The following is a 108,624-nucleotide window of genomic DNA, read 5'->3' on the forward strand; positions in this document are numbered from 1 at the left end:
CGCGCTCGGCCAGCGCGTGCCGGAGCTGGTCGGTGTCGTGGTGCTGGTCGTAGCCCAGCGCGATGACGTCCGGCTCGATGTGCTCGATGGGGACGAAGATGTCTTCGGGGTGGCCGAGGTGGGCCTCGTCGACCGGCTTGAGGGCACCGACCATGTCCCGGCGCTGCTCGTCGGGGACGACCGGCGGCTCCTTGTGCGTGACGTTGACCGAGCGGGCGACGATGACGTGGAGTTCGTCGCCCATCGCCTCGGCGTCCCGGAGGTAGTGGACGTGGCCCGGGTGCAGCAGGTCGAAGGTGCCCTGTGCGACGACGCGTGTCACGAGTCGAACTCCTCCTCGCGCAGCTCCCGGTCGATGTCCGACTGGTCGAAGTCGAAGAAGGCCTCCTCGGGCGGTTCGACGTCCAGCACGGGCAGGTCGACCGGCTCGCCGTCGTTGTCGAAGGCCCGCCAGTCGTCCCGGCCGTACGGGTAGCCGACGATGATGTGGACGTCCCCGCGGCCGAACGTCTGGAGGTCGGCGTCGCTGGGCTGGAGGACGCCGTTGGGGTGGGAGTGGATCGAGCCCGCCGCGCGAACGTCGTTGGGTACCATACTCGTCTTGACCGTCGCGCTGACGGGGTTGGACTCCGTGCCGGGGATGACGAGCACGTCCGTCAGGACGGTCCCGGACTCGTCGAGGCCGACCGTCCGCGCGTCGTCGCCCCGGAGCAGTCCCATATACTCGTTCGGGTGTGACTCCTCGGACGCGGCCAGTGCGAACTCGAGTGCCGACTCGGCGATGCCGAGGACGCCGCCCGAGCGAAACAGCCCCATACCTCGTGGTGGGGGCGGTTGCTTTCTAAGGGTTCCGCTCTGGGCGTCGGCGAGCGCGACGCCCCCGGAGCGGGCCGTCTCCGGATTCCGAAGAGTACAAACCCGGGAGAACCGAACCCACAGCAAATGTCTCCGCAAGATGGCACCGACGACGGTGCCACGGTCCCCGACGGCGGGACCACCGTCTACGATCTGGCGTCGCAGTGTACCGTCGACGACCTGGTCGAGGGGAACCGCTACGAGGCCGTGGTCAACGGCGTCGTCGACTACGGCGTCTTCGTCGACCTCTCCGAGGAAGTGTCGGGACTCGTCCACGACTCGAACCTGCTGGGCGCGTACGACGTCGGCGACGACCTCGTGGTCGAACTCGGCGAGGTCCGCCCCAACGGCGACCTGAGCTTCGAGGAGGTCCAGCTGAGCGACTACGGCGTCGAACACGTCCCCCACGGGACGGCGACGGCCGTCGGGGACCTCGCCGACGCGACCGGCGACACCGTCGTCGTCGAGGGGCAGGTCGTCCAGATCAAGCAGACCGGCGGCCCGACCGTGTTCCAGGTCCGGGACGGCACCGGCGTCGTCCCCTGTGCGGCCTTCGAGGAGGCCGGCGTCCGCGCGTTCCCCGACGTGGAGCTCGACGACGTCGTCCGCGTCTCCGGCCGCGCCGAGGAGCGCGACGGCGGCGTCCAGGTCGAGGTCGACTCGCTGGGCGTCCTCGACGGCGAGGACGCCGAGGAGGTCGAGACCGGCATCGAGTCGGCGCTGGAGACGGCCGCCGAACCCGCCGACGTCGACCCGCTGGTCGACTGGCCGGCCTTCGAGAAGCTCTGGGAGGACCTCCGCGAGGTCGCGGCCGAACTCCGCCACACCGTGCTGGAGGGCCGCCCCATCCGGATGCGCCACCACGCCGACGGGGACGGCCTCTGTGCCAGCGTCCCGCTGCAGGTCGCGCTCGAACGGTTCATCGCCGACTACTACGAGGACGACGACGCACCCCAGCACCTCCTCAAGCGACTGCCGAGCAAGGCCCCCTACTACGAGATGGAGGACGTGACCCGGGACCTCAACTTCGCGCTTGAGGACCGCACACGCCACGGGCAGAAGCTCCCGCTCCTGCTGATGCTGGACAACGGCTCGACGGAGGAGGACACGCCGGCCTACCGGAACCTCCAGCACTACGACATCCCCGTGGTCGTCGTCGACCACCACCACCCCGACCCCGAGGCCGTGGAACCGCTCATCGAACACCACGTCAACCCCTACCTCCACGACGAGGACTACCGCATCACGACGGGGATGCTCTGCGTGGAGCTGGCCCGGATGATCGACCCCGAGATCACCGACGACCTCCAGCACGTCCCCGCCGTCGCCGGGATCTCGGACCGCTCGGAGGGCGAGGCGATGGCCGACTACGTCGACCTGGCCCGCGAGAAGGGGTACGACGAGGACGACCTGCGCGACATCGGCGAGGCGCTGGACTACGCCACCCACTGGCTGCGCTACAGCTCCGGCGAGCGGCTCATCACCGACGTCCTCGACGTCGACTGCGACGACCGCGACCGCCACGAGGAGCTGGTCGAGTTCCTCGCGGACCGCGCCGAACGCGACGTCGAGGAACAGCTCGACGCCGCGATGAGCCACGTCGACCACGAGCGGCTGGACAACGGCGCGCACCTCTACACCATCGACGTGGAGAACCACGCCCACCGGTTCACCTACCCCGCGCCGGGCAAGACGACGGGGGAGATCCACGACCGGAAGGTCGCCGAGACGGGCGACCCCGTCATCACGATCGGCTACGGACCGGACTTCGCGGTCCTCCGGTCGGACGGCGTGCGACTCGACATCCCACAGATGGTCGCCGAACTGACCGAGGAGGTCGACGGCGGCGGCGTCTCCGGCGGCGGCCACCTCGTCGTCGGGTCGATCAAGTTCGTCTCCGGTCGCCGCGAGGCCGTCATCGACGCGCTGGTCGAGAAGATGGCCGACGCCGAGATCGACGAGGACCTCGGCAGTTCGACGGCGCTGCCCGGCGAGGTCTGAGGGCCGCGTCGTTCGGCTGGCTCACTCCTCGAACCGCACCCGGCGAGCCGCGAGTCCGGCGACGGCGAGGACGCCCGCGACGGCGGCCCCGAGCCCGAGCGGGAGCCGCGGCCGCCCGCCGCGCCAGTCGGCGTCGAAGACCCGCCGGAAGTAGGCGGCCGCCTCGTCGCCGTGGAGGACCAGCAGGACCTCGCGGTTCCGCGTCGCGGCGGCCTCGTTCCAGTTCAGGCTCCCGACGACCACCCGGTCGTCGACGACCGCCCCCTTGGCGTGGATCTTGGCGTAGCGCCCGCCGGGGGCGGCGAGCTTCGCCGACAGCGGTGCGCCGGTCCGGTCGGCCCAGGCGGTGAACCGCTCGACTGTCCGCCGGTTCTCCTCGCGGACGTACCACGCCGAACTCAGGAGGAGACGGGTCTCGACGCCCCGGTCGGCGGCCCGGCGGAGCGCACGCAGCAGCGGGCCGTCCCAGTCGCCGACGGTCGGCTGGACGACGGCGATCGACGCCTCGGCGGCGTCGAGTTCGCCGACGAGCGCCCGCTGGGCGTTGTCCGGCGTCACCAGCAGGTCGGTCCGCTCGACCGGGACGGTCTCGGGATCGAACCGCTCAGGGTAGGTCGCGTCGGCGCGGCCGCCGCGCTCGAACCGGCGACCGCGCCGGAACGTCGACCACGGGACGGCGTCGCGCCAGCCCGCGTCGGCGCGGAAGGTGCCCGCGAGCCCGTCGACGACGCGAGACTGCCCCGTCGCGACGCCCCACCCGCGGCTGCTGTTGCCGCCGACGCCGGCGGGCTTCCAGTTCTCCGTCAGGACCACCGCCCGGTCGTCGGCGACGGCGTACTTCGCGTGGTGGTACCGATAGCGGGCGTAGGGACCGGCGACGAGTCGGACCTCGACGCCGGCGGCGACGAGCCGGTCGAGCGTGCGAGCACCGGCCCGCGTGCGGCCACCGACCGGTTTCCCCTCCAGCAGGACGCGGACGTCGACGCCCCGGCGGTGGGCCGCGACGAGCGCGTCGGCGACCCGTCGCGAGGTGAGCGTGTAGCCGGCGAGGTAGAGGCGCTCGTCGGCGTCCCGGACGGCCGCCAACGGGGCGCGTGGCGCGTCCGGGAGCGCGAACACGCGGACGCGCCCCCCGCGGTCGGTCACGACCGGGCGGTCCGTCGCGCCCAGCGGCCGCCAGCGGACGACCGAGCCGTTCGCGACCCCGACCTCGCCCTCGCTCGACTCGCGGTAGCGGACGGTGTGGACGGCCGTCCCGCCCCGGAGCAGGCGGACCGTGTCGCCGCCGTTGGCGAGTGCGGGCGCGTCGGCGACGCCGTACACCGGCCGGTCGGTGAGGTTCCGGACGCGAGCGGGGTCGCCCGTCAGGACGACGTGGCCGCTCGCCGTCGCGTTCGGGAGGCGCGCGGTCGAGTGGCCGTCGGTGATCGCGTACCGGCCCAGTCGCGTGTCGTTCGGGACCGCGAGGACGACGAACTCGCCGCGGTCGCCGGCCGCGACGGGGTCGGGGTAGACGGCGTGGACGCGGGGGGACTCGCGGTCCGGTCGCCCGGCGTCGGAGGTGCCGCTGGCGGGAGGGACGGCCGCGGGACTGACCAGGAGCGCGACGAGCGCGAGGGTGACGACGAGCGACCGCATCGGCGGGGGTGGCCGCCCACTGGTACAAAAAGGGAGGGGCCGTCAGGCGCTGCTCGCTTTCTCGGCCTCGGCCTGCACGATGTACGCACGATCGTCGGCGTACTGCGCGGCCTCCGCCAGCGCGCGCTCGGTCCCGATCTGTCGGAGCGCCCACGCGGCGGATGCCCTGACGGAGTCGCTGTCGTCGGACTCGAGCACGTCGGCGAGCGGTTCGACGGCGCGCGTGTCCCCGAGCAGGCCCAGCGCCCGGGCCGCCGACGAGCGCACGTCGTCGTTGTCGGCGTCGAGCCGGTTCGCGACGGGTTGGACGGACTCCGCGCTCCCGATCGAACCCAGCGCGCGCAGGGTGACCTTCTGGAGGGCGGCGTCGCCGTCCCCGTCGATGAAGTCGTGGAGGGTGTCGGTCGCGCGCTCGTCGCCCATCTTCCCCAGTACCTCGATCGGCCCCTTGTCGCGGCGCTGGGCCTTCTCGTGCATCACGTCGAAGGCGGGCTGGGCGTCCCGGCCGAGGTTGTGGAGGATGTCGATGGTGTAGTCCTCGTAGAACTCCGAGCCCAGCTTCTCGAAGGCGAACGTCACGAGTTCGAGGTTCCCCTGCTCGGCGTGGATCTTCGCGGCGTTCCACTCGGCCGGGAAGTCCTTGCGGTTCTCGTTCGTCAGCACGTCGTAGAACCCCTTGGCGTCCAGTTGCTCGCGGACGGTGAGGTCGTCCCACACTTCGGCGTCCTCGAGGGCCGACTCGAGCGTCTCGGCGGCCTCCAGCAGGCCGGCGATCGTCTCCTCGTCCTCGTCGGCGTCGAGGGCGGCCGACTCGATCGCGTCGGCGACCGTCCCCAGCGCGTCCGCCGCGGCGTCGAGGTCCTCGCCCGCGTCGGCGTCGTGGTCGACGTACTCCTCGCTCGCGGCGAGGAAGTCCGCGACGGCCTCGTGGGCCTCCGTCTCCCCGTCGTCGGTCCACTCGCTGTCGGCGACCGTCGACCGGGCGTCCTCGACGAGGCCGACGACGTCCTCGGCGTAGGGCCCGCGCTGGGACTCGAGGTCGTCGCGCAGGTCCGAGAGCCGGGACTCCAGCTCCTCGCGGGGGTCCTCGGCGTCCTCGTCGTCCTCGTCCGGTTCGGGCAGGTCCGCCGCCTCCAGGTCGCTCTCGATGTCGTCGAGCGTCGCCTCGGCGGCGTCGAGGTCGGCCTCCGTCTCGGCGGCCTCCAGTTCCTCGGCGGCGTCGTCGAGGCGCGACTCCAGCTCCTCGGCGCTGACGTCGGTCGCCGAGTCCGCCTCGGTCTCGGCGTCCTCGTCGGGTGCGTCCGTCTCGTCGTCCCCGTTGCTCATACACGGAGATGTGGCGGTACGGGCCAAGAGCGTTTTCCTTTCCGCGCCGGTCCCCGACCGGTCGCTCCCGACTGGCAAGAGATTAGTAGCGGCGTCTGTAGGTGTCCGTAGCAACAGTATGAGCGACGGAGACGACTTCGAGGAGGTGGAGAAGGACTTCGCGCCGGAGGGGCCGGACGTGCCCGGCGACACGGAGGCCGCGGGGTTCGTCGAGTACGGCATCGAGGACCGGCCGCCACGCGGCGAGTCGGTCCTGCTGGGCGTCCAGCACTACCTGACGATGATCGGCGCGTCGGTCGCCATCCCGCTCGGGCTCGCGGGCGCGATGGGGATGTTCGACGCCGCCCCGACGCAGGTCGCGCGACTCATCGGGACGTTCTTCGTCGTCTCGGGCATCGCGACGCTGGCCCAGACGACCATCGGGAACCGCTACCCCATCGTCCAGGGCGGGACGTTCTCGATGCTCGCTCCGGCGCTGGCCATCGTCGGCGTGCTGGCCCAGCAGGGGGCCGACTGGCAGACGATGCTCGTCGAGCTCCAGGGTGCGGTCATCGTCGCCGGGATCGTCGAGGTGGCGATCGGCTACACCGGCCTGATGGGGAAGCTGAAACGCTACGTCGGTCCCGTCGTCATCGCGCCGGTCATCGCGCTCATCGGGCTGGCGCTGTTCAACGTCCCGCAGATCGCGAACCCGAACTTCGCCGCGCCGGGGACCGGACAGAACTGGTGGCTGCTGGGGCTGACGATGCTCTCGATCGTCGTCTTCTCGCAGTACCTCGACAAGCGCCACCGGGCGTTCAAGCTGTTCCCGGTGCTGCTGGGGATCGCGTTCGCGTGGGTGATCGCGGCCGTCCTCTCGGTGACGGGCGTCTTCGCCGAGGAGTCCGTGAGCTACGTCGCGCTGGGCGGCCTGACGAGCGCGCCGCTGGTCCAGCCGATCTACCCCTTCCAGTGGGGGCTGCCCCAGTTCACCCCCGGCTTCGTCGTCGGGATGATGGCGGGGATGCTGGCCTCCGTGGTCGAGAGCTTCGGCGACTACCACTCCGTCGCCCGCATCGCGGGCAAGGGCGCGCCCAGCGCCGAGCGCATCGACCACGGCATCGGGATGGAGGGGGTCGGCAACGTCTTCGCGGGGGTGATGGGCACCGGGAACGGCTGTACCTCCTACACCGAGAACGTCGGTGCCATCGCGATCACGGGGGTCGCCTCGCGCTACGTCGTCCAGATCGGCGCGGTCGTGATGATCCTGGCGGGCTACTTCGGCCCGATCGGGCAACTGTTCGCGACCATCCCCGCGCCGATCATCGGCGGCCTCTACATGGTGATGTTCGGACAGATCGCCGCCGTCGGCCTCTCGCAGCTGAAGTACGTCGACCTCGACGCCAACCGCAACATCTTCATCGTCGGCTTCGCGCTGTTCGCCGGCCTGGCGGTCCCCGAGTACATGAGCCAGGTCGGCCAGGGGCTCGACGCCGGCGGCGCGACGGCGCTCCAGCAGGGGCTGGCCGGCGTCCCCGTCCTGGGTGCCGTCCTGGGGACCGACGTGGTGGCGACGACGCTGTTCGTCGTCGGCGGCACCGGGATGGTCGTCGGCGGGTTCGTCGCGTTCGTCCTCGACAACACCATCCCCGGTACCCGCGAGGAGCGGGGCCTGACCGCCTGGGAGACGCTCACCGAGGACGACGACGCGTTCGTCTCGGCCGTCGACCGACTCCGCGGTCGCGGCGGCGACCGGCCACCGGCCCGCGGCGACGACTGAGCCGATGGCGACCGATCCCACCGACGGCGACGCCGTCTTCGAGGGGCCGCTCCGTCGGGGCGGTCGGATCACGATCACCGACGAGCGAATCCTCGTCGAGCGGCCCGACGAGGTATCCGTGACCGTCGCGACGGCGGCCGTGGCCGACGTCTCGCTGCAGGACGTGGACTGGTTCCTCGCGGTGATGAGCCTCGGCCTGGTCGGGTTCGGTCTCCTCTCGGTCGGACGGAGCGTCGTCCTCGGGGGTGCGTTCGCCGTCGCCGGCGTCGTCAGCCTCGGCCTGACCTATCGGAAGCGGGGCGCGGTCCGGCTCCGCGTCTCGGGCGAGACGGACCCGATCCGGGTGTTCCCCGCGGACCCGCGGGCCTGCTTCGACGCGCTCGGGGCGGTCGTCGCGGCCGAGGACTGACCGGCTAGTTGCCACCCTCGCGGCTCTCGATGTCCGACTCGGCGAGCAGGTCGTCGAGACAGCCCTCACAGAGCGCGAGTTCGAGACGCTTCTCGGGGCGGTGGAAAATCAACGTCCGAATCTCGGCGGCGGATCCCCCGCCGCAGTGCGTGCATACCACGCCCGTCTGTTACACGCGTTACATTTTAACACCGAGTTTCGTATCGGAACGTGATATCGGGGGCGAAGCGGGTCCCACGGAGCCAGCCGTGCCTACCACGGGCCAGGGTCGAACCGCCCACACTTACGCCCCCGCGGGTCGGACCGTCGCGTATGCCCGCAGACAGCGTCCAGTCGCTCATCGACCAGTTACACGAGGAGGCCGAGATGGACCGACCGGCGGCGGAGACGCCCGACGTCGGGATCGTGATGGGGTCGGACTCCGATCTCCCGACGATGGCCGGCGGGAAGGGGAAGCGGCCGGGAGCCCACGCCGCGCTCGCGGAGGAGCTCGGTTTCGCGGAACAGACCGACTACACCGACGCCCCGGACGCGCGGTTCACCTTCGAGACGTTCGTCGTCTCGGCCCACCGGACCCCCGAGCTGATGTACGCCTACGCCGAGACGGCGGCGGCTCGCGGTATCGACGTCGTGATCGCGGGCGCTGGCGGGAAGTCGGCGGACCTGCCGAACATGACCGCGAGCATCGCCTACCCCCTGCCGGTGATCGGCGTCCCCGTCCAGGAGAAGTCCGTCGACAGCGTCATCGGGATGCCACAGGGTGCGCCGATCACCGCCGTCGACGCCGGGAAGTCGTTCAACGCCGCCCTGACCGCCGTCCAGATCCTCTCCCGGGAACACGACGAACTCCGGGAGCGTCTCCTCGACTACCACGAGGGGCTACAAGAGGAGGTCGGCGAGGTGTCGCGTGACCTCCACGAACTGGGGACGCCCGGGTTCAAAGACGCGTACTGGGACGAGGAGTGACCGGCGCGGGTGCGAGCACGCGCTCGGGGCACCGAGGCCGCGGCCGCGGCGCTCGCACTCCCCACGGCGACACCGGGATCGAGCGACGCGAGATTCCGGCCGGAGCCGTCGTCTGTGGCGTCGAACAGAGGCTCCGTCCGCCGGCCCGGGAGTGGGGCCGAATCGGCCGAAATCAGCCGCCGTGACGGTTATCAACCCTTATATGCCAGTACCTCTAACCGTCGCACGATAGGAGATTCCGGAATGAGTAATCCATGGATTGCCATCGGGGCACTCGCGGTCGTTGGACTGGCGATTCCCATCAGTATGATGGCCGTCTCCAGTCTCCTGCGGCCCAGCGTTCCCGAGCAGGGCAAACGCGCCACCTACGAGTCCGGCGAAGTCCCGACCGGCAGCAGCCGACAGATCAAGTTCAATATCCAGTACTACATGGTCGCGCTGCTGTTCGTGGTCTTCGACATCGAGACCGTCCTCATCTTCCCGTGGACGGTCATCTACCGCGACGCCGTCAGCGCGGTGGGGATGACGACGGTCCTCGTGCCGATGGTCGTGTTCATCGGCGTCCTCGTCGTCGGTCTCGGTTGGGCGTGGCGCAACGGCGCAGTCAGATGGGTGCGCAGTCCGCGCGCCACCAAGGGGGCAGACACGTATGAGTAGTGACCAGACACCACCGGCAGTCGACGACGTATCGACACAGGAGGCCCGGATGGGCGAGGGAGTCGACGACCGCTTCAACTCCAAGCTGCGGGAGGCGTTCGGCTCCACGCCGTTCATCCTGACCAAGTTCGACAAGTTCATGAACTGGGTCCGGGGCTCCTCGATGTTCATGCTGCAGTTCGGGATCGCCTGCTGCAGCATCGAGATGATCTCGACGTACGCCATCAAGCACGACCTCGACCGCTTCGGTGCCGGGGTCCCGCGGGCCTCCCCGCGGCAGGCCGACGTCATCATCGTCCCGGGGACCATCGTCTCGAAGTTCGCCCCGCGGATGAAGCGGGTCTACGACCAGATGCCCGAGCCGAAGTTCGTCGTCTCGATGGGGTCGTGTACCATCTCCGGCGGCCCGTTCCAGGAGGGGTACAACGTCATCAAGGGCGCGGAGGAGGTCATCCCGGTCGACATCCACGTCCCCGGCTGTCCGCCCCGGCCCGAGGCGCTCATCTACGGCGTCGCCAAGCTCCAGGAGCGCATCGCGAACGGCGAGTCCTCGCCGGTGACGGTCAAGCCCTACGAGCTCGAACAGTTCGGTGACCTCGAACAGGACGAACTCGTCCAGAAGCTCGCCAGCGAGATCGACGAGGAGGATCTCGTGATGCGGTACAACTGGAACGATTCGCCATGAGCACGCTAAGACATTCCTGCTCGCGCTGCTGCGCGGGCTGTGACTCATCTGCTCACACTCGACACCGGGGGTGTCTCGCGTGAGTCTGGAACGTCCCACCTCCGGCCGGAGCGAGATCGGCGTCACAGAGGACGGGCTGGACTACGACGCGCTCGCGGACCTGCTCGGCGGCCACGTACTCGACCGCGAGGAGCACGTCAACGCCGAGGGGTTCGTCATCCGTCCCGACGAGGTCCAGCAGGTGCTCTCGACGCTGAAAGAGGAGGCCGGCTTCGACCACTGTGCCTGCGTGACGGCCCAGGAGTACGACGATCGCTACGAGTCCATCTACCACCTGCGGAAGTACGACGACCCCACGCAGGAACTCTCGATCGTCGTCCCCTCGCCGACCGACGACCCGCACAACGAGTCGGCGGCGCGCGTCTTCGACACCGCCGACTGGCACGAGCGGGAGGCCTACGACCTGGTCGGTATCGAGTACGACGACCACCCGGACCTCCGGCGCATCCTGCTCCCCGAGACCTGGCAGGGCCACCCGCTCTCCCGGGACTACAACCAGGATCAGCCCCAGATCGTCACGCTGCGCGAGAACGCGAACCCCCTCCAGGAGGACCACCGCAGCGAGGACGACCCGGACACGATGTTCGTCAACGTCGGGCCACACCACCCGGCGACCCACGGCGTCCTCCACGTCGAGACGGTGCTGGACGGCGAGGAGATCGCCGACATCGAGCCCGACATCGGCTACCTCCACCGCTGCGAGGAGCAGATGTGTCAGTCGGGCACCTACCGGCACCAGATCATGCCCTACCCCGACCGGTGGGACTACGTCTCGGCCGGCATCCTCAACGAGTGGGCCTACGCCCGCGCGGCCGAGGACCTCGCCGACATCGAGGTGCCCGAGTACGCCCAGGTCATCCGGACGATGTCCGCCGAGCTGTGTCGCATCGCGGCGCACATGCTCGCGCTCGGGACGTTCGCGCTCGACGTGTTCGGCGACTTCACCGCCGTCTTCCAGTACGCGTTCCGCGACCGCGAGGTCGTCCAGAACATCCTCGAAGACCTCACCGGCCAGCGGCTGATGTTCAACTACCTCCGGCTCGGTGGCGTCGCCTGGGACCTGCCCGAGCCCCGCGAGGAGTTCTTCGAGAAGACCCGGGACTTCCTCGACGACCTGCCCCACAAGCTCGAGGAGTACCACGACCTCATCACGGGCAACGAGATCTTCCAGATGCGGTGTGTCGACACCGGCGTCCTCTCGGAGGAGATGGTCAAGCGATACGGGGCGACCGGCCCCGTGGCCCGCGGCTCGGGCGTCGACTACGACCTCCGGCGGGACGACCCCTACGGCTACTACGACGAGCTCGACTGGAACGTCGTCACCGAGAACGGGGGCGACAACTTCTCGCGCGTGCTCGTCCGGATGCGGGAGGTCGAGGAGTCGGCCCGCATCATCGAGCAGTGTCTCGACCTGCTGGAGGAGTGGCCCGAGGACGACCGCGAGATCCAGGCCAACGTCCCCCGGACGCTGCGTCCGGACCCGGACGAGGAGATCTACCGCGCGGTCGAGGCCGCCAAGGGCGAGCTCGGCATCTACATCCGCTCGGACGGCACCGACAAGCCGGCCCGGTTCAAGATCCGCAGTCCGTGCTTCTCGAACCTCCAGACGCTGCCCGAGATGTCCCAGGGCGAGTACGTCCCGGACATGATCGCGTCGCTCGGTAGTCTGGACATCGTCCTCGGGGAGGTGGACCGCTGATGGTCGGGCCGCTCCAGTCCGCGCCGCTGCCGGAGACGCTGGCGAGACTCGTCGGGCTGAACCCCGACAGCGTGCCGGTGATGATCCTGATGAGCCTGATCGGCGCTGCGCTCATCGGGACGCTGATGATGACGAACACGGCACTCGCGGGCCCGTGGGCCAAGCGGAAGATCACCGCCGCGTTCACGGACCGCATCGCCGTCAACCGCATCGGCCCGTTCGGCCTGTTCATCATCGTGGCCGACGCCGTGCGGCTCCTCTCGAAGGAGCTCATCGTCCCCGAGGGCGTCGACCGCCCGGCGTGGGACCTCGCGCCGCTCGTCATCGCCAGCACCGCGCTGCTCGGCTTCGCCGTCATCCCGATGGGGAGCGGCATCCACCTCGCCGACCCCGAGGTCGGACTGGCCTACGTGTTCGCGACGGCGTCGATGGCCTCGGTCGGGCTCGTGATGGCCGGCTACGCCTCGAACAACAAGTACTCGTTCCTCGGCGGGCTGCGGGCGGTCGCCCAGAACGTCGCCTACGAGATCCCGCTGATCCTGACCGGCGCGTCGGTGGTCATCTTCGCGGGCTCGCTCCAGATGAGCGAGATCGTCGCGGCCCAGCAACAGAGCCTCGTCGGCCCGCTACCGTCCTGGTACGCCTTCGTGAACCCGTTCGCGTTCGTCCTCTTCCTGATCGCGAACCTCGCGGAGGTGGGCCGCAACCCCTTCGACATCCCCGAGGCACCGACCGAGATCGTCGCCGGCTACCAGACGGAGTACTCCTCGGTGTACTTCGTGCTCGTCTACCTGGGCGAGTTCATCCACATCTTCCTCGGCGGTGCCATCATCGCCACCATCTTCCTCGGTGGTCCGGCGGGACCGGTGCTGCCCGGGTTCGTCTGGTTCATGATCAAGATCTGGGCGGTGTTCCTGTTCACGCAGTGGGCCCGGTCGGCGGTCCCGCGCGTGCGCATCGACCAGCTCATCGAGATCGGCTGGAAGGGGATGCTGGTGCTGTCGCTCGCGAACCTGCTGCTGACTGCGGTCATCGTCGGGGTGATCGCCTGATGAACGGCGACCCGACGGGAGGTGACTCACAGTGATCGGAATCATGAAATCCATGGCGACGACGATGAAACACGCCCTCGACGGGGAGACGTTCACGGTGGAGTACCCCGAGACCGCCCCCGAGGTGAGCCCCCGCTTCCGCGGCGTCCACAAGTGGAGCCAGGAGCGGTGTATCTGGTGTCGGCAGTGCGAGAACGTCTGTCCGAACAACACCATCCAGATCGTGATGGACGAACAGCGCAACGGCGAGCAGTACAACCTCCACATCGGCCAGTGCATCTACTGCCGGCTGTGCGAGGAGGTCTGCCCGACCGACGCCATCCTGCTGACCCAGAACTTCGAGTTCACGGCGGACACGAAAGACGAGTTCGCCTACGACAAGGAGCAGCTGCGCAACGTCCCGTGGTACAAGGACATCGACCCGCTGCAGTCCCGCGAACCCGACCGGGGCGCGTGGATCGGCGAGGGCGAGGGCGAGGTCGACTACCAGTAACGGCGGTCGGCTTTCTTCGGTGTCACTTTCGAGTGCCGAGCGGAGCATCCGCCCGCCTCGGCGGCGGGTCGCGGGACCGCGTCACAGGTTCCCGTCGCCGATCGCCCCCGGACCGCTCCGAGGCCGGACTGGCCGCGTCTGACCGAACGGTTTCGCCTCGCGAGCCAGTAGTGGCGGCGCTGTGGGCGGTCAGTTGGTGGAACGAAAGAGGAATCTTCAAAGGGCCGCCGAAAAGAGTCTCAAGACAAGATGGGACTGTACGAGTCAATCGCGTTCGCGCTGTTCGCTATGGTGACGGTGGGCAGCGCGGCAGGCGTCGTGTTAGTTCGGGACGTCTGGCACTCGGCGCTGTTACTGGGCGTCTCCCTGGTCAGTGTCGCCGTGTTCTACATCCTGAACCAAGCGGCGTTCGTCGCAACGATGCAAATCCTGGTGTACGTCGGGGGCGTCCTCATCCTCATCACCTTCGCGGTGATGCTCACCCGTGAGGACGAGTCAGTGATCGAGGTGACACCATGACCACCCGCCCACGGCTCACCGAGGAGGGGAACTTCGTCGCGGGGCTGGCCGCCGTCGCCCTCTTCCTGGTGCTGGGGGCGGTGTTCGTCGGCGTCTCCTTCCCCGGGCAGGTCGGGTTCCCGCAGGGAGCGGCCGTCACCAAGAGCCTCGGCGCGGCGATGTTCGACATCGCGCCGAGCGCGCTGATGGGCGAGAACGAGGCCGCGGTCCCCGGCGAGGGCTTCCTCGTCGCGTTCGAGATCATCGACGTGGTGCTGGTCGCCGCACTGGTCGGCGCGGTGATGCTGGCCCGCCGCGAGGAGTCCGGCGAGAACGTCGGCGTCGGCGCGTCCGACCCCGCCGACGACCCGGCCGCCGTCGCCGCCGACGGCGGCCCGGCCGCCGACGACGAGCGGGGAGGTGACGACGCGTGATCCCCGTCCAGGCGTACCTCCTGCTGTCGGCGGCGCTGTTCTGCATCGGCCTGTTCGGCATCCTCACCCGGCGGAACGCGCTGATCTTCCTGATGTCCGTCGAGCTGATGCTGAACGCAGCGAACATCAACTTCGTCGCGTTCTCGCTCCAGCACGGCAACCTCACCGGCCAGGTGTTCGCGCTGTTCGGGATGGCCCTGGCCGCCGCGGAGGTCGCCATCGGTATCGGCATCATCCTCGTGCTGTACCGGAACTTCAGTGACGTGGACGTGACGAAGGCGACGACGATGAGGTGGTAACAGATGGCTGCATTCACATACGCTCCGGCGATCGTCCTGCTGCCGTTCGTATCGTTCCTCGTCGCGCTGTTCGCGGGCGACCGGATGCCCAAGGGCGGCGCGCTCGCGGGCATCACCGCGACGGGCGGATCGCTGCTGCTCTCTATCTGGGTCGCGCTCGACGTGGCCGGGTTCCTCGGGAGCTCGACGGCCTACAACGAGTTCGTCTACACGTGGGCCGCCGGGGTCGAGTCCGTCGCGCTCCGGTTCGGACTCCTGCTGGACCCGCTGTCGGCGCTGATGCTGCTGATCGTGACGCTCATCTCGTTCCTCGTCCACATCTTCTCGCTGGGCTACATGAACGACGAGGGCGAGACCGGGCTGCCGCGCTACTACGCCGGTCTCGGGCTGTTCACGGCGAGTATGCTCGGGTTCGTCGTCGCCAACAACCTCCTGATGGCGTTCATGTTCTTCGAGCTGGTCGGTCTCTGCTCGTACCTGCTCATCGGCTTCTGGTTCCGGGAGGACGGCCCGCCCAGCGCCGCGAAGAAGGCGTTCCTCGTCACCCGCTTCGGTGACTACTTCTTCCTCATCGGCGTGGTTGGGATCTTCGCCACCTTCGGAACCGGGCTGTTCGCGCCCATCACGGAGAACGGCGAGGTCGTCGCACAGTCGTTCCCGGTGCTGGCCGAACACGCCATCGTCGACGGCGAGACGGCCGGCATCGCGATGCTGGACACCGTCGGCCTCTCGCCGCAGGCCTGGTTCACGGTGCTTGGCCTGCTCGTGCTCGGGGGCGTCATCGGAAAGTCCGCGCAGTTCCCGCTGCACACGTGGCTGCCCGACGCGATGGAGGGTCCGACGCCGGTCTCCGCGCTCATCCACGCGGCGACGATGGTCGCGGCCGGCGTCTACCTCGTCGCGCGGATGTACGGCTTCTACGCCGTCTCGCCGACCGCGCTCGCGATCATCGCGCTGGTCGGCGGGTTCACGGCCCTGTTCGCGGCGACGATGGGCCTCGTGAAACAGGAGATCAAGCAGGTGCTCGCGTACTCCACCATCTCCCAGTACGGCTATATGATGCTCGCGCTGGGGTCGGGCGGCTACGTCGCCGCCGTCTTCCACCTGACCACCCACGCCGTGTTCAAGGCGCTGCTGTTCCTCGGCGCGGGGTCGGTCATCATCGCGATGCACCACAACGAGAACATGTGGGACATGGGTGGTCTGAAAGACCGGATGCCGGTGACGTACTACGCGTTCCTCTCCGGGTCGCTGGCGCTGGCCGGCATCCTGCCGTTCGCCGGCTTCTGGTCGAAAGACGAGGTGCTGTACGAGGCGCTCATCCACGGGTTCGGCTCGGCGGGCGGCCTCGGGACGGCCTACCTCCTCGCGTACGCGATGGGGCTGCTCGCGGTCTTTTTCACCGGCTTCTACACCTTCCGGATGGTGTTTCTCACCTTCCACGGCGAGCCCCGGTCCGAGACGGCGCGTGACCCCGAGCCGGTCCGCTGGAACGTCAAAGGGCCGCTCGCGGTGCTGGGCGTGCTGGCCGCGACGGTCGGGTTCATCAACATGAAGCCCGTCGCCGAACTCACGGGCGCACACATCGACTTCCTCCACAAGTGGCTGCTCGGTCCCGAGGAGGGCGGCTGGCCGGCCGCGCTGAACACCGGGCTCCACCACTACGAGGTGCTGCTGGAGGAGGTCGCTGGCGTCGGTGCCGGCGAGCCACTCGGCGCGACCGGGACGCTGCTGGCCTCGGCGGCCGTCTCGCTGGGGCTGGCGCTGGCCGGTGCGGGTGCCGCGACGTCGCTGTATCGCGGTCCCGACCCCGAAGAGCACACCGACAAGCTCGGCAGTCTGAAGACGCTACTCATGCACAACTACTACCAGGACGAGTACCAGGTGTGGCTCGCGACGGGGCTGACCTACCCCCTCGCGCGTGCGATGGACAAGTTCGACCAGGGCGTCGTCGACGGCGTCGTCAACGGCGTCTCCAGCGTGAGCCTGTTCGGTGGCCGGCGGATGCGGCGCATCCAGTCCGGCGTCGTCAGCAACTACGCGACGCTGCTGACGCTGGGGCTGGTCCTCCTGCTGGCCGCCTTCGGCCTCGCCGGGGGGTGGTTCTGAATGTGGGTCGCCGCACTCCTCGCCGTGACGCTGCTGGGCAGCGGCGTCGTGATGCTGTCGCCGGACCGCTACGCCGGCAAGCTCGCGGCCGCGATCAGCGCCGTCCCCGCGCTGGCGTCGATCTACATGTACTACGTCTACCTGACGGACTTCGGCGGCAGCGGGAACGCCCTGCTCTCGCCGGAGGGCGTGGCCTTCGGGACGCAGGTCCCGTGGCTCTCGCTCGGTGATCTCACCGTCTCCTACTACGTCGGGCTGGACGGCGTCAGTATGCCGCTGCTGGCGCTGACGACGGTCCTGACCACGCTCGCCATCGTCTCGGCGTGGACGCCCATCGACGACCGTCAGTCCCAGTTCTACGGGCTGATGCTGTTCATGGAGACGAGCCTCATCGGCGTCTTCGCGGCGCTCGACTTCTTCCTCTGGTTCGTCTTCTGGGAGGGCGTGCTCATCCCGATGTACTTCCTCATCGGCGTCTGGGGCGGCCCTCGGCGGAAGTACGCCGCGATCAAGTTCTTCGTCTACACCAACGTCGCCTCGCTGATCATGTTCGCGGGCCTGTTCGCGCTGGTGTTCAGCACGGACCTCACGACGCTGTCGCTGCCCGCGATGGCCGAGGCGTTCCGGTCCGCCAGTGACCTCCCGAGCATCGCCGGCGTGGGCCTGGCGACGATCTCGTTCGTCCTGATGTTCTTCGGGTTCGCGGTGAAGGTGCCCGTCTTCCCGCTGCACACCTGGCTGCCCGACGCCCACGTCGAGGCACCGACGCCGGTGTCGGTGATGCTTGCGGGCGTCCTGCTGAAGATGGGGACCTACGCCCTGCTGCGGTTCAACTTCACGATGCTGGCCGAGACCGCACGGGCGCTCGCGGTCCCGATCGCCATCGTCGGCGTCGTCAGCGTCATCTACGGGGCGATGCTCGCGCTGGCCCAGCGCGACCTCAAGCGCATCGTCGCGTACTCCTCGATCTCCTCGATGGGGTACGTCATCCTCGGGCTCGTCGCGTTCACGCCCTACGGGATGGGCGGGGCGACGTTCCAGATGGTCGCCCACGGCCTCATCTCCGGGCTGATGTTCATGACCGTCGGCGTCATCTACAACACGACCCACACGCGGATGGTCGGCGACATGTCCGGCCTCGCGGACCGGATGCCTTGGACGGTGGGCATCTTCGTGGCCGCCGCGTTCGGCTACATGGGCCTGCCGCTGATGGCCGGCTTCGCCGGGGAGTACTTCATCTTCCTCGGGGCGTTCGACGCGGCGACGCTGGGCAGCGCCGCGCCGCTGTTGACCTCGCTCGCGATGTTCGGCATCGTCGTCGTCGCCGGCTACCTGCTGTGGGCGATGCAGCGGACGCTCTTTGGCGGCTTCACGCTGGAGACCGACTACGAGATCGGTCCGGCCGCGTTCCACGACGTCGCGCCGCTGGCGGTCCTGCTGTTGCTGGTCATCGCACTCGGTGTCGCACCGGACCTCTCCTACGACATGATCCAACACGCTATCGTTCCCATCACCGGAGGTGGTGCATAGATGACGCATCAACTGCCCGCCTGGATGGGGCTCGCCCCGGCGCTCGCGCTCGCGGTCACCGCACTGGTGCTGCTGCTCGTCGACAGCGTCGACCCGGACACGACCAACACGACGCTGCTGGGCGGCGTCTCCATCGCCGGGGGCCTCACGTCGTTGGCCTTCGCCGTCTGGTTCGTCTTCGGCGGCACCGGCATCCCCGAGAGCGAGGGCGGCGTCGGCACGCCCGTCCTGTTCAACGGCCAGCTGGTCGTCGACCAGATGGCGCTGTTCTTCATGGTCATCGTCGCCAGCGTCACGACGCTGGTGACACTCGCCAGCACGGACTACGTCCGCGAACACGCCTACCAGGCGGAGTTCTACTCGCTGGTGATGCTGGCGGCCACCGGGATGGCCGTGCTGAGCGCGGCCAACAGCCTGGCGACGGCGTTCGTCGCGCTGGAGCTGGTCTCGCTGCCCTCCTACGCGCTCGTGGCCTTCCTCAAGAAGAACCGCGGGAGCGTCGAGGCCGGCCTGAAGTACTTCCTCATCGGCGCGGTCTCGTCGGCGGTGTTCGCCTACGGCATCTCGCTGGTGTACGCCGCGACCGGCGTCCTCCGGTTCGACGGCGTCGCCACCGCCATCGAGAGCGGGACGATCCAGACCGTCGTCGACGGCACCGTCCAGGCCCAGTCCGGGTCGCCCGCGGTGCCGATGTCGCTGCTGGGCGTCGGCATCCTGATGGTCATCGGTGGCGTCGCCTTCAAGATCGCCGCCGTGCCGTTCCAGTTCTGGGCACCGGAGGCCTACGAGGGCGCGCCCGCCCCCGTCTCGGCGTTCCTCTCGTCGGCCTCGAAGGCCGCCGGGTTCGTCCTCGCTTTCCGTGTGTTCGCCGTGGCCTTCCCCATCGGCGCGCTGGTCGGGAGCGGGGCGCTGAACTGGTTCGCCGTCTTCCAGGTGCTTGCCATCGCGACGATGTTCGTCGGCAACTTCGCCGCCGCCACCCAGGAGAAAGTCAAGCGGATGCTGGCATACTCCAGCGTCGGCCACGCCGGCTACGTCCTCATCGGGCTGGCCGCGCTGTCGGCCACCGGTGACGGGATGGCCCTGTCGATGAGCGCCGGGATGGCCCACCTGCTCGTCTACGGCTTCATGAACACCGGCGCGTTCCTGTTCATCGCGCTCGCCGAGTACTGGGGCGTCGGCCGCCGCTTCGAGGACTACAACGGCCTCGGTCGGCAGGCCCCGCTGGCCTGTGCCGCGATGACCGTCTTCCTGTTCAGCCTCGCCGGCCTCCCGATCGGGGCCGGGTTCTTCTCGAAGTTCTACCTGTTCTCGGCGACGCTTGACGTCGGCGCGTGGTCGCTGGCGGCCGCGCTGGTCATCAACAGCGCGCTGTCGCTGTTCTACTACTCCCGGGTCGTCAAGGCGATGTGGATCGAGGACCCGGTCTCCGGGCGCTCCATCGAGTCGTACCCGACGGGGCTGTACACCGCCATCGTCGCGGCGGCGCTCGTGACGGTGTTGCTGATCCCCGGCTTCGACTACGTCTCCAGCGTCGCCTTCCGCGCCGTCGAACTACTGTAGCTCGTAGACGATCACGCCGCCTTTCTCCCGTCTCCTCACGCGGTCCTGTGTCTCCAGCACGTCGAGGTGCCCGACGGCCTCGCTCAGCCCCGAGAAGTACTCCGTCGCCGGCAGGTCGCCGAACAGCCCCGTCATCACGTCGACGGGGGAGGTCGCGCCTCCGCTGACGATGTCGGCCACCGCCTCGGTCCGCTGGTCGTGCTCGGCGAGGACGGCGTCGATGCGCTCGACCGGGGACTCGACGGGCTCGCGGTGGCCGGTGAGAAAGCGGTCGTGGCCCTGCTCGCGGAGCCAGCGCAGGGAGTCGTTGAACGCCGGCAGGACGCGCGGACGCTCGCCGCCCTCAGCTGGGGGTGGCTGGAGGAAGGGGTTGGGCGTGATGTCGGCCAGCACGTTGTCGCCGACGACGGCCTCCCGGCGGCCGTCGTGGTCGTACGAGAAGATCCGCTCGCCCTCGGCGTGGCCCGCCACGGCGTCGACGGCGAGCGGTTCGTCGTCGACGGTGACGGTGTCGCCGGCGTCCAGTTCCCGGTCGGTCTCGACGCTCTCGGCGTAGGCGAGGAACGCCTCCGGGAGCTGGGTGACCGTCTCCGCCGTCTCGGCCGCGAGCCCGCACCGCTCGAAGAAGTCCGAGAAGTAGTCCTGCTCGTAGCGCAGCCGCGCGGGGAAGTCCCGCATGATGGCCGCGCCCTCGGGACTCGCCAGGACGCGTGCCCCGGCGTCCCGGAGCCGCGCGGCCAGTCCGAAGTGGTCCGGGTGCGGGTGGGTGACGACCACCTGTTCGACGTCGCCGGGACCCAGCTCGCGGGCTTCGAGCGCCTCGAGCAGTCTCGACCACGCCTCCTCGCTGTCCGGTCCCGGATCGACGACGGTCCGACCCGCGAGGTAGGCGTTGACCGCGCCGACCTGGAACGGCGTCGGGATGGATACCCGCGTGAACATAGCCCACCGTTTCGCCGCCCCGCGGAAAACCCTTCGTCCACGCGGGGCCGGGCACAAAGGATTTATTCGTTGCCCACCAAGCAACAGATATGAACAAGCACTTCGAGGACGCACGGTACTACCTCAAGCGAGCGGGCGAGACGGCCGGTAAGGGCGTCAGAGAGGAGCTGGAACCCGTCGAGCAGCGGTTCCGAGAGCTCACCGGTAAGGAGGAGGAACCCGAGCCCGGTCGCCTCGACAAGGTCAAGGCCGACCTGAAAGACCTCCAGCAGAACGCCGAGGGCGAGGCCGAACGGGCCATCGAGGACGCCCGTGAGAAGATCGAGGCGTACCGCTCGACGGACTCGGCGGACGCGTAGCGGGAACGCAATTCTTAATGTAGCCCGTCGAATAGCGACGGATGCACCGGGTTGGTGATCTAGTCCGGTTATGATACCTCCTTCACACGGAGGATGTCGGCGGTTCGAATCCGCCCCAACCCACTCACCTTCTTGACGGAGCGAAAGGACAGAACGGCAGTGGTACGCTTTTAAGCCACCTGTCCAAGCGCCCCCTCATTCGGCCAAGTCTCCGATTCGACTCACGCGAGCGCTCCGCTTGGACAATGCTCAGGCAGAGGCAAAAAGCTTTGGATGAAACCATCTGAGAGCGCTCTATAGTTTTTTTAATGCGTTCTGAGGCTTTGCCTCCCTCAACAGAGCCGGAGCGCGAGTGATAATATTTCAATTTTGGAACTGAGTCTACCCCCTTGTCAAAGACTGCCAAGAACTGAAAGAATCCACTCTTCGGAGGCACCTGATTTTTAACGACAGTACACCAACAGTATCCTCGTGAGCCATCAACAATGGCTGTTCAAAACGTCGCTTGTGAAAACTGTGGCACAATGGTAACGTTTTCGTACAATTCTGACAAAGAAGTGAAAGATACGGGAATGGGAGAAGACGGTAGGCCAAAAACAGCAATCGAAGCAGGAAAAGGAAGTACGAATAAGTTCGAGGAGTGTCCGAACTGTGGAGAGACGGTTTGGATGTACGTCGTTTCTAACTCTTGGCTGTAGGAAAGACGGCTATTGATAAGACGGCTCTTCCCCTCGAAAGCCAGCCATCAATTCCTCTAAGATAGCCTTATTATCCGCTACCAACCGTTGGCCCAATTCTCCTTTGCCAACGATTGAGAACACAAGTCCTGCTATCTTGAGCATCACATTGAGGTACATCCATACGAGGGGACGAACGAATATCCCGCTTAGTGGAATCTTCCCTGCGGCACTACCCATTGAGTAAGCCAATTCTTTCCGCTCTTCGCCACCATAGACGGTATCTGTTTCCTGTGCCATATGTGAGGGTTGCTATCGGGACTCACTAAAAAGTAGGCCAACATTACCCCGTCTTGGCAAAGAGACGAACACACTGCCGCCAATATGAGAAACGAGGTTATCGCTGGAAGCTCCAAGTCTTCCCTGAGCTTTCACTGTCGCTGTTGACTGTGATACCCTCACCCTTCTGAATCTGCTTGAGATTGTAGGCTTCCCGCTTGTCCCGTCGCTCGATTCCGTACTTGTCCATCCAATCCTTTACAGTCTTAGGGCTAACACCAAGCCGCTCTGCCATTTCCCGAAGCGAAAGAGCGGCTTCGTGGTACAAGTGTCGAAGAATCTCTTCGTCACGGTGGGGATTGTCAGCCGTCTGGAGTCGCTGGTACACGGAGGGGGACTTTGTAGCACTCATATGTAATAATACGTACTTACATACATATAAATGTTTCGCAATTACTTATAAGCCTGACGCAAAGTTATTATATGAGTTTGTGAGCCGTTTACCTCAGGTAAGGGATACCCACTGCGGGATAAACACAGCCTGCGCCGGATTTATCAAGAATCTTACTGACGAAATATAAAGTATATTATGTTTCGACGTGATTCTGCGGCTGTTGAGGTTAGCGAAAAAAGTTTTTACATTTCAAAAAAGACTGTTTATAGAGTAGTGTATTCTCTGTGGTGCTACTATAACAAGTATTGTGTAGACTACAGCCTACTGTTACGCCGTACTAAGTAGTCTACACTCTAAGGACACAGAGAATATACTACTTAAACCTGTCTTTTGCTGTGGAGCCGTTAGGAGTCGCTGTGTTTACCGCACAAAGTCTATACTCACTGATTTGCTATCAGAGCTTGAGCAAATACCGTATTTAAGCTTTACCAACTACCGCTTTATATTCTCAGCCGAAGGTAAACACTCGGACAAGTAACCTTAGCATCCACAGAGAACCGGCTCACTGCCGCGCTGTGACGCTTGACGCTTGTCCAAGAGGGAAGCATCCTAGCCTAACTGAGACGGCTCACAGGCCCCCTGACGCTTCGCAGAGCGGATTCCCCTGCCGTCTGGTGGTTTATCTCTGCGATTATGTCGGGGCAGGATTGAGTAAATGCGGCTTTGGCAGAGATATAGGGTAGTGGTGGCCCTACAGTTTCCATTTCTCGGCTCGTGAAGGGGGCTACAATCTATTTGATTTACTGCCGAGGGGGAAGCATCATATCAGAGCAGAAATCGCTCTGACGCCAATCTGAGGCTGAAAAAAGTGACGGCTGAATACCCTGAGACTGTAGATTACAGTCTATATCAGACTTATTATGTAAAACTAATCAGATTGCTTATGTTCTCCGCTCTTCGAGTGGGACAGGCTCGCCGGGTTCGGTGGCCCCATCAGCCTGCCGTACACGGGTTTTGTCGTTGTCGGGGCCAATGACAACCACCTGTCCCGTTTGCTCATCATAGTGAGCCGTATAGTTGTCGGATTCGTACACTCTTACCTTTGGATTCAGTAAGCCATTTGGGAAATATTCGCTCGAATATTCAAGAATCTCACCGTTAAACTCAAATTCTGTATTTAGAGGTAGCATAAATTTCACTCTCCGTCAGCAGTAAAGTTACCGTTTTCGTCCCTGTCCCTTACGATTTCGAGGTTTCCGTCGTCAGACGGCTGTAGCTCTGCCCCATCTGCCCACCGCTCCGATAAATCAGATTCGTTACCAATTAGGACTTGTAGGATATGCTCACCGACAGGCCCATTTTGAGCAAACGTGCCGTCACTGCTACGCTGTCGTGTAAATTCTCGCTTTCCTAAATCTGAAAGAATCTCGTCTCGAAGCTTCTCAAATGTCTCTCGTGGTATGTCAACTTGGATAGACTCTCGACGTGCCATAATTATACCTCAATTAATTAAAGTGTTTGTCGCGTAGTTCATCCTGCTTTGCCTGTACGTCGTCACACACACTGTCAGAGCGGCGTCTGTGTTCACTCGTCTCTGCCACCGACGTTTCCCCGTCGTCCAAACCAAGACGGCTCTTTGTGCGCTCTTGAGCCTCTGAGACACGGCTGTTATGCTCACTCACGTCGTCAATGTGCGCTTCGAGAGCCTCAAATAGCAGAGAGACGGGATTATCGTTGTCGCTGGCTGTACGTGCCAATTCCACCAATTCCGCTAACTGCTCCGGGTTGTCAACCTTTACTTTTCTTGTCATAGTTATTACTCCTCCTGAAATTCACTAATCAATGCGCTTACGCTCTCTCCGTTAGGAACAGAGGTAGTATTAAAATACTCCTCCTGAAATTCCAAAAGAGCCTGATAGGTTTCAGGCTTGAGAGCGATATGTTTGTAATCTGTCATAGTGGGATACCTCCGTTATCCCTAACCGATTTGGACAGCAGCAAACACGCTACTGCCCAAACTCGGGGAATACGGAAGTGAGGTGTGCGAGCGACGAAACCGCTCGAATCCTGCCGTATCGGATTGTGCCGGATTTAACCCTCCGGTGGGGCCAAACACTATGTCACAGGGTTGTGGACACGTCGAAGAGCTTCCGAGTCCAATCCCCCGATTGATTCACGTTCGGGGGAGACGTGTGATAGAGTCCTGTCGGACGATAGTGGACTGACTCTGTGAGACTACTCCGGCGGAGCCGTTTCGTCTCACTATGCTTGTAATCACGAAGATGGTTTAAACCCCTGTCAAGTATTAACAAGATATTCAAAACAGGGAGTAGAGCCGATAGCTGGCTCAAGAATCGGCAATACCCCCGGCAATTCAGGCAAAAAATATGATATACCCTAATACTTTGAAACTATGCTATGAAGCTAAGTAATATCGCAAGACGGCGTAAGGACAAAGCCCCGACACGTCTATGGGAGTTGGGGTATAACTGTCGGATAATGAGCAACACATTCGTTTGCTGGTTCTGTGGTGAGCAACGGGACGAGTCGAAGCGCGTAGGAGAATCAGACGAGTGTGTGGATTGCTACAGCCTGCGAGCGAATAGATAAGCAGGCAGGGGGCGCGTGTGTTCGCCCCGAAAAGGGTTTAGCTACAGATTGTCAAGGTACTGTGCCCTGTTCTGACGTTTCTCTTCGGCTGTGCGAGCGTCATAATGCTCTTCCAGCGTATCCACACTAACGCTCATTCGCTCGGAAGCGATTTCCTTCGGAATATCTTTGTTCAGGTGTGCGGTGATAGCTCCCCGTCGCACAGGGTGGGGAGAAAGGCTTGACGGACAGCTTGAGTATCCGCTTGCCTGCGTTCCCTCGCAGTCATCAATCTCCCGATTGTGGGGACACTTCCCTGCGTAGAAACAGGGCCGAGTAACCTTGTAGACGTGTTGTTGAATGCTGTTCCCCGAGATACGTCCGTTCCGAGTAGTGAACAGTGGTTTCCGTCCGTGTTCGTCCGTCACGTCGTGCCTGTTCTCTGCTATGTAATCGTCAAGCGACTGTGCGAGCCTGTCATTAGAGACTGTGACGTGTCGCTCTCCGTCGTCCTGTAGCTTGAGGGGCGTGTCCGTCTCGGGGCGGTGACGAAAGGCGAGATACCTGTCCTGTGGGTGCCAGTCGTCCAAGTCAAGCGCGTGTAGTGCCCCGCGCCGACAACCAGTATGCCAGAGAGTGTGGAAGATAACTTGCGAGAGAGACGCATACTCGAATCGGTGTAGATAGTCGATTATCGCGTCTGCCTGTTCGTTATCGACGTGTTCCTCACGGACTTTCTCACCCTTCGAGACACGGGGGACAATAATCTTCTCTGCCGTACCCTGTTCGACAGCATCAACACTCTCGCACCAACGCACAAACACGCGGAAGGTGCGAAGGTGCTGTTCGAGGGTAACGCTATTAATATCGCATTCAGAGATTCGCCAATTCTTGAAGCGTTCTGCGAGCCGTCCGGTAAGCTCATTCATATTGTCCAACCCGGTTTCGTCGGCCCATTCGAGGAACTGACGCAAGCGGTAGCGGTGATTCCGAACGGTGCTTGCGGAAGCGTCCTGTTCTCTTGATTTGAGGTACTGTTCGACTGCCGTATCCGGTGCGAGTGGTTCGAGCGTCATTGGTGGTGGCTCACAGCTTATGCGTGTGGAGACGCTCGGAGAATCGTCGGCCAGTCGGCGCGTTCCGAATCCGCCCCAACCCATTTCTGATTTCTCGCAACGACGAGCGAAGCGAGGAGTCCGTGAAATCGAGACGGTCCGGCGGATTCGGACCCTGCGAGACGAACGGAGTGAGTCTCGCTTCGGTGAGAATCCGCCACAACCCATTCTGCTGCGAACAATCCGTGAGGGGCAGCTGCGGGCGTCGGATTCGAACCTCTGACGCCACCCCCGGCTCACGCCCGCTCGACGAACTGGGCGTCCGCGGAGGTCCGGTCGCGGTTGAACGAGGTGACCGTCGCCCGGATGGCGTCACCCTCGGCGAGGCCGTCGGGCACGTCCTCGGTGAAGACGACGAACCCCTCGACCTTGCCGACGGCGACCCGCTCGCCGGAGTGGTGGTCGGTGAACTCCGTGACACCGAGTGTGACGGTGTCGCCGACGTCGACGGGCGGTTCGCGCTCCTGTGCAGCCTCGTGGGCGCGCTCGGACGCGCTGGCGTCGCCGGAGCGGCGGCGGATCACGAACAGGCCCAGCAGGACGAGGAGGCCGCCACCGGCGGCCGCGACCCAGACGAGTTCCATAGGCTGCCGTCACGAGCGGCGGTGAAAAGCGTTGCAGTCTCGTCACTCGCCGTCGAGGGTATCGTCCTCGTACTCCTCCTCGTACCGCTCGACGGCCGCGGCGTAGCTCTCGCCGGCGAGCTCGTAGGTCTCGCGGAGATCGGCGACGGGCGTGCGCGTGGCGTCGACCCGGAGGTCGTTGTAGTAGGGGACCATCTCGCGGTCCTCGGTGCTCGTCACCTTCAGCGCGGCCGACTGGACCGACAGTTCCTCGCGCTTGTCGCCGCCCTCGGCGTGGCCGGCGGCGAGCGCGTCGATCAGGCGTTCGGCCAGGGGCAGGTCGTCGGCGGCGGCCTCGAAGGCGTCGGCCGTCGCGGTGACGACGGACTCGCCGGTGAGCAGGTTACCGGCGACGGTCAACCCCTCGCGTTCGAGGTGGCCGTACCACTCGCCACACTCCTCGCCGGAGAAGGCGAACGTGCCGTCGGCGTCGACGCCGTGGAGCTGTCGGGAGGCCTTCCCGTCGTCGGCGTTCAGCAGGGCCGGGAGCGCCTCGTCGACCGCCAGCCCGTCGGCGAGGTACGCGACCCCCTTCCGGCCGAGGTCGACGTTGACCAGCGACTGCGTGGCGACGGCCCCGTGCTCGTTGGCGAACGGACAGAGCGTCCCGACGGCGGCCAGGCGGGTCGTCACCGCGACGCCGTAGCGGGTCTGTTCGGCTCCCTCGTCGTCCTCGTAGGGCTCGCGGACGCAGATGCTGAACGTCATGTCCGGGTCTGCGGGTCCGGGCGACAAAAGCGGTCGGACGGGCTCAGAACCCGAGACGGCTCAGGAAGCCGCCGTCGGACGACCCTTCGGGCTCCCACGTCGTCGGCAGTTCCGCGGCCAGCGCAGCCACCTCCTCGTCGTCGAACCGCGGGTCCTCGGTCGCGTCGTCGAGCCAGTCGGCCCACTCGGACTCGGACAGCAGGCCGCGGGAGTCGGTTCCCCACTGGTCGACGAGCGCCTCGCGGTCCGGGAACGGCACGTCCATCCCGCTGTCGCCCCAGTACAGCGGCGAGAGGACGAACGCGTACTCGTCGCCCTCGACCGGGACGAAGCGGTAGGGGTAGCCGTTGTAGAGGAAGACGTCGTCGGGGGTGACCTCGTCCCCGTTCGGGAGTTCCAGCGTCTCGGACATACGCCCCGGTTGGGTCGGCCCAGGCTTGAGGGTTGTGCGGGTCAGGCGGCGTCGACGGGATGCCGGAGCGCCCACACGTCCGTCGCCGGGTCGAGAGTCGACGGCTCGGCCCCGCGGCCGGTCAGGACGCCGGCGTGGTAGTACATCGCCTTGAGCTGGAAGACGGTCGGGGCGTGGTAGACGCTGCCGTCGGTGAGAGCCTCGGCACGCAGTTCGCCGTCGGCCGTGAGAGCACGCCGGCGCACGGACTCCGTCCCCCGGAGGAACAGCTCGACGGTGAACGTCGGGTGGACCTCGTGGAGGTAGCGGACGAGTTCGACGAGCGTCGGCTCCGGGTGGCCGTCCGCCGCGAGGGTGCGTAGCTCGGACACGAGCAGTTCCGTCGCGGGGTAGGCGTAGACGACCCGTCGGGCCAGCTGTCCCCAGCGTGGTGCGACGTCGACGAACCGGCCGCGCGTGCCGTGCCAGTCGGCGAACCGCGAGAGCGCCGTGTCGAGGTCGCCGTGCTCGGCCAGCGCGAACCGGACCACCTCTCGACCCAGTTCCGTCAGCCGGAGGCCGTCGGGCCGCTCGTCGACGAGGTCGAGGAAGGCCGCGCCGCGGACGGCGTCGTCGACGGCACCGACGACGCGGTCGGCGATCAGCGGGCGCGTCTCGCCGTCGTGTGCGAGCGCGAGCGGGACGCCGAGGTAGTTCTTCGGGTGGTTCAGCCCGAAGCTCCGGTCGGTGACGCCCTGTGCGCTCGCCTGGAACCGGAGCGCGGTGGCGGCGTCGCTGGCCCGATTGCCGACCACGCGGGGCCGCTCGCGGACCCGAACGTCGCCGTCGGCGGCCACCGCGAGGACGCCGACGTTCAGCTCGCGGGCCAGCGACCGGGCTGTCGCCGTGACCGTCCCCGCCGGGACGGCGGCGAACGCGACGTTGGCCTCGCCGAGGCGGTCGTGGGCCTGGACGACCGCCCGCTCGGAGTCGACGGCACCGTCGGCCCGGTACCCCTTCGCCTCGACGGCGACCAGCGGCGGCCGGTCGCCCTGCCGATCGACGGCGAGCAGGTCGTCGGCGAGCGTATCGACGGCCACGAGGTCCGGGTAGCCGCCGCCGACCCGGACGTGGTTGAACGGGGCGAGCGCGGTGCGAACGTCGTCCTCGATCGCGCGATCGTCGAGCCAGCGGTCCCGTGCGAACTGCGTGTCGGCGACGACGTAGCCGGGTCCCGCGTCGTCGAACAGTTCCCGCTTGGTGTGGGCCAGCACCCGTGGCTCGGCGAGGCGTCCGGCGGCCATAGGCGGCGTTGACCCGGTCGGGACAAGAACGTTCCGTCCGGCCGAGTGGGAATGTCTCTCGACGGAGTCAGTACTCGTGGAGCGGCCGTTCGGCGATCTTCGCGCGGAGGTCGGCCACCGGCGGGTTCTCGTCGCCGACGAACTGCTGGCAGACGGCGTGGACCTCCTCGCGGGAGATCTTGACGTTGCCCTCGTGGACCACGTCCTCCGGGCGGGCCTTGAGTTCGCGGATGGTGCCGACGGCCAGCAGGAAGGGGATGGCCCACGCCGAGAGCGTGTTCCCCCGCGTCTCGGGCATCGCCTCCAGCCACCGCTGCGCGCCGTCGAGGTAGCCCTCGGCGCGCTCGGTGACCTGCTCGATGACGGGCACCACGCTGTCGACGTTCGTTGGATCGTCGACGTCGCCGTGGTCCAGCCCCTCCTGTTCGAGCAACTCAAGCGGGAGGTAGACGTTGTTCTCCTCCTCCATATCCGTCGCGGCGTCTTTCGCGACATTAACGAGCTGGAGGAGCAGGGCGAACGCGCGGGCGTTGCGCTCCATCTGTGCGACCTGCTCGTCGGTCGCCTCGTGGGAGACCAGCCCGGTCACGAGCGTCCCGACGGTGCCGGCGGCGTACCAGCAGTACTCCTCGAGTTCGTCCAGCGTCTGGATGCGGAGCCCGCCCTCCTCGGCGTAGCGGTCGACGAACATCGCCATCCCGTCGACGAGTTCCCGGACCGGGCCGCGGATGGCCGACAGCGAGCGCTCGTCGAGCGAGCGGAACACGCCGACGGCGCGGGCGGCGTTGTCGACGACCTCCCAGTCGTCGGTCATCGTCTCGGGGAGCCACTCGGCGGCGGCCTCGTCGAACGCCCTGACCGACGCGTCGGCCGAGGGGTCGAGGACACGGCTGTACGTCCGGAGGAGTTCCGACTGCGTCGAGGGCGGGATGTGGCCCGCGTCCTCGATCGTGTCGGCGACGCGACAGAGGAGATACCCGACGCAGATGTCGTGTGCCATCGGCTCGTCGAGTTCCGCGATCGTGAGACTGAACGTCCGTGACACTCTGTGAACGGCGTCGTAGCACCACGTAATATCTTCCTGTGGCGACCGGCCAGTGTGGTTCTGAGACATTCCCGTCACCCGGAGTTGGGCATACTGTGATAAAAATGGGGTGGCTACGGAACCGTGGGACCGGACCGTGACAGCCGCTCACGTGGCGGCCGAACGTCACCCTGATACCCTCGGTGGCCGTACCGATCGCTATGCACGTCCGTCGCCTGCTGGAGGGGTCGAGGTGAACCGGAACGAGACGATCGCGCTCGCCGCGACCGTCGCGGCCGTCGTCATCGTCCCCGGCCTCGCCAACGCCGCGCTGAGCGAACTCGGGTACCCCTGGATCGGGAGCGCCGTCTGGGCGCTGGGCTACGGGGCCGGCGTCCTGTTCATCTGGAACGAGTGGATCCGCCCGCTCGACATCTCGGCCCCGGAGGGCGTCGGTCGCGCCGACGAGGACGAGGCGACCGACGAGTAGCGGTCCGCCCGTCCCGGTGACCGAGCGGCGCGACCGTCGATCCGGCCGCGTAGAAACGAACATACAACAGCAGTAGTAGTCATCCGGAACTGATTAATCCCGGCGTCTACACAGACGGACCTATGGACGGCGACTCGCTGGGCGACGGGTCTCCGGGGTTCGGGGCCCGCGCCGGCTGGACACGCGAGCAGGCAGGAGGGATCGAACGGACGGCGGACACCGTCGCGCCAGTGTTCTACCCGCCCGAACACGATCAGGTGCCGGAGGTCCACATCTGGGACACGTGGTTCCTCCGGAACCGCGACGGGACCCTCGCCGAGGTGGACGGCTACCGGGTCTGTTTCTCGCTGACCGCGCCGGCGGACCTCCTGCCGGGCAAGCGCCACGACGTGGCGACCATCCGCGCGTTCTACTCCGACGACGGGCGGAACTGGCACAACGCCGGCCCGGTGTTCGACGAGGCGCTGGGCCAGCGCCAGTGGGCCGGGTCGGCGCTGTACGACGACGGCGACGTCTACGTCTTCTACACGGCCGCCGGCGAGGACGGGGCCGATGAGCTCACCTACACCCAGCGCATCGTCGGCGCGAGCGGCGGGACGATCCACACCGGCGACGGCTTCGAACTGCACGGTCCCTGGACCCACCACGACCTCCTGCGGCCCGACGGCGAGCGCTACGAGCGGGAAGAGCAGTCCCGCGGGATGATCTACACGTTCCGTGACCCGTGGTTCTTCGAGGACCCCGCCACGGGCGAGACGTGGCTCCTGTTCGAGGCCAACACACCGGTCCCCGAGGGCAGCGACGCCTGCGGCGGCGACGCCGCACAACAGGAGTTCAACGGCAGCGTCGGGCTCGCACGCTCGCCGACCGGCGACCCCCTGGAGTGGGAGCTGGCCGACCCGCTGCTGGACGCCGTCTGCGTCAACCAGGAGCTGGAGCGCCCACACATCGTGTACACGGACGGCCTGTACTACCTGTTCGTCTCCAGCCACCAGCACACGTTCGCACCCGGGCTGGAGGGGTTCGACGCCCTCTACGGCTTCGTCGCCGAGGACCTCCGGGGCGAGTACGTCCCGCTGAACGACTCCGGGCTGGTCGTGACCAACCCCGTGAACGCCCCGTTCCAGGCGTACTCGTGGATGGCCTTCCCCCACGACGACGAGGTGCTGGTCCAGAGCTTCTTCAACTACTTCGACTTCGCGGGCGCGTCGCTGGACGAGATCGCGCACCTCCCCGAGGCCGAACAGATGCGCCGGTTCGGCGGGACGCTCGGCCCGACCGTCCGGCTCGACGCCGAGGGGGCCAGGACGCGCATCCTCGGGAAGCTCGGCCACTGGCAGATCCCGAGAGCGGGCGAGTCGCTTCCCCCGACCGACCGGGAACTGATCGCCCGTGGGCAGGCCGGCGAGACCGACCGGTACCACTCCTCGGACTGAGGTTAGTCGCGGATCGTCCCGGGGTCGACCGGTGACGCCGACCCGTCGGCGTCACCGGTGCCCTGCTCGCGCCACATACTGTCCATCTCCCAGAGGTCCAGCGACGCGACCGTCGCGCTGCCACCCTCGGCGGTCAGCGAGACGCCCGTCGCCGCGTCGCTCGTCGGATAGACGCGACTGGTCAGGCAGTGGCGTTCGTTGGCGAACACCTCGACGACGCTGCCGTCGACGAACACCCGCAGCGACAGCGGCGAGTCGTAGGGCGTGACCCGCATCCGCTGGGTGTCGCTGGTGGCCTGCTCGTCGCGGCTCGCCGGCCCGCGGTCGACGCGGATCTCGCTGTTTCGCGTGTACGTGATGGGGGTGTACTCCTCGCGCTCGGGCGTCTCCAGCACCGAGAGTTCGACGGCCTCGGCGTCCTCCAAGCGCACCGTCGCCCGGAACTCGAAGGCCCGGCTGTCGACGGCGAGGCGCTGTCTGTCGCCGCCCGCGAGGTCGATCCGATCGTGGTGGAGGTTCTCCCCGCGGAGCTCGGTGAGTTCGGGCGCTGGCCGCTGGCAGAGGCCGCCGTCGTCGGCCAGCGACAGCTCGCGGGGCACCGACAGCGCACCGGACCAGCCGGCGTCCCACTGTCCGCTCAGGTCACGCGCCTCCGGGAGCCAGCCCCAGGTGAGGATGCGGCCGTCGTCGGTCCACATCGACTGTGGCGCGTAGAAGTCCCCGTGGTCGAGCCTGTCACGGCGTTCGACGTCGAACTCGCCGTCCTCGTAGGTACCGAGGAAGTACACCACGTCCTCGTAGTTCGAGACGTGCAACAGCTGTCGGTCGCCGAAGTCCAGCAGTTCGGGGCACTCCCAGACGGTGCCGGCCGTGTCGCGATCCCCGGTGAGGATGGGGCCCCGGTACTCCCAGTCCCGGAGGTCCTCGGAGGTGTACAGCAGGGCCGCGCCGCCGCCGCCCTCGATACCGGCCCCGATGAGCTGTTGCCAGGTGCCGTCCTCGCGCCAGACGCAGTGGTCGCGGAACTCTCCCTCCCAGTCCTCGGTTCGCAGGACCGCCGGCTCGGTGGGGGTCTCCTCGATGATCGGGTTCTCGGGGTCCTTGATCCAGCCCGTCAGGTCGTCGTCGGCCGCCGTCGCGATACAGGGGAGCTGTTGCTTGTCCCGGCCGCCGGTGTAGAGGATGGTCGGCGTCCCGTCGTCGTCGACCGCACACCCGGACCAGCAGCCGTCGCGGTCGGGACCGTTCGGGGAGGGAGACAGCGCGACCGGCCGGTCCACCCAGTTGATCAGGTCGTCGCTGACCGCGTGGCCCCAGTGGATGGTGTTGTGGAACGGACCGGTCGGGTTGTACTGGTAGAAGACGTGGTACTGGCCGTTCCAGTGGATGAGCCCGTTGGGGTCGTTGAGCCAGTTGGCCGGCGGCGTCAGGTGGTAGGTCGGTCGGTGGGTGTCGCCGGCGAGCCGGTCGCGCATCGCCGCGAACGCCGCGGCGTCTTTCGGCCGCCCGGTCAGCGGGACCGAGTCCTCGCCCGCGAGGTGAGTCAGGGCGTTGCCGATCAGCGTCTCCCGGTTCCGGTGGCAGACGTCGTGGGTCGGCTGGAGGAACGAGACCGCCGAGCCGACGCCGACGACGCGCCCGTCGCCCGGTTCCCAGAGGACCGTCGCCATCTGCTTGACCACGTCGGTGTCGCCACGCGCCGTGCTGGCGAGCACGTCCCCCTCGGCGGGCGCGACCGCCTCGTAGCGGGCGTACGGCACCGTGACGCCGGGACCGCGGGTGTGGACGCGGAGCGTGTCGAACCCCTCCGCGATCGGGTGGTCGGCGGACAGCGTCTTCCACAGCGGGCCGACGGGTTCGTCGATCTCCTCCCAGCCGGTCGCGTCGGGTCCGACCGGGTCGAAGCCCAACGGTTCGACGGCGGTCATCGCGCCGAGGGTCAACAGCAGCGAGCCGCCCGAACGCACGTACTCGCGGAGCCGTTCGGCCGGCTCGCCGGCGACGGCGTCGCCGTCGAACGGGTCGTCGCGGTGCCACCAGAGGACGTCGTAGGCCGTCGGATCGACGGCGTCGAGGTCGCGGCGCTCGACGGTCTCGAACCGTCCGTCGCACCACTCGTAGGCCGCCGTCTGCTCGTCGGAGAGCGTGCCGGCGGACAGACAACCGATACGTCGCGGGACTCCCATTACCGCCACTCGCCCTTACCGACACAAAAACGTTCGCCAATCGTTCGTGCGCGTTCCTGCACGAACGTGCGTCGTCGCCCGGCCCCACCCGGGCGGCGACAGCGACTCGGACGGTCCGTGGGAGCGACGTACCGACCCCGGCCGTCCGGAACGAAGCTACGACAGTCCGTATCAGGCCACCCGAGAGCCCCGAGCCTCGGGCTTCCAGTCGATGATCGTCTCGTGGCACCGCGAGCAGACGTACTCTGTCAGTTTCGTGGTCTCGTCGTTGTAGGACATCCGCGTCGCGCAGTTGGGGCAGTCCATAACGATTAATCGTACGAGACGGGTAGTCAAAAGCGTTTGTTTTCGTGCTATGACACGCCATAGCGCGGTCCGCCGGGAGCACACGTCCCCGGGCGGCCGGCGAGGTCCAGCGACCGGCAGACGCGCGTCTGACTGAGGTTTAGGTGGATCACCGGGCTACACGGTCGTATGCCTCGCGTCCGAACGGACATCGCGGACCGCAACCGGGCCACGAGCGGCGAGTCGGGAGCCGGTCACGGTCTCCGCCTCGACACGGATACGCTGGCCGCCTTCGGTAGTGGCGGCGGATCGACGACGCGGACCGAGCCCCCGAGAATCGTGCGCTGGCTCGACTGCTGGAGCGGTTAGCTGTTCTCGACGAGACGGGCCGCGATGCGCTGTGCGCCGACCGTCGGAGCCACGTCGGGCTGGTCGGCGGCGGTCGCGGAGACCTCCCGGTTCAGTTCCTCGCTCAGTCGCTCCTCGAACTCCTCGACGATCCCCGGGATGCAGGCCATCCCGCCGGTGAGGACGATGGGGCGGTCCAGCGCCAGCTTGTACACCTTCATGTAGTCGTTTGCCAGTTCCGGCAGGAAGACGTTCGCGATCTCGTCGACGGCGTCGTCGAGGTACTCGTCGACCGCGTCCATCACGGACCGCTCGATCGTGAACTCGTGGGTGCCGCCGCCGGGCTGCTGGATGATGTCCGTGAACGGCTCGAAGTCGACGAAGTCGGCGTGTTCCTCCTTGTACTCGCGGGCGGTCTGCGTGTCGATGTTGACCCGGCCCTGAGTCTCCTCCTCGACGTAGTTGGCGATGCGGCGGTCGACCTCGTTGCCCGTGATGCCGCCGGTGGTGAACGGCGAGAGCTGTTCGCCACGGCGGTAGGCGGAGGCCTCGAGGTTCGTCGACCCCATGTTGACCGAGACGAAGATCTCGTCGATGGCGTCGAGGCCGTCGCCGAAGGCGGGGATCGAGCCACACAGCGACTCGGGGTAGCTCTCGACCAGGGAGAGCCCGATCCCGGAGTCCTCGATGACCTCCCGGAGGTTCTCCAGCCCAGCGGGGTTGTCGATGGTGGGGATGGCGTAGACGACGCCGCTGTCGGCGGGGATGTCGTTCTCCTCGATGAGCGCCTCGAAGAACGTCTTGGTCATCTCCGCGCGGTCGGCGTCCTCGGGCAGCCCCGACCGGAGCATATACTGTACGCGGTCGGGGTACTCGCGGGCGGCCTCCTCGCCGTAGAGGATCTTCTCCTCGCCGGTCAGGGCGTCCTCGTAGGTCGCCATACAGGTGAGGGTCCTGATGATCCGGTTCTCGGTCCCGTGGGCGTCCGGGAGGGCGATGACCGTCCGGGTGCTGCCGAGCTTCACGCCGACCGGCACCGACTCGCCGCCGGTCGTCGGGCCGTCCGCCGTGGCGTCGTCCGCGTCCTCGTCACTCATATACGGTGGCTGTTTGTCGCTACCCCGGTATATAACCTCACGTCAAGAATCAGTGCTGATAGTCACCCGTCCGCGACCCCGCGCTACCGGGTCGCCGCTCAGCCCATCGACGAGAGCTTGGCGACGTACACCAGGCTCAGCAGGTGGTCGTCGACGCTGAGGTCGTTGCCGTCGTTGGTCGCGGACTCGTCGATCCCCAGCAGGTACTCCGAGAGGTCGGCCCGCACGGCCTCGGTGATCCAGTCGATGTCCTCGTAGTACGCCAGCGCCTCGTCGGCCCCCTGGTAGCCCGAGTGCATCAGCAGGAACTCCAGCCACTCGAAGACGACGAACTCCGCGGCGTAGGTCTCCGGCAGGCCTTCGAGGTACGGTTTCTCCTCGCTATCGCTGCCGAGGAACGGCAGCAGTTCCCGGTACAACCCCGAGCGGAAGGAGTTGCCGGCCAGGCCCTCGCCGTCCGCCTCGTCCAGCCCCACGTCCAGCTCGGCGGGGTCCGGGACCTCGCCCTCCTCGCCGAGTCCGCCGTCGTCGCTGCGCTTGCGGGCCATCTCCCGCAGCTCGTCTAAGTCGTAGTCGCGCGGATTGATAGTCATGTAGACAGTGTTTCGAATCCGGTAACTTAACTCTTGTACCCCGTCCGACGCCCGTCAGACGGTCGCTCGCCGCTCCTACCGCCCGATTCCGCCGCCGCACCCGAGTTCCGGCGTTGATAATCGGGGCCGTATTTTTATAGTGGCCCGTGACCGACTCTCGGGCAGTTCCAGATGAGTCGGGGTTCATCCGCCGGACCGGCCAGGGTCTGTGTCACCAACGCGAAGGGCGGCACCGGCAAGACGACAGTCGCCATCAACGTGGCGGGGGCGCTGAACGACAGGGGCCGGGACGTGCTGTTCGTCGACCTCGACCCGCAGGGCAACGCCACCGAGGGGCTTGGGCTGGTCGAGGCCTACGACGCCCAGCCCCCGACGCTGTTCGACGCGCTCACCGGCGACCCGGCGACTCTCGGCGACCTCGTCGTCGAACACGAGGAGATGGACGTCGTCCCCTCGAACATCGACATGCTCCAGGCCGAGCACGAACTCACCATCGCCGACCTGCTGGCCCGGGTCGGCGAGGGGACGAGCGGCGTCGACCCGAATGCGCTGGCAGAGTTCGCCATCAACGTCGGGCCGGAGACGGTCGGCGGCGGCCACGCGCTTGACGCGCTGGACCGGGCGTTAGACACCGTCTCGGGGTACGACTACGTGATCGTCGACTCCCCGCCGTTCTACGGGAAGCTGACCGACGCCGGCGTCTACGCCGCCGGCCACATCCTGATCCCGGCGCTTGCCGAGGCCACCTCCGAGCGCGCCATCGAACTACTGATGGACCAGATGGCCGCGCTGGAACGGGAGACGGACGTCACGGTGGAGACGCTGGGCGTCGTCGCCAACCGCGTCGAGACCACCAGCGAGGACGAGATGATGCTGGAGTGGTTCGACGCCGCGTTCCCGGACAGCCCGGTGTGGGAGGTCCGCAAGCGCGTGGCGCTCCAGCGGGCCTACACGCAGGGGACCTCCGTCTTCGCGGCCGACGAGCAGTGCGATATGGCGAGCGTCTTCGGCGACATCGCCGACGCGCTCGACAGGCAGTTCGGATACACCGAGGTGACAGCATGAGCGACGACGACCGTATGGACAGAGCAGAGCGCATCCGCAACATGCGCCAGGGGAACAGGGCGGCGAGCGAGGACGGCGAGGACGACGGTGAGACCGGAACCGACGGCGACGGCCCCGACGAGACAGTCGACGACGGCACCGGCGAGTCGCCGTCCGCGACCGAGCCGGACGCCAGATCGGCCGGCGACGACCCCGCCGGACGTCCCTCGGCGGCCGACGCGGCCGGCGAGGCGACCGCGGACGGCGAGCGCGCCGAGACGCCCGGGGACGACGCCGGAACGGCCGACGAGGGACGGGACCCCGCCGCGGTCGCGCGTCGCGCCGCCGAGTCGGCGGCCCAGGTGACCGGGGACGGGACTGCGGCCGAGGAGGGCGGCGCGACAGGCGACGCCGCCACGCCGGGCGACGTCTCCGCGACGGCCGCCCCGATGCAGGGACCCAGTGGCGTCGAACTCCCCGACCAAGAGCTCCTGGAGGCCGCGATGGAGCAGGGCACGGGCGCGCGCTCGGCCGGCGGCGCTCGCGCGACGGCCGCCGAGGGGGAGACGACCGCCGACGAGGAGACCGTCCGAGTGCTCGAGTTCGCGCTTGGCGAGGAGCGCTACTGCCTCGACATCGAGTACGTCGAGGAGATCGTCAAACGCGAGTCGGTGACGCGAGTACCCAACACGCCCGACTACGTCGAGGGCGTCGTCGACCTCCGAGGGCAGATCACGACCATCCTCGAACCGACCGCGATGATGGACGTGGACGACGCCGGCGAACAGCCGCTGATCGTCGTCTTCGACCCGGACATGTTCGAGGAGCAGGGGGCCATCGGCTGGGTTGTCGACGAGGTCCGGCAGGTGGTCCCCGTCGCCGAGTCCGCGGTCAACGCCTCGCCGGTCGACGCCGACTACATCAACGGCGTCGTCGACCGCGACGGGGAGGACCAGTTCGTCATCTGGGTCGAACCGGACGACGCCCTGCTGGCGGCGACCGGCGACGGCGAGGACTAATCGCGCTCCGAGACGTCGACCACGTCGTCGGGGTCGTCGGCGTCCGCCGGCACCGCGTCGGCCTCGACCGCCGCGTCCAGTTCCTCCCGGACGAGGTCGGTCGCCTGCCGGATCGCGCCGACGCTGCCGAGGTAGCCGGCACCGACCGTCGTCTTCAGCGCCGTCGCGGCCCGGCCGGTCAGGACGGTCGGGCCGACCTTCGCGACGGCGTCGTCGCCGACCGAGACCAGCCAGCCCGGCACGTCGAACCGGTAGCGGGCGAGGCGCGGCTCGAACCCGTCGCCGTTTCTGCGGTGCTCGACCAGCGAGACCACGTTGTCGGCCGCGACGCCGGCCTCGCGGATCGCGGCCGACGCGCTGGCGGGGACGGCCTCGCCGTCGGCGTCGACCACGCGAGCGGCGTCGCCGACGGCGAACGTCGACGCCCCCAACCGGAGGTCCGCGCGCACGGCCGGGCGCTCGTCGTCCAGCGCCGCCGGTCCCTGGATGCCGCCGGTCCAGACGAACTGGTCGTAGGCGAGCGCCTCGCCGTTCGACAGCGCGATCGTCTCGTCGTCGGCGCGCTCGACGCCGGTCCCCGTCCTGACCGTGACGCCGGCCTCGACCAGCGCCTCGTGGACCGCCCGCTGGAACGACTCGGGGAACGAGGGGGCGACGGTCGCCATCTGTTCCAACAGCAGGACCTCCGTGTCCGTCCCCTCCTCGTCTGCCAGCGCGGCCAGTTCGCCGGCCACCTGTACGCCCGACAGGCCGGCACCGCCGACGACGACGCGGTCCCCGTCGCCGAGTTCGAGGAACGCCCGTCGGATACGCCGGGCGTGGTCGAGCCGCTTCAGCGGCGTCGCGTGTTCGCGGACGCCGGGGAGGTCGTAGAAGGCCGTCTCGGCCCCGAGACAGACAACGCCCACGTCGTAGGACAGTCGCTCCGTCTCACCGTCGGCCGAGAGGGTCGCGACGCCGGCGTCGGCGTCGACGGCCGTGACGTTCGCCCGTCGGACCGCACAGTCCAGCACCTCGTCGAGCGGGACGGAGATGTCGTCGGCCAGCGAGGGCCGGCGGACGACCCGGTGGAGCTCGTGCTGGACGAGGTGGTCGGAGCGCTCGTCGACGACGACCAGGTCGGTGTCGGCGGGCAGGGCGCGTTCGAGCTTCCGGGCGACCGACAGGCCGGCGTAACCGGCACCGAGGACGGCGACACGCATACGGGTCGTTGGGACGCGAGCGGGATAATCTGTCGGGGTCTGCGGCCGGTGGCGACCGCCCGACCCGACTCAGAACAGCGCCTCGTCGGCGTCCAGTACGCGTGCGGGGCCGCCGACTCCCCAGACGCGGGTGTCGACGCCGCAGTCGGCGACCGCCTGCTCGACCCGGTCGACGTACTCGTCGGTGGTGTTGACGTAGACGCTCGCGCCCGTGTCGACGGAGAAGTAGACGGGGATCTCTTCCTCGTTCCGGAGTTCGCGGACGGCGTTGAAGATCTCGATGGTGCGGGGCTGCCAGTACACCCAGCCGGCGGGGCCGGTCATCGTCGTCGCGGCCAGCGACAGCGAGTCGTGTTCCGCGAGTTCGAACGTCCGGTGGAAGTCGCCGTCCCGGAGGGCGTCGCGCATATCGGCGATCTGGCCGTGCATGTGGGCCATCCGGGACTCGAACATGTGGCTGTCGGCGGCCTCCTCGTGGGCGGCCTCGGTCTCCTTGTAGGAGGGGACCATCCCGGCGACGACGCGCAGGTCGTCCTCCAGGTCGGTCTCGATGCGTTCGCTGCGGCAGTCCGCGTCGTTCATCCCGGCCCGCAGGTGCGAGAACGCGCCGGTGACCGCGCGGGCGGCCGAGGAGGAGCCGCGTCGGGCGACCGTCGAGATCTCCGGGCGAGTCATGTCCAGGCCGGCGGCCTCGACCAGCGCCATCGCCGCGGCGGCGAAGCCCGACGACGAGGAGCCGAAGCCGATGTTGGTCGGGAAGTCGTTCTGGGACTCGAAGCGGACCGCGTGGTCGAAGCCGGCCAGGTCCCGGACGTGGTCGACGACGGCACGGATCCGCTCGGCCCCGCGCCCCTCGACCGGTTCGCCGTCGAGGACGAACGTGTCCTCGTCGGCCGCCGGGACGAACTCCGCGGTGGTCTTGGAGTGGCTCGGCGCGGTACAGACGGAGATGCTGTCGTGGTAGGGGAGCCGGAGCTCCTCGTCGCGCATCCCGTGGTACTTGACCAGCCCCTGGATCGGGTGGGCCTTCGCGGTCGCCTTCATACCTCACCCTTCCGGGCCGGTCACTTCCCTATTACGGACCGCCGCGGGGCTACACCTCCTCGACGTCGGCGTCCGCGGCGTTGTCCTTCACGCTCTCGATACCCTGCTTGGCCTTCTGCTTGCTGGCGTACCCCTCGCCGCTGTCGGCGATGATGTTGCCGTTCGCGTGCCGGAGCCGCCAGCGCCAGTCGTCTGCCGAGTCCTGGTACAGTTCGAATGTGGCTGGCATCGATGTGTCAGTCGGCACCACGGGACAAGTAACTGGTGGGCGTCCCGGAAGTGGACCGGACGAGCGCCGGTGCCGTCGCTCCGGTTCGGACCGCTCAGTCCATCCCCCAGTACTCGCGTGCGTCGTCGAGCGACTCGCCGGCCAGCCCGCCCTTGTAGCCGAAGATGTCCTGGTAGCCACACTCCGACATCAGGACGGGGACGAACGGCTCGTCGGCGACGACGTCCTCGCCCTCGATGGTGGCCCACGTCTCGCCCGCCGAGACCAGCTCGAAGTTCTCCGCGCGGAGGTCGTACAGTTCGTCACAGGCGGCCGCCGGCGGCGCGTCGTCGGGCTTCTCGACGACGTCCTCGAGCTCGAAGAACGTCGGCTCGCCGGTCGCCGCGTTGCCCGCCAGCGCGTCGTGGATGCGGAGGAACGTCTCGATGACCATCGTCGCGGTGTCGGTCGCGTCCTCCGTCCGCTGGCGGCCGGCCTCGACGGTCACGACCGGCGCGTGCTGGTTCAGGGTCCCCGCGACCGTCTCCTTCGTGTCGACCACCGACGGGACCGGGAGGTCGGCGGCCGTCGAAAGCGCCGTCTCGTAGGCCCGCGAGACCAGCGCCATCGGCTCCGGCTGGGAGTGGGTGGCGTGCAGCGACAGCGTCGGCGTGTCGCCGACGATCTCCAGCAGGTCGGCGGCGAGTCGCTCCTCCTGGGCGTCGCTGCCGGCGTCGCCGGGGAACGCCCGGTTCATGTCGACGTCGACGTACCGGCGGTCGGCCGCCAGCGCCGGCGGGTTCGCGTAGACGAACTGGACCGTTCGCTCGAACTCGTGGTCGGCGTCGAGCACTCGCTGGATGGCCCGCACGCCGCTGGGTTCGTCCCCGTGGACGCCGGCGATCACGGTCACTTCGGGCTCCGAACCCGGCCCACGCACCGTCACCTCGGGGGAATCTGACTCCGACATCTACGGGTGACTACGACGGCGGAGGCCGAAAAGGGTTCAGTACTCGGGACTCTCCTCGCGGACCCCCTCGCGCTTGTTGACGAGCCGCGCGAGGGTAAAGAGCGCGTCCGAGAGCCGGTTGAGGTAGACGATGGCCGTCTCGTTGACGCCGGCCTCCTCGGCCGACAGCGACACGGCGCGTCGCTCGGCCCGGCGACACACCGCCCGCGCGTGGTGGAGCTTCGCGCCCGGCTCCGACCCCGACGGGAGGATAAAGGACTCCAGCGGGTCCAGTTCCTCGTTCGCCGTGTCGATGATCTCCTCCAGGTCGTCGACGTGGGCCTCGGTGATCCGCGGGTCGTCCTCGTCGGGCTGGGGGTTCGCGAAGTCGGCCTGGACGATGTGGAGGTGGTTCTGGGCCGCCCGCAGCCAGTCGTCGATGTCGTCGTGGCCCGTGGGCCGGACGACCCCCACGAGGGCGTTCACCTCGTCGACGGTCCCGTAGGCCTCGATGCGCCGGGAGTCCTTCGAGACCCGCTCCATCGTCCGCAGGTCGGTCTGTCCCTGGTCGCCGCGGCCGGTGTAGATGGGCATACCCGTCCCTGGGGCCGCGGCGGTCTTATAATCGCGGGCGAACCGTTTGGGGGCCCGCGGAGCGAGTCGTCGCCGTCCCGTCGCCCGTCGGCGGTCCCGCGGGCGGGTCAGCAGCGCCGCCGGACCTCGTCGACGGCCGCCGGCGAGAGGTCCAGGTCGGCCAGTATTCGCCGCCGCCGCTCCTCGTCGCCGTGGCCGGCCACGAGGCCGTTCAGCCGGGCCGCGACCGTCGAGTCGACCAGCCGGTCGCCGTAGAGGTCGGCCAGCTCGTCGCCGACCACCGGCGTCGACCGGAGCTCGTACTTCTGTTGGTAGTCCTCGGCGAGCGTGAACGACGACAGGGGCTCGATGGGTGTCCGGACCGCCTTCCCGGTCTCCGATTCGAGGGTCTCGATCGCCGACGCCGCGGCCTCGCGCTGTCGCTCGTCGTGGACCAAGACGACGCCCCGGTACTGGCGCTTGAACGGCTCCGAGAAGGGGTCGTGGTTCGCGAGTGCAACGTCCAACAGGGCCGCGTAGTCCAGTTCGTCGGGGTCGTACTCGACCTGGACGACCTCCGTGTGGTCGCCCAGCGCGTAGTAGGTGGGGTCGGGGTCGGTCCCGCCCGCGTAGCCGACGCGCGTGCGGACGACGCCCGGCATCGCGCCGAAGCGGGCGTCCGGCCCCCAGAAACAGCCGAGGCCGAACGTCGCCGTCTCGGTCGCGTCGGGCGGCGGTGCCGCGGCGTCCCGCCGGAGTGCGGTCGGTCTGTCGGCCGTAGCCATGTCCGGGGTACGTGCCGGACCCGCTTTCCCCTTCCGGTGTCTGCGTCTCCCCCGTCGACCGCCCGGAACCGGGAGTTTGAACTGCACCGACCCCGAATCCCGCGGTATGAGCCTCGAACTCGAACACTACTGTCCGGTGTGCGAGGAGTATCAGGACTTCTGGAAGGTCGCCAGCACCACGATGCACCTCGGGGAGAAGGTCAAGTGGCACTGTCCCGACTGCGACTACGGGTTCGTCCGCATCGACGGCGAGGTCGACACCGCCTCGGCATAGCTCAATAGCGGTACGGAGACGTCTTAGCAGCGGTTTTGTGGCTCCTGTGTCACTCCCCGTACAGGTATGAGTCGGGATCCGGACTGGGTGGCCGAGGAGACACGGAGCGGCCCCGGGGCCGCCGGCACCGACCTGTCGATGACCGTCGTCCGGCACACCGACGGGCCGGATCGCTGTACGGTGTCGCCGCCGGGGCTCTCCGGCGTCGCACGGATGTCGACGTGGCTCAGCGCCGACCGGGCCGCGTTCGTCCCCGTCGACGAGATGCGGTAACCGGGGGTTTTTATTCGATTATCGTCTATTACGGACGATGAGTGTCGAGGTACTACTGGTCGACGAAGACACCGATGTCCTCGAAATCGTCGGGACGTTCCTCGGGCAACACGACGACCTCGACGTGACGGCCGAGTCCGACCCCGAGCGGGCGCTCGAACTCGTCCGGAGCGAGGACTTCGACGCGGTCGTCAGCGACTACAAGATGCCGCGGCTCGACGGGATCGAGCTCTGTGCGGCCATCAGGGACGGGGGCGACGAGATTCCGTTTCTCCTGTTCAGCGCCCGCGAACCCGAGACGGTCCAGCCCGAGGCCGACGAGGCCGGCGTCACGGGGTACGTCCAGAAGGGGACCGGAACCGAGCAGTACGACGTGCTGGCCGACCGGGTCCGGGACGCCGTCTAGGTGTCTGTCCGGGAGAGCGGCAGCGTCACCGCCGTGCCGCCGTCAGCCACCGTCTCGACGGCGGCGCTCGCGCGGATCACGGTCGGCACCCCGCCGGCGCGGGCGACGAGATCGTCGGGGTCGGCGACCGATCAGTCCTCGAGCGCGTGCCAGGAGAGCGTCGGGTCCCGCGCCGCCGCGACCTGGTCGATGCGGCGGGCGGCCGGCCGCTCGGGGGCGCTGGCGAGCGTCGCGTCGTCCTCGGCGGCGACGGCGTCGAACGCCGCCGCCAGCTGGTCGAGCGAGCGCTTGTGCTCGGCCTCGGTGGGCTCGGTCATCAGCGCCTCGTCGACGATCTCGGGCCACTTCGTCGTCGGCGGGTGGACGCCGTAGTCGAGCATCCGCTTCGCCGCGTCGGCGGCGTCCTGTGGGGCCGCGCTGGCGACGAACTCGTGGTGGAACGGCCCGAACGGCACGTCGTAGTCGATCCGCTCGGCCAGGTAGTTCGCGTTCAGCACCGCCTTCGCGCTGGCGTCGGCCAGCCCCTCGTCGCCCAGCCGGGCGATGTACGCGAAGGTCTTGAGCAGGACGGGCCAGTTGCCGTAGAAGCCGTGGACCTTGCCGATGGAGCGATCGGGGGTGTACTCCTCGAAGCCGCCGTCGTTGGCCCGGACGTGGGGGTCCGGCAGGAACGCCGCCAGGTCCTCGGTGACGCCGACCGGGCCAGCGCCGGGGCCGCCGCCGCCGTGGGGCGTCGCGAACGTCTTGTGGACGTTGTAGTGCATCACGTCGAAGCCCATATCGCCGGGCCGGGCGCGTCCCAGCAAGGCGTTGAGGTTCGCGCCGTCGTAGTACAGCAGGCCGCCGGCGTCGTGGACGACCTCGGCGATGGCCTCGATGTCGCGCTCGAAGAGGCCGAGCGTGTTGGGGTTGGTGAGCATCAGCGCCGCCGTCTCGTCGCCGACGGCCGCCTCCAGCGCGGCGAGGTCGACCCGCCCGTCGTCGCCGCTGGGCAGTTCGACCACGTCGTAGCCGGCCATCGCCGCCGTCGCGAAGTTCGTGCCGTGGGCGGAGTCGGGGATGACGACCTCCGAGCGCTCGCCCTCGCCGTTGTGCTCGTGGTAGGCCTTCGCGATGCGGATGCCGGTGAACTCGCCGGCCGCGCCGGCCGGCGGCTGGAGCGTCACGGCGTCCATCCCGCCGATGCGTCCGAGGTAGTCCTGCAACCGGTGACAGAGCGCCAGCGTCCCCTGGAGCGTCGAGTCGGGCCGGTCCGGGTGGACGGCCGCGTCCTCGCGCCGGGAGATGGCCTCGGTGAACTTCGGGTTGTACTTCATCGTACAGGACCCCAGCGGGAACGGGCCACTGTCGACGCCGTAGTTCATCTGGGAGAGCCGCGTGTAGTGGCGGGCCAGCTCCGGCTCGGCGGGGTCGGGCAGCTCCAGCGAGTCCCGGGTCAGGTCGTCGGGCAGCGGCGTGTCCTCGACCGCCACCTCCCGGTTGGCCTTCTCCGAGAGCAGCGGTTCGTAGCGCTGGTCGTCGTGGGTCCAGCGGGCCTGATTATACTTCATCCCGCCACCTCCGCGACCGCCTCGACGAACGCGGCCTCGGCGTCGGCGGTCACCTCCGTCGCACAGACCTGGATCAGGTGATCGTCGACGGCGTGGACGGCGTAGCCCCGCGCGGCGAGGTCCTCGACGACGGCGGGAGCCGGCTGGTCGGTCCGGGCGACGAACTCCCGGAAGTGGTGACCGTCGTGGACCGGGGCCTGCACGCCGACCACGTCGTCCAGTTCGGCCGCGAGGTCCCGCGCCCGCGTGACGCAGTCGCTCGCGAGGTCGACCAGCCCCTCGGGGCCGAGCCACGCGGCGTGGATGGCCGTCCGGAGCGCGACCCACGCCTGGTTGGTGCAGATGTTCGAGGTGGCCCGCTCCTTGCGGATGTGCTGTTCGCGGGTCTGGAGCGTCAGCGTGTAGGCCCGCCGGCCGTCGGCGTCCTCGCCGGCCCCGACGAGTCGGCCGGGGACCTGCCGGAGGTAGTCCTCGCGCGTGACGAACATCCCGAGACCGAATCCGTAGGCGGTGCCGGTCCCCAGCGACGCGGCGTCCCCGACCACCACGTCGGCACCGACGTCCGCAGGCCGCTCCAGCAGCGCCAGCGCGACCGGGTCCGACCCCAGACAGAACAGCGCGTCGTTGTCGGTCGCGACCTCGCCGACCGCCGACAGCGACTCCTCGACGACGCCTCTGACCGTGGGCGTCTCGGCGTAGACCATCGCCGTGTCCTCGTCGACCGTCTCCCGAAGCGCGTCGACGTCGACCTGTCCGTCGGCGGTCGGGTACGACGCCACCGAGAGCCCGGGGCCGTCGGCGTAGTTCGCCAGGACGCGGCGTTTCCCGTCCCGCAGCTGCTCGGGGACCAGCACGCGGTCGCCCGACACCGACCGGACCCGCCGGGCCAGCGTCGCGGCCTCGCCCAGCGCCGTCGCGTCGTCGTACATCGAGCAGTTGGCCACGCCCAGGCCCGTCAGCTCGACCAGCAGCGACTGGTACTCGAACAGCGCCTGCAGGAACCCCTGTGCGACCTCGGGCTGGTACTGCGTGTAGGAGGTCAGGAACTCCGAGCGACTCGCCAGATCGTCGACGACCGCCGGGACGTAGTGCTCGTAGTGGCCGCGACCGAGAAACTCCGTCAGGTCGTCGTTGCGCCCGAGCAGACTGGCGGCCTCGCGGCGGGTCTCGCGCTCCCCCCGGGCGTCGATGCCGAACTCGCCGTCGAAGGCGACCGAGTCGGGCACGTCGAACAGGGCCTCGAGACTGTCTGCGCCGACGGCGGCCAGCATCTCGCTCGTCTCCGCCGGTGTGTGCGGTGCGTAGGGACTTCCGGACACGGGTCCGTCACGCTCGCTCACGTCGGACCCTCCCCAGTACTGCCATACTGTTCGTGGCTAACCACCGGCCCCACATTATGCTACCCCTTGGCCACCGGAACGACCGACCGCGGAGCGCTCGGTGGAGCCTACGCGATCTGGTCGCGGTACTCGTCGGGCGACAGCAGGTCGTCGAGTTCCCCCTCGTCGGCCAGTTCGACTTCGAGCATCCAGCCGTCGGCGAACGGTGCCTCGTTGAGCAGCTCCGGCTCGTCGAACAGTCGCTCGTTGATCGCCGCCACGGTCCCGGAGACGGGCGCGTACACGTCGGAGACGGCCTTGATCGACTCCACGACGCCGAACTCCTCGCCGGCGGTCAGTTCCTCGCCCTCGTCGGGCAGTTCGACGAACACCACGTCGCCGAGTTCGTCCTGTGCGAAGTCGGTGATGCCGACGCGAGCGGTGCCGTCGTCGACGCGGACCCACTCGTGGGACTCCAGGTACCGGCAGTCGTCGGGGACTTGGAAGCTCATCTGTCGAGGAATGGCGTCGCCCTGGTACGTGCCTTCTTCGGTTCGCCGCGGACGACCACCCGGACCGACTGGCCGGGGTCGGCGTACGCCGGCGGGAGGTACGCCAGCGCGATCGGCTCGCCCAGCGTCGGGCTCATCGTCCCGCTGGTGACGTGGCCCAGCGTGTCGCCGTCCCGGGTCCGGACCTCGTAGCCGTGCCGCGGGACCCCGCGGTCGACCAGTTCCAGTCCGACGAGCTTCGCGTCGACGCCCTCGCGGTCGACCCGCTCCAGCGCGTCCCGCCCGACGAACTCCGTGTCGAGTTTCACCGTCCAGCCGATGCCGGCCTCGTGGGGCGTCCGGGGCTCGTCCTCGGGGTGGAAGTCCTGCCCCGAGAGGAGAAAGCCCATCTCCAGTCGGAGCGTGTCGCGGGCACCCAGCCCGCAGGGCTGACAGTCCAGCGCCGCCCAGACCGACTCGGCCTCGCCCCACGGACAGAGGATCTCGAACCCGCGCTCGCCCGTGTAGCCCGTGCGTGCGACCAGCGACTCGACGCCCGCGACCGGTCCCGATCCGACGTCGAACCGGTCCAGTTCGTCGAGGTCGACGTCCGTCTCGTCGGCGAGCAGGGTCGGCGCGTCGGGTCCCTGGACCGCGACCATCGCGTACTCGGTCGTCCGGTTCGTCACCGTCGCGTCCAGTCCCCACTCGTCGCGGTGGGTCGTCCAGCGGTCGGTCATCTCCTCGTCGTGGCCGGCGTTGGGGACGAACAGGAACTCGTCGTCGCTGTCGGCCGGGAGTCGGTAGACGACCGTGTCGTCGAGCATCACGCCCTCCTCGTCGGTGACGGCGGCGTACTGCGCCTCGCCGGGGGCGAGCGCCGTCACGTCGTTCGTCGTCAGTCGTTGCAGCAGCCGCTCGGCGTCGGGGCCGTCGACGGTCACCTGTCCCATGTGCGAGACGTCGAACTTGCCGACCGACTCCCGGACGGCGGCGTGTTCCTCGCGGATGGAGTCGAACTCGACGGGCATCTCCCAGCCGCCGAAGTCGGTGAACCGAGCACCGCCTTCCTCGTGGACCCGCGCGAGCGGGGGCGAGCGGAGCGTCATGTCCCGGAAATCGGCCCGACTTGCCTTACCAGTTGGCGTGTCGGCGCGGACGGCCGCGGTGTTTGCCAGGCTCGTAAATCGTATGTCGCGATAGCAAACTCGGATCGCCGGCCCACGAACACGGCTGCGTCCGTGACCCGGCGCGACTCGACGATTACCAGCGTGCATAACACGTCCGAAGCGCGGCTCGGGCGTCGGAGACGCTGGTGCCGGACGTCGGGGCATCCGGGTTCGGGCGGGTGGCGGGGAGCGACCGAACCGGTCCGACCGCGGTCGACACGCCGGACGTTCGGGTCGGCTAGCCGACGGTCCGGGCCGACGTCCCGCCGACCAGACCGCGACCCGAGACCGACTGAACGCTCGCAGCCGTGACCAGCGGGAGAGAGGGACCGACGACCACTGATCGCTCGGCTGGCTGGGTCCGCCCGCGTACGCGGGCGACGAGAAGCGCGGTGGTCGAACGGCACGGACTGGGGTGACGGAGGCCGACGAGCTTCGCAGGCCGCGCGATCCGTCCCACCCCGACGGTGTGGAAGACGCGGGACTACGTCGAGCGTCGTCGGGGAGCAGTTCGTCCCAGACCTGGGTGGTGTCCGGTGGCGTAGCGACCGCGCCCGACGGCGATCGGACGGCCCTCGGGGGACCGGACGGGTCGTCGACGCGAGCCGGCGGCCAGCACGCCGACGGAGCCGCCGCGGTCGACGGTGGTCACCGGGTTCGATATAGCGGCATTCGATTTACTTCCAGACGTCCGCCGACGGCGGAAAACAGCATACATAAAGCGAGCGCCCGGCGAGAGGGGCGTATGGATCTCCTCTCGCGGTTCCGCGGCGACGGCCCGTCCGAGGAGCGGACGCGGGTCGGCCTCTTCGTCGACGGACCCAACATGTTGCGCCCGGAGTTCGACGTCGACCTCGACGAGGTGCGGACCATCGCCGAGTCCTACGGCCCGCTCGCGGTGACGCGGCTCTACCTCGACGAGAACGCCTCGCCGGGGCTCGTCCAGGCGGGCGAGGCCCGCGGCTTCGAGGTGGTGACCACCAGCGGCGACGTGGACGTGAAACTGGCCGTCGACGCGACCGAGGCCGTCGCCGCAGACCGGGTCGACGCGCTCGTGGTCGCCTCCCGGGACACCGACTTCAAGCCCGTGCTGGAGGTCGCGGGCCGGCGCGGCGTCCGGACCGTCGCGCTCGCGCCGGGCGAACACGGCCGCTCGGACGCGCTCCGGAACGCCGCACAGGACGCGCTCTCGCTGGACGCCGACGTCGAGTAACCGTTTTCCGCGCCGCCCTCCCAGGCCCGCGTATGGACATCGAGGAGACGCCGGTGCTGGACAACCACCTGCACCTGGACCCGGTGAGCGGCCGCAACGTCGAGGCCGCCGAGGAGTTCGCCGCGAAGGGCGGGACCCACCTGCTGGTCCTCAACAAGCCCTCGTGGAAACTCGTGGAGACCGCGACGGACGAGGCGATCTTCCGGGAGTGTTTCGACCTGACCGTCGGAGCCGTCGAGGACGCGACCGAAGTCCTCCCCGGGCGCGCGTGGCCCGTCCTGGGCGTCCACCCGGCGCTGATCTCGAGGCTGGTCGAGGACGGCTACGGGCCGGACGCGGCCCGCGACATCATGCAGACGGGCCTCGACGTGGCCGCCGAGTACGTCGTCGACGGGCCGGCGCTGGCGATCAAGTCGGGGCGGCCACACTACGACGTCGACGAGGAGGTCTGGGCGGCCTCGAACGAGGTGATGCGCCACGCCTTCGAGCTGGCCGCCGACGGCGACTTCGCCGTCCAGTTACACACCGAGGGCGGCGAGGACTTCGAGCAGGTCGCGGCGTGGGCAGAGGAGCGGGGGCTGGACCGAGAGCGGGTCGTGAAACACTACTCCGGCGGTCGGTTGCAGGGGCCGACGAAGTCGGTGCTGGCCGACAAGGACGAACTGCTGACGGCGGTCGAGGAGGGCGACCCCTTCCTGATGGAGACCGACTACATCGACGACCCGGACCGACCGGGAGCCGTGTTGGGGCCCAAGACGGTGCCGCGTCGGGTCCGCTGGCTGCTGGAGGAGGGACACGCGGCGGCCGTCAGGACGGCCCACGTCGAGACCCCGCGGGCGGTCTACGGCATCGATACCGAGGCGACGCTGTCGCGGTGACCGGACGGCCGACGGGCTGCGATCCGTGGAACTTAGATGAGGAGTCGACTATATATCCGTCTGTACTCTCACGACCGTGGCGCGCCACAGACCGGACCTACCGCCGGTTTCGGGATGGTACCGTCCAACATAGAGGTGTGCGTGACCAGTCCCCCATCTCGCCGTTGAGGCTGCCAGAGGCGGTGTCTCCCCGATGGTGGACGTTCAATATCGGACGGTAGAGAGAGTCTATCACTGATCGATCCGTGCTCGTGGGAAAATATATAGAGAGGAGTGGATTTATGCCGAGTGGACTCCGAACGTCGGGTACATGGAAACCCGCAAGGTGCAGGTGACCGGCGGTTCGACGTACACCGTCTCGCTCCCGAAAGACTGGGCCACCGACAACGACGTCAGCGCCGGCAGCGTCGTCGAGTTCCACGCCGAGGAGGACCTCCTCCTGCTCGCGCCCAAGCGCGAGGACGACCGGGTCGAGGGGACCCTCGACGTGTCGGGCCTGGAGAACAAGCACGAACTGACGCGGGGCGTGATGACGATGTACGTCAGCGGGTTCGACGTCATCCGGCTCGAGGCGACCCGGATCACCGCCGAGCAGCGACGCATCATCCGGGACGCCACACAGGGGCTCGTGGGGCTGGAGGTCATCGAGGAGACCTCCGACCGCGTCGTCCTGCAGGACCTGCTGGACTCCTCGGAGCTGTCGGTCCACAACGCCATCACGCGGATGCGGCTGGTGTCGCTGACGATGCTTTCCGACGCCGTCGAGGCGCTGATCGAGGACGACGACGACCTCGCACAGGACGTGACACAGCGCGACGACGACGTCGACCGCCTCTGGTACATGGTCTCGCGAGTGTTCCGGACGGTGCTGCGGAACCCCACGGCCGCCAACGAGATCGGGTTCCCGCGGGAGACGGTGTTCGACTACCAGTCAAGCGCCCGGCAGCTGGAGCGGATCGCCGATCACGCCACGAAGATCGCCGGCCTCTCTCAGGAGATCGGCGAGATCACCGGCGAGACGGCGGAGCTACTCCGCGACCTCGAAGCCGAGGCGACGGACATCCCCGAGCAGGCGATGGACGCCCTGCTGACCGACGATTCGGACGAGGCCGTCGAACTGGCCAACGAGGCCCGGGCCGGCATCCCGACCGTCGACGAGACGGCCCGAGAGGTTGACAGCCAGGTCCGCGAACTGGACCCACAGAGCGCACAGATCCTGGGCCGGGTCGTGGACTCGCTGTCCCGGACCGCAGACTACGGCGGCAACATCGCCGAGAGCGCGCTCCAGAAGGCCGCACCGCGGCCGTAGTACCCGTTGGGGTCGGCTGTGTCACTCCTCGGTGCTGGCAGTGGAGAAAAGCGTGACGACGGTCGCTACTCGACGAGGACGGCGTTGACCTGTCCGCTCTGACCGGGGCGGGAGGTGACGCGGGCCCGGCCCTCGGACGTCTCGACGATCGCGCCCTTCGTGATGATGTTCCGGCGGGCGTAGTTGGGGTTCGAGGGGTTCTCGACGACGTTCTCGATGGTCGCCTCGCTGGTCTCGGCACCGTCGGCGACGGTGGCCACGTCCGTCGTGACCGCGCGGACCTTCACCGTGTTGCCGCGGGCGTCGACGACCTTCAGCTTCTGGTCGCCGACCTGTGTCTCGGTGGACTCGCGGCCCAGTTCGTGTTTCTTCTTCTTGTGGTTCGGCCGCCGTCGGCCGCCGGTCCGCTTGCGGGGGGAACGCGACTGATCTTTCATACCCGATGCATATCCGAGCGGCTACTTGAACCGTTCGATGCCGGGTCGTCGCCGACACGGCCCCGGAGGCCGGTCTCGCGCCCCGGCGGCGGAGCCGCCTCGCACAGCGGGCGACGCTGTCCGCCCGCTCACCCGACCGGTATATCCACACGCGCTATATCGAATCGGCCACCGAGCGCGGCGTCGGGTCGGTCGCGGCGTGTCTCGACGCCGGCCCCCGCGTCCGTCGCCGTCAGTCGTCCGCGGCGGCCGGGGCGGTCGCCCGCGCCGCCCGCGGCTCGGGCTGTTCGACCATCGGCTCCCACTCGGCGTCGCCCTCGTAGTGGAAAGCGCGGTGGTCCTGCGTCGGGTCGACGACCGTCAGCGAGAGCCAGCCGTTGTCCAGCAGCTGCGTCACCGCCTCGTGGTCCGCCAGGACGTCCCGGACGCGCTCGACCGGCGCGTGGACGACCGTCGAGAGGCGGAGCGGCTGGTGGTACGGCTCGTCGGCGGCCGCCATCAGCGACTGGAGCGGGAGGCCGGTCATCAGGTCGCCGCCGTTGCCCTGGTAGACGCCGACGTTCCCGACGGGGTTGTGAGTCACCTTCGACCCGCTCCCGTACACCGCGTTGTCGACGGTCGAGAAGTAGTACTGGGCGTTGATCCACTGGGTGACGACCATCGGCCCGGTGAGGATCGCCTCGAGCGCGTCCCCGTCCGCGTCGGTCGACCAGTCGTAGGAGTGGAGGAAGGCCCGCCCGTCGAGGTCGAGATCGCTGGTCAGCTCGCGGGGGCCGACGACGAAGCCGGCGTTGCCGGCCAGGCCCCACTCGGGACGGGTCTCGGCCCAGTCGGCGGCACGGCGCTCCGTCTCGGCGACGGCCGTCGAGCCGTCCGCGCCCATCGACTCGGCGCGCTCGGCGGCCGCGTTCTCGCGGGCAGTGGCGAGGTCGGCCCGCAGTTGGTCGAGGTCGTCCGCGTGGCTCTCCGGGACGTCGCCGTCGTACAGCTCGATCTCGTCGGTCGTCGTGTTGTGCTCGCCGGCGACGAAGACGGTGTCGGCGGGGAGGTCGAACCCGCGGTCGCGCAGCGCCGTCCTGACCTCGTCGTCGTTGCAGATCGTCGCGAGCACGCGGGCGTTCGGACCGCCGGGGTTGCCGGCACAGGCCCCACAGTCGAGACTCGAGTCGTAGGGGTTGTTGGCCGTCTCGCTCGCGTGTCCGGTGAAGACGACGAGCCGACCGAACTCCTCCCAGCCCATCAGCTCGAAGGCGGTCGCCGCGTACTCGACTTTCTCCTCGTGGGTCAGGCCGACGGGTAGGTCCCCGGCGTACGTGTGCTGGTGGTGGACGAGCTGGTCGCAGAACTCGTGGTCGTCGGGGACCGTCTCGTCGGCGGTGTCGAGGAGATCGGAGACGCGGCCGGGCAGGAGCGTGCGGGCCGCGAGCGCCAGCCCGTACCCGCTGCCGGCGTTCTCGACGAAGCCGAAGGCGGTTCCGGGGTTGGTCTTCAGCGTCTCGACGGCCTCGCTCGCGGCCTCGCGGAGGCGCGACCAGCGGTCGCGGCGCGCCTGGCGCTCGTCGTCGTCGGGCATCTCGGTGATCCGGTGCTGTGGGTCGAGGATCGGCGGGCAGGCGTCGACCGAGACCTCGGCGTCGTACCCCTGGTACTCCATCGGGATGCCGAAGAACCCGGCGTAGCCGTGTGTCTCGTAGTCGCCCGTGGCTTCGACGTGGCGGCGGATGATCTCCGAGCGGGTGTCGATACAGAAGACCAGCTGTGCGTCCGGGCGACCCGACGGTTCGCGCTCGGCGAGCGCCCGGCTCTCGGCCGCGACGGACTCGACGACCTCGCCGCGGTAGCTCGCCTCCCACGCGCTCAGGAACGCCTCGGCGAGTTCGTCGGCCGCGTCGGCCTCGGTGCTGTCGGGACCGGTCGCGGGCTCGATGTCGACGCCGAACGCGTCAAGCAGCGAGAGGCGGGCCGCGAGATAGCCCGCGAGCGTGATCGGGTACGCCGACTGCCACGCGCCCTCGTCGTCGGCGCGCTGTTTGACGAACCCGCTCCAGCCGGGGAGCGCGGCCAGTTGCTCCTCGAAGATCGGCACCCACTGGCTCTCGGGGTACGGCTCCAGCACGGCCTCGATGGCCGCTTCGGGCGTCTCGGGCAGGTCGGCGGCGATCCCCTCGTCGGGGATCTCGCCGTCGTGTTCGGCCACCTCGCGGAAGGCGGCGTAGAAGCCCTCCGCCCGGTTCGGCATCGGCCAGTGGGCACGGCCCTCGTCGAGGAAAGCCGACAGCCACTTGGTCAGGACGTGGTCGACGCGCTCTTCGTCGGTGTCGGGAGCGTCCGCGTCGACGCCGGTGTCCATCCGTTCGAGCAGCGCCTCGGGGTCGGCCTCGTAGCCGCGCTCGGTGAGTTCCGCGTCGAGGACCTCGGGGTCGATCTGTCCGGCGTCGAGGGCCGCCCGGAACGTCTCCGGGCGCGGGTACCCCCGACCGCCGAGCAGATCGGCCGCCTGCGTGACCGCCTCGCCGAACTCCAGGTCCTCGAACCCGGAGAGGGGGTTGGCCGTCACGAACGAGTGGATCGGCCACACCGATCCGACGGTGGTCGCTGCCTTGTCGATGCTGTCGTGGATGGTGGACTCAGTACTCATTGTACTCCTCCGTGGCGGTCAGGACGGTGCTGGACGCCGGCTGGCTCGCGTTCACGAGGGCGACGTAGAGCCGCTGGCTGCGTTCGTGGACGCCGGTCTCCAGGGCGACGTAGGCCGCGAGGAAGACGGCCGCGACGAGGGCGTGCAACGCGCTCAGTTCGGTGGGTGCCGAGACGACGGGGAGGTCACGCAGGAGCGCCAGGACGGCCTCGTAGACGACCGCGTAGACGGTGATCGCCGGGAGGGCGACCGCCGGGACGGCCCCGTACCGGACCGCCGCCGGGAGCGAGGTGTGCCCCACGACGCTGTGGGCCGCCTGGAGCGTCGTGAGCACCACGAACAGGACCAACAGGAGGCCGCTGTCGAGGGTCGTCCCCTTCCCCGTCAGCACCGCGAACAGCACGCCCCCGGCCAGTCCGGTCAGGAGCGTGACGGCGAGACCGACGCCGCTCGCGTGCTCGCTCGTTTCGCCCGGGGCGGTGCGCTCGACCTGACCGCCCGAACCGAGGAACTGGTAGGCCTTGTAGAACCCGTGTAGGACGAGGTGCGTGATCGCGGCTCCGAAGAACCCGAGTCCGGCCTGCATAATCATGAAGCCCATCTGCCCCACCGTCGAGCAGGCCAGTTCGCTCTTGACGTCCGGCTGGACCGACTTGAGGAGCTTCCCGGACAGCGCGCTCGCCGCGCCGACGACGACGACCGCGAGCATCAGCGTCGCGTCGACGGTGACGACCGGCGCGAAGCGGGCCAGCAGGATGCCGCCCGCGTTGACGAACCCCGCGTGCATCAGCGCCGACGCCGGGGTCGGTGCGGTCATCGAGGAGAGGAGCCAGCGGTGGAACGGGACCAGCGCCGACTGGATCATCGCCGCGAGGACCAAGGCCCCGGCGGCGACGACCCACATCGGCCCCCCGAGCGTCTCGGCCGCCGCGGCGACGCCGGAGACCGTCGTGGCCCCGGTCGCCAACCACAGTCCCGTCAGCGCGACGCCCAGGAGCGCGCTGCTGGCGAGGAAGTACTTGCGGGCGACCGCCGCGGCCGCCTGAGCCTGTTTCCACTCGCCGACGATACCGACGAGGTTCGCCATCAGCAGCCCCATCGCCAGCCACAGGCATCCGAACAGGGCGAGGTTGTCGGCCGCGACGAGGCCCATCACGGTCACGGTGAAACCGAACACCGTGAGGAAGAAGCCCGACTCGTGGGCGCTGCCGGCCATATAGCGGCGCGAGTAGCTGTGGACGATACCGCTGAAGAAGGTCACGACCACCCACATCAGGACAGTCAGCCCGTCGATGGCGACCAGGCCGGGGATCGACCAGGTGCCACCGAACTGGACTCGGGTGACCAGCGCGGCGATACTCGCCGCGAACAGTGACCACACGAGCCACGTGAGTGCGACGGGCACGAGCGGCGACTCCGCCGCCGTGTCCGGGAGCGCTCCGACCGTCGTCTGCGAGGTGCGTCCTGACATCGTTACAGTCCGTTCGGGACCAGCCCCGGAGCCGGGAGCCGCCGGATGACCGGGACTGGTCGCCTTCACCACTATTTGAGAACAGAACGTCTATTAAATCTACTGATCTTACCGAAACGTTCGCAAAAAGGTTATTATAGAACATTATGTTTTCATAGATCGTGCAGGATCGACGACGAGTCGGCGGAGACGCTTCCGGTCCGACTCCGGCCGTCGTCGGGGAACCGACGCCGGACCGCTACGCGTGGAATCCGGGCGGTATGCCGGTTCGGACTCGGTGCGTGCGAGCGATCAGAGCGGATCCGTATCCGCCCGGATGCACTACCTCCGCTCGCGGTCGCCGGGGACGTCTTCGCACTCAGGTGGCAGTATCGTTACCGAACTGTTCTAGAGACGCACCTATCGAGACCGAACCGTTACACTTCCGGGACGACGAGGGCTCCGCTCCAGTCGGGCGAGTCCGGGCTCGCGCCGGGCGGGGCGTCGCTCAGGGTCGGTCGCCGGTGTCGAACTTCCCGAACGGCGTCGTCTCGTGGCTCCGAACCAGGACCTCGTCGGCGACGGTGAGTCCCATATCGAGGAGTTCCTGTGCGACCGGCGTTATGTCGTCGTCGGACTCGCCGACGGCGGTGACGAGGAGGTTCTGTTCGCCGGTGACCAGCTCCTGGACCGAGATGACGCCGTCGATGTCCAGAATGTCGGGGATGAGGTCGCCACGTTCGGGGATCGAGGCGGTGCAGTAGAGCAGCATCCGGAGCGGATACCCGGACCGCTGGTAGTCGACGCTGGCGCTGTATCCCTTGATGACGCCCTCGGACTCGAGGCGCTGGATCCGCTTGCGGACGGTGCTGTCCGAGGTCCCGGTCCGTTCCGCGATGTCGCCGGACGACGTGTTCCGGGCGTCCGCCTGGAGCGCGTACAGGATCGCCCTGTCGACGTCGTCGATCTCCTCGTCGGCCATACCCGTACGTCCGCGGCAAAGACACTTTACCTTTGTACGTTGTTCGACGGCACGATCGACCCGGCCGCGACGCCCGGGGGCCGACCCCGAAGACCGAAATCCGTATGCCGACCCCGACCCGTGTCACCCACGATGAGTCTGAAGACGGCCGTGGCCGCCCCGTTCCGCCAGCGCGGGACCGACCGGATGGGGGAGAGCGAGTTCGTCGTGGCCCTGTCGCTGGACCGGAACTGGTTCTCGCCCGATCAGGCGAAGACCCTCGTCGACGTGGCGGCCAGCGAGGGGCTGGTCGAACAAGACGGGGACGACCTGGTCGCTGGGTTCGACCCGGCCGCCGTCGAGATCCCCGACGGGTTCGCGCCCGAGGAGGACGTCCTCCGGTCGCGGTCGACGTTCGAGCGGGTCCTCGACGCCCTCGTGGAGGCGGGCGTCGACAAGCAGTCGGCCGTCGCGGGCATCAACAAGCGCCAGGCGGAGCTGGGCGTGACGCTGGAGGCCGCGGCCGTCGTCTACGCCCGACAGGAGGGCGTCGCCGTCGAGGCGGCGGCCGCGCAGGCCCGGGAGGACCTCTGATGGTCGAGGACCGCATCACCGACGGCAAGCGCATCGGGCAGCTGCTGGCCTCCGAACTGACGGGGCTGGAACGCGGGCCGCTGGGGTCGGTGTCCGTCACCGAGGCCGACCCGGACGTGACGCCGACGGCCGACGGGGCGTTCGCCTACGCCGTCACCGACGGGGACGAGCGGATCGGCGAGGTGTCGGTGACGCCGGGGACGGCACGGCTGACGCTGCGCAGGCAGGGGGACGTGTCGGTCGACGACGAGGACGCGACGACCGACCGCGAGGACGTGACGGTCGAGTCGGGGGCCGACCGGGCGGTGCTCGTCGCCCACAGCGGCGCGGCCGTCAAGGCCCTCGTCGACGCGATCGCGGCGCGCCGGTAGTCAGGACGGCTCGGCGAGCGTCTCCGCGGTCCAGGCGATGAAGCCCGTCAGCACCAGCGCCGCGCCGACGAAGGCCATCGTCGCCGCCGTGGCCAGCACGAGCACGGAGATGCCGAGCGGCGACCCGGCGGCCATCACGATCGGTGCGAGGACGATACACAGCGAGCCGAGCGCGACCGCGCGGCGTTGTTTCGCCGAGAGGTCGACGCCGACGTGGAACAGCGAGTCCGAGGGCGGGTCGGGCGCGGCGAGCCCCAGGCAGAACAGCGGGACGCCGACGAAGACGAGCGTCGCGGCCAGCGCGTTCGCCCAGAACGCCCACGCCACCGTCGCGGGCGTCAGCGACAGCGCGACGCCGGCGAGCAACAGCACGACGCCGCCGACGGCCCCGACCGGACGGAGTCGGGAGTCGTCCAGCGCGCCGTCGAGACTGGGCAGCGTCTCCGCGACGTGGCCCACGTCGAGGGAACGGTCCATACCGCCGCCTTGCACCCCCACCGCCATATAGCCGCAGGCCCGAGTATCAGTTCTGATACGCGGGGGCGAGCGACGCCGGTCGGGAGGGAAACGCTTGTATCCGTCCCCCTCGCCGGGCCACCTATGCAGTTCTTCGATCGGCTCGGGGACCGCATCGAGACCGCCGACAGCGTCGTCTCGGTGGGGCTGGACCCCGACCTCGACCGGCTCCCGGAGAGCGTACAGGACGCCGACCTCCCGCGCTGGCAGTTCAACCGCCGCGTCATCGACGCCACCCACGAGCACGCCGCCTGCTTCAAGCCCAACGCCGCGTTCTACGAGGACCCGGACGGCTGGCGGGCGCTCGAGGAGACGGTCGCGTACGCACACGGGAAGGACGTCCCCGTGCTCCTGGACGCAAAGCGGGCCGACATCGGCAACACCGCCCGCCAGTACGCCCGCATCCTCGACGACGACCACGGGCCGGCGGTCGACGCCATCACCGTCAACCCCTTCCTCGGCCGGGACGCGCTGGAGCCGTTCCTCCAGCGCGAGGACAAGGGGATCTTCGTCCTCGGCCGGACCTCCAACCCCGGGGGCGCGGACCTCCAGAACCTCGAGTTGGCCTCGGGCGAACCCCTCTACGAGCGGGTCGTCCACCTCGCGGACCTGTGGAACGACAACGGCAACGTGGGGCTGGTCGTCGGGGCCACCGCGCCCGAGGAACTCGAAGCGATCCGCGACCTCGTCCCGGACATCCCGTTTCTCGTCCCCGGCGTCGGCGCGCAGGGCGGCGACGCCGAGGCCGCCGTCGAGCACGGGCTGGCCGACGGCGTCGGCCTGATCAACTCCTCGCGGGGGATCATCTTCGCCGGGGAGGAGGCGGCGGACCGCGGCGAGCCCGACGCCTTCTTCGACGCCGCCGGCGACGCCGCCAAGCGACTGAAACAGCGACTCAATCGGTACCGCTAGAACCGGAGGGTGTCCTCGTCGTCCGGGACGCCCCGTCCCGACGCCTCGTCCCGCCCGACCCCGCCGCGTCGGGCCCGCGCAGCACATTCGGCACAGAACCCCAGATCGTCGTCCCAGTCGTCGTCACAGACGAGGTTCCCGCACTGGTCACAGGAGTGGTCGGCCGGTGCGCTCTCGCAGATCTGACACAGACCGGTACGGCTCATGCGAGACGGTAGCACGCCGACGCACTTGAACTGACGGCCGGCGGACAGGCGAGACGCTTACCAGGGTTCGGTCCTAACCCCGATTCGTGCAGTACGACCGGCTCATCAAGGGTGTCGCGGCGGTGTTCGCCGTCCTGACAGCGATGCTGACCGTCACCGGCCTGTTCGGGAACCCGGCCGTCCTCGTGCTCGCGGCGATGTTCGCCGCCTCGACGTACTTTATGTACTACCACGTCAGCGGCAAGATGGCCGCCGACCTCTACGACCGCGTCGAGCGGCGGGCCGCACAGGGTGGGGCGCGTCGGGACGGCGCGCGCCGCGGCGGGTTCGGTGCCGGCCCGCGGGACGACTGGGAGCCCCCAGGCGGGGACCAGCGCGTCGGCGGGTTCGCCGGGCGAGCGCGGCAGGCGCGCCGGCAGGCCCGCGAGACGGTCGGAGGCGGCAGACAGCGCCAGCGGCGACAGCGACGGCGGAGCGGCCAGCGGGTGGCGTCGTCGAGCGGGCCGACCCCCAGCGAGGCCTACGACCGGCTGGGGCTGGACCCCGGCGCGGACGAGGAGGCGGTCAAGCGAGCCTACCGCGAGCGCGTCAAGGAGGCGCACCCGGACACCGACTCCGGGAGCGAGCGAGAGTTCAAGCGGGTCCAGGCCGCCTACGAGCGACTGACCGACGACTGACCGCAACGGCCAACACCGTCGAGCGACCACGGCCGGTATGGCCGAGACGCCGCCGCTCGTCGTCGACATCGACGGCACGCTGACCGACGAGTCCCGCGCTGTCGACCCCCGGGTGTTCCCCGCCCTCCGCGAGTGGCCCGAACCCGTCGTCGTCGCCACCGGGAAGGCGATGCCCTACCCCGTGGCGCTCTGTGAGTTCCTCGGGATCGAACGGAGCGTGATCGCCGAGAACGGCGGCGTCGTCTTCGTCGAGCGGACCGACGAGCTCCGGATCGCGGGCGACGGCGAGGCCTGCCGGGCCGTGGTCGCGGCCTACCGCGACCTGGGCCACGAGACCGGCTTCGGCGAGGTCGACCTGGCGAACCGCTGGCGCGAGACCGAGGCGATCGTCAGTCTCGACCAGCCGAAAGCGCCGCTGGAGCGGCTGGCCGCGGAGCGCGGCCTCGTCGTCCTCGACACGGGGTTCGCCTACCACGTCACCGACCCCGGCGTCGACAAGGCGACCGGGCTGGCGGCGGTCTGTGCGGAGCTGGGACGCGATCCCGGCGACTTCCTCGCCGTGGGAGACTCCGAGAACGACGCCGAGCTGTTCGACGTCGCCGGCGAGTCCGTCGCCGTCGCCAACGCCGACGAGACGGCGCGGGCGCGGGCCGACCGCGTCGCCGACGCCCGCTTCGCCGACGGCTTCCTCGAGGCGGTCGCTCCGTACCGGAGCTGAGCCGGCCGTGTCCGCCGAGCGGTACTGTGAGAGACAGACGCAACCACTCCTCTAAACGGCCGATAGCGACGCCTTACCGGGGAAGGCTTATGTCTGCCCCTCCGTAACGGTCGGCCATGAGCCCCGACCGGGCCGTCCTCCGGCGCGCGCTGGACCGCGGCGAGGAGGAGGGCGGCAGCGTCGAGTTCAAGGAACGGCTCACAGAGGAGCTCCACCTCGCGGAGGGGCGACTCGAATCGCTGGCGGCGCAGCTCCGCCACCGCGTCCTCTCCGGGGACGGCGAGGCCACCTACGTCGTCGGCGTCACCGACGACGGCGGGCTGGCCGGCATCTCCCCCGACGAGTTCTCCGAGTCGATGGACGTGTTGAGCCTGCTGGCCGAGGAGGCCGGCGCACACATCGAGGACGTCGAGACGTGGGGCGTCGACGGCGTGGCGGACGCGGCGGCCGGCGACGAGCCCGACGGCATCGTCGGCGTCGCGACGGTCCGGGAGGGCACGGTGCTGGAGGACGACGACCACATCGTCGTCGGCACCGCCGGCCACGTCGACCACGGGAAGTCCACCCTCGTCGGCTCGCTGGTCACCGGCGAGGCCGACGACGGCGAGGGCGGCACGCGGGGCTTTCTCGACGTCCAGCCCCACGAGGTCGAGCGGGGTCTCTCGGCGGACCTCTCCTACGGCGTCTACGGCTTCGACGACGACGGCCCGGTCCGGATGGACAACCCACACCGGAAGAGCGACCGCGCCCGCGTCGTCGAGGAGTCCGACCGGCTCGTCTCGTTCGTCGACACCGTCGGCCACGAGCCGTGGCTCCGGACGACCATCCGCGGGCTGGTCGGACAGAAACTCGACTACGGCCTGCTGACGGTGGCCTGCGACGACGGCGTCACGGAGACTACCCGCGAGCACCTGGGCATCCTCCTGGCGACGGACCTGCCGACCGTCGTCGCGCTGACGAAGGCCGATCTGGTGGACGACGAGCGGGTCAACGAGGTCGAGCGCGAGGTCGAACGCGCGCTGCGGGAGGTCGACAAGACGCCGCTGCGGGTCGACCGCCACGGCGTCGAGGCCGCCATCGAGGAGATCTCCGAGACGGTCGTCCCCATCCTCACCACCAGCGCGGTCACCGGCGAGGGGATGGACACGCTGGACGAGCTGTTCGAGGCGCTGCCAAAGACCGCCGGCGAGGTCGGCGACTTCCGGATGTACGTCGACCGCACCTACAACGTCCAGGGGGTCGGGGCCGTCGCCTCCGGGACCATCAAGTCCGGCGAGGTGGAGGCCGGCGACGAGCTCCTGCTGGGGCCGATGCAGGACGGCGCGTTCCGCGAGGTGGAGGTCCGCTCCATCGAGATGCACTACCACCGCGTCGACGAGGCAAGGGCCGGGCGCATCGTCGGCATCGCGCTGAAGGGCGTCCGCGAGGCCGACGTCGAGCGCGGGATGGTGCTGCTGCCGGTCGACGCCGACCCCGACCCGGTCCGGGAGTTCGAGGCCGAGGTGATGGTGTTGAACCACCCGACCCGGATCGACGACGGTTACGAGCCCGTCGTCCACCTGGAGACCGTCAGCGAGGCCGCGGCGTTCCACCCCGACGGCGGCCAACTGCTGCCGGGCGACGCCGGCGAGACGACGGTCCGGTTCAAGTTCCGCCCGTACTTCGTCGAGGAGGGGCAGAAGTTCGTCTTCCGCGAGGGGCGCTCGAAGGGGGTCGGCACGGTGACGGCCGTCCACACCGACGGGTCGGAGTAGGGTTGGTCCGCCGGCACTACACCCGCCGGTACGCGCCGTCGCGGCGCTCGATGAGTCCGAACGCCTCGGCCCATCCCAGCAGGTGCTCGACACGGTCGCGCCACTCCCGCTCCCAGTCGGGCGAGCGCTCGCGCTCCCAGTTCGGTACCGCGTCCCTGACCGCGTCGAACACCTCTGCGGCGGTGAGCGGGCCGTCTTCCAGCGCGGCCAGCAGCTCGGGGACGCCGAACACCCGCTCGCGGTAGGCGTCGGCAAGCGTCGCCCGGTCGGGGTCGGCCTGCGTCCGGTGGTAGCCTCGCTCGCTCTCGGCGACGAGGCCGAGCGCACGCGCGAAGAGCAGGTACTGTCGGGCCGTCTCCCGGTCCGAGAGGTCGGTCGCCGCGACGATGGCCCGACAGCAGTCGGCCTCGGCGTCGGGCAACAGGGGCACCGCCGCCTGCACGTCGGCCAGGAACGCCGGCGAGCGCGGCGGCGGGGCGACCTTGAACCGCATCAGAGGCCGAAGCTCTCGGCCAGCACGGCCTCGTGCGTGTCACCGACCACGTGGGTGTCGCCGCCGACCACGTCGACGGTGACCTGAGCGGGCGCGAACAGCTCAACCGGGAGGTCGCCGAAGGCCCAGTCGACGTCCGCGAAGACGCCCGCCAGCGGTTCGCCGTACTCCGCGCCGGCGATCGAGGCGACCTCGTCGAAGCGATCGAACGGTTCGTCGACGGTGAGGTGGACCTGCGCGCCGTAGGCCAGCGCGTCCGTCGTACGGGCCATCGCGGACGCCTCGTCGCCGGCGACCGGTGCGACCGGGGCGCGCGCGTTCGCGGACAGGACGTTCACCGGGTCGAAGCCCAGTTCCGAGAGCCGGAAGCAGGCGAGTTCGGCGGCCCGGGCGGCCGCGACGACGCTGCCCGTGACGCTCGCGGTGGCGAACGTCGGCAGGAACACGCCCGTCTCCGGGACCCCGGTTCGTTCGGCGACCTGTGCGGCGACGGCCTCGTCGGGGAGCCGGTCGGACTCGACCGCCAGTACGGCGAAGTCGGCGTCCTCGCGGTAGCCCACCCGCTGGTAGATGTCCTCCTCGGCCACCAGCGCGCGGGCCGGGCCGCTGCCCAGCCCCTCGAAGTCGTCGGTCGACAGCTCCCAGCCGCCCTTGGCGGAACAGAGCAGCGCCAGCGCCGGGTGGTCCGTCGACAGCTCGACGTGGGTCAGGGGCGCGCCGGCGACCTCGGCCATCGTCGACTGGACCGTCGACAGCCCCGCGGTCTGGATCTCCGCGAGGACCAGGCCGGCCTCGACGGCCCCCGGCACCTCGACCCCGAAGTCCAGCACCGCGGCGTCTCCCTCCAGCGCGTGGACGTCTATCGTCAGCTCCTCGGCGAAGTCGATGGCCTCGTCGACCAGCTCCGTGGCCATCCGGTTGAGACTCTCCATACGCGGGACTTCGGCATCGTCCCTTTTAGTCCTCGGCTTCCTCGGCGTCGCTGCGGGCGGCCCGGCCCAGCGACGCCTCGACGGCGGCGACCTTCTCGTCGGCCCGCTGGTCGACCGTCCGCTTGTCGTCGATCTTCAGGAACGTCTCGACGCGGTCGGCCTGGCCGCCGACGGCCTCGTGGGCGGCGTGGGCCGCGGCGAACAGCTCCGCGCTGTCCTCCGCCTCGACGATCGTCCCCATCGGCGTCGTCTCGTACTCGACGTCGAAGTCGTCCAGCGCCGCCACGGCGTCGGCGACGTAGGGGGCCATACTCTCCTCGACGACCGGTGCGACCGAGAGGAACCCGATGCAGGTCATAGACGGGACTGGGGCCGGGGGCCGCCTAACTGTGGCGCTCTCCGCGATCCGCCGCGTCGGGCCGGCGGGCGCGTGCGCCGGAGCGTGGGGGGCTGGGAAGCGTTATCTCCTCAGACGACGAACAACTGGTATGTATCGCTGGCAGATCGAGGTCTCGCGGCAGCTGGTCGTGGTGCTGGCGCTGCTCCTCGTCGTGTTCGGGGGGTTCGTCCTGTTGCTCCCCCGCTGTCGGTGGTCGGGTTCAAGCAGTTCCTCGAGTTCATCCTCCTGTGGAGCGTCCTCGACGTCGCGGTGGGCGGGGCGCGCTGGACGAACGTCCGCCGGGCGCGGCAGTCGGCCACCGCCGACCGCACGGCCCCGGACGAGCGCCGCGGGGAGTGAGACCCCCGCGAGCGCGAACGCAGCGGCGGCACCGGTCGCAGCGGGCGATCGAGTCCGGGGTCACTCCTCGTGCTCGACCCCGAGGTGGGCCTCGTAGGCGTCGACGACGGCCGCCGGTGCCTCGTGGCTCCGCCGCTCGGCCAGCAGCGTCGCGACGATGAGACAGGCCAACAGCGCGGCCGCGACGACCGTCGAGTCCCCCGGGTCGGCGGCGTCGAGCGTCCGGTGGAACCAGAACAGGTCGGTGAGCGGCGACGACCGGTGGACTTCATATAGTGTCTCGCGTGCGACGGGCGCGACCTGGTGGGCGTCGGGGAGCATCGCCCACCCGCCGCCGGCGAGGATGAGAGTCCGCGGGTAGCCGACGCCGGGGACCAGATACGTGACGGCGAGCGTCGTCAGCGTCGCACCGAGGGCGAAGTGCGCGAGTGCGATGGACACGCCGCGGAGTACGCGTGGCTCGGATATGAAACCACACCGTGACCGAGAATCCCGACGATCGGAAGCGGCCGCGGCTCGCGTCGCTCGTCGGTCGGCGTCGACAGAAGTGCGCTGGCTGGGATTTGAACCCAGGTTGTGACCATGGCAAGGTCACGTGATACCACTACACTACCAGCGCCCTGCTACACTCACACCTGGGGAGGGTGACGGATAAAAGGCTTCTGTTTTTCGGGGAGAACCGTGGGACGCGAGGGCAGTCGCCAGCTTACGGAAGCGGCAAAGCCCGTGGGTGCCGTTCACGCGCTACGGGCGGCGACGGCCCGTGTGAACGCGTCGCACCGCGAGCGTGAAGCGGGGTCTTTTTACGATAGGGATGGAGTAGTATCGGCACAGTCTAGTGGCGCGACGTGGAAGCGTCACGGTATGACGACCAGCGTGCTCGTGCCGTCTTCCCTCACACGGGAAGCCGAGGACCGCCGCGAGGCGACTCGCAAGCTCGGATACGTGGCCCGCGCGGCCACGGTGTTCCGGGCGGACCGGCTGACCGTCTTCCCCGACCCAGCGGGCGAGGGGAAGTTCGAAGACGGGTTCGTCGAAACCGTGCTGCGGTACGCCGCGACGCCGCCGCACCTCCGAAAGGAGATGTGGGGCAAGCGGGACGAACTGGAGTACGTCGGCGTCCTGCCGCCGCTCCGCGTGCGTTCACAGACCGGCTCCGGATCTGAGGGTTCGGGGTCGTTAAGACAGGGAATCGTGACCGAGGTCGGAGCTGATGGGCGCGTTCGGGTCAATTGCGGACTGCAACACCCGGTCTCCCTCCCCGTTCCCTCCGGAACGGAGGTCGGCGAGGGGGAGCGCGTGACCGTCAGGGTCTCTTCGCGACGGCCGGTCCGGGCGAAACTCGTCGAAGGCCCCACGCAGGGGTTCGACGTCGACGCCGCGGACCTCGATACGGCACTCTCGCGTGACGACGCCGGGCTCACCATCGCGTCATCGCGGTACGGCGAGCCGGTGTCGACGCGGCGACTCGGCCAGGTGGTCGAGCGGCGCGACGCCGAGGGCGGCATGACGGTCGCCTTCGGGGCACCCGAGCGTGGGCTGCCGTCCATACTCGACGTGGACCCGGGCTCCGTCGGTGGAGACCAGACGAGCGACGAACCCACAGGGTTCGACCTCTGGCTCAATACGGTTCCGAACCAGGGCAGCGAGGTCGTGCGAACCGAAGAAGCGCTGTTCGCCTCCCTCGCCTGTCTAACCCTCACGGAGTAAACGCATGCCACAATCAAGCAGACCACGCAAAGGCTCGCTGGGCTACGGCCCACGCAAGCGCGCGAACAGCGAGACGCCTCGCTTCAACAGCTGGCCGTCCGACGGCGGACAGCCCGGCGTCCAGGGGTTCGCCGGCTACAAGGCGGGGATGACTCACGTCGTCCTCGTCAACGACGAACCCAACTCCCCCCGCGAGGGGACGGAGGAGACCGTCCCGGTGACGGTCGTCGAGACGCCGCCGATGCGCGCCGTCGCCGTGCGAGCCTACGAAGACACGCCGTACGGCAAGCGTCCGCTGACGGAGGTCTGGACCGACGAGTTCCACGGGGAGCTCGACCGGACACTGGACCTGCCGGAGGACCACGACCCGGACGCTGCAGAGGAACAGGTACGCGACGCACTCGAGGCCGGTGACCTCGGGGACGTGCGCCTCGTCACGCACACCGTCCCCGACGCCGTCCCGAGCGTCCCCAAGAAGAAGCCCGACGTGATGGAGACTCGCGTCGGCGGCGGCTCGCTCTCCGAGCGGGTCGACCACGCCCTCGAGCTGGTCGCCGACGGCGGCGAGCACTCGATGAACGACGTCTTCCGCGCCGGCGAGTACGCCGACGTGGCCGGCGTCACGAAGGGCAAGGGGACCCAGGGGCCGGTCAAGCGCTGGGGCGTCCAGAAGCGGAAGGGCAAACACAAGCGCCAGGGGTGGCGACGACGCATCGGTAACCTCGGCCCGTGGAACCCCTCCCGCGTGCGCTCGACGGTCCCCCAGCAGGGGCAGACCGGCTACCACCAGCGCACCGAGCTCAACAAGCGGCTCGTCGACATCGGCGAGGGCGACGAGCCCACCGTCGACGGTGGCTTCGTCAACTACGGCGAGGTCGACGGCCCCTACACGCTCGTGAAGGGCTCCGTCCCCGGGCCGGACAAGCGCCTCGTGCGCCTCCGCCCCGCGGTGCGTCCGAACGACCAACCGCGCCTCGACCCCGAGGTGCGCTACGTCTCCACGGAGTCGAACCAGGGATAACCTATGCAGGCAACAGTACACGACCTGAACGGCGACGCCGACGGCCAGGTCGAGCTGCCCGAGGTCTTCGAGACCCCGGTCAGGACCGACCTCATCCAGAAGGCCGTCCGCGCCGCACAGGCAAACCGGAAGCAGGACTACGGGACCGACGAGTACGCCGGTCTCCGCACGCCGGCCGAGTCCTTCGGCAGCGGTCGCGGCCAGGCACACGTCCCCAAGCAGGACGGCCGTGCCCGCCGCGTCCCGCAGGCGGTCAAGGGCCGCGAGGCGCACCCGCCGAAAGCCGAGAAGGACCGGTCGATCGACCTCAACGACAAGGAACGCAAGCTCGCCGTCCGCTCGGCCATCGCGGCCACGGCGGACGCCGAGCTGGTCGCCGAGCGCGGCCACGAGTTCGACCGCGAGGAGGTCCCCGTCGTCGTCTCCGACGACTTCGAGGACCTCGTCAAGACCCAGGAGGTCGTCGACCTGCTGGAGGCGCTCGACGTCCACGCCGACATCGAGCGCGCGGACGACACCAAGATCAAGGCGGGACAGGGGAGCGCCCGCGGTCGCAAGTACCGCCGGCCCTCCTCCGTCCTCTTCGTCACCAGCGGCGAGCCCTCGAAGGCCGCCCGCAACCTCGCGGGTGCCGACGTGGCGACCGCCGCCGAGGTCAACGCGGAGGACCTCGCGCCGGGCGCACAGCCCGGCCGGCTGACGGTCTTCACCGAGTCCGCACTCGCGGAGGTGGCCGAGCGATGACGTGGGACGTCATCAAGTACCCGCACGTGACCGAGAAGGCGATGAACGACATGGACTTCCAGAACAAGCTCCAGTTCATCGTCGACGACTCGGCGAGCAAGCCCGACGTGGCCGCCGCCGTCGAGTCACAGTACGAGGTCACCGTCGAGAACGTGAACACGCAGGTCACGATGGACGGCGAGAAGAAGGCGACCGTCCGCCTCTCCGAGGACGACGACGCACAGGAAGTCGCCTCCAGGATCGGGGTGTTCTAACGATGGGACGACGCATCCAAGGACAACGACGCGGTCGCGGGACGCCCACGTTCCGGGCACCCTCGCACCGCTACAAGGCTGACCTACAGCATCGCAAGGTCGAGGACGCCGACGTGATCGGCGGGACGGTCGTCGACATCGAACACGACCCGGCCCGCTCGGCACCCGTCGCGGCCGTCGAGTTCGAGGACGGCGATCGCCGCCTCGTGCTCGCGCCCGAGGGCGTCGGCGTCGGCGACGAACTGCAGGTCGGCGTCAGCGCCGAGATCGCCCCCGGCAACACGCTCCCGCTCGCGGAGATCCCCGAGGGCGTCCCGGTCTGTAACGTCGAGTCCAGCCCCGGCGACGGCGGGCGCTTCGCCCGCTCGTCGGGCGTCAACGCGACGCTACTGACCCACGACCGCAACGTCGCGGTCGTCAAGCTCCCCTCCGGGGAGATGAAGCGGCTGGACCCGCAGTGCCGCGCCACCATCGGCGTCGTCGCCGGCGGCGGCCGGACTGACAAGCCGATGGTCAAGGCCGGCAACAAGCACCACAAGATGAAAGCACGCGGGACGAAGTGGCCCAACGTCCGCGGTGTGGCGATGAACGCCGTCGACCACCCGTTCGGTGGCGGCGGTCGCCAGCACCCGGGCAAGCCCAAGTCCGTCTCGCGCGATACGCCGCCGGGCCGTAAGGTCGGGGACATCGCCTCGAAGCGGACCGGCCGAGGTGGTAACGAATGAGTTCGGAATACCAGATCGGCCACGAGGGTGAGTTCACCTTCCGCGGCCACACGCTCGACGAGCTGCAGGAGATGGAGCTCGAGGAAGTTGCGGAACTGCTCCCCGCGCGCCAGCGGCGAAGTATCACACGCGGCCTGACCGACGAGCAACAGAAGCTGCTCGAGAAGGCCCGCGAGGCCGGCGAGGAGGAGACGGCCAACGACCCGATCCGGACGCACCTGCGCGACATGCCGGTGCTGCCGGCGATGGTCGATCTCACCTTCGCCGTCCACGACGGGCAGAGCTTCGAGCGCGTGCGAGTCGAGCCCGAGATGCTCGGCCACTACCTCGGTGAGTTCCAGCTCACCCGCACCTCGGTCGAACACGGACAGGCCGGGATCGGGGCGACACGCTCCTCGAAGTTCGTACCGCTCAAGTAACACATGGGAATCAGCTACTCAGTCGACGCCGACCCGGAGACCACCGCGAAAGCGATGCTTCGGGAGCGGCAGATGAGCCACAAGCACAGCAAGGCCATCGCCCGAGCCATCAAGGGGAAGACGGCCGCCGAGGCCGTCGAGTACCTCGAGGCGGTCATCGAGGGCGAGCAGCCCGTTCCGTTCAAGGAACACAACTCGGGCGTCGGCCACAAGAGCAAGGTCGACGGCTGGGACGCCGGTCGCTACCCGGAGAAGGCCAGCGAGGCCTTCATCGACCTGCTGAACAACGCCATCGGCAACGCCGACCACCAGGGCTTCGACGGCGAGGCCATGGAGATCATGCACGTCGCCGCCCACAAGGTCGGCGAGCAGCAGGGCCGCAAGCCCCGCGCGATGGGGCGGGCCAGCGCCTGGAACACGGTGCAGGTCGACGTCGAGCTCATCCTCGAGGAGGTCGAGAACTGATGGCAGACGAACAGCAGTTCATCGAGGACGGGCTCCAGCGAACCCAGATCGACGAGTTCTTCGCGGAGAAGCTCGGTCGCGCCGGCTACGGCGGGATGGAGGTCGCGAAGACGCCGATGGGGACCCAGATCGTCCTCAAGGCCGAGAAGCCCGGGATGGTCATCGGCAAGGGCGGGAAGAACATCCGCGAGATCACGACCGAACTAGAAGAGCGGTTCGACCTGGACGACCCGCAGGTGGACGTCCAGGAGGTCGAGGAGCCGGACCTCAACGCCCGCATCGTCGCGGACCGGCTCGGCAACGCCTTAGAGCGTGGCTGGTACTTCCGCAAGGCCGGCCACACCACCATCGACCGCATCATGGAGGCCGGCGCGAAGGGTGCCGAGATCGTCCTCTCGGGGAAGGTCACGGGTGCCCGCTCGCGCGTCGAGAAGTTCAACCGCGGCTACATCAAGCACAACGGTGAACCCGCCGAGGAGATCGTCGACTCGGGCACGGGCGTCGCCGTGATGAAGCTCGGCACGATCGGCGTCCAGGTGAAGATCATCCCGCCCAACGCCGAACTCCCCGACGACTTCGAGATCTACGAGGACGTCGAGGTCGAGGACTACGTCGCCGACACGGACGGCGAGTCCGTCGAGGAGCTCCTCGAGGGCGAACCCGACGAGGACGAGGCCGAGACCACCGAGGTCGGCCACGACCAGCCCGACGAGACCGAGGAGGAGATCGACGAGGAGGTCGTCGAGGAGGAGATCGTCGAGGACGACGCGGACGTTCCCGACGACGACCCCGACGTCCCGACCGACGAGGACATCGACGACCTCGACGTCGACCACCTCGACGACGCCGTCGAGGACGAGGAGACCGAGGAACTCGACGAGGAGGTCGAGGCTGAGGCCGAAGAGCTCATGACCGAGATGGACGACGAGGAGGGTGACGACGAATGACCGTCCTGCACGTCCAGGAGATCCGGGACATGACCCCCGCCGAGCGGGAGTCGGAACTCGACGAGCTCAAGACGGAGCTGCTCAACGCCCGCGCCGTCCAGGCCGCGGGTGGTGCCCCGGAGAACCCGGGTCGCATCAAGGAACTGAAGAAGGCCATCGCGCGGATCAAGACGATCCAGCGCGAGGAAGGCGACCTTCAGGAGAACGAATAATGCCACTGACACCCGAGACGCTCCCCCGTCACGAACTCGTCGGCCTCGACGTCGAGGTCGTCGCCGCGTCCAGCGTGGACGCCGTCGGCATCAGCGGTCGCGTCGTCGGTGAGACGACGAGGACGCTGGCCGTCGAGGGAGAGCATCGGGTGTGGCACGTGCCGAAGGACACGGCGACGTTCGCGTTCGCCCTCCCCGACGGGCCGACCGTCCGGGTCGACGGCGACCGACTCGTCGCCCGTCCCGCTCGACGCACGGAAACTGCAGGTGATTCACAATGGCGCTAGGACTGAACGTACAGGAACCGGAGGAGACCTGCTCCGATCAGAACTGTCCCTTCCACGGGGAGCTCTCCGTGCGCGGGCAGACACTGAACGGGGAGGTCGCCTCCACCGACATGGAGAAGACCGTCGTCGTCGAGCGCGAGTACGACGTGAAGGTGCCCAAGTACGACCGCTTCATGAAGCGGCGGAGCCGCGTCCCGGCTCACGCACCCGACTGTCTCGACCTCGCGGTCGGCGACACGGTCACGATCGCGGAGTGTCGACCGCTCTCGAAGACGAAGAGCCACGTCGTCGTCGGTATCGCCGACGACGAGACGGAGGGTGAGAACTGATGGAGGCGCTCAACGCCGACGTCACGCAGGGCCTGGAGAAGGGCTCGCTCATCGCGTGTGCCGACAACACCGGCGCACGGCAGCTGAAAGTGATCTCCGTCCAGGGCTACTCGGGAACGAAGAACCGGCATCCGAAGGCCGGCCTGGGGGACAAGATCACCGTCTCGGTCACCAAGGGGACGCCGGAGATGCGTCGCCAGGTGCTCGAGGCCGTGGTCGTCCGTCAGAAGAAGCCGATCCGCCGACCCGACGGCACGCGTGTCAAGTTCGAAGACAACGCGGCCGTCATCGTCGACGAGAACGAGGACCCCCGCGGCACCGAGCTCAAGGGGCCCATCTCGCGAGAGGTCGCGGAGCGGTTCGGGAGTGTCGCCTCCGCGGCGACGATGATCGTATAGAAACTATGACTGAGCAACCAGACAAACAGCGAACGCAGCAACGTCGCGCTCCCCTGCACGAGCGGCACAAGCAGGTCCGGGCGACGCTGACCGAGGAGCTCCGCGAGGAGTACGGCCAGCGCAACGTCCGCGTCAACACCGGGGACACCGTCGAGGTGCTCCGGGGCGACTTCGCCGGCGAGGAGGGCGAGGTCGTCGAGGTGGACCTCGACGACGCCGTGGTCCACGTCGAGGACGTCACCCTGGAGAAGACCGACGGCGAGGAGGTCCCCCGGCCGCTGGAGCCCTCGAACGTTCGGGTCACCGACCTGACCCTCGAGGACGACCGGCGGGAAGCGCGGCTCGAATCCGAGGAGGACACAGCATGAGCAAGCATCAGAAACGCCTGTCGGTGCCCGACAGCTGGCCTGTCGAGCGCAAGACGGCAACGTTCACGGTGAAGGCCGACGCCGGCCCGCACGGTGAGTCGGGGGTCCCCCTGCTCATCGTCCTGCGGGACGTGCTCGGCTACGTCGACACCCGCAAGGAAGCGCGCTACGCGCTCAACGAGGACAACGTCCTGATCAACGGCACGGCCGTCTCCGACGAGGAGCGGCCGGTCGGGATGTTCGACATCCTCGCCTTCACCGAGCGCGGCGAGTACTACCGGGTGTTCCCCGGCGAGGGCGGTCGGTTGGCGCTGACCGCCATCGAGGCCGACGCCGCCGAGTCCAAGCTGGGCAAGATCGTCTCCAAGACCCACGTCAGCGGGGGCGACGTCCAGCTGGGGCTCCACGACGGCGAGACCCTCGTCGTCGAGGACGACCAGACCTACGACGTCGACGACTCCATCGTCGTCGCCAACGAGAGCGACGAGATCGTCGCCCACTTCGAGTACGAGGAGGGCGCACTCGTCACCGCCGTCGACGGCGCACACGCCGGCGAGGTCGGCACCGTCGAGGAGATCCAGGTCACGCCGGGCTCGGCCCAGAACAACGTCATCGTCTCCCAGGAGGATGGCGAGGGCTTCGAGACGGTCGAGGAGTACGTCGTCGTCATCGACGAGAACTTCACGGGCGACGACGAGGCCGCCGAGCCGGAGACGGTCGACACCGAGGAGGGTGACGACGAATGAGCTCCGAGACCGAGAGCGGCGAGTTCCACGAGATGCGGGAGCCCCGCATCGAGAAGGTCGTCGTCCACATGGGCATCGGCCACGGTGGCCGCGACCTGGCCAACGCCGAGGACATCCTCGGGGAGATCACGGGTCAGTCGCCGGTCCGGACGACCGCTAAGGCGACCGTCGGGGAGTTCGACATCCGCGAGGGCGACCCCATCGGTGCGAAGGTCACGCTGCGTGACGAGGTCGCCGAGGAGTTCCTCGGGACGGCGCTGCCGCTGGCGGACCTGTCGGCGACGCAGTTCGACGACACCGGCAACTTCAGCTTCGGCGTCGAGGAACACACGGAGTTCCCGAGCCAGGAGTACGACCCGAACATCGGAATCTACGGGCTGGACGTGACGGTCAACCTCGTCCGCCCCGGCTACCGCGTCGCCAAGCGCGACAAGGCCTCGCGGTCGATTCCGTCGAACCACCGACTCGACCCCGACGACGCCGTCGCGTTCGTCGAGTCGACCTTCGACGTGGAGGTCAACGAATGAGCGAGAGCGAGACCCAGGACGAGCCCGACGCCGCCGAGGCAGAGCGGACCGGCCAGCTGGAGTCCTGCCAGCGCTGCGGGCGCGAGCAGGGACTGGTCGGCAAGTACGACATCTGGCTGTGTCGCCAGTGCTTCCGCGAGATCGCTCGCGGGATGGGCTTCGAGAAGTACAGCTAACCATGACAGGAAACGATCCATTCGCCAACGCGCTGTCGGCACTCAACAACGCCGAGAGCGTCGGGCATCTGGAGCAGACGGTATCGCCCGCCTCGAACGAGATCGGCTCCGTCCTCGAGGTCTTCTACGACCGCGGGTACATCGACGGGTTCACCTTCGTCGACGACGGCAAGGCCGGCGAGTTCGAGGTCGAACTGAAGGGAGCCATCAACGAGTGTGGCCCGGTCAAGCCCCGCTACTCCGCGGGGGCCGACGAGTTCGAGAAGTGGGAGAAGCGGTTCCTCCCCGCCCGCGACTACGGGACCCTCGTCGTCACGACCAGCCACGGCGTCATGAGCCACTACGAGGCTCGTGAGCAAGGCGTTGGTGGCCAAGTCATCGCCTACGTATACTGATAATGCCACGAGTAGAGCTACAGATTCCGGACGACGTGACCGCCGAACTGGACCACCTCGACCTCACCGTCGAGGGGCCCAACGGCAGCGTCGAGCGACGGCTCTGGTACCCCGACATCGACGTCTCCGTCGAGGATGGCGTCGTCGCCATCGAATCCGACGAGGACGACGCACAGACGATGTCGACGATCGGGACCTTCGAGAGCCACATCGAGAACATGTTCCACGGCGTGACCGAGGGCTGGGAGTACGAGATGGAGGTCTTCTACTCCCACTTCCCGATGCAGGTCGACGTCGAGGGTGACGAGGTCGTCATCGAGAACTTCCTCGGCGAGAAGGCCGCCCGTCGGACCGCCGTCCACGGGGACACCGAGGTGCAGGTCGACGGCGAGGAGCTCACCCTCACCGGCCCCGACATCGAGGCCGTCGGGCAGACCGCCGCGGACATCGAACAGCTGACACGCGTCAACGACAAGGACGTGCGCGTGTTCCAGGACGGGGTGTACATCACCCAGAAACCGAGCCGAGGTGACGCCTGATGGCAGACAACCCCGACAAGAAGAGCAGCGACGCCGACGCGAACGAGGAAGCGCTCACGCAGGGCGGGAAGGCCGAGGCCGACGTCGAGGAGGAACAGCCCCTCGACGGCGAGCCGGCCGAGGACCCCGACCAGGTCGCCGAGGAGGCCGCGGAGTCGGCCGACGAGGACGACGAGTACGCGGAGCTGACCGACATCAGCGGCGTCGGCGACGCCAAGGCCGACGCGCTGCGGGAGGCCGGCTTCGAGACCGTCGAGGACGTCCGCCGTGCCGACCAGTCCGCGCTCGCGGACGTCGAGGGCATCGGCAACGCGCTCGCGGCCCGGATCAAGGCCGACGTCGGCGGCCTCGAAGTCGACACGGAGACCGAGGCCGAAGTCGAAGAGGAGGGCGGCGAGGAAGAGCCCGCCGAGGACGTGGAGACGGAGCTCCGGCCCCGCGGGCTCGCCGACAAGACGCCCGACCTCGACGACGAGGAAGCGCGCCTGCTGACCCAGCGACACCGGGTCGGCACGCCGAAGTTCAACCGACAGGACCACCACAAGAAGAAGCGCGTCTCGACCTCGTGGCGCAAGCCCCGCGGCGACCTCTCGAAGCAGCGCCGCGGCATCAAGGGCAAGGGCGACACGGTCGAGGCGGGCTTCCGCTCGCCGACGGCGGTCCGTGGCAAGCACCCCTCCGGCTTCGAGGAGGTCCGCGTGCACAACGTGGCCGACCTCGAGGGCGTCGACGGGGACACGGAAGCCGTCCGCATCGCCTCCAAGGTCGGCGCTCGCAAGCGCGAGCGCATCGAGGAGGAAGCCGAGGACGCGGGCATCCGCGTGCTCAACCCCACCTACGTCGAAGTCGAGGTGAACGAGTAATGACGGATCTGTCCGCACAGAAGCGACTCGCCGCGGACGTCCTCGACGTCGGGAAGAACCGCGTCTGGTTCGACCCCGAACGGCAGGGCGACATCGCGGACGCCATCACCCGCGAGGACGTGCGCGAACTGGTCGATGAGGGCGCTATCACAGCGAAAGACGAGAAGGGCAACTCGCAGGGGCGCGCACGCGAGCGCAAGAAGAAGCGTGCCTACGGCCACCAGAAGGGACAGGGTTCCCGGAAGGGCAAGTCCGGCGCACGCGAGGACCCCAAGGAGAAGTGGGAGTCCCAGATCCGCGCACAGCGGAAGCGGCTCCGCGAACTGCGCGACGACGGCTCCCTGTCGAACGCCGAGTACCGCGACCTCTACGACAAGGCCGGCGGTGGCGAGTTCGACAGCGTTGCCGACCTCGAACGATACATCGACGACAACTACGGTGAAGCATAATGGCGACAGGACCACGATACAACGTGCCGATGCGGCGACGCCGCGAGGCCCGCACCGATTACCATCAGCGGTTGCGCCTGCTGAAATCCGGCAAGCCCCGCCTCGTTGCTCGGAAGAGCAACAAACACGTCAGGGCGCAGCTGGTGACGCTGGGCGATAACGGCGATCGCACGCTGGCGGCCGCACACTCGAGCGACCTCGAAGAGTACGGCTGGGAGGCACCGACGGGCAACATGCCCGCTGCGTACCTCACCGGCCTGCTCGCGGGGCTTCGCGCGCAGGACGCGGGCGTCGAGGAAGCGGTGCTGGACATCGGCCTCAACACCCCGACCCCCGGAAGCAAAGTGTTCGCAATACAGGAAGGCGCAATCGACGCCGGCCTGGAAATCCCCCACAACGACGACGTGCTCGCCGACTGGCAGCGAACCCGCGGCTCCCACATCGCGGAGTACGCCGAGCAGCTCGACGAGCCGCTGTACAGCGGGGACTTCGACGCGACGGACCTCCCGGCGCACTTCGACGAGACGCGGGAGACCCTACTGGAAGGTGACATCGAACTATGAGTGCTGACAACGGCTGGGAACCCCGGACACGCCTCGGCAAGCAGGTCGCCGAGGGCGAGATCGACTCGATGCAGGAGGCGCTGAACTCCGGGCTCCCCCTCAAGGAAGCTGAAGTCGTCGACCAGCTCGTTCCCGATCTGGAAGACGAGGTACTGGACATCAACATGGTCCAGCGGATGACGGACTCCGGCCGCCGGGTGAAGTTCCGGTGTGTCGTCGCCGTCGGCAACCGCGACGGCCTCGTCGGCTACGCGGAGGGCCGCGACGACCAGGTCGGCGGTGCCATCCAGAAGGCCATCGACGTGGCCAAGCTGAACATCATCGACGTCTCCCGTGGCTGTGGCTCCTGGGAGTGTGGCTGTGGCCGTCCCCACACGGTCGCGCTGCGCACGAAGGGCAAGGCCGGGAGCGTCGAGGTCGAGCTCCAGCCGGCCCCGCGCGGGCTGGGCCTGGCGGGCGGGGAGACCGTCCGCAAGGTGCTCGAACTGGCCGGCATCGAGGACATCTGGACCCGCTCCAGCGGGAACACCCGGACCACGGTCAACTTCGCGAAGGCGACGTTCAACGCCCTGCAGAACACGGCCGAGGCCCGCGTCCCCGAACGCACCTTCGAGAAACGAGAGGTGATCGAGTGATGCAGGCGCTCGTCCAGATCCGCGGCGACGTGAACATGGACACGGACATCCACGACACGCTGCAGATGCTCAACATCCACCACGTCAACCACTGTACGCTCGTCCCCGAGACGGAGACGTACAGCGGGATGGTCTCGAAGGTCAACGACTTCGTGGCCTTCGGCGAACCCAGCCAGGAGACCCTGGAGACGCTCCTGGAGCGGCGCGCCGAGCCCGCGGAGGGCGACGCCGACGTCGACGACGAGTGGGTGGCCGAGCACACCGACTACGACGACGTCTCGGCGCTGGCCGAGGCGCTGCTGGCCGAGGAGACGACCCTGCAGGAGCAGGGTCTCTCGCCGACGCTCCGTCTGCACCCGCCGCGTGGCGGCCACGACGGCATCAAACACCCCGTCAAGGAGGGCGGTGAACTCGGCGAGCACGACACCGACGGGATAGACGACCTCCTGGAGGCGATGCGATAATGACGAGCAAGAAACGACGACAGCGTGGTTCGCGTACGCACGGCGGCGGCTCGCACAAGAACCGGCGCGGTGCCGGTCACCGCGGTGGTCGCGGGCGTGCCGGCCGCGCCAAACACGAGTTCCACAACTACGAGCCCCTGGGCAAGAGCGGGTTCAACCGCCCGGAGAAGGTCCAGGAGGACGTCGCGACGGTCGACGTCCGCGAGCTCGACGAGGACGCACCGCTGCTGGCCGCCGAGGGCGTCGCCGAGGCCGACGGTGACGGCTACGTCATCGACGCCCGCGACGTCGTCGAGGACGCCGAGGACGCCGACGTGGTGAAGGTCCTCGGTGCCGGCCAGGTTCGCAACGAACTCACCATCGTCGCCGACGACTTCTCGGCCGGCGCGGTCGAGAAGGTCGAGGCCGCCGGTGGCGAGACCGAACTGACCGACCTCGGACAGGAGCGCCAGGAAGCAGCCGAGGACGAGACAGAGGACGACGCGGACGACGAGGCGTAACGACAGATGAGCTGGAAGGACACCGCCGAACCGCTGCTCGTCAGGATGCCCGCAGTCCGTCGGCCGGAGGGCCACGTCCCGTTCAAGCGGAAGCTGGCCTGGACCGGCGGCGTACTGGTGCTGTACTTCTTCCTGACGAACGTGGCGCTGTTCGGACTCGACCTCACCCGCGACCAGGCGGTCTTCGGGCGGTTCTCCTCGATCCTCGCCTCGGGGCAGGGCAGCATCATGCAGCTCGGGATCGGGCCGATCGTGACGGCCTCGATCGTCCTGCAGCTGCTTGGCGGTGCGGACCTGCTGGGGCTGGACACGCAGAACGACCCGCGCGACCAGATCCTCTACCAGGGACTCCAGAAGCTGCTGGTCCTGGTCATGATCTGCCTGACCGGCCTGCCGATGGTGTTCGCGGGCGGCTTCCTGCCCGCCGACGAGGCGGTCGCACAGTCGCTGGGCATCGGCACGGTGGGCGTGCAGTGGCTCATCTTCGGGCAGATGTTCGTCGGCGGTGTCCTCATCCTGTTCATGGACGAGGTCATCTCCAAGTGGGGTGTCGGGAGCGGGATCGGCCTGTTCATCGTCGCCGGCGTGAGCCAGCGACTGGTGGGCGGGATCCTCGCCACGCCCGGCTTCGGCGGGCAGAGCGGGATCATCCACACGTGGTACCTGTTCGTCACCGGCCAACAGCAGACCGGACCGGTGCTGGCCCCGGGCGGGCTCCAGACGGTCATCACCGGCCCCGGGCAGATACTGGCGCTGTTCACCACGGTGCTCATCTTCTCGGTGGTCGTCTACGCCGAGTCGGTCCGGGTCGAGATCCCACTGTCGAACGCCCGCGTGAAGGGCGCGCGCGGTCGCTTCCCCGTGAAGCTCATCTACGCCAGCGTCCTGCCGATGATCCTCGTCCGGGCGCTACAGGCCAACATCCAGTTCCTCGGGCGCATCCTCAACGCACAGCTGGGGACGATGCCCAACTGGCTGGGCCAGTACTCCTCGAACGGCCAGCCGACCGGCGGGCTGTTCTACTACCTCGCGCCCATCCAGTCGCCCGGTGACTGGATGTGGTGGCTCGAGAGCGCGACCCAGCCCATCTGGCAGATCCTCATCCGCGTCGGGGTCGACCTGACCTTTATGCTCGTCGGCGGCGCGATCTTCGCCGTCTTCTGGGTCGAGACGACGGACATGGGCCCCGAAGCGACGGCCCAGCAGATCCACAACTCCGGGATGCAGATCCCCGGGTTCCGACAGAACGTCGGCGTCATCGAGAAGGTCCTCGAGCGCTACATCCCGCAGGTGACGGTCATCGGCGGGGCCCTCGTGGGCCTGCTCGCGGTGATGGCGAACATGCTCGGTACCATCGGCGGCGTCTCCGGGACCGGGCTGCTGCTGACGGTCTCCATCACGTACAAGCTGTACGAGGAGATCGCCGAGGAGCAGCTGATGGAGATGCACCCGATGATGCGCCAGATGTTCGGATAGAACCGCCGAGCGTCTTCACTTCTTAGCGTCCGCGACGACCACTGAGCCACTGCTTCGACCTCGATCTTCCTCGGTGGGGGGTGGCGGCGTGAGAGAGGTGGCCTCACACCGCGGTCCTATCGACGTAGAACGACTGGACGGGTTCGGCGTCGGACGATACGAAGACGACGGGAGAGTCTGGAGTCAGTCGGCGGCGTGGGCGTGTTCGCCGCGCTCCCCGTCGCCGACGGAGTCAGAACGGTGGAGCCAGTAGAGGACCAGGAACAACACCGTCGCGAGCACGTTCAGGACCAGCTTGTAGTTCATCTCGATCTCTACCGCGGCGATCTGGACGCTCGACGCGGGCGGGACGAGCCCCGCACCGAGGAACACGAAGTGAACGACGACCCCGGTGAGGACCGCCGAGACGAAGATCATCCCCGAGAGGACCGCCGCGAATTTGGTCCCGTAGTACTCCCGGTAGGCGTCCATGATCGGCGGGACGATGAGGTCGGCGAAGATGTACGAGAGCACCGACCCGAACGGCAGCCCGTTGGCGTAGAGGACGGCACCGAAGGGGACGTTCCCGACCGAACAGACGAACGTCGCGACGCCGATGACGGCACCCAGTGCCGCGGTCCAGACGACGTAGACCGGGAGGCCGAACGTGGGGCCGGAGAACACGGAGGTCCAGACGTGTTCCGGGACGAAACCGGCGATCAGGCCGGCGAAGACGAAGCCGATGGCGATCTCGTCCCAGAGCATCCCCCACTCCGACCACTGCTTGTCGGCGAGTGCCTTCCACCCGGACAGCGTAGTCGCCTGCTCCCGGATGGTCGGGTTGGCCTCCTCCGGGTCGAAGCTGTCCTTGCAGGACTCCGAGCAGAAGTAGTAGGTCCCCCCGTCGTGTTCGGTGGAGTGGTCGGCCTCGTCGGGGTCGAGTTCCATCCCACAGACGGGGTCCTGGACCGTCGCGTCCCCGGCGTCCTGAACGTTCTCGCGGGCCTGCTCGACGACCTCGTCGGGCGTGAGGTAGACGAACCCGACGGCCATCAGGCCGATGAGCAGGAAGCCGCCGACGACGTCGGCGACGAGGAACTGCCAGCCCAACAGGAGGTAGATGACGATGCCGATCTCGACGACCAGGTTCGTCGACGCGAACATGAACGCGCCGAGCGTGGCCGCGGCGGACCCGCCCTTCTTGAAGAGGTTCTTCGCCGTGGCGATGGCGCTGTAGGAACACGACGAGGAAACGAACCCGAACAGAGAGCCGTAGCCCAGCTCCCGGAGGCCGTGGCCCTCGAGCAGGTCCGAGACCTTCTCGTCTGAGGTCCAGGCCTCGACGCCGCCGGCGATGGCGAACCCGACGACGAGCGCCCACCACGTGATCCAGGCCATCGCCGCCGTCGTCGTGAGGAACTGGCGCGTGCTCTCGACGAAGAACGACACCAGCGGCTTCGACGTCGTGACGACACCGAGTGCGACCGTCGCGAGCGCGACGACCGCGAGGATCGCGTACTCCTTTCTCTCCATACGTGGCCACTTGGGGTTCGACGTTTTCCGGACCTTCGGCTAACACACTCCGGCCGAGACGGGGGCGGAACTTTCCGTCGGCAACTGATCGCCGACGGACAGACCGGACTCCGAAGCGGGTCGCCGAGGTCGGCGGATCCGTCGCCGCCCGTGGTTCGGGCTTCCCGCGGCTCGCGAGCGAGCGGTCTCGATCTGCCGGTACCGTGTTCGACGGCGCTGCCGGGAAAACAACGGCGGTCGGCGGTCCACTGCCGGGGTCGGGCCGCCCGGCAGCGGCGGGACGGGGCCGCCCCGCGAGGCGGGGCTACGACGTCGACGTGACCGACGCGTCGCGCATCTCCGCGAGGTCCTCGCGGACGGCCTCGGCGACGACCCGCCCGAGTCGGACCGGGACGGCGTTGCCGACGATCTTGAGCTGCGTGCTCTTGGGGCCCTGGAACTCGTAGTCGTCGGGGAACGTCTGCAGGATCGCACACTCCCGGACGGTGCCGACGCGGTCCTCGGTCGGGTGGATGAACGGGGCGTTGTGGTTCTCCTTGACCGTGAACGCGGGCTCGTCGGGCTCGAGCCGCCGCCAGCTGTCGCCGAAGCTCTCGTAGAGGCTGTCGCCGTGGTCGACCTCGGCGATGCGCTCGACCATGTCGTCGCTGTGGTCGGTCGTCTCGTGGTTGGGCAGCCCCTCGATCTCCTTCTCGACGAGGGCCTCGCGGACGGTGACGTAGGGCTCGAGGGCCGCACTCGAGAGGGTCGTCTGCTCGGACGGTCGGTGGGTCCGGTCGGGGAACGTCGGTACCTCGCCGTCCGCCCGGCCGACGAAGACGACGCGCCGGCGCGCCTGCGGGACGCCGTAGTCGGCGGCGTTGAGCGTCTCGTGTTTCACCGAGTAGCCGATCTCCTCGTAGCGCTGGTGGATCTTCCGGACGACGTCGCCGTCCTCCATCGACTTGATGCCGGGGACGTTCTCCATCACGAACACGTCGGGTTCGACGTGGGCGACGTGGTCGATAAACGACCCGACCAGGGAGTTCCGCTCGTCCTCGGGGTCGCGCTTGCCGGCGATGCTGAACCCCTTGCACGGCGGCCCGCCGACGACCACGTCGACGGCGTCCGTGTCGATGTCGTGGTCGTCGTAGAACGCGGCGGGGTCGACCTCGCCCAGGTCCGCCTGGATCGCCAGCGAGTCCTCGTGGTTGTGCTCGAACGTCGGGAGGAAGTCCTCGTTGACGTCGACGCCGGCGACGACGTCGTAACCGGCCTGCTCGAAGCCCGTCGAGAGCCCGCCGCCGCCACAGAAGAGGTCGAGCACCGCGGCGACCGCGTCCTCGTCGGCAGTTGCCCCGTCCATCGTTGTGTCTTGGTCGACAGTCACTCGCTGGCGGTATAATCTCTTGCGGTTGCGCGAGCCGGCGGCCGGTCCCGCGTGGTCACTGCGACGCCGCGTCGAGGTGCTCGTTGACCGCCTCGCGCCACTCGTGGGGGTTGTACCAGCCACACCCCTCGCAGCCGACGTCGTCCTCGTACTCCCGGCCGCCCTCGTAGTAGAAGTCGATACCGAAGAAGGCGGGCCGCTCGCCGGTCTCGACGCACTGCTCGCACTTGCGGCTCTTGAGGAGGTTGTTCTTGCCCGAGAGGAGCTGGAAGTGCGCCCGGACCTCCTCGTCGCTCATCGACTCGTAGTCGAAGTCCTCCGGTTCCGCCCAGCGGATGCGCGGCCGCCGGTGGTCGACCTCGGGGGTCCCGCCGGGACTCGACAGGTCGAAGGCGTCCCGGCCGTCGTACAGCTCCCGGACGCGCCGCTTGAACGACTCGGGCATCTCCTGGCGCGTGATGGGCTTGGAGCTGGGGAACGGGTACTTGAGCTGGCGGTGAGTCGTCTTCTCCCCGCAGGTGTCACAGTAGCGGCGGTCGTACTCGCCGCGGCCGCCGGTGGTGCTGACGAACTCGAACCCCTCGTCGCGGAAGTCCCGGATGTACGCGGCCGGCTGGGAGCCGGAGAGCTCACACTCCGAGCAGTGCCACTCGCAGTCGGCGAGCACGTCGAAGGTCCGGCCCTTCTTGGTGCTCGTCGAGGAGGGGTTCCAGTCCTCGACGAGGACGAACTCGGCGGCCCGCTCGCCCCACTCGGTGAGCGCGAGCCGGTCGCCGTCGCGGGTCAGCAGTTCCTGTTCGAGTCCGACCTCCAGCAGTTCCCGGAGTCGCTCGTCGGCCAGGCCGGTCTCGTCGCGGAGCTCGGCGACGGTCGCGTCGCCGTCCGAGAGCCGGTCGAAGAGCCGCTGCCGGGCGTCGTCCTGTCGAAGCTCGTCGATGTATTGCGCCGTCTCGTCGTCCATCGTCTCTCGCCGTCCCCAGCGAGGGTGTCGAGGACTATAAATCGACCCGGTAGCTCGGGGGTCGAGCGGGCACCGTCCCACCGCGGCCACGGTCCGCCGACGCCGTGCGTGCGAAGGCTCTAAGAGAGAGGCTGCGGGAGTGTCGGGTGATGGAAACGCGGCACCGCGTCGTCGTCGACGACTCGCGCCAGCTCCCGCTGCCCGACGACTCCGTCGAACTGGTCGTCACGTCCCCGCCGTACCCGATGATCGAGATGTGGGACGACGTGTTCGCGGCGCTGGACCCGTCGGTCGGCGAGGCGCTGGACGCGGCGGAGGGGCGGCGGGCCTTCGAACTGATGCACGAGGTGCTGGCCGACGTCTGGGCGGAGGTCGAGCGCGTCCTCGTCGACGGCGGTATCGCCTGTGTCAACGTCGGTGACGCGACCCGCAGTGTCGACGGGAGCTTCCGGGTCTACCAGAACCACGCCCGCGTCGTCGACGCGTTCGAGTCGCTGGGCTTCGAACCGCTGCCCGAGATCCTGTGGCGCAAGCCGGCCAACTCCGGCGCGAAGTTCATGGGCTCGGGGATGGTGCCGCCCAACGCCTACGTCACGCTTGAACACGAGTACGTCCTCGTGTTCCGCAACGGGACCGAGTCGCGGTCGTTCGAGCCGGGGGCCGACAGACGCTACGAGGCGGCGTACTTCTGGGAGGAGCGCAACAGGTGGTTCAGCGACGTCTGGGCGGACGTCCGCGGCGAGCACCAGACGCTTTCGCGCGACGACCTCCGGGACCGGTCGGCGGCCTACCCCTTCGAGATCCCCTACCGCCTGATCAACATGTACAGCGTCTACGGCGACGCGGTGCTGGACCCGTTCTGGGGGACCGGTACCACCTCGCTGGCGGCGCTGGTCGCCGGCCGGAACTCCGTCGGCGTCGAGCGCGAGCGGGAGTTCACGCGGGTGTTCGACGAGCGCGTGGCCGAGGCCCCGTCGCTCTCGCGGTCGGTGGTCGCGGACCGGCTCGCGGCCCACGAGTCGTTCGTCGCGGACCGGCGCGCGGACGGCGAGACGTTCGACTACGAGTCCGAGACCTACGGCTTCCCGGTGACGACGAGCCAGGAGACCGACCTCCGACTGTACACGGTCGAGTCCGTCGCGGAGGCCGACGACGGGTACCGCGCCGTCCACGCGCCGGTCGAGCAGGTGCCCGCCGACGCGGCGGAGACGGACCCCCAGTAGTCAGCCCGGCCGGTCGTCCGTGACCGTGAGGACCGGCGTATCACTGAGCCGGACGACGCGTTCGGCGACGCTCCCGAGGACGTACCGTTCGAGCCCCGACCGGCCGTGGGTCCCGAGCACGAGGCAGTCGACGGCGTGCTCCTCGGCGTAGTCGAGGATGGCGCGGTACGGGACGCCGCGGAGGACCGACGCCTCGACGGTCGAGACGGCGTCGGGAGCGCGGTCGACCGCCGACTGGATCGCCCGCTCGCCGGCCGTTTCGAGTTCGTCCAGGACGGTCCCCGGGGCGAGGTCCCCCGGCGGGACCGTGGCGTCGACGACGTGGACGACGTGCAGCGTCGCGTCCATCGCGGCCGCGAGGTCGGCCCCGCGGTCGGCGGCGACCGCCGAGCAGTCGCTCCCGTCGGTCGCCACCAGGACCGACTCGAAGGGGAGCCGCAGTTCCGTCCCCTCGTGGACCGTCAGTACGGGCATCGGCGCGGTCCGGAGGGTCCGCTCGGCGACGCTGCCGAGGACGAACCGGTCCAGGCCGGTGCGGCCGTAGGTCCCCATCACGATACAGTCGACGCCGTGTTCGGTGGCGTAGGCGACCAGGAGGTCGTGGGTCGCGCCGGTCGCCTCCAGCACCGTGCCCGTGGCGTCGACGCCCGCCTCGCGTGCCCGGTCGATGGCGTCCGTGACGGCGGTCTCGCCGCGGTGGGCGAGCGCACCGGCGGCCTCGTCCTCGACGCCCGGCGGGAGCTCGGAGGGCTCCAGCGCGTGGACGACGTGCAACTCGGCGTCGAAACGGTCGGCGAGTGCGATCCCGGCGTCGACGGCCGCGTCGGCGACGCCGCTGCCGTCGGTCGGGACCAGTAGCGTGTCGAACACGGTCCTTCTGTGTGAGAGTCGTGTCGCGGAGACAATAAATCGGCGGGGCGGCGGGGTCGCTCAGAACAGCTCGCCGATCTGGCGGTGCATCTCGTCGATGCTCCCGGAGTTGTCGACGACCAGGTCCGCGTCCGCCGGCGGGTCGAACTCCGCGCTGAGCTCCTCGTAGACGCGGGTGTCGGCCTCGCTGGGGTCGTCGGTCCGGTTCCGGATGCGCTCGCGGGCGACCGACTCCTCGCAGGTGACCCAGACGAGCGCGCCCGAGCGGGCGTGCTTCCCGGCGATGGTCTCGGCTCGTCGGCGGTGGTCGGGGGTCTTGAACGTCCCGTCGAGGACGACCGACTCGCCCTCCGCGAGGCGAGCGCGGGCGCGCTCGAACAGCGCGCCGTAGACGAGCCAGACCTCCGCGTCCTCGTAGGTCGGGTCCTCGACGACGTCGGTCCGGACGGTGTCGGTCCGTAGCAGCGTCGCGTCGAGACGCGACGCGATCTCCTCGGCCGTCGTGGACTTCCCGACGCCGGGGAGCCCACAGACGGTCACCAGCCACTGCTCGCTGCCCGACTCGGTGGTGTGAGCGGTGTCTGACACGGTCGGCAACGTCCGGAGTCACGCGTCCCCAACACTTAGGTTGTTTCATCGGGCCCGTCGGCGACGGCGGAGCCGATGACGGGCGGGACAGCTACGAACCGGTCCCGTCGGAACCGGTGTCGGCGTCGTCGGCCCGCCCGGGCGCGTCGCCGTTCGCGAGGAACGTCAGGAGGTTGCCGACGAAGGCCTCGTTGTCGGCGTCGTAGACCTCTGACCGGGTGACGAGAGAGGTGTCGGCGACGAAGACGAGGTTCTCCGTCCGGGCGACGGTCGGGAACTGCCCCGTGCGGCGAGTCCGCAGTGTCCGGGTCCCCTCGACGGCCGTGTAGACCGGGCGCGCGGGCCCGTCGACCAGCGCGTAGCCGCCGGTGTCGAGCGTGACGGTGCCGGCACCGTCGGTCAGCGGGCCGCTCCCGGTCGGGGCGGTGTAGACGCTCTTGAAGTTGTTGTCGTTTCGGTCGTCGTCGATGTTGTACAGCACGTCCGACCCCATCCGGATGCCGTACGCCGACGTCAGGTCGTTGGCGGCGAACGAGACCGTCGGCGTCCCGTTCAGCGACCGGCCGGCGACGCGGGTCTGGGTCGGTTCCGCGAGGACGACGACGTGCCCGCCGGCCGCCGTGTACTCACGGACGGCCGCCCGTTCCCGGTCGGTGAACCCCTCGGTCGGCTGGACGAGCAGGAGGCCGGCGTGGCCGTCGAGGCGCTCGCCGAACGGCGGGCCGGTGGCGTTCGCGGCGGTCGTGTTGTTCGTGTATCGGAGTCGGTGTCCCGCGGCGAACAGCGCCCCCGCGAGCGGTTCGAGCTCGGCCGGTTCGACGGCGTTGTCGTGGGTGGTGTCGACCAGGATCTCCGCGTCGCCGGGCGCGACGGTGATCTCGCCCGTCTCCGGATCGACCGCCGGCTCGACCCGCTCCGGTTGGTACTGCGGCGGCGACTGGCCCTCGATGGTCGCACCGTCCGGCCGGCCGAGGTCGGCTCCGGCGACGAACCCGGCGGCGGCGACGACCCCCACCGCGAGCGCCACCAACACGATGTACGTCGCCAGCAGCGTGATCACGCGGCCCTCACCCATCGACGTACACCTCCCCGTCGTCGCTGTCGTTGGTCGGGACGCCCCAGACGGCGTAGTACTCGACGGGCTGGCGGAACTCCCCGTCGGAGTCGTCCTCGGCCGCGACGTAGACGACGTCCCCCTCGACGCGCCGGACGTCCTGACCGAGGACGACGACGTTGACCGGCCGCTGGGTGCCCAGGTATCTGACGTCGTACCGGTCGCCGTCGATGCCGTCTGCCCGTTCGGCGGCGATCGAGATGGCGGCGTTGACGTCGCCGATGCGGTCGGCGAAGCCGTTCCGGACCGCCTGCGTGCCGAGGAAGGTCCGGCCGCTGGCGATCTCGTTTCGCGACAGGGTGATCCGGTCGCCCCGGTGGGCGAGGACCGTCCCGACGAACGACCGCTGGAGCCGCTCGATGTCGGCCCGGAGCCCGTCGACGCTGATCTGTGCCTTGTCCGGGCCCGAGCGGACGAACTGCTCCTGTGTCTCGGCGTCCCGTTCGATGGCGCTCAGGGGGGCCTGGACGACGACGCCGATGCTGCCGACGGTCGAACTCGGCTTGACGACGATCTCGTCGGCGGGGACGATACCGTAGTAGCCGCCGCTGGCCGCGAGCCCCTCGACGTAGGCGACGACGGGCATCTCCTGGGCGGTCCGGTTGACCGCGAGGTAGAACTCCTCGCTGGCGTCGACCGGCCCGCCGGGGCTGTCGATCCGGATCACGACCGCGCCGACGGAGTCGTTGGAGCGGAGCTGGCGGAGCTGGCGGGTGACGGCGTTGACGTTGGCGTCGGTGGTCCCACCTCGCAGCGTGACGACGGCGACGCTCTGTCGGTCGCTGACGCCGCTGGTCGCGAGCCCCCAGACGACCGGCCCGACGGTGACGGCGGTCACGATCGCGGCGGTGACGACGACGACGAACGAGGCCGTCCTGGCCGATGAACTGCGCATACCTGTTGTACGTGGTCGCTCGGATCCGCCGCGGAATAGCTTTGGGATGGCGGCGACCGCGAGCCGATCAGAACAGGCGCTCGAAGAGCCCGCGGCGCTGGTGTTTCTCCGCCAGCAGCACCGAACAGTCGACGTGGTCGGCCACGTCGAGGACCAGCGACCCGCTCACGAGTCGTCTGAGCAGTCCCTCCTCGGTCGCACCGATGACGACCATCGTGGCGTCGGCCGCCGCCGCCTCGATGGCCGCCTCGACGTCGCCGGACTCGACGCGGATGGTGGCGTCGCCGAGCCCGTGGTCCTCGGCCCACTCCTGGACGAACGCCCGTCCGGCCTCGGGGTCGTCGTCGACGTGCAGGACCGTCACCTCGGAGTCGTACTCCGCACGCAGCGTCTCGACGATGGCCGCAGAGAGGTCCGAGTCCGGCCCGCCGGCCGTCGGCAGGAGGATGCGCGAGGGGTCGAAGCCGCGGTCCCGGAGGACGAGGAAGTCACAGGGGACCGACTCCGTGAGTTCGTCCATCGCCGACTCCGCGCGGCCGGGCGAGCCGTGGGAGTCCGGCCCCCAGCCCATCACGGTGAGGTCGGCGTCGTGGGTCCGGGCGGCGTCGAAGATCGCCTCGAAGGAGCGGTGCGAGAGGATTGTGTGGGTCTCGATGTCCACGCCGAACGTCTCGGCGTCCTCGCGGGCGCGTTCGAGCAGTTTCGCGGACGTGGCGTCGATCTCGTCGCTGCGCTCGGCGGCCCCCGCGAGTGCCGTCTGGTCCGGGACCGTGATGACGTGGGTCGCGACGACGGTCCCGCCCCGCTGTTTGGCGATGGCGCTCGCGAGCGTGATGAGGTCCGTCTCGTGTTCGGGGTTCGCCAGCGGAACCATCACGCGGTACTGGCCCCCGTCGGGCTGGACGCTCGTGGCCGCGTCGACCGCGACGTCCGGGAACCGCTCGGAGCGCGAGCGGACGTACTGCGAGAGGATCCCCTGTTTCTCCGTCCGGCTGCGGGCGTACAGCCCGTACCACAGCACCGCACCGCCGACGATCCCGAACGAGAGCAACAGCGCCGCTTCGGGTACGAACGCGAGCAGGGCGAAGGAGAGGACGGCACCGACGATCGGGAGGACGGGAAACAGCGGCACGACGAAGTCGGGGTCGTACTCCTCGGGCGCGGCGACGCGCATCACGATCAGCGCGAGGTTGAGCAGGCCGTAGATGACCAGGTGCAGGCCCGACGCCGACCCCGAGAGCAGCCCGAGGTCGCCGACGACGATGAACAGCAGGATGAGCCCCCCGGTGATGCCGATCGCGCGGTACGGCGTCCCGAAGCGGGGGTGGATCTCGTTGAGCGCCGGCGTGACGATCCGGTCCCGGCCCATCGCGAAGTTGATCCGCGAGGACGCGAGGATGGACGCGTTCGCACTGGAGGCGGTCGCGAGCAGGCCGCCGAACAGCAGCGCACCCCCCATCAGCGCGCCCTGGAGGTACTGGCCGACCTCGACGACGGCGATCGGGTTCTCGGTGTTGGGGTCGGTCACGACGTCGGCGATGAACCCCTCCGGGACGGCGGCGCTCATGATCACGAGCACGAGCGCGTAGATCACGGTCACGATGACGACGCTCCCGATGACCGCCCGCGGGAGGTTCTTGCCCGGCTGTTTGATCTCCTCGGCGACGCTGGTGATCTGGACGAACCCCAGGTAGGAGACGAAGATGAATCCGGTCGTCTCCAGGGTGGTCGCGACGGTCGTGGCGTCGGGGAGGTTCGCGGGGTCGGCCCGGAGCGTCCCCAGCAGCGTGAACACCGCCAGGATCGCGACCAGGAGGATGACGATGGCGTTCTGGAGCCGGCCGGTCTCTTTCGCGCCGACGTAGTTGATCGCCACGAAGAAGGCCGCGCCGACGAGCGCGATCAGCTTGAGCATCGAGATCGACAGCGGCCCGACGCCGACGGTCCCCGACACGCCGAAGATCCGGGCGATGTAGCGGCCGAACCCGACCATGTAGAAGGCGCTGGCGAAGGCCAGTCCCAGCCAGTTCGCCCAGCCGGCGACCGAGCCAAAGAGCGGTCCGAGCGCGTGGTTGACGTAGTAGTACGCGCCCCCCGAGCGGGGCATCGCGGTCCCGAGCTCGCTCGCGGATAGCGCGGTGAACATCGCGATGACCCCACCGAGCAGGAAGGCGACGGCGGCCATCGACCCGGAGCGCAGGATCGCCTCGCCGGGCAGGACGAAGATCCCCGCGCCGATCATCGTCCCGACGCCGATGGTCAGCGCCGCCAGCGGCCCGAGGTCCTTCGCGAGTTCCTCGTCGCTCATCCGTCACGCTCCGCCGCGCGGTCGGGGTCGGGGAGGGCGACCACCGGCCGGTCGTTCTCGGTGACGAGCTTGCGCGTCAGGTCCCCGGTGAGCAGCTGGCTGATGCGGCTCCCCTCGCGGGGGGTGAACACGACCGCGGACGCGCCGCGGTCGGCCGCGGCCTCGAAGATCGTGTCGACGACGTCGCTGCCGTACCGGATCTCGCTGTCCGCGTCGGCCAGCACCTCGCGGGCGGCCGCGAACATCTCCTCTGCCTCCGCCTCCCGCTGTTCGACGCCGGCCTTGTCCGGTGCGCCGCCGGCCTTCTCGACGACGTAGAGCAGGAGCACGTCGCCGTGGGAGTGTGCGGCGAGCGCGCGAGCGGAGTCGGCTGCGTCCTCCTCGCTGGCGACGGGGAGGACGACGCGGTCGAGCAGGGAACTCACGTCACCACCCCCCGGGATGGCGCGGTCGGTCGGCGACACGGTGTCGGAGAGTCGGCCCGTGGTTCATGGTCAGTGTAATTCGCCGACGACGCTTAATCCTCTCGCAAGCGACGCGCCTCGGCGATGGAAATACACTTGCCGGGGCCACCAGAAGCACACGGGTATGAACGACGCGGAGGGTCGACGGTGTACGTCGTGATCGTCGGAGCGGGCGAGGTCGGGTCGGCCATCGCCGACAGCCTCGCCGGCAGCCACGACGTGGCCGTCGTCGACATCGACGGCGACCGGGTCGAGGAACTGATGTACGACATCGACGTCCTCGGCGTGACCGGCGACGGCGCGGAACTTGAGACGCTGCGGGAGGCGGGGATCGCGGACGCCGACATCCTCATCGCCAGCACGAACGACGACGAGACGAACCTCGTCACCTGCGGGACGGCGCTGACGATCTCGGACGCCTTCACCATCTCCCGCGTGAAGGAGGCGAAGTTCCTGCGGACCTGGGAGCGGTCGGCGGGCGCGTTCGGCGTCAACCACATGGTCGCGACGAACCTGCTGACCGCCGAGACGGTCACCCGCGTGGTCGGCCTCCCGGCCGCACAGGACGTGGAGACGTTCTCGGACGGCGTCGTCCAGATGGCGGAGTTCGAGATCCGGACGGGGAGTCCGGTCGCCGACCAGACCGTCGCGACGGCGGACCGCTACGAGTCGCTGACCTTCGCCGCCATCCTCCGCGGGGACGGGGACGCCGAGGAGGTCGTCATCCCGCGGGGCGACACCACGATCCGGGCCGGCGACGAGGTGGTCGTCATCGGGAGTCCCGAGAGCGTCCGGTCGTTCGCCGCGGACATCGCGCCCGAGGTCAACGGCGTGAAGAACGTCGTCGTCGTCGGCGGCAGCGACGTGGGCTACCACACCGCCCGCCTCCTCCAGGACCGAGGACTGAAACCACGTCTCGTCGAGCAGGACCCCGTGCGGGCCCGCGAGCTGGCCGAGGAACTCGACGGGACCACGGTACTGGAGAGCGACGCCACCGATCGCGAGTTCCTCGAACGCGAGCGCATCGGCGACGTGGACGTGGTCGTGGCCGCCCTGGACAACGACGAGAAGAACCTGCTGGCGTGCCTGCTCGCGAAACGGCTGGGGGCCGACCGGGCCGTCGCCGTCGTCGACACCGGCGAGTACGTCCCGCTGTTCGAGGCCGTCGGGGTGGACGTGGCGGTCAATCCCCGCGAGGCCACCGCCGAAGAGATCACGCGGTTCACGCGGGAGCGCCAGGCGGAGAACGTCGCCATCATCGAGTCCGACCGCGCCGAAGTGCTGGAGATCGAGGTCGGCGACGACAGCGTCCTCGCGGGCCGCCCGATCCGCGAGGCCGTCGCGGACCTCCCCGACGGCGTCGTGGTCGGGGCCATCACCCGGGACGGCGAACTCGTCATCCCCCGCGGGGACACCGTCGTCGAGGTGGGCGACCACGTGGTCGTCTTCGTCGGGCGGGAGTCCCTCGACGCGGCCACGGCCGCCCTGTAGGCGGACCGTCGTTTTTGAGGGGAGGGGTACACTTATGTCGACTGTCGAATAATAACGGTCCGTGTTAGACACGTCGTCACTGTTCGCCCTCCTGGCCGACGAGCGGCGACGGCAGCTGCTGCTCGCCCTGATAGCGTCGGACTCCGTCGCGGTCTCCGAGGCGCTGCTCCAGCGGTCGGCGAGTGCCGAGGACGGCGAGCGGGCGACGGCGGCGGGGACCGGGACGTGGGACGACGCGCTCGACGCGGAACTGGTCGAGCTTCACCACACGCACCTGCCGAAACTGGCGGACGCGGACGTCATCGAGTGGGACCGCGAGACCGGCGTCGTCACTCGCGGGCCGGCCTTCGACGAGGTCGAGCCCTTCACTCGGCTGCTGGCTGACAACCGGGAGGCGCTGCCGGACGACCCCTTCTGAGTCAGCGCCTCCAGAACGACCGCGTGAACAGGACCAGCACGGTGATGATCTCCAGCCGACCGGCCCACATCAGCAGTATCAGCGCCGCCTTCGTCGTGTCGGGGAGCATCTCGTAGGACCCGAAGGGGCCGAGCCGACCGAACGCCGGCCCGATGTTGCCGATGGCGGCCAGGCTCGCACCGACGGCCTCAAGCGGCGTCAGCGCGATCCCGACTCGGGCGGCGTCCAGCGCCACGAACACCGTGCCGAGGCCGAACAGCAGGAAGTACAACAGCGTGAACCCGAGGATGCCGCGGACGGCCGTCTCGTCGACGACGGCGTCGGCGAGGCGGATCGGCTGGACGGCGTCGGGGTTGCTCGCGTGGAACAGCTCCCGGCGCACGGCCTTCAGCACGATGAGCCAGCGGACCACCTTGACCCCCCCGCCGGTGGAGCCGGCCGAGCCGCCGACGAACATCACGAGCACGAGGAACAGCTGGCTGTAGGGAGCCCACTGGGCGAAGTCGCTGGTCGCGTACCCCGTCGAGTTCATCAGCGAGCCGACCTGGAAGGCCGCCTGTCGGAGCGCGTTCTCGACGTTGCCCCGGGTGACCCCGCCGATCTCCAGCGCCGGCGCGGCACCGGCGAACAGCATCCCGAACAGGATCGCCGTGAAGACGGCGATGGCACCGGCGTAGGCCCGGAACTCGCTGTCCTCGACGAGGGCGCTGAGGTCCCCGTCGAGCAGGTACCAGAACAGCGCGAAGTTGGTCCCGGCCACCACCATGAACGGGATGACGACCCACTGGACGGCCGCCGAGAACGCGGCGATGCTGGCGGCCTGCGTCGAGAAGCCGCCGGTCGGCAGCGTCGAGAACGCGTGGGCGACGGCGTTGTACAGGTCCATCTCCGGGGCGTGGCCGGTCAGGTGTAGCCCGTACAGCAGGGCCGCCAACGCGGCGGTGAACAGGAAGTACGCCTGCCAGAGGATGCGGGCCGTCTCGGCGATGCGGGGCGTGAGCTTCTCCAGGCTCGGACCCGGTGCCTCCTCGCTGACCAGTTGCGCACCGTTGACCGCGAGTTCGGGGAGGATGGCGACCATCAGGACGATGATCCCCATCCCGCCGAGCCACTGGGTCAGCTGCCGCCAGAGCATGATCGCGTGGGAGTGCCCGTCGACGCTGATGTCGCCCATCACCGTCGCGCCCGTCGTCGTGAACCCCGACATCGACTCGAAGAGGGCGTTCATCGGGTCGGCGAGCGTGGAGTCGGTGCCCATCCCGGCCAGGACGTACGGGACGGCACCGACGGCGGCGACGGCGAACCACGTCACGGCGACGAACAGCAGCGCCTCCCGCTCGCGCAGCTCCGTCCCGGGGTCGAGCTGCTCGACGGCCAGCCCGGCGATGACGGTGACGACGAGCGCGACCCCGAACACGCCGGCGTCCTCGCCGTAGTAGAGCCCGACGGCCAGCGGGACGAGCATCGAGACCGAGAGGTACTTGACGACGGTGCCGGTCAGCGCGAGGCTCTTTCGCCAGTCGACGGCCGCGTTCATCCGCCCGCTCCGTCTCTGACTGTGACTCGGTGGGTCGTCGGCCGACCGCCGGTGGCTCCGGACATCGGTTCTGGACGTGGTGTCCCGGCGGGAGCGTCTTAAAACCGGCAGAGTCGGGCGCGGGGCGGTCCCCCGCGTGGACCGGGAGCGAGCGGCGGGTCGGCGGTCCGTGATCGGCGGGTCCCCGCGTCGGGGATACCCACCGACAGCTTGAGGGAGGCGACGCCCGACACGTCAAACGGATGCCACGCGACAGTTTCGCGGCCGAACTCGACGACCTCCGGGCGGACATCTGTGACCTCGGGGCCACCGTCAGCGAGCGCCTCGACCGCGCCGCCACCGCCTACGAGGAGCGCGACGCGGCCGCGGGACACGCCGTCGCGACGGCCGACGGCGAGATCAACGAACGCTACCTGGCCCTGGAGTCGCGGTGTATCGACCTGCTGGCGCTCCAGCAGCCCGTGGCCTCGGACCTGCGGTTCGTCACCGCGTCGTTCAAGATCCTCACCGACCTCGAACGCGTCGGCGACCTCGCCGCGAACCTCGGCGACTACGTCGAGGAGATGGAGTCGGGGGCGGTCCCCCGCGTCCCGATCACGGACATCTCGGAGATGGCCCGGACCCAGCTCGACGAGGCGCTGTCGGCCTACGAGACGGGCGACCCCGCGCGCTGCCGGGCCGTCGCCGAGGCCGACACCGACCTCGACGAGCGGTGCGGTGCCGCCACCGACGACTTGGTGCGCTCGCTCGTCAAGCAGTCCCCCTCAGAGGAGGAGCTGGAACCGCTGATGGCCGACACGCAGCGGTTCCTACTGACGGTACGGGACCTCGAACGGGTTGGCGACCACGCGGTCAACATCGCCGCCCGCACGCTGTACATGGTCGAGAGCGACGACGAGCTCATCTACTGAACCTTTTTCATCGTCGCCCCTCCTCGAAAACCGTTCGCGAAAAACCGCAGCCCCTCGCTTCGCTCGGGGCAGTGAAACCACGCCTCGCTCCGTTCGGCGCGGGATACTCACTCTGCCCCACCCGCTCTGCCGACCCACCGTACGATACGTACCGCTATTGAGTGCTCTGTACCGGATATTGAGCGAATGGAAAGCCTGATACGGTCGGCCGTGGGAGACCGCCCTATGCCACGCGAATCGTATCAGGAGCGGTTGGAGACGCTGCGCGAGGACGTTCTCTATATGTCGGAACTCGTCCTCGACCGGCTTCGGATGGGGCTGAGCGCGCTGGAGCAGAAAGACGAGGCGCAGGCCTGGGAGGTCATCGAAGGCGACGGCGAGGTGAACGAGCTCTACCTCGAACTCGAACAGGACTGCATCGACCTGCTGGCGCTCCAGCAGCCCGTCGCCTCGGACCTGCGGTTCATCGCGGCCTCGTTCAAGATCATCACCGACCTCGAACGGATCGGCGACCTCGCGACGAACCTCGGCGAGTACACCCTGGAGGCCGAACGCGACGTGTTCCCCGAGGTCGACATCCGCGAGGTCGCCGAGGTCGTCATCGAGATGGTCGAGGACGCGATGGACGCCTACGACCGCGAGGACGCCGAGGCCTGCTACGTCATCGCCGAGACCGACGACGAGGTCGACGCCCGGTGCGAGTCCGCCTCCGAGACGGTCGTCCGGGACCTCATCGAGCGGGAGATCGACGCCGACTCCAGCGACGAGGACATCGAGCAGCTGATGGCCGACGTCTCCCGGCTGCTGTTGACGGTCCGGGACGTCGAGCGCGTCGGGGACCACGCGGTCAACATCGCCGCCCGCACGCTGTACATGGTCGAGAACGACGACGACCTCATCTACTGACGCCCGCCGGCAGTGGGTATATTCCACGGGCGAAACCTCCAGTCGAAACCCCCGTTGGTTTCGACTGCGTTTCCGGCTTCTGTCGGTCGGTTCCCGGTGGGCCGATTCCACTTTCACTGCGGTCTGCACATCATTAAGTCGGAACCGCCGCTGCTAGAGAGCGTACACGGACGCCGCTGACGTGTCACTGGGAAAGACAGAAACCGCCCGAGCCGCTGCTCCGAGACTGGTAGCAAATCCGAAAGGAATCGGGGAAGGCAAGGGTTATACGACATCCACCAATACCTATTCGCCGTCACAAATGACAGGACTTCGGCCGACCGTCGAGAGGGGTATCGACCGGCAGACGGACGCTGCCGGTGGGAGGACTGACGAATGAGCGACGCGGAGCCGTCCGCCGGGGACCTCACGCTCCCCATCAAGCGCACGGACGGTGACACCATCGAGGAACGCCTGACGAGCAACGCCTACCACAACATTCTCCCGGCTCGCTATCTCCGGAAGGACGCGAACGGCGACCTCGTCGAGGAGCCGGAGGACCTCTTCGAGCGGGTCGCGAAGAACATCGCGCTGGCCGAGGCCGTCTTCGAGGCCGACCAGCGCGACGAGGAGATCACCGTCACGCCCGACCAGCTCAAGCCCGACCACCCGCGCCGGGACGAACTGGCCGCGGAGGTGTTCGGGAGGGGCACCACCGCGGCGGACGACGCCGAGACGACGCTCTCAGTCTACAACGTCAACAAGTTCGCCTACGAGACCGTCGTCCCCGAGCTGCCCGAGGACGTCCGGAGCCACGTCGAGTCGATGGCCGACCGGTTCCAGGAGCAGATGGAGCAGCTCTCCTTTATGCCGAACTCGCCGACGCTGATGAACGCCGGCGACGAGCTCCAGCAGCTCTCGGCCTGCTTCGTCGACTCGCCGGAGGACGACATCGACGACATCCACCAGACGGCCAAGGAGGCCGCCCAGGTGTTCCAGTCCGGCGGCGGGATGGGCTACGCGTTCTGGCGGCTGCGCCCGTACGGCGACCCCGTCGGCTCGACCGGCGGCATCGCCTCCGGGCCGATCACGTTCATGCGGACCTACGACCAGATGTGCGAGACCATCGCCCAGGGCGGCGCTCGACGGGGCGCACAGATGGGCGTGATGCGGGTCTCGCACCCGGACGTCATCCAGTTCATCCACGCCAAGAACAAGGACGTCTCGCTGGCCGAGACGCTGCGGCTGAACGACCCCGACGACTTCACGCACAACTCCTTCGCCGAGGCACTGGAGGAGGCCCGCGGCCTCATCGACGACGACGGCAAGGTGCCCGAGCACCTCCGGAACGCCGTCGAGGGCCACCTCTCGAACTTCAACATCTCCGTCGGCGTCACCGACGACTTCATGGACGCCCTGCAGGCCGGCGAGGAGTTCACGTTCACCAACCCCCGGACCGGCGACCCCCACGTCGCGACCGCCGAGACCGAGGAGCTCTACGAGATGTTCGACCTCGGCGAGTACGTCGAGGCCGGCGAAGTGCTCTCGATCCCCGCCGAGAAGCTCTGGGAGCGCATCGTCGAGGGCGCCCACGAGAACGGCGAACCGGGCGTCATCTACCTCGAACGCGTCAACAAGGAGCACTCCTTCGACGTCGAGGAACACCCCGAGCACCGCATCCTCGCGACCAACCCCTGTGGCGAGCAGCCCCTGGAGGAGTACGAGGCCTGCAACCTCGGGCACATCAACCTCTCGACGCTGGCGGCCGAGGACGCCCCCGACTGGCGCGTCTGGGCCGAGGAACACGCCGACGAGTACGACTCCCAGGCGGCCGCCGTCGAGGCGTTCCTCGACGAGGCCCTGGACTTCGAGGAGTTCGACGAGCGGATCGAACTCGGCACGCGCTTCCTCGAGAACGTCGTCACGATGTCTGACTTCCCGGTCGAGGAGATCGAGCGGAAGGTCCGGGAGATGCGCAAGATCGGGCTGGGCATCATGGGCCTGGCCCAGCTGTACATCCAGCTCGGCGTCTCCTACGGCTCCGAGGAGGCCAACGAGATCGCCCGGCAGGTCATGCGCCACATCAACCACGGCTCGAAGGCGACCAGCCGCGAACTCGCACAGCAGCGCGGCACCTTCGAGGAGTGGGACAACTCCAAGTACGCGGACCCGACCGAGTACCGCGAGTGGTTCGAGAAACAGACCGGCGAGGACGCCGACGACTGGGAAGACGGCTTCCCCATCCGGAACCACAACACGACGACCATCGCGCCCACCGGCACCACGTCGATGATCGGCAACACCACCGGCGGGTGTGAGCCCATCTACAACGTCGCCTACTACAAGAACGTCTCCGACGACGTCCAGGGCGACGAGATGCTGGTGGAGTTCGACGACTACTTCCTCCGGACCTTAGAGGAGAACGACATCGACGTCGAGGCCGTCAAGCAGGAGGCCCAGGAACAGATGGCCGACAACGCCTTCGACGGCGTCGACGGGCTGACGACGGTCCCGGACGCCATCGGCGAGCTGTTCGTCACCACGGGCGACCTCTCCGCACAGGACCACGCCGGCGTGCAGGTCGCCTGCCAGGAGGGCGTCGACTCCGCCATCTCGAAGACTGTCAACGCCCCCAACGACTCCACCGTCGAGGACGCCGCCGAGGTGTTCGAGTACATCTACGACCACGGCGGCAAGGGCGTCACCTACTACCGCGACGGCACCCGCTCGAAGCAGGTGCTGACGACCCGCGCCCAGAACACGGAGTTCTCGGACATGGACGCCGAGGAGGTCGTCGCCCAGATCGAGGAGGTCTTCGGCGGCATCGAGGGCTTCCTCGAGGACGACGCGGTCCAGGCGGCGCTGGACGACTCCGTCGAGGAGATGCTCTCGGTCGCCGACGGCGAGCAAAGCGAGTTCGCCCGCAAGCGCAACCGGCCCGACGTCCTCCACGGCGTCACCCAGCGCATCGACACCGGCTACGGGAAGCTCTACGTCAACATCAACGAGGACCCCGAGGCCGAGCGGCCCTTCGAGCTGTTCGCCAACATCGGCAACAGCGGGGGCTTCACCGCCTCCTTCACCGAGGCGCTGGCCAAGACCATCTCGACGGCGCTGCGCTCGGGGGTCGACCCCCGGGAGATCGCCGACGAGCTCCAGGGCATCCGGTCGCCGAAGGTCGCCTGGGACAAGGGCGAGCAGATCCAGTCCATCCCGGACGCCATCGGCACCGCGCTCCGGCGCTACCTCGACGGCGACGTCGACAAGGCCTACCCCCAGCAGGCCACGCTGGAGGAGACGGCCGAGGACGAGGAGGATGCCGAGCGTGAGGCCGCCACGCAGACCGACGGCGGACCCGCCGCCCAGCCGAGCGGCACCCAGACCGCCGACGGTCCGAACGCCGACGCCGGGACGGACGCCCAGCAGGAGCTGATCGACGCCGGCGAGAGCCCGGAGTGTCCGGACTGCGGCTCGCTCTCGCTGTACTACTCGGAGGGGTGCAAGACCTGCGAGTCCTGTGGCTGGTCCGAGTGCTGAGCTGACCACCCACCCCGCGGCCACCCGGAGCGTGTGACACCGGAGCCCGGTTCTCGCCGCCCGCTCGCCGCCGCCTTCTACTCGAACGCGACGACGTCGTAGACGCCTCGCACGTCCGTCTCCTCGACGCGTGCGGTGACGTCTGCCCCCTCGTCGCGGCCGGCGTCGGCGACGAGCGTGACGGGCTCGATGGCCTCTCGGCGGAGGAACGCGAGGACCCGTTCGAGCCACGAGGGGCGGCCGCCCTTCCGGCAGACGAGGATGTAGCGGGACTCCGCCAGCGACGCCAGTTCGGGGTCGAGGTCGTAGTCGTCCCGCTCCTCCGGGGGGACGACGTGGATCACCTCGCCGTCGATGGTCTCCATACCGGTGCCTCGGGGTGGGGACGGATGTACGTTACCGGTCGAACCGCCGCGAGACCCAGCCGGTCGGGCCGCTCGGTCGCGGGCCCGTCTCCTCCTCCGTCTGGACGACTCCCCGCTCGTCGATCATCCGGACGACCACCTCGTGGGGCTGTCCCGGGGCGTCGTAGGCGAACTGCCACTGCCGCCAGGCGTCGGCGGCCCGGCCCTCGCCGTCGGGGGCCGGCAGGGGCTCGGAGAGGTCGGCGTCGGCCCAGGTGTCGCCGCCGTCGGTCGACACCTCGACCGCCGAGACCCCCTGGAGGCCGCCGTAGGCGTGCCCGGCCAGTTCCCGGCGGCCGTCGTTCAGCAGCCGCGCGTGGTGGAGCTTCGCGATCGGCTTGACCGGGCCGGTGCCCTGCCAGCCGCGCTTCTCCCAGTAGCCCGTCGCCTCGCGTTCCAGCAGTTCGATCTCGGAGAGCCACTTCACGTTGACCTCGCCCCAGTGGCCCGGGACCAGCGCCCGCACGGGGTAGCCGTGGCCCCGCGGGAGCACGTCCCCGTTCATCCCGTAGACCAGCAGACCGCCCCGGAGCGCCTCCAGCGGGAACTCCTCGTAGTAGTCGTCTTCGGCCCGGAGCATCACGCACTCGCAGTCGCTGTCGACGCCGGCCTCCTCGAGGAACCGCTCGACGGGGACGCCGGTCCACAGCGCCGTGTCCATCTTCTTCCCGTTCAGCGAGTCCCCCACACAGCGCAGCGTCGAGAAGCGGTTCTCGGCCTCCATCGCCAGCAGTTCCTCGTAGTCGACGGTCACCTCCCGCTCGACGGCCCCGGTGACCGACAGCGACCAGTCCGCGGCGGCCACGTCCGGGTCGACGGCGTTGATGTCCACCTCGAAGAAGCGGTCGCTGACCAGGGGTTCGAGGCCGCCGACGTCGAGCGTCCGGGCCTCGGCGGTGGCGAGCTTGGCCTCGATGTCCTCGTTGTCCGCACCCGCCGCGTCCAGCGAGGGCGCGTTCTCCGCGGTCGCCGTCGGCGTCCGCCGCTGGCCGGCCGTGTACCCCAGCGCCGTCGCGCCGAGCGCGACGCCGACCGTCGAGAGCGCACGCCGCCGCTTCGAGGAGACCGGGGCGACCCGGCCGCCGGCGGCGTCCAGCGTCTGTGCCACTGCCACGACGCCGGCGGCCGCGAGCGCCGGCGCGGCCGCGAGGACGACTTGCCGGGTCAACGCGAGGGCGACGACCCACGTCAGGACCGCCGTCCCGACGGCGGGGAGCAGGCGGTTGTTCGCGGCCTCGCCGGTCAGGAGGGCCGCGCGGGCCGCCAGCGCCACGAGCAGGCCGGTGACGGCGACGGCCGTGACGAGGTTCAGTTGCTGCCCGAGGCTCCCCAGCGTCGTGATCGCGAACGAGACGATCGCGCCGGGCATCGACCGTGCGAGCGTCCGTTCGACCGGGGAGGCGAGGAAGGCCGGCGTCGCCCCGGTGACGGCGAACGACCCGGCGAGTCCGGCCACGCCGGCGAGGGCGCTGACCAGCGTCACGCCCCGCCGGGAGTCGAGGACGGCGTCTGTCATAGGTGGAGCGAGGGACTACCCGACGAAAGGCGTTGTCCAAATTTCCCCCAAAAAGCGAAGCCCACGGGGACCGACCCCCGAGTATGAGCGACGACAGCGGCGGTCGGCCGTGTCCGATCTGTGATCGGGCGATGTACCACCGCCACTGCAAGTACGTCTGTCCGGAACACGGCGTCGTCTTCGACTGCGCTGATACGTTCTACTGACCCGGCTGACGGATTTATTGTGCTCCGTGAGTAGAGTGGTGGTAATGACCGACGAGGGTCGCGTCCGGGTGCTCCACGTCGACGACGACCCGGAGTTCGCGGACGTCACCGCGATGCACCTGGAGCGGGTCGACGACGACATCACCGTCGAGACGGAGACGAGCGCGCGCGACGGACTCGAACGCCTCCGGGCGGAGGCGTTCGACTGCGTCGTCAGCGATCACGATATGCCGGGGATGGACGGCCTGGACTTTCTGCGGGCGGTCCGCGAGGAGTTCGGCGACCTCCCGTTCGTCCTGTTCACCGGGAAGGGGAACGAGGAGATCGCCAGCGACGCCATCTCCGCCGGCGTCACGGAGTACCTCCAGAAGGACGTCGGGGCCGACCAGTTTCCGGTCCTCGCCAATCGGATCCAGCGGGCGGTCGGCGAGCGGCGCGCGAAGGCGGCCCTCGAGGAGTCCGAGCGACAGCTGTCGACGCTCATCTCGAACCTCCCGGGGATCGTCTATCGGGCCAGAAACGAGCGGGGCTGGCCGATGGAGTTCGTCAGCGGCGACGCGGAGGGTCTCGTCGGCTACGAGGCGGACGCCATCGAGTCGGGCGACGTCGCCTGGGGCGATCTCATCCTGGCGTCGGAACAGGACCGGCTCTGGGACCGGGTCCAGACCTGCGTGGCCGCCGGCGAACCGTTCGAGGTGACGTACCGGATAGAGACCGCGGACGGGACGGTCCGGTGGCTCTGGGAGCGGGGACGAGTGGTCGGCGTGGACGAGGGCGTGGAGATACTCGAGGGGTTCATCACGGACGTCACCGCCCGCAAGGAACGCGAGCGCGAACTCGAACGGGAGCGGGAGTTCACCGAGGGCCTGATGGACGCCATCGACGACGCCTTCTACGTCGTCGACACGACCGGCGCGTTCGTCCGCTGGAACGACACCGTCACCGAGGTGACCGGCTACAGCGACGGCGAGATCGCCGCGATGTCGGCCTACGACCTGGTCCCGGAGGCGTACCACGACCGGGTCGACGACGCCATCGCCGAGACGGTCACGGCCGGGCAGGGGACGGTCGAGCTCCCGATCGAGACGAGCGACGGCGACCGCGTCCGCTTCGAGTTCCGCGGCGGCCGGGTCGAGGACACCGACGGCGACCTCCTCGGCGTCGCCGGCATCGCACGGGACATCAGCGACCGCAAGACCCGCGAGCGGAAGCTGGAACAGTACGAGACGCTGGTGGAGAACGTCGGCGACCCGATGTACGTCCTCGATACGGACGGGACCGTCCGGATGGCAAACGAGGCGATGGCCGACCACCTGGGCTGTGATCGGGGGACGATCGTCGGCAGCGACCCGACGGAGTTCATGCCCGCGGAGGACGTCGAGCGCGTGAGCGAGGTCATCAGGACGCTGCTCTCGGAGCCCGACGAGACGTGGCGGACCGTCGAGATGCGGACCGTCGACACCGACGGCGAGGTCACGACCACCGAGAACAAGGTCGCCCCGCTGGTCGACGAGGGGGAGTTCACCGGCTCCGTCGGCGTCATCCGGGACGTCACCGAGCGCAAGCTCCGGGAGCGAGAGCTCGAACGCTACGAGACCATCGTCGAGGCCGTCGGCGACCCGGTCTACTCGCTGGACGACGAGGGCGTGTTCACCTACGTCAACGAGGCCATCGAGCCGATGACCGGCTACAGCCCCGACGACCTCGTCGGCGAACACATCGGGACCATCATGACCGACGACGGGATCGAGGCGGGCGAACAGCTCATCCGCGACCTGCTCGACGACCCCGAGGCCGACAGCGGGACGATCGAGATGGACGTCGTGACCCGCGACGGGCGACAGATCCCCTCGGAGAACAACATCGCACTCCTGCCGACGGCGGACGGCGAGTTCACCGGAACCGCCGGCGTCATCCGCGACATCGCCGAGCGCAAGGAGCGCGAGCGCCGCCTCTCGGAGTTCGCCAGCGTCGTGAGCCACGACCTCAGGAACCCCCTCAACGTCGTCCAGGGCCGCGTCACGCTCGCACGGGAGACCGGCGACGTCGACCACCTCGCGGACGCCGCGGCGGCCGCCGAGCGGATGGAGCGGCTGATCGACGACCTGCTGACGCTGGCGCGCGAGGGCGAGACGGTCGGGACCCTCGACGAGGTCGACCTCGCCACCACCGCGGAGCGGGCGTGGGCCGGCGTCGACACCGGGGCGGCGACGCTGTCCGTCGAGTCGACGGCCACCGTCGAGGCGGACGCGCCGCGGCTCCGCGAACTGTTCGAGAACCTCGTTCGCAACGCCGTCGAGCACGGACCCGACGACGTGACCGTCACCGTCGGGGCGGACGACACCGGCTTCTACGTCGCCGACGACGGGCCGGGCGTCCCGGCCGAGGACCGCGACCGCGTGTTCGACCGCGGGTACACGACGAGTCAGTCCGGCACCGGGTTCGGGCTGGCGATCGTCGAGGACATCGCCGACGCCCACGGCTGGACGGTGTCGGTCGAGGAGAGCGAGTCCGGCGGCGCGCGGTTCGCGTTCACGACGACTCCGGACGCCCGCTGACGTGGCGGTAGGCCGGCCCGGCGAGCACCAGCACCGCGACCGCCCCGAGCAACACCAGCAGCTGCGGGAGCGCGTCGATGGAGAGTCCCGACAGCGTCAGCGACCGCATCGACGCGCCGGCGATCACCTCGACGACGACCCAGGGGATCTCGCCGACGAACGTCCCGACGACGAACGACCGCGTCGAGACGCCGGCGAAGCCGGCCCCGTAGGAGACCGGATCGGCCGGCACCGGCGACAGCCGGGCGGCCAGCACGCCCCGCGTCTCGCCGGTCACCTCGATGACCCGCCGTCCGGACTCGCCGAGCCAGCCGAACATCCCGCCCTGCTCGCCGGCCTCGCGGGCGAAGCGATAGGGGATGAGGCAGGTGACCAGCGCGCCCATCAGCGCCACGGGGATGCCGTACTCGACGCCGAGGACGAAGCCGACGAACGCCGACAGCGGCATCGTCGGCCACGCGAACAGCGGCCGGATCAGGTAGAGGGCGACGATGAGCGCCGCGAGGTACACGGGGTGCGAGGCGAGGTGCAGCGCCTCGCGGATGAGCGTCGCCGGCGAGAGGACGAGCGCCGCCGCGCCCAGCACCGCCACGAGCGCGGCCGAGCCGAGCACCTGCCGCTTGGCGAGCCGGTCCATCTGTCCGTGAGAGGGTCAGCGACCGACAAACCTCTTGTGGTCGTCGCGGAAAGCGTTAATCCGCTCGCCCGCGAGACGACGACCGTGGCCGACACCGACCGTGACCCCGTCGAACTCGGGGTCGAGTTGCTCGCCCACCTCGAACACGAGGAACTCACGGTCGCGGACGCCCTCGACCGCATCGAGACGGTGACGACCACCCCCAGCGTCCAGCGGTCGATCCTCGACACCGCGGTGATGCGGGGGGTCGTCGAGCGCGAGGACGGCCGTATCCGCCCCACTTCGGGCGGGACCTACGTGCGCTTCGACGCCGACGTGGTCGTCCGGGAGGGCGAGTTCGCCTGCGAGCGCTGCGGCGCGAGCATCTCGACCGGGCACTTCGTCCAGTTCGACGGCGGCGAACTGGGGCCGTTCGGCTCGACGTGCGTGCGGAAGGTACTGGGGAGAGAGTAGCGTGACTCCGACCGGCGGGGAAGCCACGGGACCGACGCCCGTGTCACAGCCGGTGCCGGAGCTCCTCGATGAGCTTCTCGATCGTCTGTTCCTGCTGTTGGAGCTGCTCGCGCTGCCGTTCGAGCTGTTCCCCCTGTCGTTCGAGTTGGTCGCTCTGTCGCTCGACGGCGGCGGTGAGTTCCGTCACCTGCTCTCGCAGGGCCGCGACGTCGTCGCGGCCGCCCGTCGAGATCTCGTCGGGTCCGCGCTGGCTCGCTCCCTCGCTCGCGGACGCCGCCCGGGACCCGTCGGTCGTCGCCGCCGCGGCGGTGGTGGGCTCCTGCTTGGCACCCTCGTCGGCGGTCTCGGCCGCCTCGTCGCCGCCGACCAGCGGGTCGATGCCGGACTCCAGTCCCAGTCGGTCGTCGCCGCCGTCCTCGTCGCCGTCCTCGTCGACACCGACGGCCTCGTTGAGTTCGGCCAGCGAGTCGACGTCGTGGAAGGAAAACAGCGCGCCTTCGAGGGTCTTGCGGACGGTCTTGGCCTGCTCGGACGGGGCCTTGATCCGTTCCGGTCGGCCGTCGACGGAGAGGACCACCGACGTCGCGACGCTGCCCTCCTCGAACTCCAGTCCGGTGACGGCGTCGTAGGGGTAGGTCTCGTGGTCGGCGTCCCACGTGACGTTGCCGAGGTGTTTGAGCAGGCGTCGCTCGGTCACGACCAGCGTGAGCTCGCTGAACCGGAAGACGCCGGCGACGGTCTCCTCCCCGTCGACGACGCCGGCGACGCGGAGGTGCCCTTCGACGATCCGTTTCAGGACGGGGTCGGCCCGGTCGTTCGGGACGGACAGTTCCAGTTTCTGGTCGTCGTAGGTCAGCCGCAGCGTCGTCTTGCGCCGCCCCTCGCCGACCTCCAGCCGCTCGAAGTCGTGCGGATAGCTCTCGACCGTCTCGTCGCTGAGCAGCCCCTCGCCGCGGTAGACGAGCGTCCGGGTCCGCGTGAGACAGAGCGTGTCCTCGTCGCCGAGGTTGACGACGGCCCGAACCTCCTCGTCCCCGAGTTCCTGCTGGACGAGGTCTGGTATCTCCATACCGAGTGCATCCCCGCGGTGTGGCTTAAATCCGTGGGTCGGCCCCACGGGACCGTGGGACGGCCCCACAGTCCAGCGAGAGATGGGAACCTTCAAGACGGCGAGTAGCCAACGCTTGGATGCACCCGCGCCCGGGTGGCTTAGCTGGACATAGCGCCGCACTCATAGGGTCTCACGACTCATGCGGCAGTCTCGTATGACGCTGGGGCGCTCGTCACGCCCCGGACCTGGGTCATGCGGAGATCGAGGGTTCGGAGCCCTCCCCGGGCACTTTTGCAGGAGTCGCGATCGAGACGAGTGGTGACGCCGCGAGCCGCCGGTCGCGACGGGACCCCACCGGCCGTTCCCCGAAGCGACGGTCCCCGGTGGACCGCGCCGCGGCCACAGCGTCCCGAGCCGCGGTCTCAGAAGAGACTTATATCCAGAAGTGACAATCATACTATAGTGCAGCGCCGCAGTTTCCTCACGGCCGCCGGGGCAGCGGGAGTCAGCCTCGGGCTCGCCGGATG

At 68.7% G+C, this 108,624-nt stretch carries 121 protein-coding genes, 3 tRNA genes and 1 pseudogene (2 of these 125 running past the window's edge); 71 read left to right on the top strand and 54 right to left on the bottom strand.

Annotated elements, in window-relative coordinates:
• Both P0592_RS01195 and P0592_RS01200 read right to left on the bottom strand, forming a co-directional pair.
• Window positions 1-322, bottom strand: partial view of an FAD synthase family protein gene (locus tag P0592_RS01195; RefSeq protein ID WP_276272436.1) — the 5' portion only. It extends 104 nt beyond the left edge of the window; only the first 322 of its 426 coding nucleotides appear in the window; its start codon is at window positions 320-322; its stop codon lies beyond the left edge, outside the window.
• Window positions 319-816, bottom strand: coding sequence for a Mov34/MPN/PAD-1 family protein (locus P0592_RS01200; RefSeq protein WP_276272437.1), 498 nt, complete (start codon window positions 814-816; stop codon window positions 319-321). Before P0592_RS01200 ends, P0592_RS01195 begins: the two co-directional genes overlap by 4 nt.
• 126 nt (window positions 817-942) lie before the next feature.
• On the opposite strand from P0592_RS01200, the gene P0592_RS01205 reads away from it, so the two are divergent.
• Window positions 943-2,856, top strand: coding sequence for a Hef-associated nuclease (locus P0592_RS01205; RefSeq protein ID WP_276272438.1), 1,914 nt, complete (start codon window positions 943-945; stop codon window positions 2,854-2,856).
• 21 nt (window positions 2,857-2,877) lie between these two features.
• Here P0592_RS01205 and P0592_RS01210 read toward each other — a convergent pair whose 3' ends face one another.
• Window positions 2,878-4,494: a phospholipase D-like domain-containing protein gene (locus P0592_RS01210; RefSeq protein ID WP_276272439.1), complete on the bottom strand. Its 1,617-nt coding sequence runs from the start codon at window positions 4,492-4,494 to the stop codon at window positions 2,878-2,880.
• A 42-nt stretch (window positions 4,495-4,536) separates the two neighbouring features.
• The gene (locus P0592_RS01215; protein WP_276272440.1) at window positions 4,537-5,820 is read right to left on the bottom strand and encodes a HEAT repeat domain-containing protein; all 1,284 of its coding nucleotides are present in this window, start codon (window positions 5,818-5,820) and stop codon (window positions 4,537-4,539) included.
• A gap of 118 nt (window positions 5,821-5,938) precedes the next feature.
• Between P0592_RS01215 and P0592_RS01220 the strand changes: the two genes are divergently transcribed.
• From P0592_RS01220 to P0592_RS01285, 14 genes are all read left to right on the top strand, one after another.
• Entirely contained in the window at window positions 5,939-7,579 is a 1,641-nt protein-coding gene (locus P0592_RS01220; protein ID WP_276272441.1) for a uracil-xanthine permease family protein, read from the top strand.
• Window positions 7,580-7,583: 4 nt separating this feature from the next.
• Window positions 7,584-7,988, top strand: a complete 405-nt coding sequence (locus P0592_RS01225; RefSeq protein ID WP_276272442.1) for a hypothetical protein — start codon at window positions 7,584-7,586, stop codon at window positions 7,986-7,988.
• A 312-nt stretch (window positions 7,989-8,300) separates the two neighbouring features.
• Entirely contained in the window at window positions 8,301-8,954 is a 654-nt protein-coding gene (gene purE / locus P0592_RS01230) for a 5-(carboxyamino)imidazole ribonucleotide mutase (RefSeq protein ID WP_276272443.1), read from the top strand.
• A 243-nt stretch (window positions 8,955-9,197) separates the two neighbouring features.
• Window positions 9,198-9,611 (top strand): NADH-quinone oxidoreductase subunit A, encoded by a 414-nt coding sequence (locus P0592_RS01235; RefSeq protein ID WP_276272444.1) that lies wholly within the window; start codon window positions 9,198-9,200, stop codon window positions 9,609-9,611.
• Window positions 9,604-10,296, top strand: coding sequence for an NADH-quinone oxidoreductase subunit B (locus tag P0592_RS01240; protein WP_276272445.1), 693 nt, complete (start codon window positions 9,604-9,606; stop codon window positions 10,294-10,296). Before P0592_RS01235 ends, P0592_RS01240 begins: the two co-directional genes overlap by 8 nt.
• Window positions 10,297-10,375: 79 nt before the next feature.
• Window positions 10,376-12,055, top strand: coding sequence for an NADH-quinone oxidoreductase subunit D (locus P0592_RS01245; protein WP_276272446.1), 1,680 nt, complete (start codon window positions 10,376-10,378; stop codon window positions 12,053-12,055).
• A complete protein-coding gene (locus tag P0592_RS01250) occupies window positions 12,055-13,107 on the top strand; it encodes a complex I subunit 1/NuoH family protein (protein ID WP_276272447.1) in 1,053 nt (350 codons plus the stop codon). The genes P0592_RS01245 and P0592_RS01250 overlap by 1 nt, the downstream gene beginning before the upstream one ends.
• Window positions 13,108-13,138: 31 nt before the next feature.
• The gene (locus P0592_RS01255; RefSeq protein WP_276272448.1) at window positions 13,139-13,600 is read left to right on the top strand and encodes a NuoI/complex I 23 kDa subunit family protein; all 462 of its coding nucleotides are present in this window, start codon (window positions 13,139-13,141) and stop codon (window positions 13,598-13,600) included.
• Window positions 13,601-13,849: 249 nt separating this feature from the next.
• Entirely contained in the window at window positions 13,850-14,119 is a 270-nt protein-coding gene (locus P0592_RS01260; protein WP_276272449.1) for an NADH-quinone oxidoreductase subunit J, read from the top strand.
• The gene (locus tag P0592_RS01265) at window positions 14,116-14,532 is read left to right on the top strand and encodes an NADH dehydrogenase subunit 6 (protein ID WP_276272450.1); all 417 of its coding nucleotides are present in this window, start codon (window positions 14,116-14,118) and stop codon (window positions 14,530-14,532) included. Before P0592_RS01260 ends, P0592_RS01265 begins: the two co-directional genes overlap by 4 nt.
• Window positions 14,529-14,831, top strand: a complete 303-nt coding sequence (nuoK, locus tag P0592_RS01270; protein ID WP_276272451.1) for an NADH-quinone oxidoreductase subunit NuoK — start codon at window positions 14,529-14,531, stop codon at window positions 14,829-14,831. The genes P0592_RS01265 and nuoK overlap by 4 nt, the downstream gene beginning before the upstream one ends.
• A 3-nt stretch (window positions 14,832-14,834) precedes the next feature.
• On the top strand, window positions 14,835-16,940 hold the full coding sequence (gene nuoL, locus P0592_RS01275; RefSeq protein ID WP_276272452.1) for an NADH-quinone oxidoreductase subunit L: 2,106 nt from the start codon (window positions 14,835-14,837) through the stop codon (window positions 16,938-16,940).
• On the top strand, window positions 16,941-18,470 hold the full coding sequence (locus tag P0592_RS01280) for a complex I subunit 4 family protein (RefSeq protein WP_276272453.1): 1,530 nt from the start codon (window positions 16,941-16,943) through the stop codon (window positions 18,468-18,470).
• Window positions 18,471-20,033 carry an NADH-quinone oxidoreductase subunit N gene (locus P0592_RS01285; protein WP_276272454.1) on the top strand — a complete coding sequence of 521 codons (1,563 nt, stop codon included), beginning with the start codon at window positions 18,471-18,473 and terminating at the stop codon, window positions 20,031-20,033.
• Here P0592_RS01285 and P0592_RS01290 read toward each other — a convergent pair.
• Entirely contained in the window at window positions 20,025-20,975 is a 951-nt protein-coding gene (locus P0592_RS01290) for an MBL fold metallo-hydrolase (RefSeq protein ID WP_276272455.1), read from the bottom strand. The two genes, P0592_RS01285 and P0592_RS01290, sit on opposite strands and share 9 nt — an antisense overlap.
• Before the next feature lie 89 nt (window positions 20,976-21,064).
• On the opposite strand from P0592_RS01290, the gene P0592_RS01295 reads away from it, so the two are divergent.
• Together P0592_RS01295 and P0592_RS01300 are read left to right on the top strand one after the other, a co-directional pair.
• Entirely contained in the window at window positions 21,065-21,334 is a 270-nt protein-coding gene (locus P0592_RS01295; protein WP_276272456.1) for a DUF7553 family protein, read from the top strand.
• A 48-nt stretch (window positions 21,335-21,382) separates the two neighbouring features.
• Window positions 21,383-21,457: transfer RNA gene (locus P0592_RS01300), tRNA-Val, on the top strand.
• A gap of 584 nt (window positions 21,458-22,041) precedes the next feature.
• On the opposite strand, the gene P0592_RS01305 is transcribed toward P0592_RS01300, so the two are convergent.
• The 10 genes from P0592_RS01305 to P0592_RS01350 form a co-directional block, all read right to left on the bottom strand.
• Entirely contained in the window at window positions 22,042-22,311 is a 270-nt protein-coding gene (locus tag P0592_RS01305; RefSeq protein ID WP_276272457.1) for a hypothetical protein, read from the bottom strand.
• A gap of 97 nt (window positions 22,312-22,408) precedes the next feature.
• Window positions 22,409-22,702 (bottom strand): AsnC family protein, encoded by a 294-nt coding sequence (locus P0592_RS01310; RefSeq protein ID WP_276272458.1) that lies wholly within the window; start codon window positions 22,700-22,702, stop codon window positions 22,409-22,411.
• A gap of 1,177 nt (window positions 22,703-23,879) precedes the next feature.
• Window positions 23,880-24,176 (bottom strand): hypothetical protein, encoded by a 297-nt coding sequence (locus P0592_RS01315; protein WP_276272459.1) that lies wholly within the window; start codon window positions 24,174-24,176, stop codon window positions 23,880-23,882.
• A 324-nt stretch (window positions 24,177-24,500) separates the two neighbouring features.
• Window positions 24,501-24,641 (bottom strand): hypothetical protein, encoded by a 141-nt coding sequence (locus P0592_RS01320; protein ID WP_276272460.1) that lies wholly within the window; start codon window positions 24,639-24,641, stop codon window positions 24,501-24,503.
• A gap of 694 nt (window positions 24,642-25,335) precedes the next feature.
• Entirely contained in the window at window positions 25,336-26,349 is a 1,014-nt protein-coding gene (locus tag P0592_RS01325; RefSeq protein ID WP_276272461.1) for a tyrosine-type recombinase/integrase, read from the bottom strand.
• A gap of 275 nt (window positions 26,350-26,624) precedes the next feature.
• The gene (locus P0592_RS01330; protein ID WP_276272462.1) at window positions 26,625-26,972 is read right to left on the bottom strand and encodes a hypothetical protein; all 348 of its coding nucleotides are present in this window, start codon (window positions 26,970-26,972) and stop codon (window positions 26,625-26,627) included.
• 42 nt (window positions 26,973-27,014) lie between these two features.
• Window positions 27,015-27,719: a DUF1028 domain-containing protein gene (locus P0592_RS01335; RefSeq protein WP_276272463.1), complete on the bottom strand. Its 705-nt coding sequence runs from the start codon at window positions 27,717-27,719 to the stop codon at window positions 27,015-27,017.
• A gap of 43 nt (window positions 27,720-27,762) precedes the next feature.
• A complete protein-coding gene (locus P0592_RS01340) occupies window positions 27,763-28,131 on the bottom strand; it encodes a hypothetical protein (RefSeq protein ID WP_276272464.1) in 369 nt (122 codons plus the stop codon).
• 41 nt (window positions 28,132-28,172) lie between these two features.
• Window positions 28,173-29,414, bottom strand: a complete 1,242-nt coding sequence (locus tag P0592_RS01345; RefSeq protein ID WP_276272465.1) for a hypothetical protein — start codon at window positions 29,412-29,414, stop codon at window positions 28,173-28,175.
• Window positions 29,415-29,481: 67 nt separating this feature from the next.
• Window positions 29,482-30,528 (bottom strand): phytoene/squalene synthase family protein, encoded by a 1,047-nt coding sequence (locus P0592_RS01350; protein WP_276272466.1) that lies wholly within the window; start codon window positions 30,526-30,528, stop codon window positions 29,482-29,484.
• A 163-nt stretch (window positions 30,529-30,691) separates the two neighbouring features.
• Here P0592_RS01350 and P0592_RS01355 point away from each other — a divergent pair, with 163 nt between their 5' ends.
• Both P0592_RS01355 and P0592_RS01360 read left to right on the top strand, forming a co-directional pair.
• Window positions 30,692-30,928, top strand: a complete 237-nt coding sequence (locus P0592_RS01355; RefSeq protein WP_276272467.1) for a DUF7996 family protein — start codon at window positions 30,692-30,694, stop codon at window positions 30,926-30,928.
• A 122-nt stretch (window positions 30,929-31,050) separates the two neighbouring features.
• Window positions 31,051-32,364 carry a glycoside hydrolase family 68 protein gene (locus P0592_RS01360; protein WP_276272468.1) on the top strand — a complete coding sequence of 438 codons (1,314 nt, stop codon included), beginning with the start codon at window positions 31,051-31,053 and terminating at the stop codon, window positions 32,362-32,364.
• A 2-nt stretch (window positions 32,365-32,366) separates the two neighbouring features.
• Here the strand turns inward: P0592_RS01360 and P0592_RS01365 are convergent, their stop codons facing one another.
• Both P0592_RS01365 and P0592_RS01370 read right to left on the bottom strand, forming a co-directional pair.
• Entirely contained in the window at window positions 32,367-34,550 is a 2,184-nt protein-coding gene (locus tag P0592_RS01365) for a GH32 C-terminal domain-containing protein (RefSeq protein ID WP_276272469.1), read from the bottom strand.
• 171 nt (window positions 34,551-34,721) lie between these two features.
• Window positions 34,722-34,856, bottom strand: coding sequence for a hypothetical protein (locus P0592_RS01370; protein ID WP_276272470.1), 135 nt, complete (start codon window positions 34,854-34,856; stop codon window positions 34,722-34,724).
• A gap of 168 nt (window positions 34,857-35,024) precedes the next feature.
• On the opposite strand from P0592_RS01370, the gene P0592_RS01375 reads away from it, so the two are divergent.
• Window positions 35,025-35,204, top strand: coding sequence for a hypothetical protein (locus tag P0592_RS01375; RefSeq protein ID WP_276272471.1), 180 nt, complete (start codon window positions 35,025-35,027; stop codon window positions 35,202-35,204).
• On the opposite strand, the gene P0592_RS01380 is transcribed toward P0592_RS01375, so the two are convergent.
• Complete coding sequence (locus P0592_RS01380; protein ID WP_276272472.1) at window positions 35,201-36,280, bottom strand: actin-like salactin; 1,080 nt, start codon at window positions 36,278-36,280, stop codon at window positions 35,201-35,203. The genes P0592_RS01375 and P0592_RS01380 overlap by 4 nt on opposite strands.
• Window positions 36,281-36,378: 98 nt before the next feature.
• Entirely contained in the window at window positions 36,379-36,873 is a 495-nt protein-coding gene (locus P0592_RS01385; protein WP_276272473.1) for a FlaD/FlaE family flagellar protein, read from the bottom strand.
• A 171-nt stretch (window positions 36,874-37,044) separates the two neighbouring features.
• Here P0592_RS01385 and P0592_RS01390 point away from each other — a divergent pair, with 171 nt between their 5' ends.
• The gene (locus P0592_RS01390; RefSeq protein WP_276272474.1) at window positions 37,045-37,938 is read left to right on the top strand and encodes a ParA family protein; all 894 of its coding nucleotides are present in this window, start codon (window positions 37,045-37,047) and stop codon (window positions 37,936-37,938) included.
• The gene (locus P0592_RS01395; RefSeq protein ID WP_276272475.1) at window positions 37,935-38,936 is read left to right on the top strand and encodes a chemotaxis protein CheW; all 1,002 of its coding nucleotides are present in this window, start codon (window positions 37,935-37,937) and stop codon (window positions 38,934-38,936) included. The genes P0592_RS01390 and P0592_RS01395 overlap by 4 nt, the downstream gene beginning before the upstream one ends.
• On the opposite strand, the gene P0592_RS01400 is transcribed toward P0592_RS01395, so the two are convergent.
• From P0592_RS01400 to P0592_RS01425, 6 genes and pseudogenes are all read right to left on the bottom strand, one after another.
• Entirely contained in the window at window positions 38,933-40,138 is a 1,206-nt protein-coding gene (locus P0592_RS01400) for an NAD(P)/FAD-dependent oxidoreductase (RefSeq protein WP_276272476.1), read from the bottom strand. The two genes, P0592_RS01395 and P0592_RS01400, sit on opposite strands and share 4 nt — an antisense overlap.
• 69 nt (window positions 40,139-40,207) lie before the next feature.
• Window positions 40,208-41,182 carry a phosphomevalonate decarboxylase MvaD gene (gene mvaD, locus P0592_RS01405; RefSeq protein ID WP_276272477.1) on the bottom strand — a complete coding sequence of 325 codons (975 nt, stop codon included), beginning with the start codon at window positions 41,180-41,182 and terminating at the stop codon, window positions 40,208-40,210.
• A gap of 49 nt (window positions 41,183-41,231) precedes the next feature.
• Window positions 41,232-41,408 (bottom strand): annotated as a pseudogene (locus P0592_RS01410) (HVO_2922 family protein); the annotation flags it as partial.
• 97 nt (window positions 41,409-41,505) lie between these two features.
• Window positions 41,506-42,360 carry a M14 family metallopeptidase gene (locus P0592_RS01415; RefSeq protein WP_276272478.1) on the bottom strand — a complete coding sequence of 285 codons (855 nt, stop codon included), beginning with the start codon at window positions 42,358-42,360 and terminating at the stop codon, window positions 41,506-41,508.
• Between the two features lie 36 nt (window positions 42,361-42,396).
• A complete protein-coding gene (locus tag P0592_RS01420) occupies window positions 42,397-42,933 on the bottom strand; it encodes a cob(I)yrinic acid a,c-diamide adenosyltransferase (protein WP_276272479.1) in 537 nt (178 codons plus the stop codon).
• 107 nt (window positions 42,934-43,040) lie between these two features.
• Window positions 43,041-43,697 (bottom strand): peptide-methionine (S)-S-oxide reductase, encoded by a 657-nt coding sequence (locus P0592_RS01425; protein ID WP_276272480.1) that lies wholly within the window; start codon window positions 43,695-43,697, stop codon window positions 43,041-43,043.
• Window positions 43,698-43,803: 106 nt separating this feature from the next.
• Between P0592_RS01425 and P0592_RS01430 the strand changes: the two genes are divergently transcribed.
• The 3 genes from P0592_RS01430 to P0592_RS01440 all read left to right on the top strand — a co-directional run bounded on the left by P0592_RS01430 (window position 43,804) and on the right by P0592_RS01440 (window position 44,650).
• A complete protein-coding gene (locus tag P0592_RS01430) occupies window positions 43,804-43,971 on the top strand; it encodes a DUF7838 family putative zinc beta-ribbon protein (protein ID WP_276272481.1) in 168 nt (55 codons plus the stop codon).
• Between the two features lie 66 nt (window positions 43,972-44,037).
• A complete protein-coding gene (locus tag P0592_RS01435) occupies window positions 44,038-44,244 on the top strand; it encodes a DUF7511 domain-containing protein (protein WP_276272482.1) in 207 nt (68 codons plus the stop codon).
• A 37-nt stretch (window positions 44,245-44,281) separates the two neighbouring features.
• The gene (locus P0592_RS01440; RefSeq protein WP_276272483.1) at window positions 44,282-44,650 is read left to right on the top strand and encodes a response regulator; all 369 of its coding nucleotides are present in this window, start codon (window positions 44,282-44,284) and stop codon (window positions 44,648-44,650) included.
• Window positions 44,651-44,781: 131 nt separating this feature from the next.
• On the opposite strand, the gene gcvPB is transcribed toward P0592_RS01440, so the two are convergent.
• The 4 genes from gcvPB to gcvT form a co-directional block, all read right to left on the bottom strand.
• Complete coding sequence (gene gcvPB, locus P0592_RS01445) at window positions 44,782-46,200, bottom strand: aminomethyl-transferring glycine dehydrogenase subunit GcvPB (RefSeq protein ID WP_276272484.1); 1,419 nt, start codon at window positions 46,198-46,200, stop codon at window positions 44,782-44,784.
• A complete protein-coding gene (gcvPA, locus tag P0592_RS01450) occupies window positions 46,197-47,519 on the bottom strand; it encodes an aminomethyl-transferring glycine dehydrogenase subunit GcvPA (RefSeq protein WP_419181123.1) in 1,323 nt (440 codons plus the stop codon). Before gcvPA ends, gcvPB begins: the two co-directional genes overlap by 4 nt.
• 128 nt (window positions 47,520-47,647) lie before the next feature.
• Window positions 47,648-48,031: a glycine cleavage system protein GcvH gene (gcvH, locus tag P0592_RS01455; RefSeq protein ID WP_276272486.1), complete on the bottom strand. Its 384-nt coding sequence runs from the start codon at window positions 48,029-48,031 to the stop codon at window positions 47,648-47,650.
• Window positions 48,028-49,119: a glycine cleavage system aminomethyltransferase GcvT gene (gene gcvT, locus P0592_RS01460; protein WP_276272487.1), complete on the bottom strand. Its 1,092-nt coding sequence runs from the start codon at window positions 49,117-49,119 to the stop codon at window positions 48,028-48,030. The genes gcvH and gcvT overlap by 4 nt, the downstream gene beginning before the upstream one ends.
• Before the next feature lie 805 nt (window positions 49,120-49,924).
• Between gcvT and P0592_RS01465 the strand changes: the two genes are divergently transcribed.
• The 3 genes from P0592_RS01465 to P0592_RS01475 all read left to right on the top strand — a co-directional run bounded on the left by P0592_RS01465 (window position 49,925) and on the right by P0592_RS01475 (window position 52,579).
• Window positions 49,925-50,392, top strand: a complete 468-nt coding sequence (locus tag P0592_RS01465; protein WP_276272488.1) for an NYN domain-containing protein — start codon at window positions 49,925-49,927, stop codon at window positions 50,390-50,392.
• Between the two features lie 32 nt (window positions 50,393-50,424).
• Complete coding sequence (locus tag P0592_RS01470) at window positions 50,425-51,270, top strand: TatD family hydrolase (RefSeq protein ID WP_276272489.1); 846 nt, start codon at window positions 50,425-50,427, stop codon at window positions 51,268-51,270.
• 310 nt (window positions 51,271-51,580) lie between these two features.
• On the top strand, window positions 51,581-52,579 hold the full coding sequence (locus tag P0592_RS01475; protein WP_276272490.1) for a phosphate uptake regulator PhoU: 999 nt from the start codon (window positions 51,581-51,583) through the stop codon (window positions 52,577-52,579).
• 65 nt (window positions 52,580-52,644) lie between these two features.
• On the opposite strand, the gene P0592_RS01480 is transcribed toward P0592_RS01475, so the two are convergent.
• From P0592_RS01480 to P0592_RS01495, 4 genes are all read right to left on the bottom strand, one after another.
• Window positions 52,645-53,016: a 30S ribosomal protein S8e gene (locus tag P0592_RS01480; protein WP_276272491.1), complete on the bottom strand. Its 372-nt coding sequence runs from the start codon at window positions 53,014-53,016 to the stop codon at window positions 52,645-52,647.
• 232 nt (window positions 53,017-53,248) lie between these two features.
• Entirely contained in the window at window positions 53,249-55,654 is a 2,406-nt protein-coding gene (locus P0592_RS01485) for a DUF2309 domain-containing protein (RefSeq protein ID WP_276272492.1), read from the bottom strand.
• Window positions 55,644-57,125: a proton-conducting transporter transmembrane domain-containing protein gene (locus P0592_RS01490; protein WP_276272493.1), complete on the bottom strand. Its 1,482-nt coding sequence runs from the start codon at window positions 57,123-57,125 to the stop codon at window positions 55,644-55,646. The genes P0592_RS01485 and P0592_RS01490 overlap by 11 nt, the downstream gene beginning before the upstream one ends.
• Window positions 57,126-57,612: 487 nt before the next feature.
• Window positions 57,613-58,086 (bottom strand): Lrp/AsnC family transcriptional regulator, encoded by a 474-nt coding sequence (locus P0592_RS01495; RefSeq protein ID WP_276272494.1) that lies wholly within the window; start codon window positions 58,084-58,086, stop codon window positions 57,613-57,615.
• Between the two features lie 132 nt (window positions 58,087-58,218).
• On the opposite strand from P0592_RS01495, the gene P0592_RS01500 reads away from it, so the two are divergent.
• Entirely contained in the window at window positions 58,219-58,659 is a 441-nt protein-coding gene (locus P0592_RS01500) for a DUF2240 family protein (protein ID WP_276272495.1), read from the top strand.
• Window positions 58,659-59,030 (top strand): DUF7993 family protein, encoded by a 372-nt coding sequence (locus P0592_RS01505; RefSeq protein WP_276272496.1) that lies wholly within the window; start codon window positions 58,659-58,661, stop codon window positions 59,028-59,030. The genes P0592_RS01500 and P0592_RS01505 overlap by 1 nt, the downstream gene beginning before the upstream one ends.
• On the opposite strand, the gene P0592_RS01510 is transcribed toward P0592_RS01505, so the two are convergent.
• Window positions 59,031-59,507 carry a hypothetical protein gene (locus P0592_RS01510; RefSeq protein ID WP_276272497.1) on the bottom strand — a complete coding sequence of 159 codons (477 nt, stop codon included), beginning with the start codon at window positions 59,505-59,507 and terminating at the stop codon, window positions 59,031-59,033.
• A 123-nt stretch (window positions 59,508-59,630) separates the two neighbouring features.
• Here P0592_RS01510 and pyrF point away from each other — a divergent pair, with 123 nt between their 5' ends.
• A complete protein-coding gene (gene pyrF / locus P0592_RS01515; RefSeq protein WP_276272498.1) occupies window positions 59,631-60,458 on the top strand; it encodes an orotidine-5'-phosphate decarboxylase in 828 nt (275 codons plus the stop codon).
• On the opposite strand, the gene P0592_RS01520 is transcribed toward pyrF, so the two are convergent.
• Window positions 60,455-60,664, bottom strand: a complete 210-nt coding sequence (locus P0592_RS01520; RefSeq protein WP_276272499.1) for a hypothetical protein — start codon at window positions 60,662-60,664, stop codon at window positions 60,455-60,457. The genes pyrF and P0592_RS01520 overlap by 4 nt on opposite strands.
• Before the next feature lie 86 nt (window positions 60,665-60,750).
• On the opposite strand from P0592_RS01520, the gene P0592_RS01525 reads away from it, so the two are divergent.
• From P0592_RS01525 to P0592_RS01535, 3 genes are all read left to right on the top strand, one after another.
• On the top strand, window positions 60,751-61,341 hold the full coding sequence (locus P0592_RS01525) for a J domain-containing protein (protein ID WP_276272500.1): 591 nt from the start codon (window positions 60,751-60,753) through the stop codon (window positions 61,339-61,341).
• 37 nt (window positions 61,342-61,378) lie between these two features.
• Window positions 61,379-62,059: a phosphoglycolate phosphatase gene (locus tag P0592_RS01530; protein WP_276272501.1), complete on the top strand. Its 681-nt coding sequence runs from the start codon at window positions 61,379-61,381 to the stop codon at window positions 62,057-62,059.
• A 116-nt stretch (window positions 62,060-62,175) separates the two neighbouring features.
• A complete protein-coding gene (locus P0592_RS01535; protein ID WP_276272502.1) occupies window positions 62,176-63,813 on the top strand; it encodes a GTPBP1 family GTP-binding protein in 1,638 nt (545 codons plus the stop codon).
• Window positions 63,814-63,829: 16 nt separating this feature from the next.
• On the opposite strand, the gene P0592_RS01540 is transcribed toward P0592_RS01535, so the two are convergent.
• From P0592_RS01540 to P0592_RS01550, 3 genes are read right to left on the bottom strand one after another with little or no spacing between them, the layout of a single operon-like run.
• Window positions 63,830-64,306 carry a double winged helix-containing putative transcriptional regulator gene (locus P0592_RS01540; RefSeq protein ID WP_276272503.1) on the bottom strand — a complete coding sequence of 159 codons (477 nt, stop codon included), beginning with the start codon at window positions 64,304-64,306 and terminating at the stop codon, window positions 63,830-63,832.
• Window positions 64,306-65,238: a methenyltetrahydromethanopterin cyclohydrolase gene (gene mch, locus P0592_RS01545; RefSeq protein ID WP_276272504.1), complete on the bottom strand. Its 933-nt coding sequence runs from the start codon at window positions 65,236-65,238 to the stop codon at window positions 64,306-64,308. The genes P0592_RS01540 and mch overlap by 1 nt, the downstream gene beginning before the upstream one ends.
• 25 nt (window positions 65,239-65,263) lie before the next feature.
• The gene (locus P0592_RS01550; protein ID WP_276272505.1) at window positions 65,264-65,596 is read right to left on the bottom strand and encodes an MTH1187 family thiamine-binding protein; all 333 of its coding nucleotides are present in this window, start codon (window positions 65,594-65,596) and stop codon (window positions 65,264-65,266) included.
• Between the two features lie 231 nt (window positions 65,597-65,827).
• On the opposite strand from P0592_RS01550, the gene P0592_RS01555 reads away from it, so the two are divergent.
• Window positions 65,828-65,977 (top strand): hypothetical protein, encoded by a 150-nt coding sequence (locus tag P0592_RS01555; protein ID WP_276272506.1) that lies wholly within the window; start codon window positions 65,828-65,830, stop codon window positions 65,975-65,977.
• Between the two features lie 60 nt (window positions 65,978-66,037).
• Here the strand turns inward: P0592_RS01555 and P0592_RS01560 are convergent, their stop codons facing one another.
• Both P0592_RS01560 and P0592_RS01565 read right to left on the bottom strand, forming a co-directional pair.
• Window positions 66,038-66,418: a hypothetical protein gene (locus P0592_RS01560; protein ID WP_276272507.1), complete on the bottom strand. Its 381-nt coding sequence runs from the start codon at window positions 66,416-66,418 to the stop codon at window positions 66,038-66,040.
• A gap of 107 nt (window positions 66,419-66,525) precedes the next feature.
• Window positions 66,526-66,596, bottom strand: a tRNA-Gly gene (locus P0592_RS01565).
• A 245-nt stretch (window positions 66,597-66,841) separates the two neighbouring features.
• Here P0592_RS01565 and P0592_RS01570 point away from each other — a divergent pair.
• The 25 genes from P0592_RS01570 to secY are packed head-to-tail and all read left to right on the top strand — an operon-like array spanning window position 66,842 to window position 81,189.
• Window positions 66,842-67,687 (top strand): RNA methyltransferase, encoded by an 846-nt coding sequence (locus tag P0592_RS01570; RefSeq protein WP_276272508.1) that lies wholly within the window; start codon window positions 66,842-66,844, stop codon window positions 67,685-67,687.
• Window positions 67,688-67,691: 4 nt separating this feature from the next.
• Window positions 67,692-68,708, top strand: a complete 1,017-nt coding sequence (gene rpl3p, locus P0592_RS01575; RefSeq protein ID WP_276272509.1) for a 50S ribosomal protein L3 — start codon at window positions 67,692-67,694, stop codon at window positions 68,706-68,708.
• Window positions 68,709-68,711: 3 nt separating this feature from the next.
• Window positions 68,712-69,452 (top strand): 50S ribosomal protein L4, encoded by a 741-nt coding sequence (gene rpl4p / locus P0592_RS01580; RefSeq protein WP_276272510.1) that lies wholly within the window; start codon window positions 68,712-68,714, stop codon window positions 69,450-69,452.
• Entirely contained in the window at window positions 69,449-69,706 is a 258-nt protein-coding gene (locus P0592_RS01585) for a 50S ribosomal protein L23 (RefSeq protein ID WP_276272511.1), read from the top strand. The genes rpl4p and P0592_RS01585 overlap by 4 nt, the downstream gene beginning before the upstream one ends.
• A gap of 2 nt (window positions 69,707-69,708) precedes the next feature.
• Window positions 69,709-70,431 (top strand): 50S ribosomal protein L2, encoded by a 723-nt coding sequence (locus P0592_RS01590; RefSeq protein WP_276272512.1) that lies wholly within the window; start codon window positions 69,709-69,711, stop codon window positions 70,429-70,431.
• Window positions 70,428-70,850, top strand: a complete 423-nt coding sequence (locus P0592_RS01595) for a 30S ribosomal protein S19 (RefSeq protein ID WP_276272513.1) — start codon at window positions 70,428-70,430, stop codon at window positions 70,848-70,850. The genes P0592_RS01590 and P0592_RS01595 overlap by 4 nt, the downstream gene beginning before the upstream one ends.
• 3 nt (window positions 70,851-70,853) lie before the next feature.
• On the top strand, window positions 70,854-71,315 hold the full coding sequence (locus tag P0592_RS01600; RefSeq protein WP_276272514.1) for a 50S ribosomal protein L22: 462 nt from the start codon (window positions 70,854-70,856) through the stop codon (window positions 71,313-71,315).
• The gene (locus P0592_RS01605) at window positions 71,315-72,262 is read left to right on the top strand and encodes a 30S ribosomal protein S3 (protein ID WP_276272515.1); all 948 of its coding nucleotides are present in this window, start codon (window positions 71,315-71,317) and stop codon (window positions 72,260-72,262) included. Before P0592_RS01600 ends, P0592_RS01605 begins: the two co-directional genes overlap by 1 nt.
• Window positions 72,259-72,474, top strand: a complete 216-nt coding sequence (rpmC, locus tag P0592_RS01610) for a 50S ribosomal protein L29 (protein WP_276272516.1) — start codon at window positions 72,259-72,261, stop codon at window positions 72,472-72,474. The genes P0592_RS01605 and rpmC overlap by 4 nt, the downstream gene beginning before the upstream one ends.
• Window positions 72,474-72,761, top strand: coding sequence for a ribonuclease P protein component 1 (locus tag P0592_RS01615; protein ID WP_276272517.1), 288 nt, complete (start codon window positions 72,474-72,476; stop codon window positions 72,759-72,761). The genes rpmC and P0592_RS01615 overlap by 1 nt, the downstream gene beginning before the upstream one ends.
• On the top strand, window positions 72,752-73,090 hold the full coding sequence (locus tag P0592_RS01620; protein WP_276272518.1) for a 30S ribosomal protein S17: 339 nt from the start codon (window positions 72,752-72,754) through the stop codon (window positions 73,088-73,090). The genes P0592_RS01615 and P0592_RS01620 overlap by 10 nt, the downstream gene beginning before the upstream one ends.
• Window positions 73,090-73,488, top strand: coding sequence for a 50S ribosomal protein L14 (locus P0592_RS01625; protein ID WP_276272519.1), 399 nt, complete (start codon window positions 73,090-73,092; stop codon window positions 73,486-73,488). The genes P0592_RS01620 and P0592_RS01625 overlap by 1 nt, the downstream gene beginning before the upstream one ends.
• 5 nt (window positions 73,489-73,493) lie before the next feature.
• Entirely contained in the window at window positions 73,494-73,856 is a 363-nt protein-coding gene (rplX, locus tag P0592_RS01630) for a 50S ribosomal protein L24 (protein ID WP_276272520.1), read from the top strand.
• A complete protein-coding gene (locus P0592_RS01635) occupies window positions 73,853-74,602 on the top strand; it encodes a 30S ribosomal protein S4e (protein ID WP_276272521.1) in 750 nt (249 codons plus the stop codon). Before rplX ends, P0592_RS01635 begins: the two co-directional genes overlap by 4 nt.
• The gene (locus tag P0592_RS01640; RefSeq protein ID WP_276272522.1) at window positions 74,599-75,129 is read left to right on the top strand and encodes a 50S ribosomal protein L5; all 531 of its coding nucleotides are present in this window, start codon (window positions 74,599-74,601) and stop codon (window positions 75,127-75,129) included. Before P0592_RS01635 ends, P0592_RS01640 begins: the two co-directional genes overlap by 4 nt.
• Window positions 75,126-75,305, top strand: coding sequence for a 30S ribosomal protein S14 (locus tag P0592_RS01645; RefSeq protein WP_276272523.1), 180 nt, complete (start codon window positions 75,126-75,128; stop codon window positions 75,303-75,305). The genes P0592_RS01640 and P0592_RS01645 overlap by 4 nt, the downstream gene beginning before the upstream one ends.
• A 2-nt stretch (window positions 75,306-75,307) precedes the next feature.
• Entirely contained in the window at window positions 75,308-75,700 is a 393-nt protein-coding gene (locus P0592_RS01650; RefSeq protein WP_276272524.1) for a 30S ribosomal protein S8, read from the top strand.
• A 2-nt stretch (window positions 75,701-75,702) separates the two neighbouring features.
• Window positions 75,703-76,239 (top strand): 50S ribosomal protein L6, encoded by a 537-nt coding sequence (locus P0592_RS01655; protein ID WP_276272525.1) that lies wholly within the window; start codon window positions 75,703-75,705, stop codon window positions 76,237-76,239.
• Window positions 76,239-77,102: a 50S ribosomal protein L32e gene (locus P0592_RS01660; protein WP_276272526.1), complete on the top strand. Its 864-nt coding sequence runs from the start codon at window positions 76,239-76,241 to the stop codon at window positions 77,100-77,102. Before P0592_RS01655 ends, P0592_RS01660 begins: the two co-directional genes overlap by 1 nt.
• Entirely contained in the window at window positions 77,102-77,551 is a 450-nt protein-coding gene (locus P0592_RS01665; RefSeq protein ID WP_276272527.1) for a 50S ribosomal protein L19e, read from the top strand. The genes P0592_RS01660 and P0592_RS01665 overlap by 1 nt, the downstream gene beginning before the upstream one ends.
• Window positions 77,551-78,114, top strand: a complete 564-nt coding sequence (locus P0592_RS01670) for a 50S ribosomal protein L18 (RefSeq protein ID WP_276272528.1) — start codon at window positions 77,551-77,553, stop codon at window positions 78,112-78,114. Before P0592_RS01665 ends, P0592_RS01670 begins: the two co-directional genes overlap by 1 nt.
• A complete protein-coding gene (locus tag P0592_RS01675) occupies window positions 78,111-78,749 on the top strand; it encodes a 30S ribosomal protein S5 (RefSeq protein ID WP_276272529.1) in 639 nt (212 codons plus the stop codon). Before P0592_RS01670 ends, P0592_RS01675 begins: the two co-directional genes overlap by 4 nt.
• Window positions 78,749-79,213 carry a 50S ribosomal protein L30 gene (gene rpmD / locus P0592_RS01680; RefSeq protein WP_276272530.1) on the top strand — a complete coding sequence of 155 codons (465 nt, stop codon included), beginning with the start codon at window positions 78,749-78,751 and terminating at the stop codon, window positions 79,211-79,213. Before P0592_RS01675 ends, rpmD begins: the two co-directional genes overlap by 1 nt.
• On the top strand, window positions 79,213-79,713 hold the full coding sequence (locus P0592_RS01685; RefSeq protein WP_276272531.1) for an uL15m family ribosomal protein: 501 nt from the start codon (window positions 79,213-79,215) through the stop codon (window positions 79,711-79,713). The genes rpmD and P0592_RS01685 overlap by 1 nt, the downstream gene beginning before the upstream one ends.
• A 6-nt stretch (window positions 79,714-79,719) precedes the next feature.
• Complete coding sequence (secY, locus tag P0592_RS01690; RefSeq protein WP_276272532.1) at window positions 79,720-81,189, top strand: preprotein translocase subunit SecY; 1,470 nt, start codon at window positions 79,720-79,722, stop codon at window positions 81,187-81,189.
• A gap of 183 nt (window positions 81,190-81,372) precedes the next feature.
• Here the strand turns inward: secY and P0592_RS01695 are convergent, their stop codons facing one another.
• The 3 genes from P0592_RS01695 to P0592_RS01705 all read right to left on the bottom strand — a co-directional run bounded on the left by P0592_RS01695 (window position 81,373) and on the right by P0592_RS01705 (window position 85,031).
• The gene (locus tag P0592_RS01695) at window positions 81,373-82,701 is read right to left on the bottom strand and encodes a permease (RefSeq protein WP_276272533.1); all 1,329 of its coding nucleotides are present in this window, start codon (window positions 82,699-82,701) and stop codon (window positions 81,373-81,375) included.
• Window positions 82,702-83,005: 304 nt separating this feature from the next.
• Window positions 83,006-84,046 (bottom strand): DNA cytosine methyltransferase, encoded by a 1,041-nt coding sequence (locus P0592_RS01700; RefSeq protein WP_276272534.1) that lies wholly within the window; start codon window positions 84,044-84,046, stop codon window positions 83,006-83,008.
• A 79-nt stretch (window positions 84,047-84,125) separates the two neighbouring features.
• Window positions 84,126-85,031, bottom strand: a complete 906-nt coding sequence (locus P0592_RS01705; protein WP_276272535.1) for a hypothetical protein — start codon at window positions 85,029-85,031, stop codon at window positions 84,126-84,128.
• Window positions 85,032-85,180: 149 nt separating this feature from the next.
• Between P0592_RS01705 and P0592_RS01710 the strand changes: the two genes are divergently transcribed.
• Window positions 85,181-86,254, top strand: a complete 1,074-nt coding sequence (locus tag P0592_RS01710) for a DNA-methyltransferase (protein ID WP_276272536.1) — start codon at window positions 85,181-85,183, stop codon at window positions 86,252-86,254.
• On the opposite strand, the gene P0592_RS01715 is transcribed toward P0592_RS01710, so the two are convergent.
• The 6 genes from P0592_RS01715 to P0592_RS01740 all read right to left on the bottom strand — a co-directional run bounded on the left by P0592_RS01715 (window position 86,255) and on the right by P0592_RS01740 (window position 92,454).
• Window positions 86,255-87,124, bottom strand: coding sequence for a universal stress protein (locus P0592_RS01715; protein WP_276272537.1), 870 nt, complete (start codon window positions 87,122-87,124; stop codon window positions 86,255-86,257).
• 60 nt (window positions 87,125-87,184) lie between these two features.
• A complete protein-coding gene (locus P0592_RS01720) occupies window positions 87,185-87,712 on the bottom strand; it encodes a P-loop nucleotide/nucleoside kinase family protein (RefSeq protein ID WP_276272538.1) in 528 nt (175 codons plus the stop codon).
• A 91-nt stretch (window positions 87,713-87,803) separates the two neighbouring features.
• Window positions 87,804-88,787 carry a DUF4350 domain-containing protein gene (locus P0592_RS01725; RefSeq protein WP_276272539.1) on the bottom strand — a complete coding sequence of 328 codons (984 nt, stop codon included), beginning with the start codon at window positions 88,785-88,787 and terminating at the stop codon, window positions 87,804-87,806.
• The gene (locus P0592_RS01730; RefSeq protein ID WP_276272540.1) at window positions 88,780-89,721 is read right to left on the bottom strand and encodes a S49 family peptidase; all 942 of its coding nucleotides are present in this window, start codon (window positions 89,719-89,721) and stop codon (window positions 88,780-88,782) included. Before P0592_RS01730 ends, P0592_RS01725 begins: the two co-directional genes overlap by 8 nt.
• A 67-nt stretch (window positions 89,722-89,788) precedes the next feature.
• Window positions 89,789-92,029, bottom strand: a complete 2,241-nt coding sequence (locus tag P0592_RS01735) for an amino acid permease (protein ID WP_276272541.1) — start codon at window positions 92,027-92,029, stop codon at window positions 89,789-89,791.
• Window positions 92,026-92,454, bottom strand: coding sequence for a universal stress protein (locus P0592_RS01740; RefSeq protein ID WP_276272542.1), 429 nt, complete (start codon window positions 92,452-92,454; stop codon window positions 92,026-92,028). The genes P0592_RS01735 and P0592_RS01740 overlap by 4 nt, the downstream gene beginning before the upstream one ends.
• Before the next feature lie 186 nt (window positions 92,455-92,640).
• Between P0592_RS01740 and trkA the strand changes: the two genes are divergently transcribed.
• Both trkA and P0592_RS01750 read left to right on the top strand, forming a co-directional pair.
• Window positions 92,641-93,984 carry a Trk system potassium transporter TrkA gene (gene trkA / locus P0592_RS01745; RefSeq protein WP_276272543.1) on the top strand — a complete coding sequence of 448 codons (1,344 nt, stop codon included), beginning with the start codon at window positions 92,641-92,643 and terminating at the stop codon, window positions 93,982-93,984.
• 61 nt (window positions 93,985-94,045) lie between these two features.
• Complete coding sequence (locus P0592_RS01750; RefSeq protein WP_276272544.1) at window positions 94,046-94,402, top strand: DUF7344 domain-containing protein; 357 nt, start codon at window positions 94,046-94,048, stop codon at window positions 94,400-94,402.
• Window position 94,403: 1 nt separating this feature from the next.
• On the opposite strand, the gene P0592_RS01755 is transcribed toward P0592_RS01750, so the two are convergent.
• Complete coding sequence (locus tag P0592_RS01755) at window positions 94,404-95,939, bottom strand: TrkH family potassium uptake protein (protein WP_276272545.1); 1,536 nt, start codon at window positions 95,937-95,939, stop codon at window positions 94,404-94,406.
• A gap of 242 nt (window positions 95,940-96,181) precedes the next feature.
• Here P0592_RS01755 and phoU (P0592_RS01760) point away from each other — a divergent pair, with 242 nt between their 5' ends.
• The 3 genes from phoU (P0592_RS01760) (at window position 96,182) to P0592_RS01770 (ending at window position 101,272) form a co-directional block, all read left to right on the top strand.
• Window positions 96,182-96,850 carry a phosphate signaling complex protein PhoU gene (gene phoU / locus P0592_RS01760; RefSeq protein ID WP_276272546.1) on the top strand — a complete coding sequence of 223 codons (669 nt, stop codon included), beginning with the start codon at window positions 96,182-96,184 and terminating at the stop codon, window positions 96,848-96,850.
• A gap of 225 nt (window positions 96,851-97,075) precedes the next feature.
• Complete coding sequence (gene phoU / locus P0592_RS01765; RefSeq protein ID WP_276272547.1) at window positions 97,076-97,756, top strand: phosphate signaling complex protein PhoU; 681 nt, start codon at window positions 97,076-97,078, stop codon at window positions 97,754-97,756.
• 375 nt (window positions 97,757-98,131) lie between these two features.
• A complete protein-coding gene (locus P0592_RS01770; RefSeq protein ID WP_276272548.1) occupies window positions 98,132-101,272 on the top strand; it encodes an adenosylcobalamin-dependent ribonucleoside-diphosphate reductase in 3,141 nt (1,046 codons plus the stop codon).
• Window positions 101,273-101,349: 77 nt separating this feature from the next.
• Here the strand turns inward: P0592_RS01770 and P0592_RS01775 are convergent, their stop codons facing one another.
• Window positions 101,350-101,637 carry a DUF7526 family protein gene (locus P0592_RS01775; RefSeq protein ID WP_276272549.1) on the bottom strand — a complete coding sequence of 96 codons (288 nt, stop codon included), beginning with the start codon at window positions 101,635-101,637 and terminating at the stop codon, window positions 101,350-101,352.
• A gap of 31 nt (window positions 101,638-101,668) precedes the next feature.
• Complete coding sequence (locus P0592_RS01780) at window positions 101,669-103,192, bottom strand: molybdopterin-dependent oxidoreductase (protein WP_276272550.1); 1,524 nt, start codon at window positions 103,190-103,192, stop codon at window positions 101,669-101,671.
• An 83-nt stretch (window positions 103,193-103,275) separates the two neighbouring features.
• On the opposite strand from P0592_RS01780, the gene P0592_RS01785 reads away from it, so the two are divergent.
• The gene (locus P0592_RS01785) at window positions 103,276-103,398 is read left to right on the top strand and encodes an HVO_2523 family zinc finger protein (protein ID WP_276272551.1); all 123 of its coding nucleotides are present in this window, start codon (window positions 103,276-103,278) and stop codon (window positions 103,396-103,398) included.
• A gap of 44 nt (window positions 103,399-103,442) precedes the next feature.
• Complete coding sequence (locus tag P0592_RS01790) at window positions 103,443-105,956, top strand: PAS domain S-box protein (protein WP_276272552.1); 2,514 nt, start codon at window positions 103,443-103,445, stop codon at window positions 105,954-105,956.
• Here P0592_RS01790 and P0592_RS01795 read toward each other — a convergent pair.
• Window positions 105,931-106,593, bottom strand: a complete 663-nt coding sequence (locus P0592_RS01795; protein ID WP_276272553.1) for a TVP38/TMEM64 family protein — start codon at window positions 106,591-106,593, stop codon at window positions 105,931-105,933. The genes P0592_RS01790 and P0592_RS01795 overlap by 26 nt on opposite strands.
• Window positions 106,594-106,677: 84 nt before the next feature.
• On the opposite strand from P0592_RS01795, the gene P0592_RS01800 reads away from it, so the two are divergent.
• A complete protein-coding gene (locus P0592_RS01800) occupies window positions 106,678-107,046 on the top strand; it encodes a DUF5830 family protein (RefSeq protein ID WP_276272554.1) in 369 nt (122 codons plus the stop codon).
• Between the two features lie 43 nt (window positions 107,047-107,089).
• Here P0592_RS01800 and P0592_RS01805 read toward each other — a convergent pair whose 3' ends face one another.
• Complete coding sequence (locus P0592_RS01805; RefSeq protein WP_276272555.1) at window positions 107,090-108,115, bottom strand: DUF7115 domain-containing protein; 1,026 nt, start codon at window positions 108,113-108,115, stop codon at window positions 107,090-107,092.
• 129 nt (window positions 108,116-108,244) lie between these two features.
• Here P0592_RS01805 and P0592_RS01810 point away from each other — a divergent pair.
• Together P0592_RS01810 and P0592_RS01815 are read left to right on the top strand one after the other, a co-directional pair.
• Window positions 108,245-108,385 (top strand) — tRNA-Met (locus P0592_RS01810).
• Between the two features lie 174 nt (window positions 108,386-108,559).
• On the top strand, window positions 108,560-108,624 hold the start of the coding sequence (locus P0592_RS01815) for a twin-arginine translocation signal domain-containing protein (RefSeq protein WP_276272556.1). Its footprint extends 1,159 nt past the window's final position; 65 of the gene's 1,224 nt are visible here — the first part of the coding sequence; its start codon is at window positions 108,560-108,562; its stop codon lies beyond the right edge, outside the window.

It is taken from the genome of Haloarcula litorea (genome assembly GCF_029338195.1).
Taxonomy (GTDB): domain Archaea; phylum Halobacteriota; class Halobacteria; order Halobacteriales; family Haloarculaceae; genus Haloarcula; species Haloarcula litorea.

Coding starts and splice junctions, on each gene's coding strand:
- P0592_RS01200 (WP_276272437.1), bottom strand. CDS start 816: ATGGGGCTGTTTCGCTCGGGCGGCGTCCTCGGCATCGCCGAGTCGGCA.
- P0592_RS01205 (WP_276272438.1), top strand. CDS start 943: ATGTCTCCGCAAGATGGCACCGACGACGGTGCCACGGTCCCCGACGGC.
- P0592_RS01210 (WP_276272439.1), bottom strand. CDS start 4,494: ATGCGGTCGCTCGTCGTCACCCTCGCGCTCGTCGCGCTCCTGGTCAGT.
- P0592_RS01215 (WP_276272440.1), bottom strand. CDS start 5,820: ATGAGCAACGGGGACGACGAGACGGACGCACCCGACGAGGACGCCGAG.
- P0592_RS01220 (WP_276272441.1), top strand. CDS start 5,939: ATGAGCGACGGAGACGACTTCGAGGAGGTGGAGAAGGACTTCGCGCCG.
- P0592_RS01225 (WP_276272442.1), top strand. CDS start 7,584: ATGGCGACCGATCCCACCGACGGCGACGCCGTCTTCGAGGGGCCGCTC.
- purE (WP_276272443.1), top strand. CDS start 8,301: ATGCCCGCAGACAGCGTCCAGTCGCTCATCGACCAGTTACACGAGGAG.
- P0592_RS01235 (WP_276272444.1), top strand. CDS start 9,198: ATGAGTAATCCATGGATTGCCATCGGGGCACTCGCGGTCGTTGGACTG.
- P0592_RS01240 (WP_276272445.1), top strand. CDS start 9,604: ATGAGTAGTGACCAGACACCACCGGCAGTCGACGACGTATCGACACAG.
- P0592_RS01250 (WP_276272447.1), top strand. CDS start 12,055: ATGGTCGGGCCGCTCCAGTCCGCGCCGCTGCCGGAGACGCTGGCGAGA.
- P0592_RS01260 (WP_276272449.1), top strand. CDS start 13,850: ATGGGACTGTACGAGTCAATCGCGTTCGCGCTGTTCGCTATGGTGACG.
- P0592_RS01265 (WP_276272450.1), top strand. CDS start 14,116: ATGACCACCCGCCCACGGCTCACCGAGGAGGGGAACTTCGTCGCGGGG.
- nuoL (WP_276272452.1), top strand. CDS start 14,835: ATGGCTGCATTCACATACGCTCCGGCGATCGTCCTGCTGCCGTTCGTA.
- P0592_RS01280 (WP_276272453.1), top strand. CDS start 16,941: ATGTGGGTCGCCGCACTCCTCGCCGTGACGCTGCTGGGCAGCGGCGTC.
- P0592_RS01285 (WP_276272454.1), top strand. CDS start 18,471: ATGACGCATCAACTGCCCGCCTGGATGGGGCTCGCCCCGGCGCTCGCG.
- P0592_RS01290 (WP_276272455.1), bottom strand. CDS start 20,975: ATGTTCACGCGGGTATCCATCCCGACGCCGTTCCAGGTCGGCGCGGTC.
- P0592_RS01295 (WP_276272456.1), top strand. CDS start 21,065: ATGAACAAGCACTTCGAGGACGCACGGTACTACCTCAAGCGAGCGGGC.
- P0592_RS01305 (WP_276272457.1), bottom strand. CDS start 22,311: ATGGCACAGGAAACAGATACCGTCTATGGTGGCGAAGAGCGGAAAGAA.
- P0592_RS01310 (WP_276272458.1), bottom strand. CDS start 22,702: ATGAGTGCTACAAAGTCCCCCTCCGTGTACCAGCGACTCCAGACGGCT.
- P0592_RS01315 (WP_276272459.1), bottom strand. CDS start 24,176: ATGGCACGTCGAGAGTCTATCCAAGTTGACATACCACGAGAGACATTT.
- P0592_RS01320 (WP_276272460.1), bottom strand. CDS start 24,641: ATGACAGATTACAAACATATCGCTCTCAAGCCTGAAACCTATCAGGCT.
- P0592_RS01325 (WP_276272461.1), bottom strand. CDS start 26,349: ATGACGCTCGAACCACTCGCACCGGATACGGCAGTCGAACAGTACCTC.
- P0592_RS01330 (WP_276272462.1), bottom strand. CDS start 26,972: ATGGAACTCGTCTGGGTCGCGGCCGCCGGTGGCGGCCTCCTCGTCCTG.
- P0592_RS01335 (WP_276272463.1), bottom strand. CDS start 27,719: ATGACGTTCAGCATCTGCGTCCGCGAGCCCTACGAGGACGACGAGGGA.
- P0592_RS01340 (WP_276272464.1), bottom strand. CDS start 28,131: ATGTCCGAGACGCTGGAACTCCCGAACGGGGACGAGGTCACCCCCGAC.
- P0592_RS01345 (WP_276272465.1), bottom strand. CDS start 29,414: ATGGCCGCCGGACGCCTCGCCGAGCCACGGGTGCTGGCCCACACCAAG.
- P0592_RS01350 (WP_276272466.1), bottom strand. CDS start 30,528: ATGTCTCAGAACCACACTGGCCGGTCGCCACAGGAAGATATTACGTGG.
- P0592_RS01360 (WP_276272468.1), top strand. CDS start 31,051: ATGGACGGCGACTCGCTGGGCGACGGGTCTCCGGGGTTCGGGGCCCGC.
- P0592_RS01365 (WP_276272469.1), bottom strand. CDS start 34,550: ATGGGAGTCCCGCGACGTATCGGTTGTCTGTCCGCCGGCACGCTCTCC.
- P0592_RS01370 (WP_276272470.1), bottom strand. CDS start 34,856: ATGGACTGCCCCAACTGCGCGACGCGGATGTCCTACAACGACGAGACC.
- P0592_RS01375 (WP_276272471.1), top strand. CDS start 35,025: ATGCCTCGCGTCCGAACGGACATCGCGGACCGCAACCGGGCCACGAGC.
- P0592_RS01380 (WP_276272472.1), bottom strand. CDS start 36,280: ATGAGTGACGAGGACGCGGACGACGCCACGGCGGACGGCCCGACGACC.
- P0592_RS01385 (WP_276272473.1), bottom strand. CDS start 36,873: ATGACTATCAATCCGCGCGACTACGACTTAGACGAGCTGCGGGAGATG.
- P0592_RS01390 (WP_276272474.1), top strand. CDS start 37,045: ATGAGTCGGGGTTCATCCGCCGGACCGGCCAGGGTCTGTGTCACCAAC.
- P0592_RS01395 (WP_276272475.1), top strand. CDS start 37,935: ATGAGCGACGACGACCGTATGGACAGAGCAGAGCGCATCCGCAACATG.
- P0592_RS01400 (WP_276272476.1), bottom strand. CDS start 40,138: ATGCGTGTCGCCGTCCTCGGTGCCGGTTACGCCGGCCTGTCGGTCGCC.
- mvaD (WP_276272477.1), bottom strand. CDS start 41,182: ATGAAGGCGACCGCGAAGGCCCACCCGATCCAGGGGCTGGTCAAGTAC.
- P0592_RS01415 (WP_276272478.1), bottom strand. CDS start 42,360: ATGTCGGAGTCAGATTCCCCCGAGGTGACGGTGCGTGGGCCGGGTTCG.
- P0592_RS01420 (WP_276272479.1), bottom strand. CDS start 42,933: ATGCCCATCTACACCGGCCGCGGCGACCAGGGACAGACCGACCTGCGG.
- P0592_RS01425 (WP_276272480.1), bottom strand. CDS start 43,697: ATGGCTACGGCCGACAGACCGACCGCACTCCGGCGGGACGCCGCGGCA.
- P0592_RS01430 (WP_276272481.1), top strand. CDS start 43,804: ATGAGCCTCGAACTCGAACACTACTGTCCGGTGTGCGAGGAGTATCAG.
- P0592_RS01435 (WP_276272482.1), top strand. CDS start 44,038: ATGAGTCGGGATCCGGACTGGGTGGCCGAGGAGACACGGAGCGGCCCC.
- P0592_RS01440 (WP_276272483.1), top strand. CDS start 44,282: ATGAGTGTCGAGGTACTACTGGTCGACGAAGACACCGATGTCCTCGAA.
- gcvPB (WP_276272484.1), bottom strand. CDS start 46,200: ATGAAGTATAATCAGGCCCGCTGGACCCACGACGACCAGCGCTACGAA.
- gcvH (WP_276272486.1), bottom strand. CDS start 48,031: ATGAGCTTCCAAGTCCCCGACGACTGCCGGTACCTGGAGTCCCACGAG.
- gcvT (WP_276272487.1), bottom strand. CDS start 49,119: ATGACGCTCCGCTCGCCCCCGCTCGCGCGGGTCCACGAGGAAGGCGGT.
- P0592_RS01465 (WP_276272488.1), top strand. CDS start 49,925: ATGGATCTCCTCTCGCGGTTCCGCGGCGACGGCCCGTCCGAGGAGCGG.
- P0592_RS01470 (WP_276272489.1), top strand. CDS start 50,425: ATGGACATCGAGGAGACGCCGGTGCTGGACAACCACCTGCACCTGGAC.
- P0592_RS01475 (WP_276272490.1), top strand. CDS start 51,581: ATGGAAACCCGCAAGGTGCAGGTGACCGGCGGTTCGACGTACACCGTC.
- P0592_RS01480 (WP_276272491.1), bottom strand. CDS start 53,016: ATGAAAGATCAGTCGCGTTCCCCCCGCAAGCGGACCGGCGGCCGACGG.
- P0592_RS01485 (WP_276272492.1), bottom strand. CDS start 55,654: ATGAGTACTGAGTCCACCATCCACGACAGCATCGACAAGGCAGCGACC.
- P0592_RS01490 (WP_276272493.1), bottom strand. CDS start 57,125: ATGTCAGGACGCACCTCGCAGACGACGGTCGGAGCGCTCCCGGACACG.
- P0592_RS01495 (WP_276272494.1), bottom strand. CDS start 58,086: ATGGCCGACGAGGAGATCGACGACGTCGACAGGGCGATCCTGTACGCG.
- P0592_RS01500 (WP_276272495.1), top strand. CDS start 58,219: ATGAGTCTGAAGACGGCCGTGGCCGCCCCGTTCCGCCAGCGCGGGACC.
- P0592_RS01505 (WP_276272496.1), top strand. CDS start 58,659: ATGGTCGAGGACCGCATCACCGACGGCAAGCGCATCGGGCAGCTGCTG.
- P0592_RS01510 (WP_276272497.1), bottom strand. CDS start 59,507: ATGGACCGTTCCCTCGACGTGGGCCACGTCGCGGAGACGCTGCCCAGT.
- pyrF (WP_276272498.1), top strand. CDS start 59,631: ATGCAGTTCTTCGATCGGCTCGGGGACCGCATCGAGACCGCCGACAGC.
- P0592_RS01520 (WP_276272499.1), bottom strand. CDS start 60,664: ATGAGCCGTACCGGTCTGTGTCAGATCTGCGAGAGCGCACCGGCCGAC.
- P0592_RS01530 (WP_276272501.1), top strand. CDS start 61,379: ATGGCCGAGACGCCGCCGCTCGTCGTCGACATCGACGGCACGCTGACC.
- P0592_RS01535 (WP_276272502.1), top strand. CDS start 62,176: ATGAGCCCCGACCGGGCCGTCCTCCGGCGCGCGCTGGACCGCGGCGAG.
- P0592_RS01540 (WP_276272503.1), bottom strand. CDS start 64,306: ATGCGGTTCAAGGTCGCCCCGCCGCCGCGCTCGCCGGCGTTCCTGGCC.
- mch (WP_276272504.1), bottom strand. CDS start 65,238: ATGGAGAGTCTCAACCGGATGGCCACGGAGCTGGTCGACGAGGCCATC.
- P0592_RS01550 (WP_276272505.1), bottom strand. CDS start 65,596: ATGACCTGCATCGGGTTCCTCTCGGTCGCACCGGTCGTCGAGGAGAGT.
- P0592_RS01570 (WP_276272508.1), top strand. CDS start 66,842: ATGACGACCAGCGTGCTCGTGCCGTCTTCCCTCACACGGGAAGCCGAG.
- rpl3p (WP_276272509.1), top strand. CDS start 67,692: ATGCCACAATCAAGCAGACCACGCAAAGGCTCGCTGGGCTACGGCCCA.
- rpl4p (WP_276272510.1), top strand. CDS start 68,712: ATGCAGGCAACAGTACACGACCTGAACGGCGACGCCGACGGCCAGGTC.
- P0592_RS01585 (WP_276272511.1), top strand. CDS start 69,449: ATGACGTGGGACGTCATCAAGTACCCGCACGTGACCGAGAAGGCGATG.
- P0592_RS01590 (WP_276272512.1), top strand. CDS start 69,709: ATGGGACGACGCATCCAAGGACAACGACGCGGTCGCGGGACGCCCACG.
- P0592_RS01595 (WP_276272513.1), top strand. CDS start 70,428: ATGAGTTCGGAATACCAGATCGGCCACGAGGGTGAGTTCACCTTCCGC.
- P0592_RS01600 (WP_276272514.1), top strand. CDS start 70,854: ATGGGAATCAGCTACTCAGTCGACGCCGACCCGGAGACCACCGCGAAA.
- P0592_RS01605 (WP_276272515.1), top strand. CDS start 71,315: ATGGCAGACGAACAGCAGTTCATCGAGGACGGGCTCCAGCGAACCCAG.
- rpmC (WP_276272516.1), top strand. CDS start 72,259: ATGACCGTCCTGCACGTCCAGGAGATCCGGGACATGACCCCCGCCGAG.
- P0592_RS01615 (WP_276272517.1), top strand. CDS start 72,474: ATGCCACTGACACCCGAGACGCTCCCCCGTCACGAACTCGTCGGCCTC.
- P0592_RS01620 (WP_276272518.1), top strand. CDS start 72,752: ATGGCGCTAGGACTGAACGTACAGGAACCGGAGGAGACCTGCTCCGAT.
- P0592_RS01625 (WP_276272519.1), top strand. CDS start 73,090: ATGGAGGCGCTCAACGCCGACGTCACGCAGGGCCTGGAGAAGGGCTCG.
- rplX (WP_276272520.1), top strand. CDS start 73,494: ATGACTGAGCAACCAGACAAACAGCGAACGCAGCAACGTCGCGCTCCC.
- P0592_RS01635 (WP_276272521.1), top strand. CDS start 73,853: ATGAGCAAGCATCAGAAACGCCTGTCGGTGCCCGACAGCTGGCCTGTC.
- P0592_RS01640 (WP_276272522.1), top strand. CDS start 74,599: ATGAGCTCCGAGACCGAGAGCGGCGAGTTCCACGAGATGCGGGAGCCC.
- P0592_RS01645 (WP_276272523.1), top strand. CDS start 75,126: ATGAGCGAGAGCGAGACCCAGGACGAGCCCGACGCCGCCGAGGCAGAG.
- P0592_RS01650 (WP_276272524.1), top strand. CDS start 75,308: ATGACAGGAAACGATCCATTCGCCAACGCGCTGTCGGCACTCAACAAC.
- P0592_RS01655 (WP_276272525.1), top strand. CDS start 75,703: ATGCCACGAGTAGAGCTACAGATTCCGGACGACGTGACCGCCGAACTG.
- P0592_RS01660 (WP_276272526.1), top strand. CDS start 76,239: ATGGCAGACAACCCCGACAAGAAGAGCAGCGACGCCGACGCGAACGAG.
- P0592_RS01665 (WP_276272527.1), top strand. CDS start 77,102: ATGACGGATCTGTCCGCACAGAAGCGACTCGCCGCGGACGTCCTCGAC.
- P0592_RS01670 (WP_276272528.1), top strand. CDS start 77,551: ATGGCGACAGGACCACGATACAACGTGCCGATGCGGCGACGCCGCGAG.
- P0592_RS01675 (WP_276272529.1), top strand. CDS start 78,111: ATGAGTGCTGACAACGGCTGGGAACCCCGGACACGCCTCGGCAAGCAG.
- rpmD (WP_276272530.1), top strand. CDS start 78,749: ATGCAGGCGCTCGTCCAGATCCGCGGCGACGTGAACATGGACACGGAC.
- P0592_RS01685 (WP_276272531.1), top strand. CDS start 79,213: ATGACGAGCAAGAAACGACGACAGCGTGGTTCGCGTACGCACGGCGGC.
- secY (WP_276272532.1), top strand. CDS start 79,720: ATGAGCTGGAAGGACACCGCCGAACCGCTGCTCGTCAGGATGCCCGCA.
- P0592_RS01695 (WP_276272533.1), bottom strand. CDS start 82,701: ATGGAGAGAAAGGAGTACGCGATCCTCGCGGTCGTCGCGCTCGCGACG.
- P0592_RS01700 (WP_276272534.1), bottom strand. CDS start 84,046: ATGGACGGGGCAACTGCCGACGAGGACGCGGTCGCCGCGGTGCTCGAC.
- P0592_RS01705 (WP_276272535.1), bottom strand. CDS start 85,031: ATGGACGACGAGACGGCGCAATACATCGACGAGCTTCGACAGGACGAC.
- P0592_RS01710 (WP_276272536.1), top strand. CDS start 85,181: ATGGAAACGCGGCACCGCGTCGTCGTCGACGACTCGCGCCAGCTCCCG.
- P0592_RS01725 (WP_276272539.1), bottom strand. CDS start 88,787: ATGGGTGAGGGCCGCGTGATCACGCTGCTGGCGACGTACATCGTGTTG.
- P0592_RS01730 (WP_276272540.1), bottom strand. CDS start 89,721: ATGCGCAGTTCATCGGCCAGGACGGCCTCGTTCGTCGTCGTCGTCACC.
- P0592_RS01735 (WP_276272541.1), bottom strand. CDS start 92,029: ATGAGCGACGAGGAACTCGCGAAGGACCTCGGGCCGCTGGCGGCGCTG.
- P0592_RS01755 (WP_276272545.1), bottom strand. CDS start 95,939: ATGAACGCGGCCGTCGACTGGCGAAAGAGCCTCGCGCTGACCGGCACC.
- phoU (WP_276272546.1), top strand. CDS start 96,182: ATGCCACGCGACAGTTTCGCGGCCGAACTCGACGACCTCCGGGCGGAC.
- phoU (WP_276272547.1), top strand. CDS start 97,076: ATGCCACGCGAATCGTATCAGGAGCGGTTGGAGACGCTGCGCGAGGAC.
- P0592_RS01770 (WP_276272548.1), top strand. CDS start 98,132: ATGAGCGACGCGGAGCCGTCCGCCGGGGACCTCACGCTCCCCATCAAG.
- P0592_RS01775 (WP_276272549.1), bottom strand. CDS start 101,637: ATGGAGACCATCGACGGCGAGGTGATCCACGTCGTCCCCCCGGAGGAG.
- P0592_RS01780 (WP_276272550.1), bottom strand. CDS start 103,192: ATGACAGACGCCGTCCTCGACTCCCGGCGGGGCGTGACGCTGGTCAGC.
- P0592_RS01785 (WP_276272551.1), top strand. CDS start 103,276: ATGAGCGACGACAGCGGCGGTCGGCCGTGTCCGATCTGTGATCGGGCG.
- P0592_RS01790 (WP_276272552.1), top strand. CDS start 103,443: ATGACCGACGAGGGTCGCGTCCGGGTGCTCCACGTCGACGACGACCCG.
- P0592_RS01795 (WP_276272553.1), bottom strand. CDS start 106,593: ATGGACCGGCTCGCCAAGCGGCAGGTGCTCGGCTCGGCCGCGCTCGTG.
- P0592_RS01805 (WP_276272555.1), bottom strand. CDS start 108,115: ATGGAGATACCAGACCTCGTCCAGCAGGAACTCGGGGACGAGGAGGTT.